82 protein-coding genes, 1 tRNA gene, 1 other RNA gene and 3 pseudogenes (1 of these 87 running past the window's edge) are annotated in these 115,343 nt (G+C 72.9%); 40 read left to right on the forward strand and 47 right to left on the reverse strand.

The features are described 5' to 3' along the window. Positions 1-207: DUF475 domain-containing protein (locus tag ACZ470_RS25395; RefSeq protein WP_468430740.1), on the forward strand; the 207-nt coding region annotated here is incomplete at its 5' end. 127 nt (positions 208-334) lie between these two features. Beyond that, the gene (locus tag ACZ470_RS25400; protein ID WP_468430741.1) at positions 335-1,072 is read left to right on the forward strand and encodes a TerD family protein; all 738 of its coding nucleotides are present in this window, start codon (positions 335-337) and stop codon (positions 1,070-1,072) included. A gap of 337 nt (positions 1,073-1,409) precedes the next feature. Here ACZ470_RS25400 and ACZ470_RS25405 read toward each other — a convergent pair whose 3' ends face one another. After that, positions 1,410-2,351, reverse strand: a complete 942-nt coding sequence (locus ACZ470_RS25405; RefSeq protein ID WP_468430743.1) for a TerD family protein — start codon at positions 2,349-2,351, stop codon at positions 1,410-1,412. Positions 2,352-2,525: 174 nt separating this feature from the next. On the opposite strand from ACZ470_RS25405, the gene ACZ470_RS25410 reads away from it, so the two are divergent. Genes ACZ470_RS25410 through ACZ470_RS25420 form a run of 3 tightly spaced genes read left to right on the forward strand, consistent with a single transcriptional unit; the run spans position 2,526 to position 7,161 of the window. After that, positions 2,526-3,692 carry an HpcH/HpaI aldolase/citrate lyase family protein gene (locus ACZ470_RS25410; protein WP_468430745.1) on the forward strand — a complete coding sequence of 389 codons (1,167 nt, stop codon included), beginning with the start codon at positions 2,526-2,528 and terminating at the stop codon, positions 3,690-3,692. Between the two features lie 29 nt (positions 3,693-3,721). Continuing rightward, on the forward strand, positions 3,722-6,349 hold the full coding sequence (locus tag ACZ470_RS25415) for a phosphoribosyltransferase (RefSeq protein WP_468431035.1): 2,628 nt from the start codon (positions 3,722-3,724) through the stop codon (positions 6,347-6,349). Then, entirely contained in the window at positions 6,349-7,161 is an 813-nt protein-coding gene (locus ACZ470_RS25420) for an HAD family hydrolase (protein ID WP_468430747.1), read from the forward strand. Before ACZ470_RS25415 ends, ACZ470_RS25420 begins: the two co-directional genes overlap by 1 nt. Positions 7,162-7,409: 248 nt before the next feature. Here the strand turns inward: ACZ470_RS25420 and ACZ470_RS25425 are convergent, their stop codons facing one another. The 3 genes from ACZ470_RS25425 to ACZ470_RS25435 all read right to left on the reverse strand — a co-directional run bounded on the left by ACZ470_RS25425 (position 7,410) and on the right by ACZ470_RS25435 (position 9,976). After that, positions 7,410-7,619, reverse strand: coding sequence for an FmdB family zinc ribbon protein (locus tag ACZ470_RS25425; RefSeq protein WP_468430748.1), 210 nt, complete (start codon positions 7,617-7,619; stop codon positions 7,410-7,412). A 9-nt stretch (positions 7,620-7,628) separates the two neighbouring features. Continuing rightward, complete coding sequence (locus ACZ470_RS25430) at positions 7,629-8,996, reverse strand: hypothetical protein (RefSeq protein ID WP_468430750.1); 1,368 nt, start codon at positions 8,994-8,996, stop codon at positions 7,629-7,631. 155 nt (positions 8,997-9,151) lie between these two features. Further along, positions 9,152-9,976, reverse strand: a complete 825-nt coding sequence (locus ACZ470_RS25435) for a DUF4097 family beta strand repeat-containing protein (protein WP_468430751.1) — start codon at positions 9,974-9,976, stop codon at positions 9,152-9,154. Positions 9,977-10,190: 214 nt separating this feature from the next. On the opposite strand from ACZ470_RS25435, the gene ACZ470_RS25440 reads away from it, so the two are divergent. Further along, positions 10,191-10,262, forward strand: a tRNA-Val gene (locus ACZ470_RS25440). 50 nt (positions 10,263-10,312) lie between these two features. Here ACZ470_RS25440 and ACZ470_RS25445 read toward each other — a convergent pair. Continuing rightward, positions 10,313-10,645, reverse strand: a complete 333-nt coding sequence (locus tag ACZ470_RS25445) for a hypothetical protein (RefSeq protein WP_468430753.1) — start codon at positions 10,643-10,645, stop codon at positions 10,313-10,315. A gap of 108 nt (positions 10,646-10,753) precedes the next feature. Between ACZ470_RS25445 and ACZ470_RS25450 the strand changes: the two genes are divergently transcribed. Continuing rightward, entirely contained in the window at positions 10,754-10,987 is a 234-nt protein-coding gene (locus ACZ470_RS25450) for a DUF2277 domain-containing protein (RefSeq protein WP_468430755.1), read from the forward strand. A 356-nt stretch (positions 10,988-11,343) separates the two neighbouring features. Here the strand turns inward: ACZ470_RS25450 and ACZ470_RS25455 are convergent, their stop codons facing one another. From ACZ470_RS25455 to ACZ470_RS25470, 4 genes are all read right to left on the reverse strand, one after another. Beyond that, complete coding sequence (locus ACZ470_RS25455; protein WP_468430756.1) at positions 11,344-11,946, reverse strand: DedA family protein; 603 nt, start codon at positions 11,944-11,946, stop codon at positions 11,344-11,346. Positions 11,947-12,178: 232 nt separating this feature from the next. Continuing rightward, complete coding sequence (locus ACZ470_RS25460; protein WP_468430757.1) at positions 12,179-12,631, reverse strand: DoxX family protein; 453 nt, start codon at positions 12,629-12,631, stop codon at positions 12,179-12,181. A 250-nt stretch (positions 12,632-12,881) separates the two neighbouring features. Then, positions 12,882-14,528 (reverse strand): alkaline phosphatase D family protein, encoded by a 1,647-nt coding sequence (locus tag ACZ470_RS25465; protein WP_468430759.1) that lies wholly within the window; start codon positions 14,526-14,528, stop codon positions 12,882-12,884. 76 nt (positions 14,529-14,604) lie between these two features. Continuing rightward, on the reverse strand, positions 14,605-15,249 hold the full coding sequence (locus ACZ470_RS25470; protein WP_468430761.1) for an HNH endonuclease family protein: 645 nt from the start codon (positions 15,247-15,249) through the stop codon (positions 14,605-14,607). A gap of 403 nt (positions 15,250-15,652) precedes the next feature. Here ACZ470_RS25470 and ACZ470_RS25475 point away from each other — a divergent pair, with 403 nt between their 5' ends. Both ACZ470_RS25475 and ACZ470_RS25480 read left to right on the forward strand, forming a co-directional pair. Continuing rightward, complete coding sequence (locus ACZ470_RS25475; protein ID WP_468430763.1) at positions 15,653-16,234, forward strand: TMEM165/GDT1 family protein; 582 nt, start codon at positions 15,653-15,655, stop codon at positions 16,232-16,234. A 203-nt stretch (positions 16,235-16,437) separates the two neighbouring features. Next, positions 16,438-17,100: an HAD-IA family hydrolase gene (locus ACZ470_RS25480; protein WP_468430765.1), complete on the forward strand. Its 663-nt coding sequence runs from the start codon at positions 16,438-16,440 to the stop codon at positions 17,098-17,100. A gap of 197 nt (positions 17,101-17,297) precedes the next feature. Here the strand turns inward: ACZ470_RS25480 and ACZ470_RS25485 are convergent, their stop codons facing one another. Further along, on the reverse strand, positions 17,298-18,428 hold the full coding sequence (locus tag ACZ470_RS25485; RefSeq protein WP_468430767.1) for a peptidoglycan-binding domain-containing protein: 1,131 nt from the start codon (positions 18,426-18,428) through the stop codon (positions 17,298-17,300). Positions 18,429-18,589: 161 nt separating this feature from the next. On the opposite strand from ACZ470_RS25485, the gene ACZ470_RS25490 reads away from it, so the two are divergent. After that, complete coding sequence (locus tag ACZ470_RS25490) at positions 18,590-20,680, forward strand: MDR family MFS transporter (protein ID WP_468430768.1); 2,091 nt, start codon at positions 18,590-18,592, stop codon at positions 20,678-20,680. A gap of 9 nt (positions 20,681-20,689) precedes the next feature. Here the strand turns inward: ACZ470_RS25490 and ACZ470_RS25495 are convergent, their stop codons facing one another. Next, positions 20,690-21,181: a GNAT family N-acetyltransferase gene (locus ACZ470_RS25495; RefSeq protein ID WP_468430770.1), complete on the reverse strand. Its 492-nt coding sequence runs from the start codon at positions 21,179-21,181 to the stop codon at positions 20,690-20,692. Between the two features lie 158 nt (positions 21,182-21,339). Here ACZ470_RS25495 and ACZ470_RS25500 point away from each other — a divergent pair, with 158 nt between their 5' ends. Both ACZ470_RS25500 and ACZ470_RS25505 read left to right on the forward strand, forming a co-directional pair. After that, a complete protein-coding gene (locus ACZ470_RS25500) occupies positions 21,340-22,008 on the forward strand; it encodes a hypothetical protein (protein WP_468430772.1) in 669 nt (222 codons plus the stop codon). A gap of 3 nt (positions 22,009-22,011) precedes the next feature. Next, positions 22,012-22,533, forward strand: coding sequence for a hypothetical protein (locus ACZ470_RS25505; protein ID WP_468430774.1), 522 nt, complete (start codon positions 22,012-22,014; stop codon positions 22,531-22,533). Here the strand turns inward: ACZ470_RS25505 and ACZ470_RS25510 are convergent. After that, positions 22,522-22,944: a DnaJ family domain-containing protein gene (locus ACZ470_RS25510; protein ID WP_468430775.1), complete on the reverse strand. Its 423-nt coding sequence runs from the start codon at positions 22,942-22,944 to the stop codon at positions 22,522-22,524. The two genes, ACZ470_RS25505 and ACZ470_RS25510, sit on opposite strands and share 12 nt — an antisense overlap. Before the next feature lie 101 nt (positions 22,945-23,045). Between ACZ470_RS25510 and ACZ470_RS25515 the strand changes: the two genes are divergently transcribed. Next, a complete protein-coding gene (locus ACZ470_RS25515) occupies positions 23,046-23,438 on the forward strand; it encodes an FHA domain-containing protein (RefSeq protein WP_468430777.1) in 393 nt (130 codons plus the stop codon). Between the two features lie 15 nt (positions 23,439-23,453). Here ACZ470_RS25515 and ACZ470_RS25520 read toward each other — a convergent pair whose 3' ends face one another. Beyond that, positions 23,454-24,131 carry an O-methyltransferase gene (locus tag ACZ470_RS25520; RefSeq protein WP_468430778.1) on the reverse strand — a complete coding sequence of 226 codons (678 nt, stop codon included), beginning with the start codon at positions 24,129-24,131 and terminating at the stop codon, positions 23,454-23,456. Positions 24,132-24,210: 79 nt separating this feature from the next. Beyond that, positions 24,211-25,617 (reverse strand): glycine betaine/L-proline transporter ProP, encoded by a 1,407-nt coding sequence (proP, locus tag ACZ470_RS25525; protein ID WP_468430780.1) that lies wholly within the window; start codon positions 25,615-25,617, stop codon positions 24,211-24,213. A 391-nt stretch (positions 25,618-26,008) separates the two neighbouring features. Here proP and ACZ470_RS25530 point away from each other — a divergent pair, with 391 nt between their 5' ends. Beyond that, a complete protein-coding gene (locus ACZ470_RS25530) occupies positions 26,009-28,060 on the forward strand; it encodes a bifunctional glycosyltransferase 87/phosphatase PAP2 family protein (RefSeq protein ID WP_468430782.1) in 2,052 nt (683 codons plus the stop codon). Here ACZ470_RS25530 and ACZ470_RS25535 read toward each other — a convergent pair. The 9 genes and pseudogenes from ACZ470_RS25535 to ACZ470_RS25575 all read right to left on the reverse strand — a co-directional run bounded on the left by ACZ470_RS25535 (position 28,014) and on the right by ACZ470_RS25575 (position 37,431). Next, positions 28,014-29,654, reverse strand: coding sequence for a hypothetical protein (locus tag ACZ470_RS25535; protein WP_468430783.1), 1,641 nt, complete (start codon positions 29,652-29,654; stop codon positions 28,014-28,016). The two genes, ACZ470_RS25530 and ACZ470_RS25535, sit on opposite strands and share 47 nt — an antisense overlap. A 120-nt stretch (positions 29,655-29,774) precedes the next feature. Further along, the gene (locus tag ACZ470_RS25540; protein ID WP_468430785.1) at positions 29,775-30,194 is read right to left on the reverse strand and encodes a lytic transglycosylase domain-containing protein; all 420 of its coding nucleotides are present in this window, start codon (positions 30,192-30,194) and stop codon (positions 29,775-29,777) included. A gap of 317 nt (positions 30,195-30,511) precedes the next feature. Next, a complete protein-coding gene (locus ACZ470_RS25545; protein ID WP_468430787.1) occupies positions 30,512-31,348 on the reverse strand; it encodes an ECF transporter S component in 837 nt (278 codons plus the stop codon). Continuing rightward, positions 31,345-33,015 (reverse strand): ABC transporter ATP-binding protein, encoded by a 1,671-nt coding sequence (locus ACZ470_RS25550; RefSeq protein WP_468430789.1) that lies wholly within the window; start codon positions 33,013-33,015, stop codon positions 31,345-31,347. Before ACZ470_RS25550 ends, ACZ470_RS25545 begins: the two co-directional genes overlap by 4 nt. After that, positions 33,012-34,103: pseudogene (locus ACZ470_RS25555) on the reverse strand (energy-coupling factor transporter transmembrane component T); the annotation flags it as partial. The pseudogene ACZ470_RS25555 and the gene ACZ470_RS25550, both read right to left, overlap by 4 nt. 127 nt (positions 34,104-34,230) lie before the next feature. After that, on the reverse strand, positions 34,231-34,866 hold the full coding sequence (locus ACZ470_RS25560; RefSeq protein WP_468430791.1) for an SCO2322 family protein: 636 nt from the start codon (positions 34,864-34,866) through the stop codon (positions 34,231-34,233). Further along, positions 34,863-36,077 (reverse strand): prenyltransferase/squalene oxidase repeat-containing protein, encoded by a 1,215-nt coding sequence (locus ACZ470_RS25565; protein WP_468430793.1) that lies wholly within the window; start codon positions 36,075-36,077, stop codon positions 34,863-34,865. The genes ACZ470_RS25560 and ACZ470_RS25565 overlap by 4 nt, the downstream gene beginning before the upstream one ends. Before the next feature lie 346 nt (positions 36,078-36,423). Next, a pseudogene (locus ACZ470_RS25570) lies at positions 36,424-36,795 on the reverse strand (cellulose binding domain-containing protein); the annotation flags it as partial. Between the two features lie 3 nt (positions 36,796-36,798). Beyond that, positions 36,799-37,431: a TetR family transcriptional regulator gene (locus ACZ470_RS25575; RefSeq protein ID WP_468430794.1), complete on the reverse strand. Its 633-nt coding sequence runs from the start codon at positions 37,429-37,431 to the stop codon at positions 36,799-36,801. A gap of 206 nt (positions 37,432-37,637) precedes the next feature. Between ACZ470_RS25575 and ACZ470_RS25580 the strand changes: the two genes are divergently transcribed. From ACZ470_RS25580 to ACZ470_RS25590, 3 genes are read left to right on the forward strand one after another with little or no spacing between them, the layout of a single operon-like run. Beyond that, entirely contained in the window at positions 37,638-39,383 is a 1,746-nt protein-coding gene (locus tag ACZ470_RS25580; RefSeq protein WP_468430796.1) for a glycosyltransferase family 4 protein, read from the forward strand. Further along, positions 39,377-40,123, forward strand: a complete 747-nt coding sequence (locus ACZ470_RS25585; protein ID WP_468430797.1) for a class I SAM-dependent methyltransferase — start codon at positions 39,377-39,379, stop codon at positions 40,121-40,123. The genes ACZ470_RS25580 and ACZ470_RS25585 overlap by 7 nt, the downstream gene beginning before the upstream one ends. Next, positions 40,120-41,196: a prenyltransferase/squalene oxidase repeat-containing protein gene (locus tag ACZ470_RS25590; protein ID WP_468430799.1), complete on the forward strand. Its 1,077-nt coding sequence runs from the start codon at positions 40,120-40,122 to the stop codon at positions 41,194-41,196. The genes ACZ470_RS25585 and ACZ470_RS25590 overlap by 4 nt, the downstream gene beginning before the upstream one ends. A gap of 18 nt (positions 41,197-41,214) precedes the next feature. Here the strand turns inward: ACZ470_RS25590 and ACZ470_RS25595 are convergent, their stop codons facing one another. From ACZ470_RS25595 to ACZ470_RS25615, 5 genes are all read right to left on the reverse strand, one after another. After that, the gene (locus ACZ470_RS25595) at positions 41,215-41,508 is read right to left on the reverse strand and encodes a hypothetical protein (protein ID WP_468430801.1); all 294 of its coding nucleotides are present in this window, start codon (positions 41,506-41,508) and stop codon (positions 41,215-41,217) included. Between the two features lie 110 nt (positions 41,509-41,618). Then, entirely contained in the window at positions 41,619-42,446 is an 828-nt protein-coding gene (locus tag ACZ470_RS25600; protein WP_468430803.1) for a hypothetical protein, read from the reverse strand. Positions 42,447-42,604: 158 nt separating this feature from the next. Continuing rightward, positions 42,605-43,561 carry an N-acetylmuramoyl-L-alanine amidase gene (locus ACZ470_RS25605; RefSeq protein ID WP_468430804.1) on the reverse strand — a complete coding sequence of 319 codons (957 nt, stop codon included), beginning with the start codon at positions 43,559-43,561 and terminating at the stop codon, positions 42,605-42,607. Positions 43,562-43,587: 26 nt separating this feature from the next. Continuing rightward, positions 43,588-44,238 carry a class I SAM-dependent methyltransferase gene (locus ACZ470_RS25610; RefSeq protein ID WP_468430805.1) on the reverse strand — a complete coding sequence of 217 codons (651 nt, stop codon included), beginning with the start codon at positions 44,236-44,238 and terminating at the stop codon, positions 43,588-43,590. Between the two features lie 101 nt (positions 44,239-44,339). After that, complete coding sequence (locus ACZ470_RS25615) at positions 44,340-46,082, reverse strand: MFS transporter (protein WP_468430806.1); 1,743 nt, start codon at positions 46,080-46,082, stop codon at positions 44,340-44,342. Positions 46,083-46,290: 208 nt separating this feature from the next. Between ACZ470_RS25615 and ACZ470_RS25620 the strand changes: the two genes are divergently transcribed. Further along, positions 46,291-47,703, forward strand: a complete 1,413-nt coding sequence (locus ACZ470_RS25620; RefSeq protein ID WP_468430808.1) for an MFS transporter — start codon at positions 46,291-46,293, stop codon at positions 47,701-47,703. A gap of 169 nt (positions 47,704-47,872) precedes the next feature. Then, entirely contained in the window at positions 47,873-48,715 is an 843-nt protein-coding gene (locus ACZ470_RS25625; RefSeq protein WP_468430809.1) for a MaoC/PaaZ C-terminal domain-containing protein, read from the forward strand. Positions 48,716-48,790: 75 nt separating this feature from the next. Here ACZ470_RS25625 and ACZ470_RS25630 read toward each other — a convergent pair whose 3' ends face one another. Beyond that, on the reverse strand, positions 48,791-48,958 hold the full coding sequence (locus tag ACZ470_RS25630) for a hypothetical protein (protein WP_468430810.1): 168 nt from the start codon (positions 48,956-48,958) through the stop codon (positions 48,791-48,793). A 97-nt stretch (positions 48,959-49,055) separates the two neighbouring features. Continuing rightward, positions 49,056-50,375 (reverse strand): hypothetical protein, encoded by a 1,320-nt coding sequence (locus tag ACZ470_RS25635; RefSeq protein ID WP_468430811.1) that lies wholly within the window; start codon positions 50,373-50,375, stop codon positions 49,056-49,058. Between the two features lie 176 nt (positions 50,376-50,551). Here ACZ470_RS25635 and ACZ470_RS25640 point away from each other — a divergent pair, with 176 nt between their 5' ends. From ACZ470_RS25640 to ACZ470_RS25650, 3 genes are read left to right on the forward strand one after another with little or no spacing between them, the layout of a single operon-like run. Next, positions 50,552-51,418: a Nif3-like dinuclear metal center hexameric protein gene (locus ACZ470_RS25640; protein WP_468430813.1), complete on the forward strand. Its 867-nt coding sequence runs from the start codon at positions 50,552-50,554 to the stop codon at positions 51,416-51,418. Continuing rightward, on the forward strand, positions 51,415-52,158 hold the full coding sequence (locus ACZ470_RS25645; protein WP_468431037.1) for a zinc ribbon domain-containing protein: 744 nt from the start codon (positions 51,415-51,417) through the stop codon (positions 52,156-52,158). Before ACZ470_RS25640 ends, ACZ470_RS25645 begins: the two co-directional genes overlap by 4 nt. A gap of 12 nt (positions 52,159-52,170) precedes the next feature. Continuing rightward, on the forward strand, positions 52,171-53,568 hold the full coding sequence (locus ACZ470_RS25650; RefSeq protein ID WP_468430815.1) for a bifunctional RNase H/acid phosphatase: 1,398 nt from the start codon (positions 52,171-52,173) through the stop codon (positions 53,566-53,568). Here ACZ470_RS25650 and ACZ470_RS25655 read toward each other — a convergent pair. The 5 genes from ACZ470_RS25655 to ACZ470_RS25675 form a co-directional block, all read right to left on the reverse strand. Beyond that, entirely contained in the window at positions 53,543-54,193 is a 651-nt protein-coding gene (locus ACZ470_RS25655) for a bifunctional 4-hydroxy-2-oxoglutarate aldolase/2-dehydro-3-deoxy-phosphogluconate aldolase (RefSeq protein WP_468430816.1), read from the reverse strand. The genes ACZ470_RS25650 and ACZ470_RS25655 overlap by 26 nt on opposite strands. Positions 54,194-54,258: 65 nt before the next feature. Next, positions 54,259-55,041, reverse strand: coding sequence for a peroxide stress protein YaaA (yaaA, locus tag ACZ470_RS25660; protein WP_468430818.1), 783 nt, complete (start codon positions 55,039-55,041; stop codon positions 54,259-54,261). Positions 55,042-55,069: 28 nt separating this feature from the next. Beyond that, complete coding sequence (locus ACZ470_RS25665) at positions 55,070-55,732, reverse strand: TetR/AcrR family transcriptional regulator (RefSeq protein ID WP_468430819.1); 663 nt, start codon at positions 55,730-55,732, stop codon at positions 55,070-55,072. A 36-nt stretch (positions 55,733-55,768) separates the two neighbouring features. Beyond that, the gene (locus ACZ470_RS25670) at positions 55,769-56,314 is read right to left on the reverse strand and encodes a hypothetical protein (protein ID WP_468431038.1); all 546 of its coding nucleotides are present in this window, start codon (positions 56,312-56,314) and stop codon (positions 55,769-55,771) included. Between the two features lie 50 nt (positions 56,315-56,364). Further along, on the reverse strand, positions 56,365-57,120 hold the full coding sequence (locus tag ACZ470_RS25675; RefSeq protein ID WP_468430821.1) for a MerR family transcriptional regulator: 756 nt from the start codon (positions 57,118-57,120) through the stop codon (positions 56,365-56,367). Between the two features lie 122 nt (positions 57,121-57,242). Here ACZ470_RS25675 and ACZ470_RS25680 point away from each other — a divergent pair, with 122 nt between their 5' ends. From ACZ470_RS25680 to ACZ470_RS25700, 5 genes and pseudogenes are all read left to right on the forward strand, one after another. Beyond that, positions 57,243-58,076, forward strand: a complete 834-nt coding sequence (locus ACZ470_RS25680; protein ID WP_468430823.1) for an AraC family transcriptional regulator — start codon at positions 57,243-57,245, stop codon at positions 58,074-58,076. A gap of 82 nt (positions 58,077-58,158) precedes the next feature. After that, positions 58,159-58,875: pseudogene (locus tag ACZ470_RS25685) on the forward strand (DMT family transporter); the annotation flags it as partial. A 115-nt stretch (positions 58,876-58,990) separates the two neighbouring features. Then, positions 58,991-59,404: RNase P RNA component class A (gene rnpB / locus ACZ470_RS25690), an RNA gene on the forward strand. Positions 59,405-59,563: 159 nt separating this feature from the next. Next, the gene (locus ACZ470_RS25695) at positions 59,564-59,893 is read left to right on the forward strand and encodes a plasmid mobilization protein (protein WP_468430824.1); all 330 of its coding nucleotides are present in this window, start codon (positions 59,564-59,566) and stop codon (positions 59,891-59,893) included. After that, the gene (locus ACZ470_RS25700; RefSeq protein WP_468430826.1) at positions 59,890-60,375 is read left to right on the forward strand and encodes a hypothetical protein; all 486 of its coding nucleotides are present in this window, start codon (positions 59,890-59,892) and stop codon (positions 60,373-60,375) included. The genes ACZ470_RS25695 and ACZ470_RS25700 overlap by 4 nt, the downstream gene beginning before the upstream one ends. Before the next feature lie 89 nt (positions 60,376-60,464). Here the strand turns inward: ACZ470_RS25700 and ACZ470_RS25705 are convergent, their stop codons facing one another. Continuing rightward, positions 60,465-61,535, reverse strand: a complete 1,071-nt coding sequence (locus ACZ470_RS25705) for a LacI family DNA-binding transcriptional regulator (protein WP_468430827.1) — start codon at positions 61,533-61,535, stop codon at positions 60,465-60,467. 209 nt (positions 61,536-61,744) lie between these two features. Here ACZ470_RS25705 and ACZ470_RS25710 point away from each other — a divergent pair, with 209 nt between their 5' ends. The 8 genes from ACZ470_RS25710 (at position 61,745) to ACZ470_RS25745 (ending at position 72,313) form a co-directional block, all read left to right on the forward strand. Beyond that, positions 61,745-64,156, forward strand: coding sequence for a polysaccharide lyase 8 family protein (locus ACZ470_RS25710; RefSeq protein WP_468430829.1), 2,412 nt, complete (start codon positions 61,745-61,747; stop codon positions 64,154-64,156). 64 nt (positions 64,157-64,220) lie between these two features. Then, complete coding sequence (locus ACZ470_RS25715) at positions 64,221-64,949, forward strand: heparin lyase I family protein (RefSeq protein WP_468430830.1); 729 nt, start codon at positions 64,221-64,223, stop codon at positions 64,947-64,949. Positions 64,950-65,057: 108 nt separating this feature from the next. Continuing rightward, positions 65,058-66,110 carry a LacI family DNA-binding transcriptional regulator gene (locus ACZ470_RS25720; RefSeq protein ID WP_468430832.1) on the forward strand — a complete coding sequence of 351 codons (1,053 nt, stop codon included), beginning with the start codon at positions 65,058-65,060 and terminating at the stop codon, positions 66,108-66,110. Between the two features lie 28 nt (positions 66,111-66,138). Further along, complete coding sequence (locus ACZ470_RS25725; RefSeq protein WP_468430833.1) at positions 66,139-67,920, forward strand: beta-galactosidase; 1,782 nt, start codon at positions 66,139-66,141, stop codon at positions 67,918-67,920. Between the two features lie 175 nt (positions 67,921-68,095). Further along, positions 68,096-69,406: an ABC transporter substrate-binding protein gene (locus ACZ470_RS25730; protein ID WP_468430835.1), complete on the forward strand. Its 1,311-nt coding sequence runs from the start codon at positions 68,096-68,098 to the stop codon at positions 69,404-69,406. Between the two features lie 65 nt (positions 69,407-69,471). Continuing rightward, a complete protein-coding gene (locus ACZ470_RS25735) occupies positions 69,472-70,374 on the forward strand; it encodes a carbohydrate ABC transporter permease (protein ID WP_468430836.1) in 903 nt (300 codons plus the stop codon). 2 nt (positions 70,375-70,376) lie between these two features. Continuing rightward, positions 70,377-71,294 carry a carbohydrate ABC transporter permease gene (locus tag ACZ470_RS25740; RefSeq protein ID WP_468430838.1) on the forward strand — a complete coding sequence of 306 codons (918 nt, stop codon included), beginning with the start codon at positions 70,377-70,379 and terminating at the stop codon, positions 71,292-71,294. Between the two features lie 38 nt (positions 71,295-71,332). Beyond that, entirely contained in the window at positions 71,333-72,313 is a 981-nt protein-coding gene (locus ACZ470_RS25745) for a hydroxyacid dehydrogenase (RefSeq protein WP_468431040.1), read from the forward strand. A gap of 73 nt (positions 72,314-72,386) precedes the next feature. Here ACZ470_RS25745 and ACZ470_RS25750 read toward each other — a convergent pair whose 3' ends face one another. From ACZ470_RS25750 to ACZ470_RS25775, 6 genes are all read right to left on the reverse strand, one after another. Continuing rightward, positions 72,387-72,983 carry a gamma carbonic anhydrase family protein gene (locus ACZ470_RS25750; protein WP_468430839.1) on the reverse strand — a complete coding sequence of 199 codons (597 nt, stop codon included), beginning with the start codon at positions 72,981-72,983 and terminating at the stop codon, positions 72,387-72,389. 92 nt (positions 72,984-73,075) lie between these two features. Then, positions 73,076-73,897: a DEAD/DEAH box helicase family protein gene (locus ACZ470_RS25755; RefSeq protein ID WP_468430841.1), complete on the reverse strand. Its 822-nt coding sequence runs from the start codon at positions 73,895-73,897 to the stop codon at positions 73,076-73,078. Then, a complete protein-coding gene (locus tag ACZ470_RS25760; RefSeq protein ID WP_468430843.1) occupies positions 73,890-76,229 on the reverse strand; it encodes a hypothetical protein in 2,340 nt (779 codons plus the stop codon). The genes ACZ470_RS25755 and ACZ470_RS25760 overlap by 8 nt, the downstream gene beginning before the upstream one ends. Positions 76,230-76,260: 31 nt before the next feature. Next, positions 76,261-77,886 (reverse strand): GH3 auxin-responsive promoter family protein, encoded by a 1,626-nt coding sequence (locus ACZ470_RS25765; protein WP_468430844.1) that lies wholly within the window; start codon positions 77,884-77,886, stop codon positions 76,261-76,263. Then, entirely contained in the window at positions 77,887-78,618 is a 732-nt protein-coding gene (locus ACZ470_RS25770) for a DUF6182 family protein (protein ID WP_468430845.1), read from the reverse strand. Continuing rightward, complete coding sequence (locus ACZ470_RS25775; protein ID WP_468430847.1) at positions 78,615-79,742, reverse strand: hypothetical protein; 1,128 nt, start codon at positions 79,740-79,742, stop codon at positions 78,615-78,617. The genes ACZ470_RS25770 and ACZ470_RS25775 overlap by 4 nt, the downstream gene beginning before the upstream one ends. 343 nt (positions 79,743-80,085) lie before the next feature. On the opposite strand from ACZ470_RS25775, the gene ACZ470_RS25780 reads away from it, so the two are divergent. From ACZ470_RS25780 to ACZ470_RS25790, 3 genes are all read left to right on the forward strand, one after another. Continuing rightward, the gene (locus ACZ470_RS25780) at positions 80,086-80,748 is read left to right on the forward strand and encodes a DedA family protein (protein WP_468430848.1); all 663 of its coding nucleotides are present in this window, start codon (positions 80,086-80,088) and stop codon (positions 80,746-80,748) included. Positions 80,749-80,837: 89 nt separating this feature from the next. Continuing rightward, positions 80,838-82,037: a sensor histidine kinase gene (locus ACZ470_RS25785; protein WP_468430850.1), complete on the forward strand. Its 1,200-nt coding sequence runs from the start codon at positions 80,838-80,840 to the stop codon at positions 82,035-82,037. Further along, entirely contained in the window at positions 82,037-82,672 is a 636-nt protein-coding gene (locus ACZ470_RS25790; RefSeq protein WP_468431042.1) for a response regulator, read from the forward strand. Before ACZ470_RS25785 ends, ACZ470_RS25790 begins: the two co-directional genes overlap by 1 nt. A gap of 84 nt (positions 82,673-82,756) precedes the next feature. On the opposite strand, the gene ACZ470_RS25795 is transcribed toward ACZ470_RS25790, so the two are convergent. Further along, positions 82,757-83,782: an ornithine cyclodeaminase family protein gene (locus ACZ470_RS25795; RefSeq protein WP_468430852.1), complete on the reverse strand. Its 1,026-nt coding sequence runs from the start codon at positions 83,780-83,782 to the stop codon at positions 82,757-82,759. Positions 83,783-84,175: 393 nt separating this feature from the next. Here ACZ470_RS25795 and ACZ470_RS25800 point away from each other — a divergent pair, with 393 nt between their 5' ends. Both ACZ470_RS25800 and ACZ470_RS25805 read left to right on the forward strand, forming a co-directional pair. After that, the gene (locus ACZ470_RS25800; protein ID WP_468430853.1) at positions 84,176-86,575 is read left to right on the forward strand and encodes an MMPL family transporter; all 2,400 of its coding nucleotides are present in this window, start codon (positions 84,176-84,178) and stop codon (positions 86,573-86,575) included. A gap of 184 nt (positions 86,576-86,759) precedes the next feature. Beyond that, positions 86,760-87,911 carry a hypothetical protein gene (locus tag ACZ470_RS25805; RefSeq protein ID WP_468430855.1) on the forward strand — a complete coding sequence of 384 codons (1,152 nt, stop codon included), beginning with the start codon at positions 86,760-86,762 and terminating at the stop codon, positions 87,909-87,911. Positions 87,912-87,987: 76 nt separating this feature from the next. On the opposite strand, the gene ACZ470_RS25810 is transcribed toward ACZ470_RS25805, so the two are convergent. From ACZ470_RS25810 to ACZ470_RS25825, 4 genes are all read right to left on the reverse strand, one after another. Then, positions 87,988-88,791, reverse strand: a complete 804-nt coding sequence (locus ACZ470_RS25810; protein WP_468430857.1) for an alpha/beta fold hydrolase — start codon at positions 88,789-88,791, stop codon at positions 87,988-87,990. 103 nt (positions 88,792-88,894) lie between these two features. Beyond that, complete coding sequence (locus tag ACZ470_RS25815; protein ID WP_191883566.1) at positions 88,895-89,113, reverse strand: MbtH family protein; 219 nt, start codon at positions 89,111-89,113, stop codon at positions 88,895-88,897. Positions 89,114-89,177: 64 nt separating this feature from the next. Further along, on the reverse strand, positions 89,178-96,350 hold the full coding sequence (locus ACZ470_RS25820) for an amino acid adenylation domain-containing protein (protein ID WP_468430859.1): 7,173 nt from the start codon (positions 96,348-96,350) through the stop codon (positions 89,178-89,180). Further along, positions 96,350-115,343, reverse strand: the 3' portion of a protein-coding gene (locus tag ACZ470_RS25825; RefSeq protein ID WP_468430861.1) for a non-ribosomal peptide synthase/polyketide synthase. Its footprint extends 1,424 nt past the window's final position; 18,994 of the gene's 20,418 nt are visible here — the last part of the coding sequence; its start codon lies off the right edge, out of view; its stop codon occupies positions 96,350-96,352. Before ACZ470_RS25825 ends, ACZ470_RS25820 begins: the two co-directional genes overlap by 1 nt.

Genomic DNA, 115,343 nt, shown 5'->3' on the forward strand with positions numbered 1-115,343 from the left:
CTGGAGCACGGCGCGCACTACGCGATCGGCGCCCTCGCGCTGATCCTGCTCGTCACCATCCAGTACGAGATCCACGAGCTCATCACCGGCTCCCTCGGTGTCATCCTGATCGGCTGGTCCTTCCTGTCCTCCGTACGCCGCAACAAGCGGCTCGCGGAGGCCGAGGGAAAAGCCGACGACAGGACTGAGGTCTCGTCCGGGGTGTGACAGCCATCCGGGTGAGGAACGCTCTCGACGGGGCGGCCACCGAGGACCACTCCTCGGCGGCCGCCCCGTCGGCCGTCCGGGGCTCCGGCGGCCCGAGCGGGGTTCGACTATTGGACTTGGGGCGGGAATGGGTTTCCTGGACGGACTGTGGCGCGGACGCGAGAGCGCCTTCGACTCGGGCAGCGCGGCCACCAACGCCATCGAGCTGACCAAACGGCACGGGCAGGTGTCCCTGACGAAGCAGGGCGCGGCCACCGGCCATCTGCGGATCAATCTGAGCTGGCGGATGCGGACCTCCGACTTCGGCGGCTCCCAGCGGGAGAGCCTGCTGCGCCACCCCTTCAAGGCGCTCAAGCCGCCGGAGGTCGTCGGCCACAGCCAGTCCATGGTCAACGTCGACCTCGACCTCGGCTGTCTGTACGAGCTCCAGGACGGCACGAAGGGCGTGGTCCAGCCGCTCGGCGGCTTCCTCGGCGACGTCAACGGTCCGCCGTACGTCAAGCTCAGCGGCGACGACCGGTTCGGGTCCGGCTCGGGCGAGACCATGTACGTCAATCTGGACCAGCGCGAGAACATCAAGCGCCTGCTGGTCTTCGCCTACATCTACGACCAGACCCCCGCGTTCGACCGGACGCACGCCATGGTCACGCTCTACCCCAGCAACGGCCCACGCATCGAGATCGGCCTCGACGAACGCGCCCCCCAGGCCCGGTCCTGCGCCGTGGTGATGATCGAGAACGTCAAGAACGAGATCATCGTGCGCCGCGAGGTGAAGTTCGTGTACGGATTCCAGGCCGAACTGGACCGGCTCTACGGGTGGGGCCTCCAGTGGGGCCGCGGCTTCAAGACGAAGGCCGACCGCTGACCGACACCCCGTAGGGGGTGACGGTGTCTGTCGCGTCTGCCCCGCGACGCCTCGCCGTATCGGGCGAACACCCGAGTACGCCCAGTGCCCGGGCCTCCGCCCGGCACTCGGGGGTGCCCTCAGAGCAGGCACCGGACGCCGCGGTGCCCGTCCCCCGGCTCGGCGCCGACGTAGGGGTGTCGGTGTCTGAAAAGTTGCGCCCGGCCCCGCGACGCCTGGCACGCGCGGAGGGCGCGGGAGGTGCCCCCAGTCGCCGTGCCTGGCGAACACCCGGGCGTCCGTCCGGCACTCGGGGGTGTCGCCGGAGCGGGGGCCGGACGCTGCGGGGCCCGCCCTCCTAGCGCCCGATGAACTGCGGCCCCTGCGGCGGGAGCCGGAAGTCCGGGTCGGGGGCCGCGGTGGCCGGCGGTGGGAAGCCGTAGCCGGACGGTGCTCCCGCTGCGGCCGTCGCGGCGGCCGGCGGGTAGCCGTAGGCGGGTCGGCCGGTCGGATGCGGGTAGCCGTAGGCCGGCTGGGTGGACGCGGGCTGCTGCGGCGGGTAGCCGTACGCGGGCTGCGCGGGCACCCCCGTCGGCTGCTCGGGCGGCAGCGGCCGGGACACCTCGGGCGCCGGCGGCACGAGCGGGGCCTGCGGCTGGGTCAGGGCCTCCGAGGAGAGCCGGTCGGGGGCCTGGACCTGTGCCGTCGGGGGCGGCAGCTGGGTGACGTCGGCGGAGTCGGGGTCCTGAGCCGCCTCCGACTCGTCCACCGAGATGCCGAAGTCGGTCGCCAGACCCTTCAGACCGTTCGAATAGCCCTCACCGAGCGCCCGGAACTTCCAGCCCTCCCCGCGCCGGTACAGCTCGCCGCAGATCAGCGCGGTCTCCTCGCCCGTCTCCGGCTTGATGTCGAAATACGCCAGCGCGTCCCCGTCGGCGGCCTGCGCGTCGTACAGCAGGATGCGCAGGGCCCGTACGCGGTCGAAGGTGACGCCGTCCGCCGACGCGACGAGGAGAATCCGGCCGACACCGGACTCGACACCGGCGAGATCTGTCTGGATCGTGTCGGTCAGGCCCTCGGCGACGCGCTTCTTGCCGAGCCGCCACACCTGCCCGGAAGGATGCCGGGGCTGGTTGTAGAAGACGAAGTCCTCGTCGGAGCGCACACGACCGTCGGGGCCGAGGAGCAGCGCGGAAGCGTCGACGTCCGGCACCCCCTGCCCGGGCGACCAGCGCAGCACGGCACGTACCGTGGTGGCCTCGAGAGGGACGTTCGACCCCTTGAGCATCGCGTGCGTCATACCGTCATCCTGCCTTCTCCGTCCTGGTCACGACAACGCGGGGTGGTTGGGGTCGACACACTCGGGTTACCTGAAGTTCATGCCCGGCGGGAACCGCCGACATGGATCCCTACGTACTATTACCGGCCACCTTCGACATTCCCAGAGATTCCACAGAGGCCACGGGGGAGTTCAATGCGTCATTTCGGGCACATCGCCCCTGCGGTGCGGAAACGTCTCTTCTATCGGGAGCCCGGTGAGTTCACACCGGACTCCCCGGCCCGGCTGCTCTCCGCGGCCCTGGGCGCCACGCTCTACAGCCCCGCGACCCGCTCCCGGCTCGCCGACGACATTGTCAAGCAGGGCGGCCGCGGAGTGGTCTCCATGGTGCTGTGCCTGGAGGACTCCATCGACGACGCGGACGTGACCGCCGGCGAGGAGAACCTCGTACGCCAGTTCACCGACCTGGCCGGGCGCCCCGGGGCGGATCTGCCGCTGCTGTTCATCCGGGTCCGCACCCCCGAGCAGATCCCCGACCTCGTCCGCCGCCTCGGCCCCACGATCCGGCTGCTGTCCGGATTCGTACTCCCGAAGTTCACCTCGGAGCGCGGCCTGCCCTTCCTGGAGGCGCTGACCACCGCCGAGGCCGAGAGCGGCCGCCGGCTCTTCGCCATGCCGGTGCTCGAGTCGCCCGAGCTGCTCTACCGCGAGACCCGCGTGGAGACCCTGGAGGGCATCTTCCGCGCGGTCGACAAGTACCGCGACCGCGTGCTCGCCCTGCGCCTCGGCGTGACCGACTTCTGCTCCTCGTACGGGCTGCGCCGGGGCCCCGACATGACGGCGTACGACATCCAGGTCGTCGCCTCCGTGATCGCCGACGTGGTGAACATGCTCGGCCGGGCCGACGGCACCGGGTTCACCGTCACCGGGCCCGTCTGGGAGTACTTCCGCGTCCAGGAGCGCATGTTCAAGCCGCTGCTGCGGCAGAGCCCCTTCCACGAGGTGCAGGCCACCCCGCTGCGCGAGAAGCTGATCGAACACGCGATGGACGGCCTGCTGCGCGAGATCTCCCTCGACCGGGCCAACGGCCTGCTCGGCAAGACCTGCATCCATCCCTCCCACGTCCTGCCCGTGCACGCGCTGTCCGTCGTCAGCCACGAGGAGTTCAGCGACGCCCAGGACATCCTGCGGCCGGAACGCGGTGGTGGGGGTGTACTCAGGTCCGCCTACACGAACAAGATGAACGAGGTGAAGCCCCACCGCGCCTGGGCCGAGCGGACCATGCTGCGCGCCGAGGCCTTCGGCGTGGCCAACGAGGACATCGGCTTCGTGGAGCTGCTCGCGGCGGGCCTGGCGGAGTGACCGAGAGGGAGAAGGCTGTGAACGAGCGGATGCACCACCCGGTGCGTCACGGAGCCCGGCCCGGCGCGGACGTCTGGTCCGGCAGCTGGGTCACGGAACGGCTCGGCGTCGAGCTGGCCGGGGACGAGAGTCTGCCCGACCTGCTGGGACTGGCGCTGCGCCGCAACCCCAAGCGGGCCCACCTGCTCGTCTCCAACGTCCTCGGCAAGCACGTCCCCCAGTCGCCGTCCGTCGTCCACGGCCACGGTGTCGCCCTCGGCCGCCGGGTGCGCGAGCTGCTGGGCGAGTCGGCGGCGGACGCGGTCGTCCTGGGCTACGCGGAGACCGCGACGGGGCTCGGGCACTCCGTCGCCGACGGTCTGGGCGTCGCGCCCTACCTGCACTCCACGCGCCGCCCGGTCGCGGGGACGGCCCCGGCCGGGGGCTTCGAGGAGTCCCACTCGCACGCCACCTCCCACCTGCTGCTCCCGGAGGACCCCTCCCTGCTGGCCGGGGGCGGGCCGCTGGTCCTGGTGGACGACGAGTTCTCCACGGGGAACACGGTGCTGAACACCGTGCGCGATCTTCATGCGCGGTATCCGCGGGCGTGGTACGTCGTGGTCGCGTTGGTCGACATGCGGTCGCGGGCGGACGCCGGGCGGCTGGAGTCGTTCTCGCGTGAGATCGGGGCGCGGATCGATCTGGTGACGACGGCCTCCGGCACGGTGCGGTTGCCTGACGGCGTCTTGGAGAGGGGCCAGGCGTTGGTGGCGCGGTACGAGGGTGCCACGGGCGGTGGCCGGGCGACTGCGGCCGCGTCGGGGCCGGTCGCGCAGTTCCCCGCGCCCCTTCAGGGTGTTGGTGGGACCGTAGGCCATGAAGCGCAGGGTCGGACGAACCCCCCAGGGGCGCGGGGAACTGCGCGACCGGCCCAAGACCGCCCGCACCCGAACGACAAGTTCACGCGCGTGGACCTCCACTGGCCCCCCGGTCTCCCCGACGGCGGACGCCACGGCTTCACCCCCGCGCACCGAGCCCGCCTCGACCACGCACTCCCAGAAATGGCGGCCCGCCTCGCAGAGGCCCTCCCCGATGACGCCCGCCGCGTCCTCGTCCTCGGCTTCGAGGAGCTGATGTACGCCCCACTGCGCCTGGCAGGCGAGCTGGAGCGGACCCTCCGCGCCGAGGTGCGCTTCTCCACCACCACCCGCTCACCCGTCCTCGCCGTCGACGACCCCGGCTACGCGATACGCACCCGCCTGGTCTTCCCGGCCCACGACGACCCCGCCGACGGCCCCGGCGAGCGCTACGCCTACAACGTCGCCGGGGGCGGCTTCGACGCCGTCGTCGCCGTCGTCGACTCGGCCGCCGACACCCCCGCTCTGCACGCCCCCGACGGGCTGCTCGCCCGGCTCGCTGCGCACACCCCGCAGGTCCTCCTCGCGGTCGTACCGTCATACGTACCCGTGCCCCGGCACGCCCGAGCCGCCCGACCGGACGCCCCCGAAAGGCCCGCCACCATGCTGCCCGACCCGCTCAGAGGCCCCGCCTTCTCCTCGTACGCGCCCGAGGAGGTCGGCTGGCTGCTCCAGGACCTCTCGGACGTGACGCTGGAGGCGCCGACCGAGGAGCGCGAGGAGGCCATCCAGAGCGGCGGCGCCCACTACGCCGAGTCGCTGCCGGTCGAGTACCAGCCGAGCGAGCAGTACCAGGAACTGTTCCACGCCGCCCTGGCCGAGTCGGCGGACCGACTGGCGCACGCGGTGGGCGTGGTCACCGAGACGGTGCTCGCCGAGCGGTCGCCCCGCCCGGTGCTCGTCTCCCTGGCCCGCGCGGGCACCCCCGTCGGCATCCTGATGCGGCGCTGGGCCCAGCACCGGCACCAGCTCGACCTCCCGCACTACGCCGTCTCCATCGTCCGTGGCCGGGGCATCGACGCCAACGCGCTGCGCTGGCTGGCCGCCCACCACGACCCGCGGGACGTCGTGTTCGTCGACGGGTGGACCGGAAAGGGCGCCATCACCCGCGAACTCGCGCAGGCGATCGAGGAGTTCGAGAAGGCCGAGGGCGTCACCGGGTTCGACCCGGAGATCGCGGTCCTCGCCGACCCCGGCTCCTGCGTCCGCACCTACGGCACGCGCGAGGACTACCTGATCCCCTCCGCCTGCCTCAACTCGACGGTCTCCGGCCTGATCTCACGCACCGTGCTCCGCGCGGACCTGGTCGGCCCGGACGACTTCCACGGCGCCAAGTTCTACCGCGAACTCGCCGGCGCGGACCTCTCGGTGGCCTTCCTGGACGCCGTCTCCGCCCGCTTCCCGGAGGTCACGGACGCCGCCTGCGCGCAGGCCAAGGAACTGCTCTCCACCGACCGCACCCCCACCTGGGAGGGCTGGGCCGCCGTCGAACGCATCAGCGAGGAGTACGGCATCCACGACGTCAACCTCGTCAAGCCCGGCGTCGGCGAGACCACCCGGGTGCTGCTGCGCCGGGTGCCCTGGAAGGTGCTGGCGCGGGCCGGAGCGGGCAGTGACCTCGACCATGTCCGCCTGCTCGCGGAGCAACGGGGGGTCCCCGTCGAGGAGGTCGACCAACTCCCGTACACCTGCGTGGGGTTGATCCACCCCCGCTACACCCGGGGCGCCACCGGTGCCGACGGCAGGGCGGTGACCCGCTGATGCCCGTCATCGTCGCCAGCGACCTCGACCGCACCCTCATCTACTCCGCCGCCGCGCTCGCGCTGACCATGCCGGACGCCCGGGCGCCCCGGCTGCTGTGCGTGGAGGTCCACGAGAGCAAGCCCCTGTCCTTCATGACGGAGACGGCGGCCCAGCTCCTCACCGACCTCGGCGACGCGGCCCTGTTCGTCCCGACGACGACCCGCACCCGCAAGCAGTACCAGCGCATCAACCTCCCCGGCCCGCCCCCGACCTACGCGATCTGCGCCAACGGCGGGCACCTGCTCGTCGACGGTGTGTCCGACCCGGACTGGCACGAGCGGGTCCTCGCCCGGCTGGCCGACGAGTGCGCCCCGCTGGCCGAGGTGCAGGAGCATCTGCTGCGCACCGCCGACCCGGTCTGGGTGCGCAAGCACCGGGTTGCCGAGGACCTCTTCGCCTATCTCGTCGTCGAGCGGGAGCTGCTGCGCGAGGAGTGGGTGAAGGAACTCGGGGAGTGGGCGGAGAACCGCGGCTGGACGGTGTCCCTCCAGGGCCGCAAGATCTACGCCGTGCCCAAGCCGCTCACCAAGAGCGCGGCCATGGACGAGGTCGCCCGCCGCACCGGCGCCGATCTCACCCTCGCCGCCGGGGACTCCCTCCTCGACGCCGACCTCCTCCTCGCCGCCGACCAGGGCTGGCGCCCCGGCCACGGCGAACTCGCCGACGCAGACTGGACGGCCCCCGCGATCAGGGCCCTCCCCGAACGGGGAGTCCTGGCCGGCGAACGCATCCTGCGCGAGCTGCTACGGACGGTCCGGACCCCGCGCTGACCCCTGCGGGGTGCCCGTGAAGTCGCGCCTGCCCCGCGACGCCCGGCACGCCCTCCCGCCGCACCGGGCGGCACCCGGGTACGAACCAGTACGCGGGCGTCCGCCCGCCTGGCGGCACGCCGGCTGCGGAACTGGCTGGCGCCAAGGTGAGCCGCAGCGCCTTGCGGCCGGCCCCGGCCGGCCGACGGCGGCGCGTCACGCCGCCGTCGGCCGACGACGCGACTTCGCGGACACCCCAGGGGTGTCCGTCAGCCGCAGCAGCCGCCGCCGCAGCAGCCGCCACCGCCCCCGCGGGGAGCCGGTGCGGCGGCCGTGCCGGACACCGCGACCGTGGAGAGGAGCTTCACCGTGTCGTCGTGGCCCGCCGGGCAGGCGGCGGGGGCGGAGGACTCCGCCATGGGGCGGCTCAGTTCGAACGTGTCGCCGCAGGTCCGGCAGCGGTACTCGTAACGAGGCATGGGCACAGGTTAACCGGCCCGGCCCGCGCCGCGTTCCTCCCGGATCAGCGCCACCACACGGCTCACCGAGGCCCGTACCTCCTCCGTCTCGGTCAGGAAGTGCCAGTAGTCGGGATGGCGGCCCTCCAGGCCGGTGACGGCCCGCTCCAGCCGGGCCACGGCGTCGTCCAGGGGCCGGGCGTGGCGCGGATCGGGGGTGTTGCGGCCGGCCATGGCCAGCCGCTGCGCGTCCCGGATGGCGAACCGGGTGCGCTCGATCTCCTGCTCGGGGTCCTTCTGCACCGCGTTCAGCCGCCGCAGCCGGTCACCGGCGGCCGACACCGCCTCGTCGGTCGTGTTCAGCAGCGCCCGCGCGGTCGACAGCAGGGCCGTGGCGTCCGCCCAGCGCTGCTCCTCGCGGGCCGCCCTGGCCTCGGCGAGTCTCGCTTCCGCCTGGCCCACGTTCTCCGCGGCGACGTCGGGGACGTGCTGCAAGTCCTGCCAGCAGGCCGCGGTGAAGCGGCGGCGCAGTTCGCTCAGCACCGGTTCGACCTGTTCGGAGCGGGTGGTGAGGGCCTGGGCGCGGGTGCGCAGGGAGACCAGCCGGTGGTCGATCTCGGCGGCCCGCTCCGGCAGCCGCTCGGCCTCGACCCGGACCGCCTCGGCCTCGCGGGTGACGCGCTCGGCCCGCTCCAGGGTCTGTGGCACGCCGTGCTGCCCCGCGCCCTGGTTCAGCCTGGTCAGTTCCGGGGAGAGCGCGGCGAGCCGGGCGGCGAGGTCGTCGGCCTTCAGACCGGATCCGCGCGCGGTGTCGAGGGCGTTGGACGCGGCGAGCAGCGTCTGCCGGGCGCGTTCGACGGCGGGCGCGAGCCGGGCGAGCTGGGTCTCGGCCTTGCCGAGCAGGGGGCCGAGTCCCTCGGCGTACCGGTCCAGCTCCTGCTTGACCCGCCCGAGCTCGTCCTTGGCGGCGGTCAGCTCGGCGCGGGCCCGGGACGCGGCCGAGGCCTCCAGGTCGTCGCGGTCGAGGTCATGGGCGTCGACGGCGCCGATGTACCGGTGGCTGGCCTCGTCGATGCGCCGGCCGAGCGCCTCGAAGTCGGCGACCGCGCGGCGGGCGGCGGGCGAGGCGTCGACGGCGTTGATCGTCTCGACGGAGATCCGCAGATCGCGCTGGGCGGTGTCCAACTCGTAGAAGGCGGCCGCCGCCGCGTCCTTGGCGGCCTGCGCCTCGGCCCGCTGGCTCTCGGCCCGCCCCCCGAACCAGCGCCGCGTCCCCCCGCCGGCGAACGCGGCGGGCAGCACCAGCGCCGCGACCAGCGGCAGGCCCACGAGAGCGAGCGCGTCACGCAGCCCGCCGGAGCCCCGGCGGGCCCGCGGCCCGGGACGGAGGGGCGGCACGGCACGACGCGTGCCGGGCGGAAACCCCCCAGGCACGCGTGGCTCCGACGGCGAGTGCGGCTGCGCTGGTGTCGCCGTCACATCCCTCTCCCGTACTGTCGTTCGCCCTGCCCGATGTCATTCTCCCACCGGTAGAGGACGAAGACACGGGTCGGTCAGTTCGTCGTACGGACGGTGAGTTTGCCGTCGCCGGTGCGCGCGGTCACCACATGGGAGCTGGAGTCGTCCCGGGGAACGGACACGTCCTCGGCGCCGTCGCCGGTCTCCGTGTCCACGCGGTACGCGGCCCGGGGCAGGTCGATGGTCACGGAACCGTCGCCGCTGCGGGACTCCACCAGGTCGGGTACGGCGCCGAGTTCGAGCCGCACCGAGCCGTCCCCGGTGTGGGTGCGCACCGTACGGGAGGAGACCTCCGCGCGCACGGACCCGTCCCCGGTGCGCAGCTCCAGCGGTCCGGAGGTGTCCGTGACGTGCACCGAACCGTCCGTGGTACGGATGCTCAGCGGGTCGCGGAAGCCGCGCGCCCGTACGCTGCCGTCCTTCTCCTCGACCTTGACGGAGACACCGCGGGGCACCTCGACGCGGTGCTTGGCGGAGCAGTCGGCGACGAAGCCCGAGCACTTCTCCCGCAGCACCAGCCGGTCGCCGTCCATGGACCAGGTGAGTTCCGCGTCCGAGCCCAGGACGACCGTGCCCTGGAACCACCAGGTGACCTCGACCTTGCCCGAGGTGTTCGTGTCCGCGGCGACGATCTCCAGGGCGGAGTCGTCGGAGTCGATGGTGAGGGTCCTGTCGGGCAGGTCGAAGGACCGGTGCTCGGGATCCTCGTCCTCGGCGGCCGACGCCCCGCAGGCGCTCAGGCCCGCGACGAGCACCACGCAGGCCCCGGCGAGGGCGAGGGAACGCGCCCGCGCGGTACGGCGGCCCGGGGCGGGGACGAGGGTTCGGGCGGTCCGGGCGGTCCGGGTCGTGCGGGTCATGACGGTCTCCCCCTGGGACGGACGGTGGCGCCCACCGGGCGGTGTCCGGGCGCTCTTCGACCGTACGGACGGGGAGGCCGCTGGGGGATCCGGGCGGCTGGCGGATCCGGGGTGGGGATATCCCCCGGTGATCCCCCCCCGGTAAGGGGTTTGCGGGACCGTGCCCCGGGCCATGTAGGCTGTCCACTCGACCTGGGCGCACGGCCCGGGCCTCGGGTGCGTAGCTCAGGGGTAGAGCGCCTGCCTTACAAGCAGGATGTCGGCGGTTCGAAACCGTCCGCGCCCACCGGGACACAGGGCCTCCGGAGTTGCTCCGGGGGCCCTTGCCGTTGTGCTCTAGGAGGTCTCCTCCTGGGCGTGCTTCAGCCGGGAGCGGGCGTGTATCCGGTCGGCGCCGGTGAGTTCGGCCCAGTAGCGGTGGGTGCTGACGAACACCGCGAGCTCGTGCTCCCGTTGCCGGAGCTTCTCCACCTCGGCCTGCTCGTCGTCGGTCCAGCCGGGCGAGGCGGGGCGTTCGATCTTGCGCCAGCCGTTGTCGTCGCTGAAGCCGTCGAGGGGTTCGACGGACCAGGGGAGCCGCTTCAGCAGGGCCGACAGCTCGGCCCGGACCTGATGCAGTTCCTCCTGACCGGCGAGGAGGTCGCTCGGAAAGTCATAGGTCTCGGCCACGGCCCAATGATACGCCTGTTCGATTTTGAGTGGCGAGTTGCTCGGGGGTCTCGGACGGGGGTTCACCCCTTCGTGGTCATCGGCGGCCGGGCGCGTCAGACTGGGGGCATGTGCCGGAGTATCAAGACCCTGCGTCCGCCCGTGCTCCCCGAGGAGGCCACGGAGGAGGAGATCCGGGCCGCGGCCCTTCAGTACGTGAGGAAGGTGTCCGGGTTCCGGGCGCCGGCGGCCCACAATCGTGAGGTGTTCGACCGGGCGGTGGAGGCGGTTGCCTCGGCGACGGCGGAGCTGCTGGACGGGCTGGAGGTACGGGGGGCCGCGGCGCGGCAGGCGGCGGGCTAGGGGTCCCTGACCCCTGGTCCCTGGCTCCCTCGAGCCCCGTGTCTGGGGCTGGGCGGGGGGTGGTTGCGCGGCCCGGCGCTTACGGGGTGCCGCCGCGCCCACCCGTGCCGCCCCAGCGGCACGACTGCCCGCAGTTGCGCGGCTTCCGCCCGCAGTTGCGGGGCTTCTGCGCGCAGTTGCGCGGCTGGGGAGCCTCTGGTCTGCGGGCTGGGCGGGGGGTGTTTGCGCGGCCCGGCGCTTACGGGGTGCCGCTGCGCCCACCCGTGCCGCCCCAGCGGCACGACTGCCCGCAGTTGCGCGGCCTCCGCCCGCAGTTACGCGGCTTCCGCCCGCAGTTGCGGGGCTTCTGCTCGCAGTTACGAGGCTTCCGAAGGTTGGGGTCTGCGGCGCATCAGGAATCCCGCTCCCGCACCTGCTGCGAACAGTGCGCCCACTGATACCGCCGTCGCCAGCCATGTCGCGCCCAGCCAGTGGGCGCCGAAGTAGCCGAGGGCCACGCTGTACAGGGCCCAGGTCAGTCCGGCCAGCGCCGACCAGGGAAGGAAGTCGCGGGCGCGATGGCGCGCCGCGCCCGCGCCGAGGGAGACGACCGAGCGGCCGGCCGGGGCGAAGCGGGCGAGGACGACGAGGGCGCCGCCGCCCCTGGCCAGCGCCGCGCCGAGACGTTCCTGCGCGATCCGCAGTCGCCGGGAGCGGGCGATGGCCCTGTCCAGACGGGCGCCGCCGCGCCAGGCGAGGCGGTAGGCGACCAGGTCGCCCAGGACGGACGCGGTGGCGGCGCAGAGCGTCAGCACCAGGATGTCGGGCACGTCGTCCGCCGTGCCCGCGGCCGCCGCCGTGGCCGCGGTGATCACCAGGACACCGCTGGGCAGGACCGGGAGGAACACGTCGAGCAGGACCGAGAGGGCCACCACCGCATAGATCCATGGGCTGCCGACCAGCGACCCCAAACTCTCCACCCGAACTCCCCGTGGCTCCCCCGCGGGCCAGACCGTACCGCGATGTCGCGGTCGAAGCGGTAGGAGTGGCCGATGACAGCCATACAGCGTACGCCGGGTGAGTGACAGAAGGGTCACGGGGGGTTCGTGTGTTCGGCGCTCCGCGTTCCGCTTCCGTTCCCCCGAGCAAAGGGGAGGGGCGCCCTCCGTGTTGTGCGGGGAGGGCGCCCCTGACGGCCCGATGGGGAGGAGGTCAGGCAGTCACCGGCGTCTGTTCCGCCGTCCGTTCGGTGTTCGCAGACGAGCGCCTGGCCAGCAGGCGGTCCAGGCCGAAGGCTCCGGAGCCGGTGAAGACCAGCAGGAACATGGCCCAGCAGTACATGGCCGCGCCCTCGCCGCTGTTCTCTATCGGCCACAGGGCCTGGGGCTGGTGGACCTTGAAGTACGCGTACGCCATCGCGCCGGACGAGAGGAACGCGGCGGCGCGGGTGCCGAGGCCGAGCAGGACCAGGCTTCCGCACGTGAGTTCGATCAGAGAGGCGTACCAGCGCGGCCAGGCGCCGGTCTCGACGGTGCCGCCGGCACCGTCCACGCCGCCGAGCATGCCGAGCAGGGACACCGCGCCGTGGCAGGCGAAGAGCAGGCCGACGACGATGCGGAACAAGCCCAGGGCGTATGGCTGGGCGCTGTTGAGGCGTTCGGTCATGTGGGGGAGGTCTCCTTCGGTCAGGCCGACCTCCGGCTGGGGCCGGTCCGGGGGCGGAACCGAGTCGACTTCCCACGTTAGGTGTCCCTAATTGATACTTGCAAGTTCAACATTTGGCCACGGCTACTCCCCGGTTCTGCCGTTCCTGTGCCCGCTCCCGCATGTCAGTCCGGCGTTCACCCTCAGGGCATGTTCAACAACGTGACCGAATTCGCACCACGATGCACAGGCGACTCACAGGTTCCGGATCTCACTCGCTCAGCCGGGTCTCCATCACGTTCCGGAGCCGCGCCGCGGCCTTCTCCGTCCGCGCGTGCTCCAGCCGCAGGACCGCCGAACGCCCCTGTGTCGTCAGGGTCATGAGCTGGTTGCCGAACCAGGGCCCGCCCGTCTTGCGCCAGGTGACCGGCGGCCGCCCGAGACCGCCGTGCAGGGCGAAGAGACGGCCGAGGAGCCGGGCGGCACCACCCCAGCCGAAGCGGAAGCCGAGCCTTATCGACAGCGGAATGGAGTTGTGCACGGGCGAGCAGGTCAGCTGCACCACCCGTGCGTCCGGCCCGGCGCCGTCCGGCCGGCCCGGCTCCGCCACATAGGCGTGGTGGACGTCCCCGGAGAGCACGCACACCGTCGCGGGCGCCTCCGGTCCCGTGCCGGCCTCGGCGATCAGCTCCGCCAGCTCGCCGAACGACTCCGGGAACGCCGACCAGTGCTCCAGGTCCGCCCCGCGCCGCAGTCGCTCCCCGATGCGTGCCCAGCGGGCGCCCTTGTCGCCGCGGCACAGCACGGAACTCCACGCCTCGACGTCGTGCACCAGGTGGGGCAGCAGCCAGGGCAGGGACGTACCGATGAGGAGATGGTCGTACGACCCGCGCCCGTCGAGGACCTGCTCGCGCAGCCAGCGGGCCTCGGCCGGGTCGAGCATGGACCGCCGGCCCTCCTCCAGGACCCGGGCCGCGCGGCTGTCCACCATCACCAGCCGCACCCGGCCGAAGTCGCGCCGGTAGCTCCAGCGCACGGTGGTCGCGTCCGCCTCGGCCGCGGCGGCGAAGGCGCGCAGCGTGTCGGTGCCGTCGGGGGTCCCCCGGACGGAGGCGTACAGCGGATCGGCCTCCAGTTCGGCGGGGGAGAGGTTGCCCAGGTGCTGGTACACCCAGTACGACATCAGTCCGCTGAGCACCCGCTCCCGCCACCAGGGCAGGGCGCGCATGTCGTCGACCCAGGAGGCGGAGGTGTTCCAGTCGTCGATGACGTCGTGGTCGTCGAAGATCGTGCATGTGGGCACGGTGGACAGCAGCCAGCGCACCTGCGGGTCGAGCCAGGACTCGTAGTAGAGGTGGGTGTACTCCTCGTAGTCCGCCACCTGGCCGCCCGGCGGGTCGCTCAGGTCGCGGCGGGCGGCGAGCCAGGCGCGGGTGGCGTCCGAGGTCTCGTCGGCGTACACCTGGTCGCCCAGGAGCAGCAGGACGTCGGGGCGTTCGCCGTCCGGGTCGGCGGCGATGCGCCGCGCCAGGGCGTCCAGGGCGTCGGGGCCGACGGGGTCGGGCTCGCCGGTGGGCGGCGCGGCCCAGCGGCAGGAGCCGAACGCGACGCGCAGCGGGCCGTCGGGAGCCGGGGTGGCGATGACGGACGGCGGCAGCGACGGGTAGGGGTCCCGGGGCAGGGGCCATACGCGGGCGCCGTCCAGGAAGACCTCGTACGGGGTGGAGGTCCCGGGGGTGAGGCCGGTGAGCCGGACGAGCGCGTAGTGGTGACCCGCGATCTGGAAGGTTCCGGTCGCGGCGGCGGCCCCGTCCGCGCAGCGCACTTCGACGGTGCCGGGGCGGCTGGTCTCGACCCAGAGGGTGGCGGACGAGCCGTCGACGTACCTCAGCAGCGGTCCGAGCCGCAGTCCGGCCATGGTGACCTCCTCCGTCGCTGCGTACGGTACGCAGCGACGGAGGTCACCGGGGAGATCTGTGCACCCGGCGGTCGGATCAGCAGCTCGCGAGGCGGTTCTGAAGGGCGGACTTCTCGGCCGAGTCGACCGCCAGGCCGTAGTAGTACTTCACCTGGACCCAGGCGCGGACGTAGGTGCAGTGGTAGGCCGTGCGCGAGGGCATCCAGGTGGCCGGGTCCTGGTCGCCCTTGGCCTGGTTGACGTTGTCCGTCACGGCGAGGAGCTGCGGGCGGGTCAGGTCGTTGGCGAAGGACTGGCGCCGCGAGGTGGTCCAGGAGCTCGCGCCGGAGTCCCAGGCCTCGGCGAGCGGCACGAGGTGGTCGATGTCGACGTCGGAGGCGGCGGACCAGGTGGCGCCGTCGTAGGGGGAGTACCAACTGCCGCTGGTGGCGGCGCAGGAGGAGTCGGTGACGACGCCCGAGCCGTCGCGCTTGAGGACGGTCTCGCGGGTGTTGCAGGTGCCGGACTGCGTGATCCAGTGCGGGAACAGGTCGCGGTTGTAGCCGGTGCGGTTCTCGGTGCGCACGGGGAGGGTGGCGAGGTAGCTGCGGGCGGTGGTGGCGCTGACCGGGGTGGGGAGGGCGGCGGAGGCGGTCGGGCCGTTGAACAGCCCGACGGAGGCTATGAGTCCGGTGAACGCCGCGACTATGCTGAGCTGTCGACGCGCGTAGAACTTCGGCATGCGAACTCCCTTGTGGGGTGGGGCCGTTGACGTGCGGGCAGGGGAATGCTCGGCACGGCGGATGGCCGGCAGGGGTGGATCCGGTAAGAAGCTAATGACGCGTTCATGACACGTCTATGGTCCGGGTGTGAAATTTCCGTCACGGGGTCCGGTCCGGGGCTCGCGTACCATGGACGGCGCAGAAGGGGAGTAGCTCTTCGCCGGACCGTCGACATACTGCTCAGCTCGCCTGAGCCGGCGCCCGGAGGCGGGCCTCGTGACGCGAGGCCGGCCAGCGAGACCTTCGGCAAGCAGTGCACGCCCGTGCCGTACGGCACGGGTGCCGCGTGTGCTGCCGTGCCGAGGTGTCCCGCGGAAACGCACAGCACTCTCGGTGGGGCGGCCCCGACCGATTGAGGAACCGTTGATCAGCCTGACCGTGACGGCCGTCGTCTTCGGCGTCGTCTTCCTCGCCGAACTGCCGGACAAGACCGCGCTCGCCGGCCTCGTCCTCGGCACCCGCTACCGCGCCTCCTACGTCTTCGCCGGTGTCGCCGCCGCCTTCGCGCTGCACGTCGCGCTCGCGGTCGCGGCCGGCAGCGTGCTCACGCTGCTGCCGCAGCAGATCGTGCACGCGATCACGGGTGTGCTCTTCCTGGGTGGCGCGGCGGTGCTGCTGATGAAGAAGGACGAGGACGAGGAGGAGGTCCGCAAGCCGGAGAACCAGTCCTTCTGGAAGGTCTCCGGGGCCGGGTTCATGCTGATCCTCGTCGCCGAGTTCGGCGATCTGACGCAGATCATGACGGCCAACCTCGCCGCCCGCTACGACGACCCGCTCTCCGTCGGCCTGGGCGCGGTGCTCGCGCTGTGGTCGGTGGCCGGACTCGGCATCGTGGGCGGAAAGGCGCTGATGAAGCGGGTTCCGCTGAAGCTGATCACGCAGATCGCGGCGCTGCTGATGCTGGGGCTCGGTGTGTGGAGCCTGTGGGAGGCGATCGCCGGGTGACGCCCGGTCGGCCGGGCCTCCGGGGCGACGGCCGGCTGAAGCGTTGGTGAACGGTCGGCGAAGGCGGTGGCGGGATGCCGGGTTTGTTTTGTACCGTGGATGAACAAAGTGGCTCCCGCCCGCTCTCCCTGACCGGCGGGCGGGGCCGCCTTGTCCCCCGGGCCACCACGTGGAGCCCCTCCCCCCGCGCCTTGGAGCTGCCGATGACGGCCACCGTCGTACTCACCGCCCGCGCCCTCCTGCTGGACATGGACGGCACCCTCGTCAACTCCGACGCCTCGGTCGAGCGCGTCTGGCGGCGCTGGGCCGACCGGCACGGGCTCGACGGGGACGAGGTCATGAAGGTCGTGCACGGGCGCCAGGGGTACGCGTCGATGGCCCTGCTGCTGCCCGGCCGCCCGATGGAGCAGAACCACGCGGACAACGCCCGCATGCTCGCGGAGGAGACCGCGGACACCGAGGGCGTCGTCCAGATCGCGGGCGCCCGCGACTTCCTCGCCTCCCTGAAGGGGCTCCCGCACGCGCTCGTGACCTCCGCCGACGTCGCCCTGTCGACGGCGCGGATGGCCGCCGCCGGGCTGGAGCAGCCCGATGTGCGGGTGACCGCGGAGTCCGTCGGCGCGAGCAAGCCCGACCCCGAGGGCTTCCTGAAGGGCGCGGCGGAACTGGGCGTCGACCCGGCGGACTGCGTGGTCTTCGAGGACTCCGGCGCGGGGATCGCGGCGGGCCGCGCCGCGGGGATGCGGGTGGTGGGCATCGGCCCGCGGGCCGGGTTCCACGCGCCGGACGCGGTGGTACGGGACCTGACCCAGGTACGCGTGGAGCCCGCGGCCGACGGCACGATCCGACTGCACATCACGGAGTAGGCGCGGGGCCCGCCCGGCGGCGGGGTGCCGTGGGTGGGTCGGCGCGGCTCGGTCGCCGGGGCGCCGTCCGGCGGCGGGCCCGTGAAAGCACGGGCCGGAAGCGCCGGGCGGACGGAGCCTGCGGGCGGTGGGGTCGGGGGACGTCTCGCCGATCAGGCCGCACGCCGCTCGCCGATTCGGGTCGGTCGACGGGACCCCTACGGCTCCTGGGTCTCCGACTCCAGGCGGGCGCGGGTTTGCGGGCCGTACACGCTCAGTTCGTCCTGGAGGCCGCGCGACCACTGGTAGTTGCGCAGCGCGTCCTCCACGCGGCGGTTGAACTGGCCGCTGATCTCGTCGTTGTACAGCCACAACTGGCGCAGGCGCAGCTGGAGTTCGGTGACCTCCGGGCCGCGGTCGCCGCGCCGCAGCACGGGAGCCGCGTCGTCGCGGTCGTCCTCCTCCGTGTCCTCGGCGGAGTCGGTCGTCGCGGTCGCCGTCGGCGTCGAGGACGGCTCGGCGGACTTCGACGGGCTCGGCGAGGCGCTGGACGTCGAGGGCGACGGCGAGGCCGACGCGCTCGCGGACGGCGAGTCCGAGGGGGTGGCGGACGACGTCGGCGGCGCGGAGGACGCACTCGTCGCCGGTGCCGCCGACGGCTCGGTGGGCGAGGTGTCCGGGACGCTCGCCCTGACGTCCCCCGGCGCCGCGCCGTCCCGGGACGGCGTCTCGTACGCGAACAGCCCGCTGGCCCAGCCCGCCGCCCCCACCACGGCGACGACGGCCCCGGCGACCGCGAGCAGCGGCCCACGCCGCCGCCGGCGCGTCGGCACCTCGTCCTCGTCGGCCGGAAGGGACGCGGCGGGACCGGGCCCGGCCGGCCGCGGGGTCTCGAACAGATGCAGATCGGTGGCGCTGGGCGGGGTCGCCGAGGGGGCCAGCGGCGTGGGCAGCACGGACGTCGCGTCCATCGCGCCCTGTGCCGCCTCCGCCGGAACGGCACGCAGCGGCATGGTCTCGTCGGCCGCCCCCGTCACGTCGCCCGGGTTCCCGGAGGCCCCGGGGGCCGCGGGGGCCGCGGAGGGATCGGACGCTCCGGGAGCCGTGGAGTCCCCGGACGTACCGTCGCCCCCCGTTGGCCCGTCCGGCGTAGCCCCGTCCTTCGCCGTGTCCAGTTCGACGTACGGTCGTATGCGCAGGGGATCGAAGTCCTCCGCCGCGGCGGCCTCCGCCGTGCGGGCGTCGCGGAGGGCGTCGGACGCACGCAGGGTGCAGGCGCACGACGGCGTGTTGTCGCTGTTTCTCGGCGCACCGCACTCCGGGCACGGGTGTCCGTTCGGCTGTTCCACGTGTTCGTCCCTCCCCTCGCGAACTCCAGAGATTATGCAGATCTTCTTCACACTCCGGTGCGCGCGCCCCCGGAATGCGAACTTCCGGGGGGACTCAACAGGCCATAACAGGTCACACCGATCACGATGGACGGTGAAACCAGGATTCTGTGGAGGTCTTCATGGCCGGGGACGCGCACCGCACGGCGCCGAACGCGAGCAACGCCGAGCCCGCACCCGGCGCCGGACCGCCGGCCCGTGACGCCGACGACCGGGAGCACGTCTCCGGCAACGTCATGGTCTCGATCGGCGCCCTGCTGCTCGGACTGCTGCTCGCCGCCCTCGACGGGACCATCGTGGCCACCGCGCTGCCCACCATCGTCAGCGAGCTGGGCGGCCTGGAGCACCTGTCCTGGGTGGTCACCGCGTATCTGCTGGCCTCGACCGCCGCGACCCCGCTGTGGGGCAAGCTCGGCGACCAGTACGGGCGCAAGAAGCTCTTCCAGACCGCCATCGTGATCTTCCTGGTGGGCTCCGCGCTGTGCGGCGCGGCACAGGACATGTCCCAGCTGATCGCGTACCGCGCGCTCCAGGGCCTCGGCGGCGGCGGGCTGATCGTGCTGTCGATGGCGATCGTCGGCGACCTCGTCCCGCCCCGCGAGCGCGGCCGCTACCAGGGCCTGTTCGGAGCGGTGTTCGGCGCGACGAGCGTCCTCGGACCCCTGCTCGGCGGACTGTTCACCCAGCATCTGAGCTGGCGCTGGGTGTTCTACGTCAACCTGCCCGTCGGGATCGTGGCGCTCGCCGTGATCGCGGCGGTGATGCACATCCCGCGCCGACGGACCAAGCACGTCATCGACTACCTCGGCACCTTCCTCATCGCCGCCGTCGCCACCTGCCTGGTGCTGGTCGCCTCCCTCGGCGGCACCACCTGGGAGTGGGCGTCACCGCAGATCATCGGGCTCGCGGTGCTCGGCGTGCTGCTCACCGTGGCCTTCGTGGCGGTGGAGCGGCGGGCCGCCGAGCCGGTGCTGCCGCTGAAGCTGTTCCGGGTGCGCACCTTCACCCTCTCCGCCGTGATCAGCTTCATCATCGGCTTCGCCATGTTCGGCGCGATGACCTATCTGCCGACCTTCCTCCAGGTGGTGCAGGGCGTCACCCCGACCATGTCCGGCGTGCACATGCTGCCGATGGTGGCCGGGATGCTGCTGTCCTCCACCGGCTCCGGCCAGATCGTCAGCCGCACCGGCCGCTGGAAGGTGTTCCCGATCGCGGGCACCGCCGTCACCACCCTCGGACTGCTGCTGCTCCACCAGCTCGAGGCGGACAGTTCCACCGCCGAGATGAGCGCCTACTTCTTCGTCTTCGGCCTCGGCCTCGGCCTGGTGATGCAGGTCCTGGTGCTGATCGTGCAGAACGCCGTCCCGTACCAGGACCTCGGCGTCGCGACCTCCGGCGCGACCTTCTTCCGCTCCATCGGGGCCTCGTTCGGCGTCGCCATCTTCGGCACGATCTTCGCGAGCCGCCTCGGCCACGAGCTCGCGGACGCCTTCCGGGGGACACGGCTGCCGCCCGGCGTCTCCACCGACTCGCTGGAGGCCGACCCGCGCGGCATCGCCGCCCTGCCGCCCGCCCTGCGCCCCTCGGCGATCGAGGCGTACGCCACCGCCATCACCGACGTCTTCCTGTACGCCGTACCCGTCGCCCTGCTCGGTTTCGCGCTGGCCTGGTTCCTCAAGGAGGACCGGCTGCGCGCCTCCGTCACCGCGCCCGACGTCACCGAGACGCTGGCCAGCAACCCCGTCGAGCGGTCCTCCTACGACGAGGTGTGCCGCGCGCTGTCGGTGCTCGGCACGCGCGAGGGACGGCGTGAGATCTACCGGAAGATCACCGACCGGGCGGGCTACGACCTGCTGCCCGCCACGAGCTGGCTGCTGCTGCGGATCAGGAGGCACGGCTCGGTGGAGCCGTCCCGCCTCGCCGAGAGCAGCCCCATCCCGCTGAACGTCGTCCTCGAGGCCGCCCGCCAGGCCGAGATCCGGCACCTCGCCGTGCGCCAGGGCCTCGACATGATGCTGACCGACGAGGGACGCGAGGTGACGGAGCGGCTGGCGCGGGCCCGCGAGGAGTCGCTGGCCGAGCTCCTCGGCGACTGGTGGGGGCCGGACCGTCCGACCGACCTGACGCAGTTGGTGCATGAGCTGAACGACGAGCTGTGCGGCTCCCGGAGGGAACGCCCGCACGACGAACGCTCCGTGACCCGGACGGGCTGACCCGAACCGTCAGCCCAGCTCCTTCGCGAACCAGTGCTCGGCGTACGGCTCGGCGTTGTGCGGCTCGGTCTCCGCGTAGCCGAGGCGGGCGTACAGCGCCCGGGCCTCGACGAGGTCCCCGCGCGTGTCGAGGATCATCCGGGCGGCCCCCGAGGCACGGGCCGCGTCCTCGGCCGCCCGCACCAGCAGCGCGGCACCGCCCCTGCCCCGCATGCCCTCGTACAGGTAGACCCGGGTCAGTTCGGCGGTCGCGTCGTCCAGCAGCCGGACGCCGGCACTGCCGGCCGGCTCGCCCGCGTACCGCGCGACCAGCAGCAGGCCCTTCGGCGGCGCCAGGTCGTCCCCCGACGCGGCGGCGATCTCCCGCTCCAGCTCCGCGGGGTCGGTGCGACGCCCCTCGTGCAGCAGATACCAGCGGTCGCTGACCTCCGTGTAGTACGCCCGCCACAGCGCGGCGGCGACGGGGGAGTCAGGGGGTTCCGGGGCGACGGTCCAGGTCATGCCCGCATTCTCGGTGGACCTCCCGGCGGGCGCGCAAACGAATAAGCCGTGGCGGACGGTGACGGCCCCGCACTGTTTGTGCGTGGGGCTTCGGGCAACCCGAACGTCGAACCGGCTCGCGAGGAGGGCCGGCCCGGCAGAGAACCCGGAAGGCATCCATGTCCACTGGCCTGATCATTGCGTTGATCGTGATTGTCGCGGTCCTGGTCGCCGCCGTGGCCGTCCTGAGCCTGCGCGCCCGCGGCCCGCGGCACGGCACCGGCCTGAAGCGGCGCTTCGGCCCCGAGTACGACCGCGCCGTCGCCCGGCACGACGGGGACACCGGGGCCGCCGAGCGGGAGCTCGCCGAGCGCGTGGAGCGCCACGGCGACCTGCGGGAACGGCCGCTGGAGCCCGCCGAGCGGGAGAGGTACGAGGCGCGCTGGACGGCCGCCCAGGAGCGGTTCGTGGACGCGCCGCGGGACGCGGTCGCCGAGGCGGACCGGCTCATCGCCGAACTCGCCGCCGCCCGGGGCTTCCCCGCCGACGGGCAGTACGAGGACCAGCTCGCCGCGCTGTCCGTGCACCACGCCCACCACGTCGAGGGCTACCGGCGCGTGCACCGGGTGGCGCAGGCCCGCGCGCACGGCGCGCACGACGGCGGAGCGGGAACCGAGGAGATGCGCGAGGCCCTCGTCGAGGCCCGCGCGCTGTTCGAGGAACTGGTCCGGCCGTCCCGCCACGACGGCGGACGCCACCGCGCGGACGACGACCGTACGGCCCCGGCGGCCCACCGCCGGCACCGCACGCCGTCGTTGTTCCACCGGAGCCAGGCGAAGGAGAGCTGACCGATGACCGACACGCCCCACCGCCCCGGCGACATCCCGCCCCCCGAGGCGCACCGTGCCACCCCCGGCCTCCGGGGCGACACCGCCGACCCGGGCGCCCGTGCTCCCGGTGCGGAAGCCACGCCCACCGCTCCCGACGGCGAGCGCAGCCCTCTGGTCGGGGAGCATCCGCAGCCCGGCGACAGCCCGGCCGCCGCGACCGGAGCGCCCTACGAAGGTGACCGGACCCCCACTCCCCGGCTCCTGCCGCACGACGACACCGACCAGCTCACGGCGGAGTTGCGGCACGCCGTGGCCGGTTTCGTCGACGCGCCGCGGGACGCCGTACGGGAGGCCGATCATGTGCTGGAGGAGCTCACCGCGCGCTTCACGGACGCGGTGACCGAGCGGCGCCGCACCCTGCGCCGGTCCTGGCAGACCGCCGACACGGGGGAGAGCGGGACCGTGGCCGCGACCGACACCGAGCAACTGCGGCTCGCCCTGCGGGACTACCGCGAACTGGCGGAACGGCTGCTACGCGTCTGACCCGCCCGCCGCCGCCCGGCGCTCCCGCCACCGCCGTACGACGTCCTCGACGTCGTACGGCTTCTTGCCCAGCGGGGGGCCGGGCGGCGGCTTGAACATCATCTCGCGGATCCTCGCGTTGATCTCCGTGAGGATCTTCCGGACCATCCGCTCCGAGGGGGCCGCGAGGGCGGCCTCGAGCGCGTCCTCGGCCTCCTTGCGCAGGGCCAGGGCCGGCGGCAGCACCGACAGGCCCTCACGGGCCATCTTGCGCTTCACCCACCACAGTTCGTCGTACGTGTTCTCCACGTCGGGCGGGAGCGGGCGGCCCACCCCCGGCAACCGTTCGAATTCCCCGCGTGCGTCGGCGTCTCTGATCTGTTTGTCGACCCAGGACTCGAAGTCGACGCCAGGTGGCTTTCGCTCGGTCATGAGGCCATTGTGCCGGACGCCGTCGAGCCGGGCGTTTTATCATTCGGCGGCAGTTGGGCCGGGCCTCTCCGGCCCGCCAGGACGTCTCAGGAGGAGCACACGTGCTCGAACTCACCATGGCCGCGGTGTCCGCGGCGGAAGCGGGCGCCACGGCCGGCATGCTCATGGCCGACGCGCCCAGCGAGCCGGGCACCGTGCTGCGGGTGGGCCGCGACAAGGCGGTGTGCCGGCTCTCCACGCCGGACGACTGGCTGTTCGTCTCGCGGGTCCATCTGGAGTTCACCTGCGCGCAGGACGGGACCTGGCAGCTGACCTGGCTGCGCGGCTCCCTGCCCGAGCCGTCCTCCGAGGTCCGGCTCACCATCGGTGAGTACGCCCACCCGGTCACCTACGGCGGCAGCGTGCCGCTGCCCCGGGGCGGCAGCGGCGAGGTCGTCATCCAGGACCGCACCGCCCCGCGCAGCGTCAACGTCGGCTTCTACCACGAGGTGTGAGACACGCGGCCCGCGTCACGCGAGCACCCGGGCCAGCGCGAAACCGTCGTAGTCCTTGGCGCCCACGGTCTGGATCGCCGTGCCGCTCAGCCGGGGGTGGCCGCCGATCAGGTCGAGGGCGGCGCGGGTGCCCACCACGTCCGGGTCGGTGTTGTCCGGATCGGCCACCCGGCCGCCCCGCACCACGTTGTCGAGGATGATCAGGCTGCCCGTGCTGGTCAGCCTGAGCGCCCACTCCATGTAGTGCGGGTTGTTGACCTTGTCGGCGTCGATGAAGACCAGGTCGAACGGCGGCGGGTTCTCGTCGGCCAGCCGGGGCAGCGACTCCAGCGCCGCGCCCACCCGCACCTCGACCTGCTTCTCGAGCCCCGCGCGGGCGATGTTGCGGACGGCGACCTCGGCGTGCCCGGGGTCGTACTCCAGGGTGATCAGCCGCCCGTCGGCCGGGAGGGCGCGGCCCAGCCAGATGGTGCTGTAGCCGCCGAGCGTGCCGATCTCCAGGATGTTCCTGGCCCCCTGCACCTGTGCGAGGAGCTGGAGCAGCTTGCCCTGGAGCGCCGAGACGGCGATCCGCGGGAGGCCGGCCGCGTCGCTGTCGCGCAGCGCGGCCTCCAGGGCGTCGTCGGGGGCATCGGGCAGGAGGCGGGCGGTGAAGTAGTCGTCCACTTCGCGCCAGAGCTGCGACTCGCTCATGCACCTGTACCTTCCGTACGGCTGGTTAGCCTGTCTAACTAATGCCGTCACCGAAGATACGCCGTGCGTCCGCCGCCCGTCAGGCGTTCTCCCGGTGTGTCCCGGCCTCCAGCGACGGCGGGGAACCCGGCAGCGGGCGGCCCGCCGACTCGGCCATGCGCCACACCGCGAAACCGCCGATCACGGCCGCCGCCATCATGTAGTAGGCGGGCATCATCATGTCGCCGGTCGCGCCGATCAGGGCCGTGACCACCAGCGGGGTCGTGCCGCCGAACAGCGACACCGAGACGTTGAAGCCGATCGACAGCGAGCCGTAGCGCACCCGCGTGGGGAACAGCGCGGGCAGCGCGGAGGGCATGGCCGCGGTGAAGCAGACCAGGAGCAGACCGAGCGCGCCCATGCCGACGGCGACCGCGAGCAGGCCGCCGTCGCGGATCAGCAGCAGCGCCGGCACCGACAGCACCAGGAAACCGGCACAGCCGGCCGCGATCACCGGACGGCGGCCGACCCGGTCGGTCAGCAGGCCGGCGAACGGCTGGACGATCATCATCAGCACCATCACGCCGAGGACCACGACCAGGCCGTGCGTCTCGTCGTAGCCCAGCTCACTGGTGAGGTAGCTCGGCATGTACGACAGCAGCATGTAGTCGGTGACGTTGAAGACCAGCACCAGGCCCACGCACAGCAGCAGCGCACGCCACTGGCCGGCCACCATCTCCCGCAGCGCCACCTTCGGGCGGCTGCTCTCGGCCTTCTCCACCTCGGCGGCGAACGCCGGGGTCTCCTCCAGGCGCATCCGCAGATAGAGGCCGATGATGCCCATCGGGCCCGCGATCAGGAACGGGATCCGCCAGCCCCAGGACAGCAGGTCGTCGGTGGAGAGCAGCGCCGTCATCAGCGTGACCAGGCCCGCGCCGGCGATGTACCCGGCGAGCGTGCCGAACTCCAGCCAGCTGCCGAGGAAGCCGCGCCGCCTGTCGGGGGCGTACTCGGCGATGAAGGTGGACGCGCCGGCGTACTCGCCGCCGGTGGAGAAGCCCTGCACCAGCCGGGCCGCCAGCAGCAGGATCGGGGCGCCGACGCCGATCGCGGCGTACGACGGGATCAGGCCGATGGCGAAGGTGCCCGCCGCCATCATGATCATGGTGAGGGCGAGGACCTTCTGCCGCCCCACGCGGTCGCCGAGCGGGCCGAAGACCATGCCGCCGAGCGGACGGACCAGGAAGGCCGCGGCGAAGGCGCCGAACGTGGACAGCAGCTGGGCGGTGGGATTGCCCGAGGGGAAGAAGACCTTGCCCAGCGTGACCGCGATGTAGCTGTAGACACCGAAGTCGAACCACTCCATCGCGTTGCCGAGCGCGGCCGCCTTCACGGCGCGCCGGACGAGGGCGGGGTCGGTGACGGTCGGGGCGGGGGTGTGCGCGGCGCCGGACTTCTGCGGGGCCTGCTGGGCGGACGGGTGAGCGGCGACCTGGGCAGTCGTCAAGACTTCGCTCGCCTACCTTTCGACGGGAACAGGGGCGGGTCCGCGCGGCGGCGCTGTCGGGCGGGCCGAAGTAGGCGACGATAGGCGCCTTTGGTCCCGTTACGGGCGGTACGGATTTAGCTGCACAGTGCACCTGAATGGGGGATGTGCAGGCACGCAGCGCCGCCGTCGAGCGCCCCGGCCCGCCCTCCACTGTGATCCTTCTCGCGTCCACCGGAGGCAACCACGACCCGTCCGGCCCATCGTCATCCGGACAAAAGCCGGGGGGCTGTCAGGTGAAGCGGGGGTTGCGTGCGTCCCTGTCCAGGGGGATGCGAGCCTCATAGGGTTCGCAGAGGGCACTTCCACGCTCACACAGCGTGGGACGGACGGGGCGGGAGGCCGACGAGGCGTGGCGAATGCGGAGCACAACGGGCGACCGGCGGAGGGATTCGGGGCGACCGCGGTCGGCGGCACCCAGGCGCGGCTGCGCATGATGCGCCTCGGACTCTGGCTGGTCGCCGCCGTCCTCGCCGTACGACAGGTCGCCGTCGTCCTCACCACCCCGCGCGGGGAACGGCTGACCGACCTGGAGACCTGGGTGGGCCCCGAGGGCGTGCTCCACGTCAGCGGATCCCTCTACGACTCCACCCAGTACACCGGCACACCCTTCAGCGGGCTCGTCCTCAAACCCCTCACCCGTTCGGCGGAACAGGCGCTCGGCTGGGGCTGGACCTTCGGCACCCTGCTGCTGGTCGTCGCCCTCGGCGTGATCGCCGTACGCGCCCTGCCCCAGCCGATCGGCCGGCGCACCGCGCTGCTCGCCGCCCCGGTCGCCGTCAGCCTGCTCATGCTGTCCCTGCCGGTGCGCAACACCCTCTGGCTCGGCCAGACCAGCATCATCCCGGTCCTGCTGGTCCTGCTGGGCTGCTTCGTCGCCCACGGCCAGCGCGTCAGCGGCGTCCTGATCGGCGTCGCCGCCGCACTCCAGCCCACCCTGCTCCTCTTCGCCCCGCTGCTGTGGTTCACCGGCCGCCGCCGGGCCGCCACCGCCTCCGGCGTCACCTTCGCCGCGGCCACCGCCCTCGCCTGGGCCGCGATGCCGCACGACTCCTACACCTACTGGGTCCACCACATGGCCGGCGTCGGCCTCGGCGGACCCGCCGACGACCTCGCCAACCAGTCCCTGCACGGCGCCCTGCTCCGCCTTGGCCTCGAAGGCCCCCTGGAGATCGGCCTCTTCCTGCTGCTCGGCGCCGCCGTCGTGGCCGTCGCCCTGCGCCGCGCCGTCCGCTACGCCCACGACGGGCAGCTGCTGCTCGCGGTCTCCGTCACCGGCTGCGCCGCCATAGTGGTCGCCCCGACGGCCTGGCAGCACCAGCTGCTGTGGGTGCTGCTCACGATGGTCGGCCGGGTGGGCAGACGGGCGCGCGACCGCCTGGTGTGGCCCGTCGCCGTCGTCCTGGTGATGACGCTGCCCACCAAGATGCTGCTGCCGAACATGGCGTTCCTCCACCCGGTGCGCGACAACGTCGTCCTCCTCGCCGCCCTGGCCGCCGCCACCGCCGTCCCGTTCCTCTCCCGCACCTCGACGCACTTCCGCACGCCGGTCCCGACCGAGTACGCCGAGCCGGTCCCGGCCCGCTTCGCGTTCGTCCCGCTGCTGCCCTTCCTGCGGCGCGTCCTGCTCCGCCCGAACCTCCTGCTCGAACTGCTGCTGATCCGCGTCACCTACGCGGCGTACGCCAAGGTCCGGCTCGCCGCGACCGGCGGCAGCAACTCGGCGGGCCGCGCCCGCGCCGAGGAGCACGGACAGCAGATCCTCGACCTCGAACGCCTGCTCCACATGGACATCGAGCACGCGGTCAACCACGCCGTGGTGAAGATCGGCTGGCTGCGGGAGTTCTTCGACTTCTACTACACGTCGTTCCACTTCGTCGTCCCGCTGACCGTCCTCGGCCTGCTCTACTGGCGCCGCCCCGTCGACTACCGCTGGGCCCGCTCGGCCCTCGGCTTCGCCACCCTCCTCGCCCTGGTCGGCTTCTGGCTCTACCCGCTTGCCCCGCCCCGCCTGATGCCGGACCTCGGCATCATCGACACGGTCCACGGCGTCCAGGACTTCTCCCAGCCGGACTACGGCACCCTCACCGCCCTCACCAACCAGTACGCGGCGATGCCGTCGCTGCACTTCGGCTGGTCCCTGTGGTGCGGACTGGTGATCGCGATCATCGCGCCGAGGATGTGGATGAAGGCGCTCGGCCTGCTGCACCCCCTGTTCACGGCAGCCGCGATCGTGGCCACCGGCAACCACTGGATCCTGGACGCGGCCGGCGGCGCGGTCGTCGTCGGCGCCGGCTTCGGACTGACGTACCTGCTCCAGGGCCCGCGCGCCCGTACGGTCACGCCCGCCGCCGGGATCAGCAGCGAGCCGTCGGTGCCGGAGAAGGACCGTACTCCGAGCTGATCCGGTACTCGCCCGGCGCGGACACGGTGAGCCGGGTGAACTCGCCGTTCCGGCTCAGACACCCGCCGGCGTCGCTGCGCAGCCACGGCGAGTACGCCACCCGCACGGTCACCGCACCCGGACGGGACACCCGGAGCACCAGCTCGGCACCGGTGGTGCGGACGACCGTCCCGGGCGCGGAGACCAGCGGCACGGCGTCCCGGACGCGGAACACCTGCCAGTGGGCGTCGCGCCAGACGGGGAGCAGCCAGTCGGGGCGGGTGCGGCTGTCCCGGATCAGCCGGGCCTCCTCCCGGGCGAACCCGTCGGGCAGGCCGTTCGTCGGCAGGACGACGAACCCGACCGCCCACCGGTCCAGCCACTCCCGGTAGGACGCGGCGGAGAAGGACCCGTCGTAGAACAGCCGCGCCCGCTCCATGTCGAGCTGCCGGTTCCAGCCGCGCGCGAGGTGGACGTGAGGTGCCAGCGCGGAGGCCTCGCGGTGGTTGCGGGCGGGCACGACCTCGACGCGGGCCGTGTCCGCACCGAGCCGTTCGAGGGCCTCGACCACGCCCTGGGTCTGCGCCGCCCAGGCCGGGACGGTCGTGGAGACCCGCAGATCGTCGGCGGTCTTCTTGCCGAGCCAGCCGACGGAGAGGACGAGGGCGGCGACGAGCAGACCGCGCCGCAGGGCGCGGAGCCGGGGCTGCGCGAGCAGCGCGGCGAGGAGGGCGACGGGAGCGGCGTACTCGGCGAACCGCTCGACGTTCGTGCCGATCGGGGAGGGGACGAGATACACGAGGACGGTCCCGGCCGCGTAGACGACGCCGCTCCACCGGGCCACACGCCAGGCGGGCGGGGAGAGCACGGCGACGGCCACCCCGAGGACCACGGGCGGCCAGATGCGCGCGGCCGGCATGAGCTGCTCCCCTTGGTAGGGGAACAGCAGACCGGTCGCCCCGACGACGAGGCCGGGCGGGAGGAGCAGGGCGAGGGCGCGGCCGGGCTGCCGTTCGAGTGCGTACGCGCCGCCGACGACGGCGAGGAACAACCCGGCGACCGGGGACGCCATGGTGGCGAGGGCGGCGTAGGCACCGGAGAGGACGAGACGTTTCTCCCGGCCGAGGAAGAGGAACGCGGCGAGCCCGAAGGCGACCCCGAGGGCGAAGGTCGTCCGCCCGGAGGCGACGTTGCACCAGAGGGCGAGCGAGGCGAGGAGCGCGGGCGCGAGGGGTCTTCGCCGCTGGACCCGCCGAATGAGCACGGCCGCGATCCAGGTGGCGGCGATCCCGGAGGCGACGGTGAGCGTCCGCACCCCCAGGGCCGCCATCAAGTAGGGGGAGACGAGGCTGTAGTTGGCGGTGTGCATCCCGCCGTACCAGAAGAGGTTGTACGCCGAACTCCCGTGCCGTGCGGCGAAGCCGGCCCACGCGTCCTGAGCGGCGAGATCACCACCGCCGGTGGCGAGGAACGCCCACCACAGCGCGTAGAGGGGGAGGGCGGGGAGGGTGGCGAGCAGAGGGACGCGATGGCGTCGGCAAAAGGCGCGGAGGGGGTGACTCCGCTCAAGGGCCGGGTCCGCGCGCCGGGTCAGGGTGAGGTCGGCAGGGGGCACGATCTCGTAGACGTGGAAACGGTGTTGGGGCGTTGACCGGCGGCGCGCCTACGGCGGGGGCATGGCGAAGGCGGCGGCCCCGGGGGATCGGAGGGCCGCCGCCTTCGGTACAGGGGGCTGTCAGTACCAGCCGTTGGACTGCCAGAAGTCCCAGGCGCCGCAGGGGCTGCCGTAGCGGTCCTTCATGTAGTCCAGGCCCCACTCGATCTGCGTGGCGGGGTTGGTCCTCCAGTCGGAGCCGGCCGAGGCCATCTTGGAGGCGGGCAGGGCCTGCACCAGGCCGTAGGCGCCGCTGGAGGCGTTGGTGGCGCTGGGGTTCCAGTTGCTCTCGTGCTGGACGATCTTCGAGAAGCACTGGTACTGCGCCGAGTTGCCGATCATCTTCTTCGCGGTCGCCTGGGCCGAGGTGGCCGTCCCCGTGGTCGCGGCCTGCGCGGGTGCGGCGGCGATGAGGGTGCCGCAGGTGGCGGCGGCGAGTGCGGCGCCGGCGAGGGCCTTCTTCGGCGTGGCGACGGAGCGGAGGAGGGAAGCGGCGGACACGTGCGGCCTTTCGGTCGGAAGCGGGGCGGTCGCTGCGGGCCCCGTGTCGCGTACGGACGGGACATGCGTCGGCGCCGCGGCCCGTGGGGGCACGTCGGCGCCTGGCGACCGCTCCACGGAAACAAATCCCGGGATTGCCCGCAAAGGTCCCTTTTACTAAGCCCGGTCGCAGCCGGGGCGCCGTGCACGTGCACGGCGTCGACCGTCGGGGACGGGGGCAACGCCCGGTCGCCGGGCCCGACTACGGCCCCGCTTCGTATGTGACCGGGGCCATGTGGGGTGCTTCACCCTCTCGGGCGCGGTGCGTGGAGCGCCGCCTACTCCGGGTGAGCCGTGAAGGTGACCGGCGCCTCGAAGGCCGCCCGGCGTGTGGCGCGGCGGAGGGCCTTGAGGACCGGGGTGCCGAGGACGAGGGTCAGGGCGACGGTGACCAGGGCCCTGCCCAGGTCCCAGCCGAGGGACGTGGCCAGGCAGTACGCCAGGAAGCGGGCCAGGTTCGCGGGGACCGACGCGTCCGGGTCGAAGGAGATGTTCGACGCGAGGGTGCCCATGAAGGGCCAGCCCGCCATGTTCATCACCGTGCCGTAGGCGAAGGCCGCCAGGAAGCCGTAGACCGCGAGCAGCCAGAGCTCCGCGCGGCCCCGCAGCCGGTCGGCGCCCGGCAGGAACCCCGCGCCCATGGTGAACCAGCCCATCGCCAGCATCTGGAACGGCAGCCAGGGGCCGACACCGCCGGTGAGCAGGGCGGACGCGAACATCGTCACCGAACCGAGGACGAAGCCGAACCCCGGCCCGAGGACCCGGCCGCTCAGGACCATCAGGAAGAACATGGGTTCCAGGCCCGCCGTGCCCGCGCCGATGGGGCGCAGCGCCGCGCCCGTCGCCGCCAGGACGCCGAGCATCGCCACGGCCTTGGGCCCGAGGCCCGACTCGGAGATCGTCGCCGCGACCACCGCCACCAGGAGCACCAGGAGGCCCGCGAAGAGCCAGGGGGCGTCCTGGGCGTGGGCGTTCAGGGCGGAGTCGGGCGGGGCGAGGAAGGGCCAGCCGAACCCGGCCGCGCCCACCGCGCTGACCAGGGCGAGAGCCAGCCAGGAGCGCGGGCCCAGGCGGATGGCCCGGGCCTGGCGGTCCGTCCGCTCCGTGACCGTCATCGCAGTGCCTCCCGGACCTGGGAGACCGTGAGCCAGTGCTGCGGGGCGAGGATCTTCGCCACCTGCGGGGCGAAGGACGGGGACGCCACGACCACCTCCGCCGACGGGCCGTCCGCGATCACCTCGCCCTCGGCGAGCAGCACCACCCGGTGGGCGAGCTCCGCCGCCAGTTCCACGTCGTGCGTGGCCATGACGATCGCGTGGCCCTCCCCGGCCAGCCCGCGCAGGATCGTCACCAGGCGGGCCTTCGCCGCGTAGTCCAGGCCGCGCGTCGGCTCGTCGAGGAGGAGCAGGGGCGGGCGGGCGGTGAGGACCACCGCGAGGGCCAGGGTCAGGCGCTGGCCCTCGGACAGATCGCGGGGGTGGGTGTCGTCGGCCACCGAGGGGAGGAGCTCGGTGAGGAGGGCGCGGCAGGTGCCGGCGGGTGCTTCCGCGTCCCGGTCGGCGGCCGCGCACTCCGCCGCGACCGTGTCCGCGTAGAGCAGGTCGCGGGGCTCCTGGGGGACCAGACCGACCCGGCGGACCAGATCGCGGGGGCGGGTGCGGTGGGGGACCGCGTCGCCGGTGCGGACCGAGCCCGAGGACGGGGCGACCAGGCCCACCAGCGCGCTGAGCAGCGTCGACTTGCCCGCGCCGTTGCGGCCCATGAGGGCGATCGTCTCGCCGGGGGTGACCGTCAGATCGACCTCGCGCAGGGCCTGGACGCGGTCGCGGCGGACGGCGAGGGAGCGGACCTCGGCCACGGGGGCGGGGGCGGGGGCGGAGGTGTCGTCGTTGGGCTTTGCGCGCTTGAACAGGCGTCGGGTGGGGGCGGGTGGTGCGGGCGCGCGGTCGGCCGGCCGGGGCTGGTGGTCGGCCAGGCGGTCGCGCAGCGCACCCGCCTTGCGGCGGGCGTCGCGGACCGTCAGGGGGAGGGGGGACCAGCCGGCCAGGCGGCCCAGGCCGACCACCGGGGGGTGGACGGGGGAGACCGCCATGACCTCCGCCGGGGTGCCGAGCCAGGGGCGCTCGCCGCGGCCCGGCAGCAGCGCCACCTGGTCGGCGTACTGGACGACGCGTTCCAGGCGGTGCTCGGCCATGAGGACCGTGGTGCCCAGGTCGTGCACCAGGCGTTGGAGGACCGCCAGGACCTCCTCGGCCGCCGCCGGGTCGAGCGCGGACGTCGGTTCGTCCAGGACCAGAACCTGGGGATGGGGGGTGAGGACGGAGCCGATGGCGACCCGCTGCTGCTGGCCGCCGGAGAGGGTCGAGATGGGGCGGTCGCGGAGACCCGCGAGGCCCAGGAGGTCCAGGGTCTCCTCCACCCTGCGGCGCATCACGTCCGGCGCCAGGCCCAACGACTCCATGCCGTAGGCGAGTTCGTCCTCCACCGTGTCCGTCACGAAGTGGGACAGGGGGTCCTGGCCCACCGTCCCCACGACATCGGCGAGTTCGCGCGGCTTGTGGGTGCGCGTGTCGCGGCCCGCGACCGTGACCCTGCCGTGCAGGGTGCCGCCGGTGAAGTGCGGGACCAGGCCGCTCACCGCGCCCAGCACGGTCGACTTGCCGACGCCGGACGGGCCGACGAGGAGCACCAGTTCGCCCTCGGGGACCTCGAAGTCGACGCCGTGGACGGCCGGTTCCGCCGTTCCGTCGTACGTCACCGACACGTTCTCGAAGCGGATCACGTCGTCGGCTCCTTGCGGGTGTCCGTGGCCGCCTCGGGGGCGGGGGTGATGAAGGCGGGGAGCAGGCCGATGAGAACGGCCGCCGCCGGCCAGAGAGGGAGGGTGGGCGCGACGAGCGGCACCACGCCGGGGTGCAGGGCCGCGGGGTCGCGGGAGGCGGCGAGGGTCAGGAGCGCGGCCACGGCGACCCCGGACGCGGTGACCAGCCAGGCCCGGGTGTCCCAGCGGTCGGGGCGGTAGCGGGTGCGCAGGGTGCGGCGACCACCGAGCCACAGGCCCGCGAGGGCGGCGGCCAGGCCGACGAGGAGGACGGGGAGACCGTACGTGCCGCCCTCGGCGGTGAGCAGTCCGTACGTTCCCGCGCAGACGCCGAGCAGACCGCCGAGGGTGAGGGCGGCGGTGGTGCGGCGGACGGCGGGCGGGACCTGGGCCGTACGGCCGTATCCGCGGGCGTCCATCGCGGCGGCGAGGGCGACGGAGCGCTCCAACGCGCCCTCCAGGACCGGGAGTCCCACGTGCAGGAGTCCGCGTACGCCCTTGTCGGGTCGGCCGCGCAGGCGGCGGGCGGCGCGGAGGCGCTGGACGTCGGCGATGAGGTTGGGGGCGAAGGTCAGGGCCACGACCACCGCCACGCCGAGTTCGTACAGGGCGCCGGGGAGGGACTTGAGGAGGCGGGAGGGGTTGGCCAGGGCGTTCGCCGCGCCCACGCAGATGAGGAGGGTGGCCAGGCGGAGGGCGTCGTACAGGGCGAAGGTGAGGGCCTCCGCGGTGACCCTGCCGCCGAGGCGGATGCCCTGCGCCCAGTCGGGGAGGGGGATTTCGGGGAGGTCCACGATCACGTGCGTGCCGGGGATGGGGGAGCCGAGGATCACCGCGAAGGCGAGACGGATGAGGAGGACCGCGGCGGCGAGCTTGACGAAGGCGCCGTAGGAGCGGGACCAGGGGGTGTGGGGGCGGCGGGTGGCCACGACGTAGGCGGAGGTGGCGATGAGGAGGGTGAGGAGGAGGGGGTTGGTGGTGCGGGTGGCGGCGGTGCCGAGGGCTAGGGCCCAGAGCCACCAGGCGCCGGGGTGGAGTTGGGGTTGGCGCTGGGCGGGGGTGGGTGCGCTTACCGGCGCTTGCCGGGTGCAGCTGCGCCCACCCGTGCCGCCCTGGGGGCACCTCCCAGGCCCTTTCGGGCTCTGGGGGAGGCACGACTGCCCGCAGCTGCGGGGGTTACGCACGGCGGCGTGCCTGCCAAATTGCGGCCGCTGCCAGGAGGGCCACTACGGCGATTCCCGCTACCAGGCCGATGGACGGGCCGGAGTCGTCCGACTCGGTCTTCTCCTCAGCGGGAGCGGCGGGCTTCTCTGCCGAGATCTGTTCTCCGCAGCCCTTCTTCGGGTAGCCCGATATCGCGCAGAGCAGGGCGTTCGTGTCGTAGCGGAGGGGTTTGGCGATCGAGGCCAGGGCCTCGGCCGTGGTGGCGTCCTCGGGGACCTGGGCGCAGGCCGTGCGGTTCGCCGGCGGGGTTTCGCCGGACGGGGCGTCGGCGGGGGTGCCGAAGTCGATGACCAGGGCCACGCGCTTCCTGCCGTCCGCCGCCGGGGTCTTCGCGCAGATGGTGTCGAAGTCGGCGGTGCCGCGGGGCTTCGCCGCGTCGGCGGAGTCCTCGCTGACGGAGAAGCGGAAACCCTGGACGTCGCCGTCGGAGGGGCGGGCGAGGGACGGGCCCTGGGTGGCGTACGTCCAGGCCGTGCCGTCCTGCTCCCAGAAGGACCAGTAGCGGTAGCCGGCGGCCTGCGCCTGGCCCGCCCCCGCCAGCAGGGGCAGGAGCGCGGCGAGGAACAGTACGGTGGCCCGGCGGATCACGGCTGCTGCCGCTTCGTGCGGCCGCTGATCAGGAAGCCGATGCCGACGCCGGCGACCAGGCAGACGCCGACGAACCACCAGACACCGAAGCCGGAGTCGGACTCGTCCTTCTTCTCCTCCGACTTCGTCTCCGTGGACTTCTCGGCGGCGGCCGGGCCCGTCGCGCCGAGCTGCTTCACCAGGTCGCTGCCGCCGAAGGCGCGCGGGTCCGCGCCCGCCGCGTGGGCGGCGAAGATCAGCTGGGCGTAGGCGGCGGGGCCGTTCTGCGCCGCCCAGTCGGCGGCGTTCTTCTCCAGCCAGGCCAGGGACTTGCCCGCCTGCTCGGTGGAGCCCTGCGCGGCGAGCGCGACGACCGCGTCGGCGGTGTTGCCGTAGTCCGGCTGGTCCTCGGATCCGGCGAGGGCGGAGGTGAGGTGGCCGGTCTCGGCGAGGGCGTTCGTGAGGTACGCGGCACCGTTGGCGGCTGCCTGTTCGGGGGTGTCGGCCTTCTCGCAGGAGGCTTCCCCGGCCTCGCCCTTGCCGCCGGGCTCGACGACCAGGCCCGCGCCCAGCGAACCGGCCACGCCCGCCGCCGTCGCGTCCGCGTTGGCGAGCAGCTTGCCCTTCTTGTCCGGCTGGAAGGCGAACGCGCCCGCGCCCTCGCCCTCGCACGGCAGCGCCAGCTTCAGCAGGGCGTCGTAGGGGGACTTGCCGTCCTTCTTCACGTCGGCCGGCTTCTCGCCGGCGGCCGCGAGGGCGCCTATGACGACCGAGGTGGAGTTGGTGTCGCTGGCGCCGCCCGCCGTGTAGCCCCAGCCGCCGTCCTTGTTCTGCGCGGACTTCAGCCAGTCGACGGCCTTCTTCGTCACGTCGTGGTGGCCGCCGAGCGCGGCGAGGGCCTGGACGGCGGCGGCCGTCTGGTTGGTGTCGACCATCGTCTTCGCGTCGCACGCCGTGCCGGTGTCGGCGCGGTACGGGGCGAAGGAGCCGTCGGCGCACTGCTGCCCGGTGAGCCAGTCGACGGCCGCCTTCGGCGGCTCGACACCCACCGTGTGCTGGGCGAGAAGGGCGAGCGACTGGCGCCATACGCCGTCGTACTGGGGGTCGCCGTCGCCGTACAGGGCGGACGGGAGCGCCTGGGACGGGGACGGGGACGAGTCGGCGGCGGCCGGGGTGGCGGCGCCGATCACGGCGACGGCGGCCAGGACCGCGGCGCTGCGGCGGATGTTCATGATCGGCGGTGCCTCTCCCTGCGGAGGGCCGGGCAGCGCGGGACACCCCGGCGGCTCGGCTCCGTATACCTCGACGGTGCCGTGCTCCGGCGGGCTGCCGGGCACGTGAGCCGGTCACGAACCGTGCGGGGCAGTCCGGCTCACCGTCTCGGGGACGGCTCACGGTTGCGGGTCAGCGCCGGAATTGCACCGGCTTCCCCCCGTACGGGTGATGACGACGCCGATACTCTACCCGCCCGTAGGGGAGGGGCCAGGGGTGGCTTCGGTGAGCGGGGTCACGTCAACCGTGCGACGCGTACCGCACCCGCACCCCCGGAATGGGGAGTGCGGGTGCGGGTGGGCCGGGTCAGGAAGCCGTGCAGGCGCCGACCTGCGGCGGAGGTGTGGAGCCGCCGTTCACGGTGAAGCCGAAGCTGGTCGAGGCTCCGGCCGCGAGCGAGCCGTTCCAACTGGACCGCACCGTCATGACGTTGCCGCCGCTGTCCCAGGTGGGTGAGCCGTTCCACACGGAGACGACCTTCTGCGGGGAGGTCAGGGTGACGTTCACGCTCCAGCCGGAGATCGGCGAGCTGCCGGCCGTGATCGTCACCTTGCCGTTGTAGCCGCCGCTCCACTGCTCCGCCGTGGTGTAGGTGGCGGTGCAGCCGGCGCCGGGGGTGCCCGGGCCGCCCGGGTCGCCGTCGCCGGGGGTGCCGCCGAGGGCGCTCAGTACGGCGTTTCGTCAGCGGGAGTCGATGTCCTGCGGGGCCGTCAGATCCATCAGTCGGCACACCGTCTCGATGTCGATCTTGACCTGGGCGATGGAGGCGCGGCCCGAGAGCCAGGTGATCAGGGTCGAGTGCCAGGTGTGCTCGATGACCCGGACCGCCGAGAGCTGCTCGGGCGTCGGATCGGTGAGCTCCATGGCGTCCAGGATGATCATGGTGGTCCGCCGGGAGACCTGGTCGACCTCCGGGCTCACGCTGCGGTCCGCGAAGGTCAGGGCGCGCACCATCGCGTCCGCCAGATGCGGCTGCCGCTGGAGCGCGCGGAAGGCCCGCATCAGGGTCTCCGCGACCCGCTCGCCCGCGGTCTCCCCGGCCGGCGGCTTCTTCCGCAGCGTGCCGTGCAGATGCTCCAGCTGGTCCTGCATGGTGGCGACCAGAAGATGGATCTTGGAGGGGAAGTAGCGGTACAGCGTGCCGAGCGCCACCTGTGAGGACTCCGCGACCTCGCGCATCTGCACCGCGTCGAAGCCGCCCCGGCAGGCCAGCTGTGCGCAGGCGTCCAGGATGCGGCGCCGGCGCGCCTCCTGACGCTCGGTGAGCGGTGAGGCCGGGCCGGTGGTGCGCGTGGTGCCGGCTTCCGTGGGCATCGGTCCCGTCCGTGACAGTCGGTGAGGGTGGATGATCAGACAGCATGGCATGCCGTCCGCCGTGGCGTGAATCACCTGATCCACTGCTGCCAGTACCCCTACCTGCCGGTAGATTCGGACCCTCCGAACGATCAACTCTGAAACTTGTTCTAGATTGGCGTCCCGACGTAATGTCCCGGGACAGTGCAGGGAGAAGGGGGCCCAGAGTGACCGCTGAGGCCAGTCAGGCCGGGCCCTCCCAGGGTCCCGCATCCGACGGCTTGCGACCGCTCCGCATCGCACTCCTCACCTATAAGGGAAACCCGTTCTGCGGCGGGCAGGGCGTCTACGTACGCCACCTCTCCCGCGAGCTCGCCCGCCTCGGGCACCGCGTCGAGGTCATCGGCGCCCAGCCCTATCCGGTCCTCGACGAGGTCCCCGACGGACCGACCCTCACGGAACTGCCCAGCCTCGACCTCTACCGCCAGCCGGACCCCTTCCGCACACCGAAGCGCGACGAGTACCGGGACTGGATCGACGCGCTCGAGGTCGGCACGATGTGGACCGGCGGCTTTCCCGAGCCGCTGACGTTCTCCCTGCGCGCCCGCCGTCATCTGCGCGCCCGGCGCGGCGAGTTCGACGTCGTCCACGACAACCAGACCCTCGGCTACGGACTGCTCGGCGACCTCGGCGCCCCCCTGGTGACCACGATCCACCACCCCATCACCGTCGACCGGCGGCTGGAGCTGGACGCAGCGGAGACCTGGCAGCGGCGCTACTCGGTGCGCCGCTGGTACGCGTTCACGCGCATGCAGAAGCGGGTGGCGCGCCGGCTGCCGTCCGTGCTCACCGTCTCCGGGAGCTCGCGCCAGGAGATCGTCGACGATCTCGGCGTACGGCGGGACCGGGTGCACGTCGTCCACATCGGCGCCGACACCGACCTGTTCGCACCGGACCCTTCGGTGGCGGTCGTACCGGGCCGGATCGTGACCACGTCCAGCGCGGACGTACCGCTGAAGGGGCTGGTCTTCCTCGTCGAGGCGCTGGCGAAGGTGCGGGCCGAGCAGCCCGGGGCGCACCTCGTCGTGGTCGGCAAGCGGCCCACGGAGGGGCCCGTCGCGCAGGCGATGGAGCGGTACGGCCTCGAGGGCGCCGTCGAGTTCGTCAAGGGCATCTCGGACGCCGAACTGGTCGACCTCGTGCGGTCCGCGCAGGTCGCGTGCGTGCCGTCGCTGTACGAGGGCTTCTCCCTGCCGGCCGCCGAGGCCATGGCCACGGGCACCCCGCTGGTCGCCACGACCGGCGGTGCGATCCCGGAGGTCGCCGGCCGGGACGGGGAGACGTGTCTCGCCGTACCGCCCGGGGACGCGGGAGCGCTGGCCGCCGCGCTGACCCGGCTGCTGGCGGACCCGGAGCTGCGGTCGCGGCTCGGGGCGGCCGGACGGGAGCGGGTCCTGCGGCACTTCACCTGGGCCCGCGCGGCGGAGGGCACGGTGGCCCGCTACCGCGAGGCGATGGCCACCGCCGCCCGCGACACCGACCCCGCCCCACGTCCCACCCAGGGCCCGGCGCCCGCGCGCCGCTCCGAGCCTCCGGCCGTCGTGGGCCCGGCGCCCGCGGGCCGGTCGGCGTTCCCGGCTGCCGACGACTCGGCGTCCGCCGCCGACCGCTCAGGGCCCCTGCCCGTCGAGGGCTCGGCGTCCGCGCCCCTGGACGGCTCCGGGTCCGCGTCCTCGCGCCGGTCCGTGTTCCCGGACGTCGACGGCTCCGCGTCCCCGTCGGCCGAACGCTCGGTGTCCGCGTCGCCCGACCGCTCCGGGGCTTCCGCCGGTGAGGGTTCCGGGGGCGCGCCCCTCGGGCGTGCCGTTGCGCCGGGCGCCGGGGACGCCGTATCCGACACCCCCACGGGCACGGCAGCCGTGTCCGTGCACGCAGCCGACACCTCCGACCGCGAAAGCAGGGCCACGTGCTGACCGTCGACTTCTCCCGGTTCCCGCTCGCCCCGGGCGACCGCGTCCTGGACCTCGGCTGCGGGGCCGGGCGGCACGCCTTCGAGTGCTACCGGCGCGGCGCGCGGGTCGTGGCGCTGGACCAGAACGGCGAGGAGATCCGCGAGGTCGCCAAGTGGTTCGCGGCGATGAAGGAGGCCGGGGAGGCGCCCGCCGGGGCCACCGCAACCGCCATGGAGGGCGACGCCCTCGCCCTGCCCTTCCCCGACGAGTCCTTCGACGTCGTCATCATCTCCGAGGTGATGGAGCACATCCCCGACGACAAGGGCGTACTCGCCGAGATGGTGCGGGTGCTCAAGCCGGGCGGCCGCATCGCGATCACCGTGCCGCGCTACGGGCCCGAGAAGGTCTGCTGGACCCTCTCCGACGCCTACCACGAGGTCGAGGGCGGCCACATCCGCATCTACAAGGCGGACGAACTGCTGGCGAAGATCCGCGAGGCCGGACTGCGCCCCTACGGCACCCATCACGCGCACGCGCTGCACTCGCCGTACTGGTGGCTGAAGTGCGCGTTCGGGGTGGACAACGACAAGGCGCTGCCGGTGCGGGCGTACCACAAGCTGCTGGTCTGGGACATCATGAAGAAGCCGCTGGCCACCCGGGTCGCCGAGCAGGCGCTGAACCCGCTGATCGGCAAGAGCTTCGTGGCGTACGCGACCAAGCCGCACCTGCCGCGCGCCGAGGCCGAGGCGGACGCCACGTGACGACCCCTCGGACCGAACACCTGGTCCTGCCCGGGGTGCTCACGGCCGGTCAGGCCGCCGCGACCGTCGCCGGCATTCTGGCCGCGCAGCGGGAGGACGGGGCGATCCCGTGGTTCCGGGGGCACCACCTCGATCCGTGGGACCACGTCGAGGCCGCCATGGCACTGGACACGGCGGGCGAGCACGAGGCCGCCGAACGCGCCTATCTGTGGCTGGCGCGGCACCAGTTGGCGGACGGCTCCTGGTACGCGGCGTACGCCGACGGCGACCCGCGCCGCGTCACCGACCGGGGCCGGGAGACCAACTTCGTCGCCTACGTCGCGGTCGGGGTGTGGCACCACCACCTGTCCACGGGCGACGACACGTTCCTGGACCGGATGTGGCCGGTGGTGCACTCGGCGGTGGAGTTCGTACTGCGGCTCCAGCAGCCGGGTGGGCAGATCGGCTGGCGGCGCGACGACGACGGCACGCCCACCGCGGACGCGCTGCTCACCGGCTCGTCCTCGATCCACCACGCGCTGCGCTGCGCGCTCGCCGTCGCCGAGCAGCGCGAGGAGCCGCAGCCCGACTGGGAGCTGGCGGCGGGCGCGCTGCGGCACGCGATCCGGCACCACCCGGAGCGGTTCCTGGACAAGGACCGCTACTCGATGGACTGGTACTACCCGGTGCTCGGCGGCGCGCTCACCGGCGCCGAGGCCAAGGCCCGCATCGAGGAGGGCTGGGACCGCTTCGTCGTGCCCGGACTCGGGGTGCGGTGCGTGGTGCCCAACCCGTGGGTGACCGGCGGAGAGTCGGCCGAACTCGCCCTGGCGCTCTGGGCGATGGGCGAGTCCGACCGCGCGCTGGACGTGCTCCAGTCGATCCAGCACCTGCGCGACCCGGAGACCGGCCTCTACTGGACGGGCTACGTCTTCGACGACGACGCGATCTGGCCGCGCGAGCTGACCACGTGGACCGCCGGCTCCCTGCTGCTGGCGGTCGCCGCGCTCGGCGGCCACGAGGCCACCTGCGCGGTCTTCGGCGGCGACCACCTGCCCAGGGGCCTGGACCCGGACTGCTGCGCCCTCGCCTGAGCCGGCCGGGTACCCGGCTCAGTGCCGGCGCAGACGGCCGGCGATGGCGTGGCCGATGAACAGGTAGACGACCGCGGCGAGTCCGTAGCCGGCGACGACCCGGGCCCACTCCTCGTCGAAGGTGAACAGGTCGCGTGACCAGGCTGCCAGCCAGTCGGCCGCGTCGTGGACGAACCGGACCAGGTCGTTGGCCCGGTTGGCGTCCAGCAGGTACATCAGAATCCACAGTCCGAGGATGACGGCCATGATGTCCGCGATCACCGCGACGACCGTTCCCGCGGAGTTGGTGCCAGTGCGATATCGAGGGGACATACATCCCGTCTGGCCCCGGAACCGTGGTTGAAACCCGCCGGGCTCGGCGGCGACGACAACGGCCCCCCGCCCGGAAGGGCGAGGGGCCGTGACGAAGAAGGGCCGGTGGATCAGCCGCGCTGGATGCCCGACGTGTCCTGGAGGACGCCGCGACGGCCGTCCTGGGTCTGGGCGACGAGCGCCGGACCACGCTGCTCGACGGCCAGGTACCAGGTACCGGGGGCCAGTTCGGCGATCGGCGTGGGCGAGCCGTCCTCCGGGAACAGCGGCCGGGGCACCGGCACCGCGAACCAGAACGGCGAGAAGTCACCGGCGGCGGGCTGGGCCGGCTGCGGCTGAGCGGGCTGCGGCTGACCGCCACCCGGGAACGGCTGCCCCGGCTGCGGCTGACCGCCGAACGAGGCCTGCTGCTGCGCACCCGGGTAGCCGTAACCACCGGGCGGCTGGGCGCCGTAGGGCTGCGGGGCGGCGGGACGGGCGGCCGGGAGAAGGGCACCCTTGAGGGCCGGCACCAGGGGGGTGGCGACCGCTGCGGCGGCCATGACGAGCGTGGCGACGAGGGCCAGGATCAGACCGGTCCCGGCGTCGGGGCCGTCACCGCTGCCCTCGAAGTTGTCGGCACCGCCGGCCACGTCGAAGATGTTGCCGAGCGCGCTCCACGCCGCGAACACCGTGAAGGCGACACCGAACTGGCCGAGGTCGAGCCCCGCGACCTTCGGCGCCTGCGGCAGACCACGGGCGACGACGACGAGCGCGGCGCCGATGATGCCCGCCAGCACCACTCCGAGCAGAACCGGCCCGCTGGCCCACAGGCTGGGAAGGTCGAGGCTGTCGGGTGCGCCGTCGACGGAGTAGAGGTCGAGGAACGACGCGATGAACAGCAACACCGCTGCTCCGATCACCACGCCGTCGCCTCGAGTGAGGGAGCGGATATTCACTTCAGGTCCTTCGTAGGTCGTCTCGTCGTCGGAAGAGGCGTCGCTGTCACCATGTCGCCCGAAGGCCCCGGTGTGAAGCGCGGGGGTGGCCCCTCATCGTCCGGAAGACACTACCGTCCGTACGATCCGGCTGTCCGCCCGGATCAGCGCGCTGATCCCTACCCGCGCAGGAAACTCACGATTCCGTCGGAAATCCCTTGCGCCGCTTTCTGCCGCCAGGCACCGCTGGTCAGCAGTGCCGCGTCCTTGCTATCGCGCATGTTGCCGCACTCGATGAACACCTTGGGAACCGTTGACAGATTGAGACCGCCCAGGTCCTTACGTGTGACGAGACCGGTACCTCCGCCGACGTAGTTGGAGGGCGCGCTGCCGGTGACGCGGACGAAGTTGCCCGCGATGCGCTCGCCGAGGTCGCTGGACGGCTCGACGATGGCGCGGGTGTCGGCGGCCCCGGAATCGACGGCACCGGGGAGGATCACATGGAAGCCGCGGTTGCCGGTGCCCGAACCGTCCGCGTGGATGGAGACGACGGCGTCGGCCTTCGCCTTGTTGCCGATCCGCGCCCGCTCGTCCACGCACGGCCCGAACGGCCGGTCCCCGTCCTGGGTCAGCTTCACGGTGGCACCCTGCCTCTCCAGCAGCGTGCGCATCCGCTGCGCGACGTCGAGGGTGAACTTCGCCTCGGCGTAACCGTCGTTGGTGGACGTGCCAGTGGTGTCGCACTCCTTGCGGTTCGTCCCGATGTCCACCTGGCGGTTGATCTCGGCGGTGTGCTCGAAGTTGCCCGGGTTGTGCCCCGGGTCGATGACGACGACCTTGCCCTTCAGCGGTCCGGACGCGGCGGGGGTCTTCGCCGTGGCGGAGGCGCCGGGCTTCTTGCCGTCGGCGCCGTCGGACGGCGAGGCGCTTTCGGCGGACGGCGACGACGTACGCGATGAGGCCGACGCGGAGGAAGCGGAGGCGCTGCCTTCGTCGCCCCCCGACCCGCCAACGGCGGCGTAGACCGCCCACCCGAGCAACGCGCCCGGCACGAGCGCGGCGAGCGCCACCGTCAGGGGCCCGCGCCGGGGCCGTCGGGGCTGGGGCGGATCGAAACCGGGACCTGTGTACGACACGCAGCCACCCTAGGGGGTGTCGGGGCTCAGATGCCCGCGCCCTCGCGCCGCAGCACGCGCAGGGAGCCGGTCGCCGAGACCTCGGTGAACGCGCCGGACGCGAGAGCGCGGAGGTGGACGCGGTAGGGGGCCTGGCCGGTGAACTCGTCCACCGGGTCGGGGAAGACGTCGTGGATGACGAGGAGGCCGCCCTCGGCGAGGTGCGGGGCCCAGCCCTCGTAGTCGGCGGTGGCGTGTTCGTCGGTGTGGCCGCCGTCGATGAAGACGAGGGAGAGCGGGGCGGCCCAGAGCGCCGCGATCTGCGGCGAGCGGCCGACCAGGGCCACCACGTGGTCCTCCAGACCGGCCCTGTGCAGGGTGCGGCGGAAGGTGGGGAGGGTGTCCATCAGACCCAGCTCGGGGTCGACCGTCTCCGGGTCGTGGTAGTCCCAGCCGGGCTGCTGCTCCTCGCTGCCGCGGTGGTGGTCCACGGTGAGGGCGGTGACACCGGCCCCGCGGGCCGCGTCGGCGAGCAGGATCGTGGAGCGGCCGCAGTAGGTGCCGACCTCCAGGAGCGGCAGCCCCAGCCGGCCGGCCTCGGCCGCCGCCGCGTACAGGGCCAGGCCCTCGTCCAAGGGCATGAAGCCCTTCGCCGCCTCGAACGCGGCCAGGATGTCGGGCCCGGGTGCCATGGACATGGGGCTTGCCTCTCCCGAGGTCGTACGTGTGTGCACGGGCCCATGCTGCCGTACCCCCCGACGGGCCGGCCGACAGGGGGTACCGAGGGGTAACAAGGAGGTCAGACGGAGACCGTCCCGCCCGGCAGGGAGAGGTCCAGGTCGACCGGACGCTCGCCGCCCCCGTGGGTCGCCCGGGAGGCGAGCGGGGCGTGTCCGGTGGCGCGGGCGGCCAGGACGTACGGACCCTGCGCGGGGACGGCGAGGGCGTAGGTCCCGTCGGCGGCGGAGACGGTGGCGCCGGCCTGCCGGCCGTGGCGGTCGATCAGGGTGACCCGCGCCCGCGCGACGGGCACACCGGTCGCGTCCAGGACCCGGCCCCGGAAACCGCGCAGGACGGCTGCCGCGCGCTCCAGGTTCGCGTCCTCCTCGCTGCTCGCCCGCAGTCGCGGGTGCGCCGACGGGCGTCCGCCGGGCAGGAACAGGGCCAGGATCAGGCCCACGGCGACCGCGGCCGTCGCGATCAGGAAGGAGATCCGGAAGCCGTGCAGGGTCGGGATCTCCGCGCCGCCCACGGTGTCCGCCGTGTTCGCCAGCACCAGGCCGATGACGGCGCTCGACACCGACGTACCGATGGAACGCATGAGTGTGTTGAGGCCGTTCGCCGCGCCGGTCTCCGAGGTCGGCACCGCGCCGATGATCAGCGCGGGCAGGGAGGAGTAGGCGAGGCCGACGCCCGCGCCGAGGACCACCGAGGTGACGACGGTCTGCCAGGCGGCGTCCATCAGGCCGAGGCCGCCGCCGTAGCCGGCCCCGATGATCAGCAGGCCGAGGACGAGGGTGGTCTTCGGGCCGTACCGGGCGGACAGCCGGGCGTAGACGGGCGCCGTGAACATCATCGTCAGGCCCAGCGGGGCCACGCACAGCCCCGCGACGACCATCGACTGGCCGAGCCCGTGGCCGGCGGGCAGTTGGAGCAGCTGGGGAAGGACCAGGGAGGCGACGAAGAAGGAGACACCGACCATGATCGACGCGAGGTTGGTGAGCAGCACCTCGCGGCGGGCGGTGGTACGCAGGTCCACCAGGGGCGCGGACAGGCGCAGTTCCATCAGGCCCCAGAGGAGGAGGACGACGACTGCGGCACCGAACAGGCCCAGCGTGGTGCCGGAGGTCCAGCCCCAGTCGCCGCCCTTGGAGACGGGGAGCAGGAACAGCACCAGCCCGGCGGACAGGCCCAGCGCGCCCGGCAGGTCGAACGTGCCCGGGGCCCGCGCCGGGGACTCCGGTACGACGATCAGGGTGAGCGCGATGGCGAGGACGCCGAGGCCGGCGGCGCCGAAGTAGAGGGCGTGCCAGTCGGCGTTCTGGGCGACCAGCGCGGCGGCGGGCAGCGCGAGACCGCCGCCGACGCCGATGGAGGAGCTCATCAGGGCCATCGCCGAGCCCAGTCGCTCCGGCGGCAGCATGTCGCGCATCAGGCCGATGCCGAGCGGGATGGCGCCCATCGCGAAGCCCTGGAGTGTGCGGCCGGCGATCATCAGCAGCAGGTCACTGGTGAACGCGCTGATCAGCGCGCCGACCACCATCACCGCGAGGCTGGTGACCAGCATGCGCCGCTTGCCGTAGAGGTCACCGAGGCGGCCCATGATCGGGGTGGACACGGCGCCGGACAGCAGGGTCGAGGTCAGTACCCAGGTCGCGTCGGCCGGGGCGGTGTCCAGCAGTTCCGGCAGATCCTTGATGACCGGCACCAGGAGGGTCTGCATCACCGCGACAACGATGCCCGCGAAGGCGAGCACCGGGACCACGGCCCCGCCGGCCCCGCCGGGTCTGCCGGAAGGACGGTCGGTCGTTGTCTGCGCCATGAAGGATGCCTCCGGGCCGGCTGTGTGCGTGGATAGGTGCAACGTGAACCCCGTACACCGAGGCAACTATTCCGATGCTTCGTGACACTAACGAATTTTTGACCGTTCCTTTGGCATCGGCGTATCGGCGCATCGGCATATCGGCGTCTCGGGGCGTAGGACGAAATGCCGATGCGTGGGGCGCGGGGCGGTTGAGAGCATGGCGGGCATGCTCGAAGCCACCGGCACCACCACCCGCAGATCCGCTCGTGGCACACCTCCGACGTGGCTGGTGGTGTCGCTCGCCTGCGCCGGGCAGTTCCTCGTCGTGCTCGACATCTCGGTGGTGAACGTCGCGCTGCCGTCCATGCGCGGCGGGCTGGAGCTCGACGAGCAGGGCCTCCAGTGGGTGGTGAACGCGTACTCCATCGCCTTCGCCGGCTTCATGCTGCTCGGCGGGCGCGCCGGAGACCTCTACGGGCGCAAGCGCATGTTCCTCGTCGGCCTCGCCCTGTTCACGCTGGCCTCGCTGGCCGGCGGACTGGCCCAGGACGGCTGGCAGTTGCTGCTGGCGCGGGCCGTGCAGGGCCTCGGGGCCGCCGTCCTGGCGCCCTCCACCCTCACCATCGTCACCTCGGCGGTCCCGGAGGGCGCGGCCCGCGCCCGGGCGATCGCGACCTGGACGGCCGTCGGGGCGGGCGGCGGCGCGGCCGGCGGATTCGTCGGCGGGGTGCTGGTCGACGTGCTGTCGTGGCGGTGGGTGCTGCTGATCAACGTACCGATCGGAGCGGTCGTGCTGGCCGGTGCCGCCTGGTGGCTGGCGGAGAGCCGCGCCGGGGACGGGCGACGGCTCGACCTGCCGGGCGCGGTGCTGGTCACGGCCGGCCTCGCCACCCTGGCGTACGGCATCTCCCAGACCGAGGCCGAGGGCTGGACCGCGGCGGCCACCCTGGTGCCGCTGTGCGCCGGGCTCGCCCTCGTCGCCCTGTTCCTCCTCGTCGAGGCCCGCGCCAAGGCCCCGCTCATGCCGCTGGGGCTGCTGCGGCTGCGGTCGGTGGCGTCGGCGAACGTGGCGATGTTCCTGAGCGGTTCCGCGATGTTCTGCATGTGGTTCTTCATGACCATGTACGCGCAGAACGTGCTCGGCTACACCCCGCTGGAGGCGGGACTGGCGCTGGTGCCCAGCTCGCTCGCCGTGATCCTCGGCTCCAAGTTCGCGCCCCGGCTGATGCGTACGGCGGGACCGCGCGCGGTGGCCGTGCTCGGCACGGTGGTCGCGCTGGTGGGCTTCGGCTGGCAGTCGACGATGACCGCGGACGGGGCGTATCTCACCGCGATCATGTTCCCCGGCATCCTGATGATGCTGGGCGCGGGCCTCGCCGGAACCCCGCTCGCCGCGCTGGCCACATCCGGCGCGGCACCGGAGGAGGCGGGGCTGGTCTCGGGCCTGATCAACACCTCCCGCACGATGGGCGGCTCCCTGGGCCTGGCGATCATGTCCACCATCGCGGCGGCCCACACGGGCGGCGCCCGAACCCCTGAGGCCCTGACGGAGGGCTACGCCCTGGTATTCATGGTGGGAGCGGCGGTACTGGCCGCAGGAGCGGCCCTGATGTGGCTATGGCTCCCCCGAGCCCCGTAGCTGCGGGCAGTCGTGCCTCCACCAGTGCCCAAAGGGCCTGGGAGGTACCCCCAGGGCGATGGGGGTACCTCCCGCTCGAGCGAAGCCGAGAGTGGGGGAGGCACCCCGCAATCGCCGGGCTGCGAAACACCCCCCGCCCAGCCCCAACCCCGGCACACCCAGGAGCCCCATGCCCATCGACCCACCCACCGCCCTGACCGCCCCACCCCGCACAACCCAGATCTCCTGGACCCCCAAGGACGTCCTCCTCTACCACCTCGGCATCGGCGCCGGCGCCACCCCCACCGACCTCCGCTACACCCTGGAGACCCGCCTCCACGTCCTCCCCAGCTTCGCCACCGTCGCCGGCGCCACCGCCCCCGGCGTGATCCGCTCCCTCTCCATGCCCGGCATCGACGTGGACCTGGCCCACGTCCTGCACGCCGGCCAGTCGCTCACCCTGCACCGCCCACTGCCACCGGAGGGCACCGCACAAACCACCGCCCGCATCGTCGCCGTGTACGACAAGACCAAGGCCGCCGTCCTCGTCCTGCGCACCGAGGCGACCGACGCCGACGGCCCGCTGTGGACCGACGAGGCGCTGGTCCACGTACGCGGTGAGGGCGGCTGGGGTGGCGACCGGGGCCCGTCCGCGCGCCGAGAGCCGCCCATCGGGAACCCGGACCGCACCGTCGAACGGACCGTCCGCGAGGACCAGGCCCTGCTCTACCGCCTCTCCGGCGACTGGAACCCCCTGCACGCCGACCCCGCGTTCGCCGAGCGCGCCGGGTTCGAACGCCCCGTCCTGCACGGCCTGTGCACCTACGGCATGACCCTGCAGGCGGTCGTCGACACCCTGCTGGACGGGGACGTCACCCGCGTCCGCTCCTGCGCGACCCGCTTCACGGGGGTCGTGTACCCGGGCGGGACGCTGCGGTTCCGGATGTGGCGCGGGGACGGCGAGGTGCGGGTGACGGTGACCGCCGCCGGGGACGACGCCGTACTTGCCGACACCACGGTCGGATACGACTGAACGAACCGGGCCCCGGCCGTCGTACGACGGCCGGGGCCCGGTCCAGTTGAATGCCGAGCGGCACCTGACATGCCGTCAGGCAGCCGACTCCGCGTGCTCGTTCGCCTGCTCCGGCCTGCGGTGCCGGCCGCGCGGGGACGCCTCCGCGTCCTGCGTGGAGACCGGGCCCCGGTGCCTGCCGTGACCGGCGGAGGACTGTCCGTTCTCGGCGGACTGCGGCTGGTTCGTGCTGACGTCGTTCATCGGAAGGAACTCACCCCGTAAACATGATCTTTCCTACAGCCGGGCGAGTCTAACCGGCGCACCACCGCCCGAATCCAGGCGGCCACGCCAACCGCCACTACTTCGTTACAAGCCGTCCCAAAGGTGCCTGCTGCAAGGGGACGGGACGGGGGGCGGGGACGGCGTCGGGGTCGTCGGGCACCGCGGGTTCGGTGTGGGCCTGGAGCAAGAGGTCGGTCATGTCACCGGAACAGTAAGGGAGTTGGGGCTGGCGGCCTTCGTCGATGGGCTCGGCGGGGGAGGGAACCCCGCCGCCCGCCGCCGACTCGGACTCGCCGGGCGCGGTCCGCTCCCCGGTCCCCGGAGTCTCCGGGAGGCTGGGCGGCCGGACGTCCAGGCCCGCCCGCCGGCGCTCCTGCCCCGGCGCCCTCAGGGCGGCCACCCCGCACGGCACCGCCCCGGTGGCGTACGGCAGCCGCAGCACCCCGTCCGCCGTCCACAGCCCGGCGCCGGTCAGCCATCCCGCCGGCGCCGGGAAGTGGTGCACCTGACGCTCCGCCGGCCGCCACACCCCGACCCAGCTGCCGAGCGCGCCGTCGACGCGCAGCGCCACCGCGCAGCGCTCCGGCGTCAGCATCTGCCCCGGCTGGATCGCGAACGGCGTGACCGTGCAGTCCGGCAGGCGCAGGCACTCCGGGAAACGCACCGGCAGCGTGCTGCCCAGCACCCCCCAGCCCAGCCGGTCCCGGCCGGGGGAGGGCGCGTCCGAGCGGATCAGCAGCAGCCCGCTGTCCGGGTCGGCGAGCAGCACCCGGTCGTCGCTCTCCGCGGCGATCTGGAGCAGCGGCGACATCTCGCCGCCGCGCTCCAGGTCCACCACGACCGCCTTGGTGCGCCCGCCGGTCTCCCGGTCCAGGGCCAGCATCCGTCCCTCGCGGTCCAGCCACGCCCCGCCCGAGCAGCGGCCGGGAACCTCCGCGAGGTGCTCGGGCCCGAACGCGCCGCCCGCCACCAGCCACACCGCCGTCGACCGCCGGCCCACGGCGAGCGCGTACGCCCGCTCCCCGCCCGGGGCGGGCGGCAGCAGCCGCAGCCGGGTCTCCTCGTCCGGACACTCGACCGTGCCCAGTGGCAGCTCACCGGTGCCCGGCCCGGTCGGGTACAGCAGGGAGAAGGCGTGCCGTCCGGCCGCCCGCCGGTGGATGAGGACCCGCCCGTCGCTCAGGGGCTGCACCTCGGTGCCGGGTTCCTCGGGCTGGTTGCCGGGCAGCGGCACCGCGTAGGGCTCGGGGCCGTCGAGGGTCCAGCGCTCCGGGAAGAAGGAGTCGCCGGCGAGGGCGAGGCGCGCGGCGTAGCAACCGTCGGCGGTGATGGCGCAGCCCGCCCGTCCGGCACCGTCCTCGTGTCCCGCCGCAGGTTCGATGGCACAGACCGTCATCGTTCGGTCACCTCCAGTGACGAAAGGTAGGTCGCCTGTGCACGGGCGGCGGAGCGGTGGGCCCGCACTTCACACGTAAGGGTGCTCCAGGAACGATTCGCCTGAGGAAGGGGAGGGGGATGTGCTCCACGGAGCCGCGACGGTGGCCGGGGGCTGCGCCGGGTAGCCTTGCAGGCGTGCCCCGTCTGTCTGAAGTCATCGCCGCGCTGGAGAACCTGTGGCCCGCCGAGCGGGCCGAGTCCTGGGACGCGGTCGGCACCGTCGTGGGCGAGCCCGACCAGGAGGTCGCACGGGTCCTGTTCGCCGTCGACCCGGTCCAGGAGATCGTCGACGAGGCGGTGAAGCTGGACGCCGACCTGCTGGTCACCCACCACCCGCTCTATCTGCGCGGGACGACCACGGTCGCGGCCTCCACCTTCAAGGGCCGCGTGGTGCACACCCTCATCAAGAACGACATCGCGCTGCACGTCGCCCACACCAACGCCGACACCGCCGACCCGGGAGTCTCCGACGCCCTCGCCGGCGCGCTGGACCTCAGGGTCGTACGGCCCCTCGTACCGGACCCCGCCGACCCGGACGGGCGTCGGGGACTGGGTCGCGTGTGCGAGCTGGACCATCCGCTGACCGTCCGCGAGTTCGCCGCCCGCGCCGCCGAACGGCTCCCCGCCACCGCGCAGGGCATCCGCGTCGCCGGCGACCCCGACGCGCCGGTGCGCACGGTCGCCGTCAGCGGCGGCTCCGGCGACAGCCTCTTCGACCACGTCCGGGCGGCCGGCGTGGACGCCTTCCTCACCGCGGACCTCCGCCACCACCCGGCGTCCGAATTCATGGCGGATCGCGCCCACAGTCCTCTCGCGCTGCTCGACGCGGCGCACTGGGCCACCGAGTGGCCCTGGTGCGAGCTGGCGGCAGCCCAGCTCGACGAGATCTCCGACCGCCACGGGTGGGGCCTGCGGGTCCATGTCTCGAAGACGGTCACCGACCCCTGGACCGCCCACGCGGCGTCCATCGCCACGACCAACACATCTGGAGCCCCCAACTGAACGCCGCGCCCGCCGACCAGATCCGCCTTCTCGACGTCCAGGACCTCGACGTCCGCCTCCAGCAGCTCGCGCACAAGCGGAAGTCGCTGCCCGAGCACGCCGAGATCGAGTCGCTGAACCGGGACCTCACCCAGCTGCGCGACCTGCTCGTCGCCGCGCAGACCGAGGAGAGCGACTGCGCCCGCGAGCAGACCAAGGCCGAGCAGGACGTCGACCAGGTGCGCCAGCGCGCCGCCCGCGACCAGAAGCGCCTCGACTCCGGGGCCGTCTCCTCGCCCAAGGACCTGGAGAACCTCCAGCGCGAGATCGCCTCCCTCGCCAAGCGGCAGGGCGACCTGGAGGACGTCGTCCTGGAGGTCATGGAGCGCCGGGAGTCCGCGCAGGAGCGGGTCGCCGAACTGACCGAGCGGGTCGGCTCCGTGCAGGGGAGGATCGACGACGCGACCGCGCGCCGGGACGCCTCCGTCGAGGAGATCGACGGCGAGGTGGCCTCGGTGACGAAGGAGCGCGAGGTCGTCGCCGGTTCCGTGCCGGCCCCGCTGCTGGCGCTGTACGACAAGCTGCGCGAGCAGCAGGGCGGCATCGGCGCCGCGAAGCTGTACGCCCGCACCTGCCAGGGCTGCCGCCAGGAGCTCGCGATCACCGAGCTGAACGAGATCCGCTCCGCCGCCCCCGACACGGTGGTGCGCTGCGAGAACTGCCGCCGCATCCTGGTGCGCACCTCCGAGTCGGGGCTGTAGGGGTTCCCGACCATGCGGGAGTTCATCGTCGAGGCCGACGGCGGGTCGCGGGGCAACCCGGGGCCCGCGGGCTACGGGGCCGTGGTGAGCGACGCGGCGACGGGGGAGACCCTCGTGGAGGCGGCCGAGTACATCGGGGTCGCCACGAACAACGTCGCCGAGTACGGGGGCCTGCTGGCCGGCCTGCGCGCCGCGCGGGAGCTGGACCCGGAGGCCGTGGTCCACGTACGGATGGACTCCAAGCTCGTCATCGAGCAGATGACGGGCCGCTGGAAGATCAAGCACCCCGCGATGAAGCCGCTCGCGGCGGAGGCGGCGCGGGTCTTCCCGCGGGAGCGGGTCACGTACGAGTGGATCCCCCGCGAGCGGAACAAGCACGCCGACCGCCTGGCCAACGAGGCGATGGACGCGGGCAAGCGGGGCGAGCAGTGGTCGCCCGCGACGTCACGGGCCGCCCTGGACTCCCCGCCGGCCCGTCCGCTGACACCCGAGCCGTCGGGCCCACCCGGCGACGCGACGGCGGGCGCGGCGAGGGTCCGCGCCGCCCTGGCATCCGGAGCCTCCGCCACGGACGCGGGCGCGCGGACGCCGGGGTCCGGAGCCCGCGACGCCTCCGACGCCCCGGAGGCCGGGGCGCCGGGGTCCGATGCCTCTGCTCCGGGCGTTGCGGAACGTCCGACTGGTGACGTCACCGATGTCGGGGCCGATCGTGGCAAGGCTGACGCCGATATCCGTGCGGCGCGGGCCGCGGCCACCCCCGGTGCCGGGTGGGGCCCCGCCGATATGGGGCCGCCGGCCACCTTCGTCCTGCTCCGGCACGGGGAGACCCCGCTGACCCCGCAGAAGCGTTTCTCGGGCAGCGGCGGCAGCGATCCCTCCCTCTCCGACGTCGGCCGGGAACAGGCCGCGAAGGTCGCCGAGTTCCTCGCCCGGCGCGGCACCGTCCAGGCCGTCGTCGCGTCCCCCCTCGCCCGTACCCGCGAGACCGCCCGTATCGTCGCCGCCCGTCTCGGTCTCGACGTGACCGTGGAGGACGGGCTGCGCGAGACCGACTTCGGCGCGTGGGAGGGCCTCACCTTCGGCGAGGTCCGCGAACGCCACCCCGACGACCTGAACGCCTGGCTGTCCTCCCCGGACGCCGAACCCACCGGCGGCGGCGAGAGCTTCGCCGCCACCGCCACCCGGATCGCCGCCACCCGCGACAAGCTGACCGCCGCCTACGCCGGCCGCACGGTCCTGCTCGTCACCCATGTGACGCCGATCAAGACGTTCGTACGCCTCGCCCTGGGCGCCCCGCCCGAGGCGCTGTTCCGCATGGAACTGTCGGCGGCCTCGCTCTCCGCCGTGGCGTACTACGCCGACGGCAACGCCAGCGTCCGCCTGTTCAACGAGACCTCGCACCTGCGCTGAGCCCCGCCGCCTCGCGGGCCAGCCCTTCCACCCGCGCCCAGTCCCGGGCGGTCACCGCGTCCGCCGGAAGCATCCAGCTCCCGCCCACACAGCCGACGTTGGGCAGGGCGAGATAGTCCGGTGCGGAGTCGGGCCCGATCCCCCCGGTCGGGCAGAAGCGGGCCTGGGGGAGCGGCCCGGCGAGCGACTTCAGATACGCCGTCCCGCCCGCGGCCTGCGCCGGGAAGAACTTCATCTCCCGCACCCCGCGCTCAAGCAGCGCCACCACTTCGGAAGCAGTTGACACCCCTGGCAGGAACGGCACCCCGGACGCCCGCATGGCCTCCAGCAGTACGTCCGTCCACCCCGGGCTGACCAGGAACCCCGCCCCGGCCCGCACGGCCTCGCCCACCTGCGCCGGCGTGATCACCGTCCCGGCCCCGACCACGGCGTCCGGCACCTCACCGGCGATCGCGCGGATCGCGTCGAGCGCGGCGGGCGTCCGCAGGGTCACCTCGATCGCGGGCAGGCCCCCGGCCACCAGCGCACGCGCCAGCGGTACGGCGTCGGCGGCGTCCTCGATGACGACGACGGGCACGACGGGGGCGAGATCGAGGACCGAGGAGGAGGGCAGGGGAGAGCGCATGACGTCATCCTGCCCATCCCGGTGCGCGATGCGCAAAGGGTGTTGCGCATGTTGCAATGAGGCGTTCAGTGCACCTCGTCCACCAGCACGTCCAGCGACCACGCCGTTCCCGCCCTGGCCGGTGCCGCCGCCTCCACCTCGTACCCGAGGTCCCGCAGCGCCTCCACGAGCCCGGCGGGGTCCTTCGGCGCGGCCCCGGCCGTCAGCAGGCTCCGTACGATCCGCCCCTTGGTCGCCTTGTTGAAGTGGCTGACGACCTTCCGGGTCGGCGCGTGCAGCACGCGTACGGTCGCCGTCCGCCCGGCCACCTCGCCCTTCGGCTTCCAGGCCGCCGCGTACGCGGCCGACCGCAGGTCAAGGACCAGCCCGTTCCCGGCCGCCTCGGGCAGCACCTCCGCCATCGGCGCACGCCAGTGCCCGCTCAGCGCGCCGAGGCCGGGCAGCTTCACGCCCATCGAGAGGCGGTAGGAGGGGATCCGGTCGGTGACCCGGACCGCGCCCCACAACCCCGAGAACACCAGCAGGGACCGCGCCGCCCGCCGCTTCGCCGCCGCGTCGAGGGACGACAGGTCCAGGGCGTCGTACAGCACCCCGGTGTAGATCTCCCCGGCCGGCCGCGTCCCCGCGGTCCGCAGCCGCGCGTTCTTCGCGACCTCGCCCCGCAGCCCCTCGCTCAGCCCGAGCACCTCGCGCGCCTTGTCCTCGTCACCGGTGCACAGGTCCACCAGCTCGGCGAGGGCGGCCTCCCGCGCGGCGGCCAGCCCCGGCAGCGACAGCGACTCGGGCTTCAGCGGGGCACCGCGGCCGGAAGCGGCCTTGCCTTCGGACGGCGGCAGCAGGACAAGCACACGTACTCCTTCTGGTAGAGCTCGCCAGTCAGGGTACGGCGTGGGTCAGGGCGTCCAGTTCGGCGCCGTAGAGCAGGGCCGGGTCGAACCCCATGCCCGTGAAGTGGCCCGCGAGCTCCAGGGAGAGGACGCCGTGCAGCCGGGTCCAGAAGGACAGCGCGCGGCGCAGCGCGGCGGGGTCCGCGGGATGGTCGCCCGCCCACTCCCGGTGCGCGGCGAGATGGCCGTCGAGGCCGGTACCGTCCGCCGGTCCCTCCACGAGCCGGGCCGCGTCCAGGAGGGTCGCCATGATCTCGCGGGCGGTGGTGGTGACGTCGTCGGGGGCGTGGTAGCCGGGGACGGGTGTGCCGTAGATCAGGAAGTAGCGCTGGGGGTCCTCGATCGCCCAGTCGCGCAGCGCCCGCCCCAGCCCGGCCAGGTCCGCGCCGGACGCGGCGGCGGCGCGGAAGGCGTCGGCGAGGCCCCGGTAGGCGTCCCGGATCAGCTCGGTGATCAGTTCGTCGCGGCCGGCGAAGTAGCGGTACAGCGCGGGACCGCTCAGGCCCATCTGCTTGGCGATGGCGTTCAGCGACAGCCCCGGCGCGCCCGAGATGGCGATCTGCTCCCAGGCGCGCTCCTTGATCTCCGCGCGCACCTGGGCGCGGTACCGCTCGCGGGGCGTCTCCCTGCCTTTGGCGTCCTTCGCCACCACGTGCCGTGTCCCTCCGGTCCTGCGACAGCTGTCCGGTTAGACGCTATCACCGGAGAGAGGGGTTGCAGCGAGCGCGCGTACGAGTCCGTCGGAGTCGTCCGCGTGGAAGCGGACCACGCGGAGCTCGCGGCGGCGGCCGAGGAAGGTGACATGGGTGACCGGCTCGGCGAGCTCGACCGTGACGGTCGTCTGCGAACCGATCGCGAGATCCAGCTCGCCGTCGGCCGGCTCGTGCGTCATCCGCAGCTCACGCCGGACCGAGGCGATCCGCTCCAGCGGGATCCGCAGATCCACGTGCACGGCACGGCGGATCCGCAGCACGCCGGCGTCCAGGACATGCGGGCGTACGACGGACGCGGCGTGCAGGGCGATGACGAAGACGACGGTGTACACGTCCAGGAAGAGCACCACCGCGTGCACGGTCGGCCAGTCGCTCAGCAGCACGGACATCGCCACCGTCTCGACCACGCACACGAACGCGAACCCGTACATCATGGCCGCCTGCCCGCGCGCGTACCCGAACGCCGTACCGCCGCCCAGACCGTGCGTACGCCGGGCCGCCCACAGCCCGAGACTCGTCATCAGCCGCAGCTCGTGCCGGGCGACGCTCCAGGCGACCCGCGCCAGTCTCCTCACGACCGTCCCTCCGCGAGGATCCGCAGTGTGCGGCGGATGGCCTCCGCCTGAGCCGGCGGGAAGTCGGCGTAGAAGGCCCGCAGGAAGGTGTCGGCCTCACCGTCGCCCGCCCCCTCCGGGACCATCTCGGCCGGCACGCACTCGGCGAGGGCACGGGCCGCCTCCTCCACCCGGGGATCGTCCGGATCGGCGTCGGCGAGCGCGTCGAGCATTCCGTACACGGCACGCACCCGCTCCGCCCCGCCCGGCGCGCCCACCACCCCGCCGAGCAGCCCCATCAGCCGCTCCCGGTCCTCCGGCGCCGCCGCGGTCTCCAGGAGCGCGAGCATCTCGCGGTCCTTGACCGCCATGGGGGAGTCGGACAGATGGGCCGTGTCCCGGAACAGCGCGGCCAGCTCGGGGGAGACCGGCCCCTCGACGGTCAGCCCGTCCCCCGCCTCCAGCAGGCCCCGCAGCCGCGCCCGCCGCTCCCGGATCGCGGCCTCCTGCCGCGCCAGATCCTCGTCCAGCTCCGTCAGCACCTCGACGAGATCCTTCCCGGCCTCGTCCGCGAGCACGTCCCGCACCTCCGAGAGCCCCAGCCCCAGCTCGGTCAGCCGCCTGATCCGCGCGAGGACGACGGCGTGCCGCAGGGTGTAGTCCCGGTACCCGTTGCCCAGCCGATCCGGCTCCGGCAACAGCCCCGACTGGTGGTAGTGCCGCACCGTCCGCGTGGTCACACCGACGGCCGCGGCGAGTTCTCCGATCCGCATGCCCCCAGTAGAAACGTTGCCGCTGCGACAGGGTCAAGCGAACCGTGGGTCCTCCCCGAGCCCCTCGCCTTCGATCTGGACACCGTCGACTTCCTCTGATCCCCTGTGGTCGGGGGTGTGCGGTGACGGACGTACGGGAACAGGCCCGCTGGACCAGGGCGCGGCTCGGCCGGTGCGGGCCGCCCCTCGATCTGCTCACCGCCCGCTTCAGCCGGCACGAGTACGCCCCCCACGCGCACGACGAGTTCACGGTCGGCGTCACCGTCGGCGGGCTCGAGACCATCGACTACCGCGGCGGGCGCATCGTGTCCGGGCCGGGCTCGATCGTCGTCCTCGAACCCGGTGAGATGCACACCGGAGGCCCCGCCGCCCCCGACGGCTACTCCTACCGCGCCCTCTACGCCGCCCCCGCCCTCCTCACCGACGGCACGCTCGGCCCCGGCCTCCCGCACTTCCGGGAACCCGTCCTCGACGACCCCGAACTGGCCACCGCACTGCGCCGCGCGCACACGGACGTGAGCTCCTGCCCGGACCCCCTGGAGGCCGAGTCCCGCATCCCCTGGCTGCTCACCGCCCTCGCCCGCCGCCACTCCACGGCCCGCGCCGCCGACGACACGGTGCCCGGCGCCGGCACCGTCGCCCTGGCCGTCCGCGACCGTCTCGCCGACGAACTCCTCGCCCCGCCCTCCCTCGCCGCGCTCGCCGCCGACCTGGGCCTCTCCCGCTACCAGCTGCTCCGCGCCTTCCGTACGACGATGGGGGTGCCCCCGTACGCCTGGCTCGCCCAGTACCGGGTGACCAGGGCCCGCGCGCTCCTGGAGGCCGGACTGCGCCCCGCCGAGGTGGCCGGTCTCGTCGGCTTCGCCGACCAGGCGCACCTCACCCGCTGGTTCCGCCGCGTCCTGGGGGTGACCCCGGCGGCGTACCGCAACAGCGTTCAAGACACCGCACGCTGACCGGACCCACACTCACCGCATGACTGCACGTGGCTGGCTCCTCTTCTCCCTGATGGGAGTGGTCTGGGGCATCCCCTATCTGATGATCAAGGTGGCGGTGGACGAGGTCTCCCCGTCGGCGGTGGTGTTCACTCGCTGCGCGATCGGCGCCGCCCTCCTGCTCCCCTTCGCCCTGCGCCAACCCGGCCTGGCCCGGAACCTGCGGACCCACTGGAAGCCGATGCTGGCGTTCGCGGTCATCGAGATCATCGGCCCCTGGTACACCCTCACCGACGCCGAACGCCACCTCTCCAGCTCCACGGCGGGCCTGCTGATCGCGGGCGTACCGATCGCCGGCGTCCTGCTGGCCCGCTTCTTCGGCGCCGCGGAGTCGCTGGGCGCCCGCCGGATCACGGGTCTCGCGCTCGGTCTCGGCGGCGTCGCCGTCCTCACCGTCCCCCACCTGGCCGGCGGCGACGCCCTGTCCCTGGCGGAGGTGCTGGTGACGGTGATCGGCTACGCCACGGCCCCCCTGATCGCCAACCGCCACCTCAAGGACGTCCCGACGCTGCACCTCATCACGCCCTGCCTGGCCCTGGCCGCCCTGGTCTACGCCCCGGCGGCGGCCGTGACCCGCCCCGCGGCCCTGCCCTCGTCCGAGACCCTCGCCGCCCTGGCCGCCCTCGGGGTGGTCTGCACGGCGGTGGCCTTCGTGGCCTTCCTGGAACTGATCAAGGAGGCCGGCCCGATCCGCGCGTCGGTGATCACGTACGTCAATCCGGCCATCGCGGTGGCCGCCGGCGCGCTCTTCCTGGACGAACGCCTGACCGCCTCCGTCCTGGGCGCGTTCGCCCTGATCCTCACCGGCTCGGTCCTGGCGACGGCCGCCGCGCCGAAGCCCCGCTCACGCCCGGTACCATGGTCGACACGGCAGACGAGCCGGGCGGGCGGCCGCGTGGAGTCCCTCACGGGACTTCCCGAGGAACGTCCGGGCTCCACAGGGCAGGGTGGTGGCTAACGGCCACCCGGGGTGACCCGCGGGACAGTGCCACAGAAAGCAGACCGCCGGGGACCTCGGTCCTCGGTAAGGGTGAAACGGTGGTGTAAGAGACCACCAGTGCCCAGGGTGACCTGGGCAGCTAGGTAAACCCCACCCGGAGCAAGGTCAAGAGGAGACGCCTCTTCGGAAGAAAAGGCGTCTCTGCGCGGACGATCGAGGGCTGCCCGCCCGAGTCCGCGGGTGGACCGCACGAGGCCGGCGGCAACGCCGGCCCTAGATGGATGGCCGTCGCCGGCGGGCCCGCGAGGACCCGCCGGAACAGAACCCGGCGTACAGCCCGACTCGTCTGCCGCCCCCTGTGGGCCACTGCCGCAGAACACGCATCGCCAAGGCCCGCAAGCTCACCGAACTGGCCTCCCCCGGTCGCGGTGACGAACTTCCGCGACCTCTCATCTCCGCCGTGCGAGAAGGACTCGCACCGCCGTCATACGCGTATTACGCTACCTTCGTGGCAAAGACGCGGATCAGCATCAGCTTGGAGCAGGACCAGGCCGAACGCATCAGGCAGCACGCGGAACGGGCAGGCATGGACGTCTCGGCGTACCTGGTCCATGCCGCAACGCGCCAGATGGCCGAGAGTGACGCCATAGAGGAACAGTTCGCCGAGGTGGACGCACTCATCGCCCGGGCGGAGCGAGCAGCGGACGGGCTGCCCGCCGAACCCGCCCGGGAACCGGCCGCGAGGCTGACGGAGCAGGAACGCCTCGAAGTCGAGGAGGCCCTGGGGCTCGTCCGCGGTCAGGACCGGCAAGGCCACCGTCCGGGGCATGTCGCGTGAGCGCACGGGTGCCGGTCTACGACACCGGTATGCTCATCGCGCTCGCCGACCGCAAGGCCAAGGCGGTGGCCCTGCACGAGGGACTGCGCGCGGTCCCGCACCGGGCACTGGTGCTCGGTCCGGTCCTCGCCCAGGTGTGGCGCCCTCAGCCTGCGCTGGTGCACGCCTTGTCCGGAGTCCTGAAGGACTGCACGGTTCCTCAGGCCCGTACGTCCGAGCCGCCCATGCGCGAGACGAAGGCCGGCCGGCCGGAGTGCCTGGCCTGTGCGACGGGCCCGGACCTCACGGACTGGCGGCGCATCGGCACCGCCCTGGGGAGGGCGGCCCTGCCGGCGAAGAAACGGCCGGACGCAGTGGACGCCTGGGTGGCCCTGGCAGCCGCCCGGCACGGCAGCGCGGTGATCTTCACCACCGACCCGGGGGACATCCAGGCCTACCTGACGGTTCTCGCGCCGACGGATGTGCATGTGGTCGCCGTTTGACGTGCGGGAGTCACAGCCCCAGGCTGCGGTCCGTGGGTGAACGCGCCCTGCTCGGCCGAATCCAACACGCCCCGGCGGTGCCCGAGCCGTCACGACCCCGCGCTGGACGCGCGCACGCGGAGTTCCGGGAGGATGGATATCTGGCGGCGGGGGCGGGTCGGTTCGGTTATGCGGGCCGTGAGGAGTTCGACGGCGGAGACGCCCACCTCGTGTTTTGAGGGGGCGACGGCGCTGAGGGGCAGGTCGCCGAGGCCCGCGACCTCGTCGTCGTAGGAGACGACGGCCAGGTCGCCGGGGACGGTGAGCGAGCGGGCGTTCAGGCGTTGGAGCAGGACGAGTGCGTCGCCGTCGGGGTGGACGACGGCCGCGTCGATGCGGCCGGACGCCACACCGTTCAGGAAGCGTTCCATCGTGCCGTCGTACTCCGGGGTGCCGGGGCGGTCCATGCCGAGGTCCAAGGGCTCATATTCCAAGGGAACTTCGAGTTCTGCCAGGCGCAGGCCCGCGCGGTAGCCCTCCTCGATCAGCGGGGCGGTGGGGGTGCCGGCGCGGGTCAGGAGCGCGATGCGGCGGCGGCCGTGGGTGGCGAGGTGGTGGACGGCGAGGCGGGCGCCGTAGGCGTGGTCGGTCACCACGTGCTCCACCGCCGGGCCGACCGGCCGGGGGCGCCGCTCCACCAGGACGAGCGGGATGCCGAGGTCCTCGTACCAGGCGGAGTCGGCGCAGGTCTCCGGGCCGGTGGTGGGCGCCAGCAGCAGACCGTCCACGCCCGCCTCGACCATCGCGCGGGCGTGGGCGCGCTCCCCGTCGGCGTCGTACTCGGAGATGCGCAGCAGCAGTCGGGCACCGCGGGCCGCCGCGGTCTCCCGTACGGCTCTGATGACTTCCGGGTAGTAGTAGGTGGCGGACGGGACGATCATGCCGAACGTGAGCTCGCGCGCCGCGTCCAACGGCGCGGGCCCGCCAGCGGGCATGGTGTCGTCGGGGAGCCTGGCGCCGCCGTGCACCCGCACCACCAGTCCGCGCTCGGCGAGGAGTTCGACGTCCTTGCGGACGGTGACGGGTGACACCCGCAGCTCCGCCGCGACCTCGGTGACCCGCACCGAGCCGTGCCGGCGCACCCTGCGCAGGATCGCCTGATGCCTGTCCTCGGCGTGCATAGGGGCCTCCCCGTCAGCGTCGTTGCCTACGGCCGCACCCTACGCGCAGCACTGTCTTTTCCGCACGTCTGCTTTCGAAAAACGAAGAGTTGACGGGATGTGCGCGAAAAGCGTTGTCGATCGATGAAAGCGCGTGCTACAAAACCGCGCACCGCTCCACTCCCCACGCCGCCGGACACCGTCGTGCCGCACCTCCCGGAGGTTCCCCCGTGCCATCAGCCTGGTCCCGCCGCGCCTTCGTCCAGGCCGCCGCAGCCGCGCCGCTCGCCGCAGCCGTCGTCGGCGCCACCGCCTCGCCCGGCCATGCCGCCGAAACCGCCACCGGGAGCGAGGAGTTCGCCGCCCTGCGGGCCAAGTGGCGTGAGCTGATGCTGGGAACGGCGTTCAACCCGGCCGCCGAGCCCTTCCGTACGCTGCTCGCCGACCTCGGCGCGAACGCGCGGACCCACCTCAACGCCATGGTCCCCGCCGCCGGTTCCCTCTGGCCCGACCTCGTCTGGGCCGACCCCGAACCCGACACCGACACCGAGTCCTACGCGTACTCGGCGAGGATCGTCACCAGCTACAACCGGCTGAACACCATGGCCCAGGCCTACTGCCAGCCCGGCACCGGCCTGACCGGCAGCACCGAGGTACGGGACGCCGTCCTCGCCGGCCTCGACCACCTCCACGCCGAGGTCTACAACGAGCGCACCACGCGGTACGGCAACTGGTGGAGCTGGCAGATCGGCGCTCCGCAGTCGCTCATGGACACCTGCGTGCTGCTCCACGACCACCTGACGCGGACCCAGGTCGACAACTTCTGCCGGGCGGTCGACCACTTCGTGCCGGACTCGGTCTTCGACAGCTACACCGGCACCAGCACCGGAGCCAACCGCGTCGACCTGTGCCGAGGCGTCGTCCTGCGCGGCATCGTCGGCGAGAACCCCGACAAGGTCGCCCTCGCCTCGCGCGCCCTCGCCCCGGTCTTCCCGTACGTCACCTCGGGCGACGGCTTCTACGCCGACGGCTCGTTCATCCAGCACCGCAACGTCCCCTACATCGGCGGATACGGAGCGGTGCTCCACGACGGCGTGGGCCGGCTGATGGCGCTGCTGCGCGGGTCGTCCTGGGAGGTCGGCGGCGCCCGGACGTTCCTCGACACCATCGACCGGGCCATCGCCCCGTTCATCCACAACGGCCTGATGATGGACAACGTCTCCTCGCGCGGCATCAGCCGGGCGGGCACCTCCGACCACAGCCGCGCGCATCCCCTGATGGCGACCATCCTCCTCGTCGGGCAGGGCGCGTCGGCGGAGGAGAACGCCCGCTGGCGCGCGATGGTCAAGGGCTGGCTGCGCCGGGACTACCACTACCCGGCGTTGAGCAACCCCGGCCTGGGCCTCACCCGTACGTCCCTGTTGCAGGCGCTCCAGGACGACGACTCGGTGAAGGCCGCCCCAGAACCGGTCGAGCACCGGCTCTTCCACCACATGGCCAGGGCCACCCACCGCCGCCCGGGCTGGGCCGCCTCCGTCTCCATGGCCGCCCGGCACATCGCCCACTACGAGTACGGCAACGGGGAGCACGCCCGCGGCTACCACACCGGCGCCGGCTGGCTCTCCTGGTGGGGTGACGACTTCGGTCTTGAGCAGTACGCGGACGAGTTCTGGCCCACGGTCGACCCCTACCGCCTGCCCGGCATCACCGCCTCCCGCAAGCCGCTCCCGGACGGCGCGGGCGGCAACTGGGGCCAGCCCTGCCCGGACGCCGTCTGGGTCGGCGGCACCACCGACGGACGGTTCGGCGCCACCGGCCAGCACCTCAAGGGGCTGATGAGCACGATGAGCGCCCACAAGTCCTGGTTCTGGCTGGACGACAGCGTCGTCTGCCTCGGGGCGGGCATCTCCTCCGGCGACGGGTTCGCCGTCGAGACGACGATCGACAACCGCAACCTGGGTGCGAAGGGCGCCCCCGCCCTCACCGTCGACGGCACCGTCCAGCCGTCCTCCCAGGGCTGGGCCGCCACCTTCGAGGGCGCGCGGTGGGCGCACATCGCCGGGCAGGCGGGGTACGTCTTCCCCGAGGGGACCGACCTCGGGGCCGTCCGCGAGGAGCGCACCGGGGCCTGGCGGGACATCAACGTCAACGGCCCCGCCACCCCGGTCACCCGCCGCTATCTGACGCTGTTCACCGACCACGGCACCGACCCCGCCGACGCCTCCTACGCCTACGTCCTGCTCCCGGGCTTCGGCGCCGCCGCCACCGCGCGGCGGGCGGCCGACCGGGGGTGGCTGAGGATCCTCGCCAACAGCCGGGAGCAGCAGGGCGTCCGGGTCCCGGGCCTCGGCTTCACCGCCGTCAACTTCTGGGCCCCCGGCACGGTGGGCAAGGTCACCGCGAGTGCTCCCGCCTCCGTGCTGATCCGGGAGAACCGGGACGGCACCGCCACCGTCGTCGTCTCCGACCCCGCGCGCCAGGCCCGTGGCCTGGAGGTCGTCTGGGACCGCGGCGTCGCCGCCGTGCTGTCCAAGCCGCCCACGGTGACGTCGGCCGCGACCGGCTCCGCGCTGAGGCTGGTCTTCGGCGACCTCACCGGTCAGGCCGGCGCCCCGCAGAGGATCACGGTCCGCCTCGCCTGACCGTCCGTCCGACACCCGGGGGCCCGCACCGTACGGGCCCCCACCAAACGAAGCAGGGATGACGATGCCCCCCACACGTATCCGCGCGTTCCGCATGTCCCGCACCGCACTGAGCCTGGCCGCCGGGGCCGCCGCGATGTCGTTCGTCATGGCGACGGACGCCCACGCCGCCGTCCTCTGGGACGGTGACGCCTCCCGGGGGACCGGGGTCTTCGAGGCGGTCCTGTGTCCCTCGCCGGGCGGCGTGAGCGTCAGGAACTGGGGCGACGCGCACGGTGACTTCTTCGAGTTCCTCAAGCCCGCCGGTTCCGAACGCTGCGAGGGCCACAGCATCAACAGGCCCGAACTGCTCCAGAACGACAGGACCCTCTGGTTCGGCTGGGACTCCATGACGAAGACCGGCAACGCCCAAACCGTCTTCCAGTGGAAGTCCAACGGCACCAACGAACAGAACCAGCAGAACTACCCCGTGATCATGAAGGTCGAGAACAGCCGGCTCAAGGTCTGGTACGTCGCGCCGGGTGAACAGTGGATCTCCATCGGCAGTGCCCCGTGGACCCCCGAGTCCTGGCACTCGGTCCAGCTCGGCATCACGACCAGCTCCTCCACCGGCGGCTCGGCCGAGGTCTGGCTGGACGGCAACCGCATCGCCCACGCGACGGGCATACGCACCTGGGACGACCTGGGCAACAAGCCCCGCTGGGGCACCTACGGCACGACCATCACCGACGTCTCCTCGACCAACTGGGTCGACGACCCGACCATGGGCGACACACGCGCGGACGTCGACTGAGGCGTACGTGTTCATTTGATTGTTCGAGCAGAAACGTTCACAAGCGATCGTGGGAGGGCTACACTGCTGGTCAGCCGATGACCATCGACGACGAGGGGGCCCGGTCACGTGCACGCCGAGGAACGGCACCAGGAGATACTGCGACGGCTGCGCGAGCGCGGTTCGGTCCGGGTCACGGAGGTGGCCGCGGAGCTGGGTGTCTCGCCCATCACCGTGCGCCGCGACGTGGAGGCCCTGGCCGAACGCGGTCTCGTCGAGCGGGTGCACGGCGGGGCGGTGCTGCCGGAGACCGCCGGGTCCCGGACGCCCGAGGCCCCGGCCCGGCCGCGCGGCGAGCGGGTCTTCGGCCTGATCGTGCCGGCCGCCGACTACTACTACCCCGAGGTCATCAAGGGCGCGCGGGAGGCAGCCGCCGAGCGCGGCATCCGCCTCGTGCTCGGCATCTCCCAGTACAACCCCGACGAGGAGCGCGCCCAGGCCCGGCAAATGCTCCAGGACGGCATCGACGGGCTGCTGGTCACCCCGTGCGGCCCTGCGGCGGCGCGGCGGTGGCCGGCCGAGCTCGAGGTGCCCTACGTACTGGTGGAACGGCGGCCCGAGGACGACACCACGGGCGCCGAACGCGTGGTCACCGACCATGTGTACGGCGCCCGGATCGCCGTACGCCACCTGGTCGACGGGGACCGCGAGCGGATCGGGCTGCTGCTGCGCGAGGACAGTCCGCACAGCGCGCTCGTCCTCGACGGCTATCGCGGCGGCCTCGCGGCGGCCGGACTGCCGGTGCAGGACCGGGCGTTGTTCCGGCTGCCGCCGCCGGGCGGCGACGCCGCCGAGCGGGAGCGGGTCCTCGTCGCGTTCACCGACGCGGTCGCCGAGGGCCGGCTCGACGCGGCGGTCGTGCACAACGACCACGACGCGATCGTCGTCCTCCAGCGGCTGCGCGCCCGCGGCGTCGAGGTGCCCGACGACGTCGCGATCGTCGCCTACGACGACGAGGTGGCCGCCCTCGCCGACATTCCGCTGACCGCGATCGCCCCGCCGAAGCACGCGGTCGGCGCCGCCGCCGTCGACCTGCTCGACCAGCGGCTCGCCGATCCCTCCCGCCCCCGGCACCGGATCGCGATCCTGCCCGAACTGCACGTGCGCGCATCGAGCGCGTAGCCCGACCCCGCACCACTGGAGAGCCCTCATGTTCGCCATCGCACCCGGGGGTTTCTCCCTCGACGGCCGTCCGCTGCGTCTGCTCTCGGGCGCGCTGCACTACTTCCGCGTCCTGCCCGCCCAGTGGCCGCACCGGCTGCGGATGCTGCGCGCCATGGGCCTGAACACCGTCGAGACGTACGTGCCGTGGAACCTGCACGAGCCGCGGCCCGGCGCGTACGACTTCGACGGCATCGCCGACCTGGACCGCTTCCTCACCGCCACCCGGGAGGCGGGACTGCACGCGATCGTGCGGCCGTCGCCGTACGTCTGCGCCGAGTGGGACAACGGCGGGCTGCCCTGGTGGCTGCTCGCCGATCCCGAGGTGCGTGCGCTGCGCTGCCGGGACGCGGGTTACCTGGCGCACGTCGACCGCTGGTACGACCGGCTCGTGCCCGTGATCGCCCCGCACCAGGTCACGCGGGGCGGCAACGTGCTGATGGTGCAGGTGGAGAACGAGTACGGCTCCTTCGGCACCGACACGGGCCATCTGGAGCACCTGGCCGCCGGGCTGCGCTCGCGCGGCATCGACGTGCCGCTGTTCACCTCGGACGGCCCGGACGACTTCTTCCTGACCGGCGGCACGCTGCCCGGCAGCCTCGCGACCGTGAACTTCGGCAGCCGCGCCGACGAGGCGTTCGCCTCGCTGGCCCGGCTGCGGCCGGACGACCCCGCGATGTGCATGGAGTTCTGGTGCGGCTGGTTCGACCACTGGGGCACGGAGCACGTGGTCCGCGAGCCGGGGGACGCCGCGGACACGCTGGCCGAGATCCTGCGGTCGGGGGCGTCCGTCAACGTCTACATGGCGCACGGCGGCACCAACTTCTCCACCTGGGCGGGCGCCAACACCGCCGACCCGGCGACCGGCGAGCGCTACCAGCCCACGGTCACCTCGTACGACTACGACGCGCCGATCGACGAACGCGGCGGCGTCACGGAGAAGTTCCACGCGTTCCGGAAGGTGCTGGAGCAGTACGCCGACGGGCCGCTGCCGGACCCCGAGCCGCCGGCTCCCCTGCTGCCGTCGGCCCGCGTCGCCCTGACCGGGTCCCTGCGGCTGTTCGACGTACTGGACGAACTGGCGGGCCCGGAGACCGAGTCGCCGCTGCCACCCTCCTTCGAGGAACTCGGCATCGGGCAGGGGCTGGTGCTGTACACCGGGCGGATACCGGGCCCCCGGCAGCCGTACCCGCTGTCGGTGCAGGGGCTGGCCGACCGGGCGCACGTCTACCTCGACGGGGCGCCGGCCGGGGTCCTGGAACGGGACGCGACCGAGACGCTGCCCGACGTCCCCGTACCCGGGGACGGGCGGCGCGTGGAACTGCTCGTGGAGTCCATGGGGCGGGTCAACTACGGAGCCGGGCTCGGCGAGCGCAAGGGCGTGCGGCGGGTGCTGCACACCCAGCAGATCCTGCACGGCTGGCGGGCCCGCGCCGTGGAGCTGGGGCACGGGACGCCGGAACGGCTGCGCTGGGACACCGACGCGCCGGGGGAGTCGTCGCGCGGCCCGGTGTTCCTGCGGGGCCACCTGGACGTCGCCGAGCCCGCTGACGCCCATCTGGCGCTGCCCGGCGCCGGCAAGGGCTATGTGTGGGTCAACGGCTTCTGCCTGGGCCGCTACTGGTCCTCGCGAGGCCCACAGCGCACGCTCTACCTGCCCTGGCCGCTGCTGCGCGCGGGGCGCAACGAGATCGTCGTACTGGAGCTGGACGCGGACGCCGGCACGGTCCCCGCGGCCGTGGAGACACGGGACGCCCCCGACCTCGGCTGAGCCGCACCGCCCCCGCTCGCCCCAGCATGTTCGTTTCCCGTCCCCGAACCCTGAAACGAACACAATGGAGATCGAAGTTCAAACATCACTGTTTGATTGTTCGTTTCCTATTGACTCTGATCGCACTTGGCCGAAAGATGTGCGTCATTCACACCGAGCTCCTCAGGAGTCAGCAATGAAGCCGTCCTCCCCCGCTCTCGCCGCCACGGCGGCGTGCCTCGCCCTCCTCGCCACCGCCTGCGGCGGCCAGGACCAGAGCGAGGCGGGCGCCGGCACCGCCGACAAGCCCGTCGAGATCACCTACTGGTCCTGGATGCCCGGCACCAAGGAGATGGCCGCCGAGTTCAACCGGACCCACGAGAACATCAAGGTCGAGTTCTCCGAGATACCGGCGGGCCTCAACGGCGGCTACGACAAGATCGCCAAGGCTGTGAAGGCGGGCAACGCCCCCGACGTCGTCAACGTCGAGTACCAGGCGCTGCCCGACCTGGTCACCCAGGGCCTGCTCCGCGACTCCACGGCGGAACTCGGCGAGGCCGTCGAGGACTACGCCCCCGAATCCGTGAGCAGCCTGGTCACCCTCGGCGGGAAGACCTGGGCCGCCCCCTACGACGTCGGCCCGCAGACCCTCTACTACCGCAAGGACCTGTTCGCCGAGTACGGCGTCGAGGTGCCCGAGACCTGGGACGAGTTCGAGGCCGCCGCCAAGAAGGTGAAGACCGCCTCCAAGGGCAAGGCCCGCATCCTGGACTTCTGGGGCGACGACGTCGCCACCTGGGCCGGACTCGCCCAGCAGGCGGGCGCCCGTTGGTACGGCTCCAGCGGTGACGCCTGGCAGGTCGACATGACCGACGACGCCACCAAGAAGGTCGCCGACTACTGGAAGGACCTGGTCAAGAACGACCTGGTCCTCAACCACAAGGCATGGAGCCCCGAGGCCACGAAGGCCGTCACCGACTCCCGGGCCATCGCCCTGATCGGCGCGTCCTGGAGCGCCGGCGGCCTCAAGACCACCTACCCCAAGCAGGACGGCAAGTGGGCCGAGGCCCCGCTGCCCCACTGGGGCACGCCCGCCACCGGCGCCGTCGGCGGCTCGTCGTTCGCCCTTTCCAAGGACACGAAGAAGGCGGAGGCCGCGGCCGAGTTCGCCCTCTGGGCCACCACGAACGAGGCGGCCGTCAAGTCCCGTCTCGCGGCCGGCACCTCCAGCGGTCTGCCCGCCGCCGAGAAGCTGCGCGGCACCGCCAAGGAGTCCTTCGACGCCTCCTTCTTCGGCGGCCAGGACATCTACGAGGTGGCCGGCTCCCAGGTGCCCCTGATCGCCGAGGGCTGGGTGTGGAGCCCGGTGCACAACTCCACCTCGCTGACGCTCCAGACCGAACTGGGCAAGGCCCAGAAGACCGGCGAGTTCTGGCCGGCGTTCCAGGCGGGCCGGAGCGCGGCCGAGAAGTCGATCACCGATCGCGGGCTCAAGCTCGCCAAGTGACGTAACGCCCCGAGAGCCCGGCTCCCCGCGTGGAGCCGGGCCCGGCAGCAAGGAGCCCCACCCCCATGGCATCGACCCGGCCGGGCCGCGGACGGCACGCCGCGCCCGCCCTCTTCCTCGCCCCGTTCCTGATCCTGTTCGCCGCCACCCTGCTCGCCCCGATCGGCTACGCGATCTGGATGAGCCTGTACCGGGAGCAGGCGACCTCCGGACTCGGCTTCGGCGGCACGCAGAACCTGTTCGTCGGCATCGACAACTACCTGCGCGCCCTCGACGACCCGGGCTTCCGCCGGGGCTTCGCGCACATCGCGCTGTACTGCCTGATCTACATCCCCGTGATGGTGGGCGGAGCCCTCGCGCTGGCGCTGCTGGTGGACTCCGCGCTGGCCCGCGCCAAGCGGTTCTTCCAGCTGGCCTACTTCCTGCCGCACGCGGTGCCGGGACTGATCGCCGCGATCATGTGGGGCTTCCTGTACACACCGGGGCTCAGCCCCGTCATCGACTTCCTGTCCGTCTTCGGCGCGGACTGGGACCTGCTCGGACCCGACGCGGTCGTGTTCTCCATGGCCAACGCCGCCACCTGGCAGTGGATCGGCTACAACATGGTGATCTTCTACGCGGCGCTCCAGGCCGTGCCGCGCGAGACCCTCGAAGCCGCCGTGGTCGACGGAGCGGGCCAGCTGCGCACCGCCTGGTCGGTGAAGCTGCCGATGATCCGCTCCTCGGTCGTCCTCACCACGCTGTTCACCGCCGTCGGCGCGATCCAGCTGTTCAACGAGCCCGAGGTGCTGCGCAGCCGGTCCTCGGCGATCTCGCCCGACTGGAGCCCGGTCATGTTCATCTACCAGGCCGCCTTCACCGAGCACGACTACGGCCTCGCCGCCGCGGCGTCCCTGCTGCTCGCGGTGCTCGGCGCCGTGCTCTCCTTCGCCATCACCAAGCTCGGCAACCGCTGGAAGGAGGCGTGACCGTGGCACTCGACACCACCACCCCGACCGCGCCCGTCACCGCGGCCAAGGCCGCCGCGCCGCGCCCGCAGCCCCCGGCCCGCAGGTCCTCCTGGTCGTCCAAGGCCCTCGTCAACACGGTCCTCGCGATCGTCGCCGTCTACACCCTGATGCCGCTGAGCTGGCTGCTGGTCAACGCCACGAAGAACAACGGCGACCTGTTCGGCAGCCCCGGCTTCCGGTTCGGCGAGTTCAACCTGTTCGGCAACATCGCCGACCTCTTCGCGTACCAGGACGGCGTGTTCGGCCGCTGGATGCTCAACAGCCTGCTGTACTCGGTGCTCGGCGCCCTCGTCTCCACGCTCATCTCCCTGCTCGCGGGGTACGCCTTCGCGACGTACTCCTTCCCCGGCCGGGAGAAGGTGTACGGGCTGGTGCTGCTCGGCATCCTGGTGCCGCCCACGGTCGTCTCCCTGCCGATGTACCTGCTCGCCTCCGAGGCCGGCCTCGTCAACACGTACTGGGCGGTGCTGATCCCGAGCCTGGTCAACCCCTTCGGCGTGTACCTGGCCAGGGTGTTCGCCGAGGCGTACGTGCCGCACGAGACCCTGGAGGCGGCCCGCATGGACGGCGCGGGCGAACTGCGCGTGTTCGGCTCGGTGGCCCTGCCGATGCTGTCGCCGGCCTTCGTGACCATCTTCCTGTTCACCTTCACCGGCAGCTGGAACAACTTCTTCCTGCCCCTGGTGATGCTCAACGACTCGTCCCTGTACCCGGTGGGCCTCGGCCTGTTCAGCTGGAACGCCGTCCTGCCGCAGGAGCCGCAGCTGTACGCGCTCGTCGTCACGGGTTCGCTGCTGTCCGTCGTTCCGCTCGCCGTCGCCTTCCTCACGCTGCAGCGTCACTGGCGTTCCGGCCTGACCGCGGGAGCCGTCAAGTGACCCCCCAGCCCCTCCGCCGCCCCCGCACCGTCCTGGCGATGGACACGCCCGTCCACGAGGCGCTGTTCGACCGGGCGGCGCTCGACCGGCTGGCGGCGCTCGCCGACACCGACCCGTCGTTCGTCGTCCGGGACTTCGCCGACACCGGCGCCGCCGGCGCCCTCGCGGAGGCGGAGGTGCTGCTGACCGGGTGGGGATGCCCGCCGCTGACCGGCGACGCCCTGGCCCGGATGCCGAAGCTGCGCGCGGTGATCCACGCGGCGGGCTCGGTCAAGCACCATGTCACGGACGCCTGCTGGGAGCGCGGGATCACCGTCGCCTCGGCCGCCGCCGCCAACGCCCTGCCGGTGGCCGAGTACACGGTCGCCGCGATCCTCTTCTCCGGCAAGCGCGTCCTGCACGCAGCCCGCGTCTACCGCGAGAAGCGCACCTGGGTGAACGCCCTCGACGTCATCGGCACGGGCGGCAACCACCGCCACACCGTCGGCGTCGTCGGAGCGTCCCGCATCGGCCGCCGGGTGATCGAACTGCTGCGCCCGTACGACCTGCGGATCCTGCTCCACGACCCGTACGTCGACGAGGACGAGGTGAGGGCCCTCGGCGCCGAACCGGCCTCCCTGGACGTGCTGGCCGAGACCAGCGACACCGTCACCATCCACGCGCCCGAACTCCCGGAGACGCACCACCTGTTCGACCGCTGCCGCCTCGCCCTCCTCCGGGACGGCGCGACCCTGGTCAACACCGCGCGCGGCTCCCTGGTCGACACCGCCGCGCTGACCGAGGAACTGGTGTCCGGCCGGCTGAACGCGGTCCTGGACGTGACGGACCCCGAGATCCTCCCGCCGGAATCTCCCCTGTACGACCTGCCGAACGTCCTGCTCACCCCGCACATCGCGGGCTCCCTCGGCAACGAACTCGGCCGCATGACGCACGCCGCGCTGGACGAACTGGAGCGCTACGCGAGCGGACTGCCGTACACCGAACCGGTCCACCCGGAACAGCTCACCCGCTCGGCGTGACCCGGGAGCGCCGGGCCGGGCCCCGGACCTTACTTCCCCGGCGTACGGCCCGACTCGTCTGCCGCCAAGGGCGCTAGCCCTCAAGGGGCCGGTCGTTCATGTGAGCGCCGTAGTAGGCCGCCTGGCGGGCCATGATGGTGCTCATCGGGGTGTCGGCGGGGACGCCGTAGACCGTGCCCTCGAAGTCGAGGCCGCGCTGGATCTCCCAGATCTCCTCGTGCCGGTCGGGGGAGTACGGCTCGGCCGGGTCTCCGACCGCGACCCAGCCGATCGGTACCAGGCCGCCGGGGCGCAGCCGTGAGTTGACGTGCAACACGCTGTTGATCCGCAGCTCGGAGCCCGCCCCCGCCACGGCACCGGGGAACATCGAGACGCCGGTCGCCACGAAGACCCCGTCCTCGACGGTCGCCCCGTTGATGTGGGCGTGGGGGCCGATCAGCACCGCGTCACCCAGCACCGCCGGATGCCCGCTGCGGCCGCGGATCAGGGCGTTCTCCATGACGACCACGTTCTCCCCCGTCCGCACCTCACCGTCCTCGGCGGTGAGCACCGCACCATGCAGGACGCGTGCGTGCTCGCCCAGGACGACCCCACCGCAGAGGACTGCCGAGGGGGCGACATACGCGGACTCGGGAACCACAGGACTTCTGCCGCGATGCTCGAGCAACATGGCCGGAGTCTAGGGGCGGACCCGGCCGGGTTCGAGGTGTGCGCCGGGCGAGTCCGCCGGCGTGCACGGATGGGTGTGCCGCACCGGGCCCCTCAGGTCGCCGAGGCCCGGCGGGCCGCCCTGGGGGACCAGGCCGCGACGGTGTCGCGCACCTCGTCGGCCAGTTCGTCCACGGAGCGGTCGGCGCAGGGGAGGCGGCGGATCGCCATGCCGGGGTGGGTTCGGGCGAGCCCGTCCAGGACGGCGTCGTAGTCCTGCCGGGTCGCCGTGAGGAAGGCCGCGGTCTCGTGGAGTTCGCCGCCGCGGGTGCGTTCCCTGGTGCGGCGCAGGGCCTCGGACACGGGCAGGTCGAGGAGGAGGACGCCGTCCGGGAGGGCGACGTCGAACCGGTGGGCGAGGGTCTCGGACAGGTCGTGCGGGGGCAGCGTGCCCCAGCGCAGCACCTCCGTTCCCGTCGCCCAGGGGTCCGTGTCCCCCGTGCGGTTGCGCAGCCACTCGCGCACCGCACGGGCGGCGTCCGGGTCCTGCTTGCGCCACCAGGCGTCGACGTCGGTGCCGGGCACGGTGTCCCGCCCGGCGCGGGCGAACAGCGGCAGATAGACCAGCGGGTCGACGAGCGGATGCCGGTCGGCGAGCACGGTCCGGCCGCCGGCCGCCGCGTGCCGTTCCGCCGGGCCGAACAGGCACAGCTGGAGGTACAGGACGCAGACCTTGAGCTGGACCCGGCCCACCTCGTCCGCCGCGGACGAGGCACCGGCCAGCGCCGCCGACAGCTCGGCGTAGGGGCTGTCCGGGTCCTCGTGCCCCCGTACGGCGTGCACGACCCTGACGCCGTCCCGTTCACGGAGCCGGCGCAGCACCGTGGTCTTGCCGGTCCCGTCGATGCCGACCAGCGCGACGCGCATCTCACCCACCGTCCCGTGCCTCCTCCAGGTGCCACAGCCGGAAGGCGGTCGCCACCACCCCGGGCAGGAACGCGAACTCACGCTGGGTGTGCCCGGCCGCGTACAGCGACAGGCGGGTCATCAGGAACTCCCGCAGCGCCAGCCGGTGTCCGCGCCGCCAGTCGCAGCCGGCGACGAGCCGCGCCGCCCGCGGCGACACCGAGGCCACCGCCCGCGCGTGCACCTCCAGGAAGCGGTCCACCTCGTCCGCCGTGACCCGCGGGCCGGCGGTGAACGCCAGCAGCTCCACGGCGTCCCGCTGGGGCGGGCCCACGGTGGCGAGCTCCCAGTCGTACGCCACCACCCGTCCGTCCCGCACCGCGAGGTTGCGGGGGTTGAAGTCGTTGTGGACCAGGGTGCGGGGCACCGCGTGCAGTTCCTGGGTCCAGTGGTCGGCGTCCTCGACGACGCCGAGCAGCACGTCCCGGCGAGCGGGGTCCAGCAGCTCGGGCAGCTCCGCCGCGGCATGGCGCACCAGCGCCGCCCACAGCTCCCGCGCCTTCGCCAGCTGCGCGGGTTCGGGCACGTGGTGCAGCCAGCCCTCGGCCAGGATGTCCTGGTCACGGCCGAGCCAGTGCCCGTGGACGGCGCCGACGGCACGCAGCGCGTCCTCGATCCGGCCGGCGTGCCACGGCCCGCCGTCGTCGCGCAGCCGTTCCATGAGGATGACGTACGCCTCGCGCTCGTCGTCCTCCAGGAGGCCGTAGCAGCGCGGCAGCAGCTCCGTCAGGGCGGGCTCCGGGCGCCGGTACACCGCCAGTTCCCGGCGGTGCGCGTCGGTGAACACGGTGTCGGCGCCCCAACGCCGCCACGCCGCGGCCGGTTCCGGCCCGCACAGCGACACCAGCTTCGCGATGCCGCCGACGATCTCCTCCCCGCGCGACTTGACCTTCGCCACCAGTTCGGCGCCGGTGGAACCGTCGGCGGAGCTCCAGCCGACGCTCAGCGGGTACAGGCCGGTCAGCTTGCGCCGCTCGGCCAGCGCGCCGAGCTCGCTGGAGATGCCGTCGCCGTGCAGCCGGGGCCCCGCCGTCACGCGGGTGACGTGCAGTCGGGGGTCGCCGGTACCCCGCGCGAGCAGCGGCTGGAGCAGCGCCGCGTCCAGGTCGCCCGGCTGGAGCCAGTCGACGCGGCGGGCCCGGCCGAGACGCTGGTGCGCCGCCGCGAACTGGCCGCTGACCACCGCCGCCATGGTCGACACGTCGAGGGCGAGGGCGAACCCGGCGACGATCTCGGCGAACCGGCGCGCACCGCCCGCGCCCGTGCAGCCCAGCAGGGTGAGCAGATCGCGCTGGTGCGGCAGCGCGGTGCCGCCGCCGACGGTGCCCACGACCAGGTTGGGCAGCAGCAGCGTGGCGACGAGGTCGTCGCCTTCCGTCTCCATGGAGAAGATCGACACGCCCGACTCGTGGACACAGGCCACGTCCTGGCCGGTGGCGAGGAACAGGGCCGCGACGATGTTCGCCGCGTTCACGCCGTAGCCGACCGTGCCCGCCTGCTGGGCCCCGAGGACCGTCGCCACATGGCTCTTCACCATGGCCTCCGGCGTGGTCTTCAGGATGCCGGTCACCGCGTCGCGGCGCACCCGGCACTCCGCGGTCACCCGGGTGCCGCGCCCGGCCAGCAGGGAGCCGACGGCCGTCTTCTTGTCGCCGCTGAGGTTGCCCTCCAGCAGGGTGTTCACCGGGCGCGGGCCGTCCTCGTCGGCGACGGCGTCGGTCAGCCAGCGCAGGATCTGCCAGGTGGCCGCCGTCGTCATGTTCTGCCCGGCGGCGTCCGCGGTCTCGAACACGCAGCGCAGGTGCAGATAGCGGCCGATCTGGTACGGCTCGACGTCGATCAGCCGGGTGTGCCGGGACACCAGGCGGACCTGCTCCTCCAGCCGGCCGTGCCGCTCCCGCAGCCAGCCCGTGAACCGGTGCGCGGCGGCGAGGTCGGCGAACTCCAGCACGGGTGCCCGGGTCATCCGCTGCGACAGCACCTTCGTCGTCACCCCGCCGGACGCGGTCAGCGCCCGGGCGCCCCGCGACGCGGAGGCCACCAGCGCGCCCTCGGTGGTGGCGAGCGGGGCGACGACGCTGTCCCGGGCGGCGTCCCCGACGAACAGCAGCGGACCGGCGAGGCCCACCGGCACCTCCACGGAGCCGACGAAGTTCTCCACGTTGCCGACCAGGTTCTCGGCGGCGAACGCGGTGTTCTCCAGCGAGGCGAGCGCGGTGCCGCTGCGCTCCCGCAGCCAGTCCAGCCGCTGTCTGCGGGCTTCCTCGGAGTACTGTCCGCGGCCCGGGATGGCGTCGCTCATGCGTCCCTCGTTTCGTGGTTCCGCGTCGGCATCAGGCTGCCCCCGGCCGGGTGGCCACGAGCCGCGCCCAGGCGTCGTCGGAGGGCAGGAAGACCCGGTCCTTGACGCGGGGCGGGCGCTGTCCGCCGCGCACGGTGCGCTCCCACTCCCGCAGGAAGGCGTCCTCGTGCACCGTGATCACCTCCACGGGGGCGATCCGCCCGGACCGGCGGCCGGTCCCGTAGCCGGGGCAGTGCTCCGCCAGCCGGGCGTCGAGGGCGTCGGCCAGGTTCGGCACCGGGGGGCCCGCGAAGGCCACCGCGACCTGGTAGCGGCCGGGATGGTCGGGAGTCAGGCGGTAGGTGGCGTTGCGGATCTCCGCCCCGGTGTCGTGGCAGGCGGCGCCCAGGGCGCGGACCGCCATGGCCTCGGTGAGCCGCTCCCCGGCGGCGGAGCGGACGATGCCCCGTCCGGCGTACTCGACGCGCGGAGTGCGCCCGATCCGGCCGACGACCCGGACCACGTCCGTGACGGCGCACCGGTACAGCCCGCCGATGTGGCTGAACACGAGGTGGTAGTCGCGTCCCTCCTCCAGTTCGGTGGGCAGCAGCGTCTCGCTGTCGGCGGACAGCGGACCGTCGGCCGGGACGAACTCGTAGACGCAGCCCGGCAGATAGAGTGGCGCACCGCTGGGGTGCCGGTCGACCGGTACGGCGGCCGGACCCTCGCAGGACGCGACGGGCGCGGCGAACAACTGGACGCCGGGCCCGTAGGTCTCCCGCACGCGGGGCAGATAGAGGGAGGCGAGCGCGCTGTTCCAGACGAGGACGGCGGTCAGCCGCGGCCACAGGTGCTGGGGCAGGACCGTGCCGAACGTCTTGGCGTACCGCGCGATCTCGTCGGCGCGTTCCGGGTCGGGCGAGGTGTGCGGCCGGCCCCCGAGCGTGCCGGCCCGGATGTCCTCGACGAGCCGGGGCCACGAGGTGCGCAGCTGGTAGGGCAGGGCGGCGACCATCGCGGGATTGATACCGATGACGACCCGGATGTCCTGCGCGGCGGCGAGCCGCAGCTTGAAGTAGGCGCGTTCCCAGGGGTCGGCGGCGGCGAGTTCGTCGGGGATACGGCTCCAGGGGGCGTCGTTGCCCGGTCCGACGGCCGAGTCCTCGCCGAACCGGCGGTAGTCGACCTGGCTGGAGCCGATGTGCGGCTGGCCCCGGTCGGTGCGGGCCGCGGGCGCGGTCGGGTCCTGCCACAGGTTCAGCACGCCGTTCGGCACGGCCGCCGCCTCGGGCAGCGTCTCCAGCAGGGGCGCGAACGCGGCGTGGTAGAAGGGCAGGAAGGTCTCCCGCATGTAGGTGCGGGTCACCGGGATGTGCTTCTCGCGGCCGGTGCTGCCGCTGGAGGAGAAGTAGACGACCGGGTCGTCGGCGGTCAGCACGCCCGGTTCGCCGTCCATCGCCCGCTCGATCCACGGCATCAGCGCCTCGTGCGTGCGGATCGGCACCGCCCGGCGCAGCTCGTCGACGGTGCGGACGGCGGCCAGCCCGTGCTCGCGGCCGAACGCGGTGTCGGCGTTGTGCTCCAGGATCCGGGTGAGCAGCTCGCGTTGCGTCTCCTCGGGGCGGTCCAGGGTCTCCAGGAGCCGGCGGTGTTCCGCCCGTACGCGTGCGGCCTCCATTCAGTGGCCTCCTCGGTCGCGGTTCGATGTGAGCACGCCGTACAGGCGCAGCCGGTCGGGGTCCGTGCCGTCGTGACCGATCCGGGTCTGGACCGTGGCGGCGCGGCGGGGGTCGAGTTCGGCACGGAAGTCCGCCGGGTCGAGGACGTGACGGTGTTCCACGCGGAGGGTGTCGCCCGCCCGGACCAGGCCGCGCAGCACCGCCTCGGCGACCAGGTGGTGCACATGGACCAGATAGGCGTCACTGCCGACCCCGCCGACGGCCACCGTCATGTCCGCGCGGTGTCCGGAGGGCCGCCCCGGGACGGGCACGGTGAACGGCCGGGCCGGCGCGTCGACCGGGGCCGGCCCCTGGAAGGCACGCAACAGCCGGGACAGGGCGGACAGTTCGCGGCGAGGTGCCGGGCCGTACCAGGCGAGGCCGCCGCCGGGGGCGAGGTGGGTGTGCGGATGCCGGGCGGCCACGCTCGCGGGCTGGCCGGCGAGGAACACGGTGCGGGTGAAGGCGCGGTACCAGCCCTCCCGCCGGCCGGGCGGGAGCGCCAGGGCGAACGCGGCCGCGCCCGCGACGAACGTCGCCGGGTCGAAGTCGTCCACGACGACGACGGCGGTCAGCCCGTGCGGGGCGGGGCCGTCGCCCGGGAGCCCGGCGCGGACCGCGCTCACCCGTGCCCGCGCGGCCGAGGCCAGTGCCTCGGCATCGGACGGCCGTACGGCCGGAGGGGCGCTCATGTGTAGATCGCCCGGATGTCGGGGGCCGCCGGCATGGCGGGCCGGGCGAGCAGGGACGCCGTCAGCCGGTACGGGTCGACGTACCCCTGCGGGGTGCGGAGCCGGGACAGTGAGGTGTCCCGCACGGGTCGGTCGTCGACGGCCGTACGGCCGAGCAGCCGGGCCGCGCGCCCCACGCAGCGGCGCAGCAGCCGCATCCGGAACGGCTGGGCGGAACGCCGGTGCAGTGTCCCGACGAAGTACAGCCGCATGCCGAGCCGGTAGGCGTCCCGGCCGGCCGAGCCGGAGACGGCCGCCAGGTCGCCGAGCGTCGCGCCCCGCCAGCCGCCGTACCGGCTGGAGCGGACCGTCCCGCCCACCGGCACCCTGCTCAGGGCGAGGCGTGCGGTGCGGGCGCCGAACTCGGCCAGAACACGCTCCAGGAGCAGGTAGTCGGCGGTGATGCCGTCGTCGTGGACCAGCAGGAAGCGCCGTCCCGGGCCGATCAGCGGGACCAGTTCGCGCAGGATCGGCAGCAGGTAGTTGGGGTGTCCGTCGGCGCCGACGAGCCGGCGCAGCGGCAGGCCCCAGCGGGGGCCGTCGAGGTGGACGGGGCCGCCGTAGCGGCGGTGGTCGATCAGCAGGCCCCGCGCGGCGAGGGTGTCGAGCATCGCCCCGGCCGTGGTGGCGAGCGGACGGTCGGCCGCGAGACCGAGGTCGCCGACGCCCAGCAGCTCCAGCTGGGCCCGCCACAGCTCCAGCATGCGGCGCCCGGCCGGGTGGATCCAGCCGTCCTCGTCGGCGCGGGTCAGTCCGGCGCCGACCGCAAGGGGGTCGGCCGTCCGGCGTCCGGCGTGGAAGCGGACGTACCGCTCGCCGATCGCCGTCTCCGACTCGCGGCTCCAGTCGGTGTGCGGCTCGGTCAGGTCGAGGTGGTGCCAGAAGGCCGTCGCCTGGGTGGTCACGGTGGCCATGCGGTTGTTCCAGACCAGCCGCACCCCGCCGGCGCCGGCCCGGGCGCTCGCCTTGACCAGCACGTCGGTCCACAGCAGGCCCTTGACATGGGTCGGGGTGAGCGGCTTCGTCGGAGTGATCGTCACCGGTGCCACGACGAGTTCGGTGACGGGGGCGCCTGTCAGCTGCATGGGCACGCCGTTCGTCCGGATGGGCGGTGAGTCGGGTCCCGCGGTGGGTCAAGTCCTGAGGTGAGTCAAGTCCTTCCTCCCACAAGGGACTTGAGGGACACAGGGGGCGAGGCTAACCAGGCCGGAAATGAGGCGTCCAACAAACGCCGTTCGGCTGGCACCTTGCTGCCAATTCCGCTCCCGGGGCACCCCGGACCCTGCGGAAAACCGCAGGGTCCGGGGTGGGGGGAAACCGCACAACTTCGACGGCTATCCGCATACCGGCACTGAGCTGGGATTTCTAGCGTGGTCACGGATCGCGGCACCGGCCCGCGGCGTGCGCTTCGTATCTGGAGACTTCGAAATGGACCACATCACCCTCGCGCTGCCACAGGAGCCCGCGGACGGCATCGCGGGATGGGCCGCCGACCTGGTGGACGCCATGGGCGCCCCCGGCGCCGGCCTCGCTGTCGCCCTGGAGAACCTCTTCCCGCCGCTGCCGAGCGAGATCATCCTGCCGTTGACCGGCTTCGCCGCCGGACAGGGCGTCATCAGTCTCTTCGCGGCCCTGTTCTGGACCACGCTCGGTTCCGTGGTCGGCGCGACCGTCCTCTACTACATCGGCGCGCTGTTCGGCCGGGAGCGGATGTACGCGATCTGGGCCAGGCTGCCCCTGGTCAAGACCTCCGACCTGGAGCGGACGGAGGAGTGGTTCGCCAAGCACGGCACCAAGGCCGTCTTCCTCGGCCGCATGGTGCCGATCTTCCGCAGCCTGATCTCCGTGCCGGCCGGCCTCGAACGCATGCCGCTGCCGACCTTCCTGACGCTGACCGCCATCGGCAGCCTGATGTGGAACGCCGTCCTGGTCATGTCCGGCTACTGGCTGGGCGACCAGTGGGACACCGTCGGTGACTACGTCGGTGTGATCAGCAAGGGCGTCCTGGTCCTGGTGGTCGCCGCACTGGCCTTCTACATCGTGATCCGGCTGCGCTCCCGCGGCACCGCCCAGCACCGCCGTACGTCGTGACCAGCCCTCTCCTCACCGAGACCGAACGATCTTGCCCCGGCTGCGCAGCCCGACTACGCTCGGCCAGCGTGCAGGGGGATTCGGCGGACATGACCACCCAGCCCCTCCCGACGGCGCCCGGAACCGCGCTGCCGGGGGGTGAGCCCACGGCGACGCCGACCCCGGCGCTGCCGATGCGGGCCGCCGGAGTCCTCCTCGGCTGTCTGACCGCGCTGCTGGGACTGCTGTACTTCGTCGTCGCCGGCGCCCCGCTCGGCCCACTGCTGCTGTGGCCGCGCACCCGGCGGCGGGCGTTCGTCGTCCTGACCGCCGGGGCCCGACGGCTGACGGCGCTCGAACGGTGGCGCCGCTCGGTCTTCTTCGGGGACCGCTTCCCCGACCGGCCCGTGCCCGACCAGCGCATCCTGCGCTACCTCGCCACCCGTACGTACGCCGGTCTGATCACCGGCGTCGTGCTCGGCCTGCTCGCCTTCGGCGCCGTCCTCGCGGGTCTGCTCGTCGCGAGCCTGGTCCGGGGCACCCTCGACTGGGGGGAACTGGTCACCCAGGTCCTGCTCGGCGGGGTGCTGCTCTTCCTGGACGTGCAGGGCCTGTTCTCGCTGGAGGCGCTCGACGCGCGGCTGGCCCGCGAGTGCTTCGGCCCCTCGGAGCGCGAGCTGATGCAGCAGCGCATCGACGAACTGGCCACCAGCCGGGCGGCGGTGCTCCAGGCCGTCGACACCGAGCGCCGGCGCATCGAACGGGACCTGCACGACGGGGTGCAGCAGCGTCTGGTGGCGCTGGCCATGCTCCTCGGGCGGGCCCGTCGCGGCGGCCGTACGCCCGAGCAGGCGCGCAGTCTGCTGGAGCAGGCCCACAAGGAGTCGCAGGACGTCCTGACGGAGCTGCGGGAAGTGGCCTGGCGGGTGTATCCGACGGCGCTGGACAACCTGGGGCTCCAGGAGGCGCTGGCCGGGGTGTCGGAGCGGTGCAGCATCCCCATCCGGACGGACTTCGCGCTCGCCGAGCCGCTGCCCGCCTCCGTCGAGACCGCCGCGTACTTCGTGGTGTCGGAGTCGGTGACCAACGCCGCCAAGCACTCCGCCGCCACGGAGATCCAGGTGAGCGTCCGCACGTACGGGCCGGTCCTCGTCATCCGGGTCGAGGACAATGGCGTCGGCGGCGCGAAGCCGGAGGGCAGCGGGCTGACCGGGCTGCGCAGCCGGGTCGGTGCCCTGGACGGCCGACTGCACGTCCACAGCCCCTCCGGGGGGCCCACCACGATCACCGCGGAGCTGCCGTGCGCGTAATGCTGGCCGAGGACTCGACCCTGCTGCGAGAGGGGCTGGTCCGGCTGCTCACCGAGGAGGGCCACGAGGTCCTCGCCGCGGTGGGTGATGCCGTCGCCCTGCTGCGGGAGGTCGAGGCCCAGCCACCGGACATGGTCGTGGTGGACATCCGGATGCCCCCCACCCACACGGACGAGGGGCTGCGGGCCGCGCTGGAGATCCGCAAGCGGTGGCCCGGGATCGGGGTCCTCGTGCTGTCCCAGCACATAGAGCGCAACTACGCGGCGCAGCTGCTGACGTCGAACGCGGAGCGGGTCGGCTATCTGCTGAAGGACCGGGTCGCCCAGGTGGAGGAGTTCCTCGACGCGCTGGAGCGGATCCAGGCGGGCGGCGCCGCCATCGACCCGGAGGTCGTACGGCAGCTGGTGATCCGTACGACGCACAGCGACCCGCTGGCCCGGCTGACCCCCCGCGAGCGCAGCGTCCTGGAGACCCTGGCCCAGGGGCACACCAACGCGGCCATCTCGGAGAAGCTGCACATCTCCATGAGCACGGTGGAGAAGAACCTCAACATGATCTTCGACAAGCTCGAACTCGCGCACACCACCGGCTACAACCGCCGCATCCTGGCCGTACTGCGCTATCTGGAGTCCTGACGCACGACGTGCCGGGCGGCGGGGGAGCCCCGTCGCCCGGCACGCCGCGGTCACTCGCCGGACCCGCCCGTCACCGGAACACCGTCACTGGAACGAGTACGGGTTCAGCGCGTCGTCCGGCAGGTGCTCGATCTGGATCCGGTCGCCGATGCCGGCCTCCTCGGCGAGTTCGAGCAGCACGTCGAGGGCCACGTGGTCCTCCAGCCCGAAGCCCGTCGAGTCGAAGACCGTCACGGAGTCCCGGTGCCGGGCCGCCGTCTCCGGGTCGGCGCACAGGTCCATCAGGTCGGGCCCGATGTCGCCCTCCTCCAGCTGCTGGCACTCGCCCTCCCGCAGCGCCTGCGCCCGGTGGTCCGGCGTCACGAGCGCCGACTTCAGCACCGCCTCGGGCACCTCGAACTTGCCGATGAGGTCGGCCCCGATGGCGTTGATGTGCACGTGCGGCCGCAGGTCGGTGCCGCTCAGCACCGGTCCGTCGCCGACGCCGACGGACGTGACGGTGCAGATGATGTCCGACGCCGCCTCCAGCTCGGCGAGCTCCACGACCCGGACGTCGATGTCGAGGAAGTCCACCCGGTCCGCGAAGGAACGCGCGTGGGCCGGCTCGATGTCGTACACCAGGATCTGCTCCAGCGGGAACACCCGGCTGAGGGCGTGCGCCTGGGTCACCGCCTGGGCGCCGGCGCCGACCAGGCCGAGGACCCGGCTGTCGGGACGGGCCAGCAGCCGGCTGGCGATCGCCGAGGCGGCTCCGGTACGGATCGCGGTGGGCAGGATTCCGTCGCACACCGCCAGCAGACGGCCCGTCACGTCGTCGTAGCGCGTGAGGGATCCGATGATGGTGGGCAGCTGGAACGTGCTGGGGTTGGACGGCGTGTAGGCCACCGTCTTGATCGTTATGGAACGTCCCGGATCATGGTGCGGCATCCACTCGACGATGGCTGTGTTGTCCGGGCCGCGCAGAAAACCGTCCCGGGTGGGGCTCACGCCTTTGTCCGGAGCGGTGAACGCCTCCTGGAGTCGGACGATCATCCGGTCCATGAAGCGATCGTTGCCGCTCTCCTTGACGAGTTTGGCAACATGCTGCCGGGTGAGGACCGTGGTCTCCATTTTCTCCCCTCGACTGTAGTCGCGCCTCGGCAACTAATTGCCAAGGAATGTACGTCTGACATTCAATGAGCTACGATCCGCGATCGGCCGACATTTCGTGCAGGAAGCTATTGCACAGCCTTTTGCGGGTGCCGCCCAATTCGCGCTCCGAACGTAACGGTCCGGCTTTTAATGGTCAAGGATTCCCAGGGGCGGTACGGTTTCCCGCAGGTTTCTGCCTGCGGTTTCCCGCAGGGCGGCACCTGCGGTTTTCCGTATGTTGAACCTGCGGAAAGCAACGGTCACCACGACGGTTTACCTCGTATCCACCCCGCTGCCGGCGCCTCTAGCGTTTTCCACGTCGAGATCCGACCGGCTTCCCGGGCCGGACCTGCAGCAACGGAAGGAAGCAAGGTGCGAAAGAAACCGGCAACGGTACGGATTGCGCGATGGAGTGCCACGCACCCGTGGTCCGCCATCGGCCTGTGGGTCGTGTTCGTCGCCGCGTGCCTCTTCCTGGGCGGAGCGGCCGGTACGAACGCGATCAGCGACGAGGAGTCGGGGGTCCGCGAGTCGGGCCGGGCCGGCAAGATCGTGCACTCCGGTGACTTCCCCGAGAAGGCCGAGGAGAACGTACTGATCACCGCCGAGGACGGCGGGAAGCTGGACCCGGCGGCCGGCCGGGAAGCGGCGGCGGACGTCGTCGAGCGGATGAAGGCGCTCGACGAGGTCGAGAGCGTCGGCGACCCGTTCCCCTCGCCCGACGGCAAGGCGCTGCTGGTCCCCGTCACCATGAAGGGCGACACGGAGAACGCCGACCAGCGGGTGCAGCCACTGCTCGACGTCAGCGCGTCGGTCCAGGACGACCACGAGGGCCTGCGGGTCGACGAGGTGGGCACCGGCTCGACGGCCAAGGGGCTGTCGGAGACGCTCGGCGAGGACTTCAAGAAGGCCGAGCTGATCAGCCTGCCGCTGACCCTGCTGATCCTGCTCGTCGTCTTCGGCGCGATCATCGCGGCCGGCGTGCCCGTGGTGCTGGCCCTCTCGTGCGTCGGCGCCGCCATCGGACTGTCCACGGTCGCCTCCCACGTACTGCCCGAGACCAGCGCGGTCAGCAACGTCATCCTGCTCATGGGCATGGCCGTCGGCGTGGACTACTCGCTCTTCTACCTCAAGCGGGAGCGCGAGGAGCGCCGCGCGGGGAAGAACCACGTCGACGCGATCGAGATCGCCGCGGAGACCTCCGGGCACACCGTCGTGGTCTCCGGCACCACCGTCATCGTGGCGATGGCCGGCCTCTACCTGGCCAACGAGGCGACCTTCGCCTCCCTGGCCACCGGCTCGATCATCGTCGTGGCGGTCGCCGTACTGGCCTCGCTGACCGTGCTGCCCGCCCTGCTCGCCAAGCTGGGACGCTGGGTCGACAAGCCCAGGGTGCCGTTCCTGTGGCGGCTCACCATGCGCTCCGGCGAGTCGAGGGTGTGGCCCGCGCTGCTGCGTCCGGCGCTGTCCAAGCCGGTCATCACACTGGTGGTGTCCGTGGGCGCGCTGCTGCTGCTGGCCGTGCCGGCCCTCGACATGAAGCTCAAGCAGCCGGGCTCCGACGACCTGTCCCGGGACATCCCCGTGGTGCAGGCGATGGACCGGCTCACCGAGTCCTTCCCCAGCAAGGGCACCGTGCACCAGGTCGCCGTCCGGGCGCCCGCCGGTCAGGCCGACGAGGTGAAGTCCGCGCTTCAGGGCCTGCTCGAGCGCACCGCGGAGGACGACCTGTTCGCCCACGACTCCACACCGACGATCAAGGAGTCGGCGGACCACCGGGTCCACACCGTGGACGTGGGCACGCCGTACCAGCCGAAGAGCGACGGGGCCCGCGAGTCCCTGGACCTGCTGCGCGACTGGGTGCCGCAGGCCATGGCCGACGTGCCCGACGCCGAGAGCGCGGTCGGCGGCAAGGTGGCGCAGGGCGTGGACTTCACGGGCCACCTCGAGGAGCGCATGCCCTGGGTGGTGGGCTTCGTCCTGCTGCTGACCTTCGTCACCATGGTGATGATCTTCCGGTCGCTGGCCGTGGCGTTCTCCGCGATCCTGCTGAACCTGCTCTCCGCGGCGGCCTCGTTCGGTGTGCTGGTCGCCGTCTTCCAGAACACCTGGGCCGAGGGCATCCTCGACTTCCACAGCTCGGGCGCGGTCGTCTCGTGGCTGCCGCTGTTCCTGTTCGTGGTGCTGTTCGGGCTGTCGATGGACTACCACGTCTTCGTGGTCAGCCGGATCCGCGAGGCCGCGCTCGAGGGCGTCACGACCAAGGTCGCCGTCCGTGAGGGCATCACCCGCTCCGCGGGCGTGGTGACCAGCGCCGCGATCGTCATGGTCGGGGTGTTCGCGATCTTCGGCACCCTGAGCATGGTCGAGTTCAAGCAGCTGGGCGTGGGTCTCGCGGCGGCCATCCTGCTGGACGCCGTGATCATCCGGATCTATGTGCTGCCGGCGCTGATGACGGCCCTGGGCAAGTGGAACTGGTGGCCCGGCAAGCTCTCCGGCGGCACCGGCGGCACCGGTGGACCGGCCCCCGTACCGGACCAGGCCGAGCCCACCCGCCACCCCGAGGAGCAGCCCCAGTACGCACGGTTCGCCTCCCCGCAGCAGCAGTACGGTCAGCCGTACCAGCAGGACGCGCAGCAGCAGCCGTACCAGCAGGGCGGGTACCAGCAGTACCAGCAGGACGGCTACCAGCAGGGCGGTCATCCGCAGCAGGAGACGCGGCCCGGCCAGCACCGCCGTGATACCTCGCGACCTGACTACTACCAGCCGTAGAGCCAGGTCCCTCCGCCGAGGAGGGAGGGTCGCCCGTCACCCCCGGACGGAGACGACCCTCCCTCCTCACCCTTTCCCGCCCCCGCGCGCATTCCCTTCCGGCAACTAGCTGCCAACCCGGCCCGCCCGGCCCGGTGCGGCGGCGACGGTGGAGGTGCAGCAACCGACCTCGACGGGAGCCAGCATGCGGATCGAACAGAGACCCACCCCCCACCGGTTACGGGCCCTGTACGCGCTGGGAGCACTGCTCCTGGCGCTCGTGACCGGCCTGACCACCGCCACCCAGTCCCACGCCGCCACGGGTTGGCAGCCGGTGCCGCCCCCGGCCCCGGCCGGCCTCAGCTCCTACGTGCCCCTGGACGCGACGACCGCCGTCGCACGCAGCACCGTGCAGACGACCACCACCTGTCTGCCCTGCGAGTACGAGCACACGCTGTGGACCCGGCAGGCCGGCACCTGGCGCAGCCTGCCCAAGCCCCCCGACGGCGCCTCCACCGAAGTCCTCACCGGCACCGCGCCCGACGACGTGTGGGCCCTCGGACGCCGCGAGTGGGGCGACTTCAGCCAGTTCCACTGGAACGGCACCCGGTGGACGGACCGGACCATCCCGAACTTCGAGGTGCTGGCGGCCCGGGCCGTCTCCCGCACCGACGTGTGGGCGGTCGGCAACTACCGCGAGAGCGCCGGCGACGTGCCCGGCGCCGTCGCCCACTGGAACGGCTCGGCCTGGACGCTGACCAAGCTCGGCGCGCCGAACGCCTGGACCAACCTCAAGGCCGTCCACGTCGTCTCCGACGACGACGTCTGGGTGGTCGGCTCGGACAGCGACCGCCTCTTCGCGGCGCACTACGACGGCACGTCGTGGCAGGAGGTGGCGCTGCCGGCGCTGTCCGGTCTCTCGGCGACCGCGAACGCGGTGGTCGTGCGGAACGGCGAGGTGTGGATCGGCGGCACCGACCGCAACCCGTACTCCGACAGCGGAACCGGCGCACGCCGGGCGTTCGTGCTGCGCGGTGACGGCACCGACTGGCAGACGACCTACGTGCCGGTGCCCGCCCCGACCGGCGACGAGACCAAGGACGGCATGTCCGTCCAGGCCCTGGCCGTCCACGACGGAACCGTGTGGGCGGGCCTGTACGCGCACCGCAGCAAGGACCGGGGCCTGGCCCGCTGGAACGGCTCCGCCTGGGAAACGGCCCCGGCCCCCGGCGCGACCCCGGGCTCCGAGGTGACGGCCCTGTACCCCACGGCGGACGGCACGCTGTGGGCCAACGGCATCTACTACCCCAGCGCCTATCTGAAGGGCTACGCGGCGTCCCTCGCACCGGGCGCCTGAACGACCCGGACGACCTGAACGACGAGGGGCCCGGCGTCCTGCGCGCCGGGCCCCTCGCCTCGTGCCGTGCCCGGCCTCACGGGCCGGTGAGGAAGTCCACGAGCAGCTTGTTCACCGTGTCGGGATCCTCCAGGTAGCCGTAGTGCCCGCAGCCCTCGACGAGGTCGAAGCGGGCGCCCGGGACGGCGTCGGCGACCTCCCGGCCCAGACGGGGCGGGGTGACCAGGTCGTCGGCGAAGGCGATGACCTGGCAGGGGACGCGGATGCCCCGGTAGGCGGCCAGCCGGTTCTCCAGCCGGCTCACCTCCATCTGCGCCCGCTGCCCCGGCCCCGGCGCGGACGTCAGCTCGAACAGGTCGAGCCAGTCGGCCATAGCCGTGTCGTCGTCCAGCGTCCGCGGCGACAGCGACTTCAGGGCCCGCAGCACGGCCGCGTACCGGTCCGGGAGCCGCACACCCGAGTCGTACAGGGCGATCTCCGTGCGGGTGAGCTCGGCGCGCAGGAAGTCGGTGCGGCCGCGGGTCGCCATGAGGACGGCCCGGCTGACCAGCTCGGGCCGGGCCAGCGCCAGCTCCTGGGCGACGAACGCGCCCATGGACGTGCCGACGACGGCACACGGGCCGAGGTCCAGGCGCTCGATGAGCCCGGCCACGTCCCCGACCATGTCCCGCAGGGTGAAGCCCTCGGGGCACTCGGAGGACGGGGGGATGCCCCGGTTGTCGAAGGTGATCACGCGCAGTCCGGCCGCGGTGAGCGCGGGCACCTGGTGCAGCTGCCACACGGTCCGGCCGCCGCCGGTGCCCTGGATCATCACCACCGGGTCGCCGGTGCCGGCCTCGTCGTAGCTGAGCCGAATCCCGTTCACGGGAATGACCGGCATGGAGCCTCTCCCCTCTCGTGGTGGTCGTGCGGTGCGCGCCCCCGCATACGCGAGCGGCCCGCGCCCCGGGGCGCCCGGGTGCGCGGGCCGTACGGCGCTCGGATCAGGCGGCGCCGTCCATGGCGTCGACGAGGCTCTTGGGACGCATGTCGGTCCAGTTGGCGTTGACGTAGTCGAGTGCCGCGTCCCGGGTGCTCTCCCCGAGGACGGTCCGCCAGCCCGCGGGTACCTCGACGAACGCCGGCCACAGCGAGTGCTGCCCCTCGTCGTTGACCAGGACCAGGTAGGTGCCCTCGGGGTCCTCGAAGGGATTGCTGCTCATTCCATCGCTCCTTCTCAGCGCTTTCTGTTTCTCTGGGATGGTCTGTCGGGGATCTCGTGAAAGGTCACAGACGGTCCGCGAGGAATTGGCCGATCCGGGCCATATGACGGGCATCCGTCATCAGATTTCCGTGCGTCGAGTCTATGGCGCACACCTCGACCGAACCACCCGTGAACGGTTGCCACAAGCTGACATTCAGGCGGCCCTCCCGGTCGTCCGCCGATTTCCGCTCCGCGGAGACGAAGAGGACGTCCCCGTCGAAGAATTCCGGTGTGAACCTCCGCATGAGGCGGACATTGTTCACATAGACGTCCTTCAGTGCGAGGATGTCCCGGGCCTCCAGCTGCGCGAGCGCCTGGTCCCCGGACTGCAGGAACTCCCGGAACCGTCGCAGAACGCCTTCCTGGTCTGCTATGAGCTCGGCCATGTCGAATTCGAAGCCCATGGCCCGCAGATTGTGCGCGACCACCTCGTGCTCGACCGGCTCCGAGGTGTCCGCGTTCTCACCCGGCGGATAGGCGTCCAGCAGGGCCAGCACGGAGACCTCCTCGCCCTCGGCGCGCAGCCGGGTCGCCAGGGCGTGCGCGGCGAGCCCGCCGAACGACCAGCCCGCCAGCCGGTACGGGCCGGACGGCTGCACGGAACGGATCCGCTCGAGGTAGTCCTCGGTCATCTCCGCCATGGACGACGGCAGCGGACCGCCGCCGTCGAGGCCGCGCGCCTGGATGCCGTAGACCGGCACGTCCGGGCCGAGATGGCGGACGAGTCCGGCGTAGCACCAGCTGAACCCGCCGCCCGGGTGCAGACAGAACAGGGGGGCCGCCGTGCCGCGCGCCCGCAGCGGGAGCAGTATCTCCGAGGACCGTCCCGCCGCCCCGTCGGCCGTCCCGGTCAGTACGGCGGCGACGCCCTCCGGGGTGGGGGAGTCGAAGACCGTGCGGACGGGGAGCTCCTGGCCGAACTCCTCGCGGAGCCGGGCCACCAGACGGGCGGCCAGGAAGGAGTGCCCGCCCAGTTCGAAGAAGTCGTCCTCCACGCCCGCCCGTTCGACGCCCAGCACCTCGGCGAACAGGGTGCACACGGTGTGCTCCGCGGGCGTCCGGGGCGGCCTCGACTCCCGGCCGGCGGCGTACGCGGGCGCGGGCAGCGCGGCGCGGTCCAGCTTGCCGTTGGGGGTCAGCGGGAGCCCGTCGAGTACGACGAACGCGGCCGGCACCATGTGGGCGGGCAGCCGCCCGGCGAGGTGCTCGCGCAGCCGCGCCGGGTCGGGGGCCTCCTGCGGGGCGGCCACGACATAGCCGACCAGCCGCCGGTCCCCGGGCCGGTCCTCCCGTACGACGACCGCGGCCTGCGCGACCGAGGCGTGCGCGGTGAGGGCGGCCTCGATCTCGCCGGGCTCGATACGGAAGCCGCGGATCTTGACCTGGGCGTCGGCGCGGCCGAGGTACACCAGCAGCCCGTCGCGGGTGAGCCGGGCGAGGTCGCCGGTGCGGTACATGCGGGTGCCGACCGGACCGTGGGGGTCGGCGACGAACCGTTCGGCGGTGCGGTCGGCCCGGCCCAGGTAGCCGCGGGCCAGGGCCTCCCCGCCGATGTACAGCTCACCCGGGACACCGGGCGGAACCGGGTTCAGCCACGGGTCGAGGAGCCGGACGGCGGTGTTGTCGACGGGCCGGCCGATCGGGGGCGCCGAGGGACCCCACTCGGCCGGGTCCACCGGGAGCAGGTGGGCCGTCACCACATGGGTCTCGGCGGGACCGTAGTGGTTGTGCAGGCGACGGCCGGGGCGGGCGGCGCAGAAGGCGCGCATGGCCCCGTGCGGGGTCAGCGCCTCACCCGCCTGCACCAGGTCGGTGAGGTCGGGCAGGTCGAGGCGGGCGGCGGTGGCCGCCTCGCAGACGGCGTCGATGACCAGGTTGGGCGCGTACAGCTCCTGGATCCGCCGCTCGCCCAGCCACCCGGCCAGCCGCTCCGGGTCGCGGCGGACGTCCTCGGGGCAGACGACCAGGGTCTTGCCGGCCAGCAGCGCGGAGAGGATCTCCTGGACGGAGACGTCGAAGCTCACCGCGGTGAACTGCGCGACCCGGGTGCCGGGCCCGCCCGGCAGGGTCCGCTCGTGCCAGTCGAGGAGATTGGCCAGGGCGCGCACCGGCATGGTGACGCCCTTGGGGCGGCCGGTCGAGCCGGAGGTGTAGATCACGTACGCGGGATGCGCCGGGTCCAGCGGGGCGGTCCGCTCGGCGTCGGTCAGGTCGTCCCCCGGCCGGGAGTCGAGCCGGGCCGCGGTGGCGGGGTCGTCCACCACGAGCGGGGGCCCGGCCGGCCCGGGGGGCAGCGCCTCGGCGAGGTCCCGGGTGGTCAGGACGCAGGCCGGGCGGGCGTCGTCGAGCATGTACGCGATGCGGTCGGCCGGGTATTCGGGGTCGACCGGCAGATATCCGGCGCCGGCCTTGAGCGCGGCCAGGCACGCCGTGACCAGCTCGGCCGACCGGTGCATGGCCACCGCGACCAGGCTCTCCGGCCCCGCCCCCCGCTCGACGAGCAGCCGGGCCAGCCGGTTGGCGCGGGCGTTCAACTCCGCGTACGTCAGTTCGCCGTCGGGGGTCTCGACGGCCACGGCGTGCGGAGCCCGCGCGACCGCCGCCGCGAAACGCTCCGGGAGCGACCCGCCGGCCGGGGTGCGCGCCGGTCCCTGCGCGGCGGCCAGGACCCGGCCGCGTTCCCCGTCGTCCAGCAGGGGAACCTCCCCGATGGCGCGGTCCGGTGCCGCGGTGACCGCGTCCAGCAGGCGCAGCAGCCGCGCGACGAGCGTCTCGGCCGTGTCCGGGTCGAACAGGTCGGTGCTGAACTCCAGACCCGCGCCCAGTCCGGCGGGCCGCCCGTCGGTGTCGTACCGCTCGGCGAAGGAGAACAGCAGGTCGAACTTGGCGGTGCCGGTGTCGGCGGACAGGGACTCGGCGTCCAGCCCGGGCAGGCGCAGTCCGTCGCCCGACCGCCGGTCGGTGTTGTTGAAGGTCAGCATGGTCTGGAAGACCGGGTGGCGGGCGGGTGAGCGCTTGGGGTTGAGCACCTCCACGAGCCGCTCGAACGGCACGTCCTGGTGCGCGTACGCCGCCAGGTCCGTCTCGCGGACCCGGGCCACCAGTTCGCGGAAGGCCGGGTTGCCGGAGGTGTCGGCCCGCAGTACCAGGGTGTTGACGAAGAAGCCGACGAGACCGTCCAGGGCGTCGTCGGTGCGCCCGGCGACGGGGGTGCCCAGCGGGATGTCCTCGCCCGCGCCGAGCCGGGTGAGCAGAGCGGCGACGGCCGCCTGGACCACCATGAAGGGGCTGGCCTGGCAGGCCCGCGCGACGGCGACGATCCGCTCGTGCAGCTCCTCGGGCACCTCGTACAGCACCCGTCCGCCCCGGCCCCCGGCGGCGGCCGGACGCGGCCGGTCGGCGGGCAGCGCCAGCTCCTCCGGGAGCCCCGCCAACGCCTCCTTCCAGTAGGCGAGTTGGCGGCCCGCGGGGCTGTCGGGGTCGTCCTCCGAGCCGAGCGCCTCGCGCTGCCACAGGGTGTAGTCGGGGTACTGGACCGGCAGCGGACGCCAGTCGGGGGCACGCTGCCCGAGACGGGCCGTGTAGGCGGTGGTGAGGTCACGGGCGAGCAGCGGCACCGACCAGCCGTCACCGGCGATGTGGTGGACCAGCAGGAGCAGCACCTGCTCCCGCTCGCCCGTCTCGAACAGCCAGGCCCGCAGCGGGATCTCGGCCGCCAGGTCGAAGGCGTGGGAAGCCGCCCCGGTGATCTCCGCCTCCAGCCGGTCCGGCGCCACCGCAGGGACGACGGTGAGCTCGGGCCGGGCCCCGTCGGCGGGCAGCACGATCTGCCGGGGCCCCTCGGCGTCCTCCGCGAACACCGTCCGCAGGCTCTCGTGGCGGTCCGCCAGATCGGCGAGCGCGGCCCGCAGCGCCGACCGGTCCAGGTCACCCGTCAGCCGCAGCGCGAACGGGATGTTGTACGTCGGACTCGGCCCCTCGAAGCGGTGCAGGAACCACAGCCTGCGCTGCGCGGGGGAGGCGGGGATCCGCTCCGGGCGCGGCTCGGCCGGCCGCAGCGCCGGACGGGCCGCGCCCGCCGTGTCGAGAGCCCGGGACAGCGCCGCCACGGTGGGCGCCTCGAACAGCTGCCGCACGGTCAGTTCGGCGCCGAGGACCGAGCGGATCCGGCCCACCAGCCGGGTGGCGAGCAGCGAGTGCCCGCCGAGCGCGAAGAAGTCGTCGTCGATACCGACCCGCGGCACGCCGAGGAGCTCGGCGAAGAGCCCGCACAGGATGTCCTCGCGCGGGGTGCGCGGGGCCCGGCTCTCGACGGCCGTGGGAAGGGTGTCGGGCACGGGCAGCGCCCTGCGGTCGATCTTGCCGTTGCCGGTGAGGGGCATCGCGTCCAGGGTGACGAACACCGACGGGACCATGTAGTCGGGCAGTTCGGCGGCGAGGTACGCGTGCAGCGCGGCCGGCGTCGGATCGCCGCCCTCCTCCGCGACGAGATGGGCCACCAGCCGTTTGTCGCCGGGGCGCGGCTCGCGCAGGGTGACGACGGCCTGGGCGACCTCGGGGTGGCGGCCCAGCACGGCCTCGATCTCACCGAGCTCGATGCGGAAACCGCGGATCTTGACCTGCTCGTCGGCGCGCCCCAGGTATTCGAGCGTGCCCTCGGCCGTCCACCGTACGAGGTCGCCGGTGCGGTACATGCGGGTGCCGGCCGGGCCGTACGGGTCGGCCACGAAACGCTCCGCCGTCAGACCCGCCCGCCGCCAGTAGCCGCGGGCGAGCCCCGCTCCCGCGAGGTACAGCTCACCCGCGAGGCCCCGGGCGACGGGACGCAGCGCGGTGTCCAGGACCAGCAGCCGGGTGTTGTCCAGCGGCGTGCCGATCGGCACCGTGTCCGGCACCGGGGAGTCCGCCGGGATGCGGTGGCGGACCGCGAACGTGGTCGTCTCGGTGGGCCCGTACCCGTCGACGACGGCCGTGTCGGGGCAGGCCTCCCGGACCCTGCGGACGGCGGCGGCCGGGACGACGTCGCCGCCCGTCCACACCTCCCGCACCCCCGCCAGGTGATGCGGGGCCTCGTCCGCGACGAGCTGGAAGAGCCCGGAGGTCAGCCACAGCCCGGTCACCTCGTGCTCGGTGAGCACTTTGCCGAGGGTGTCCGCGTCCAGGTCCCCCGGCGGGGCGACGACCGCGGTGCCGCCGGACAGCAGCGGCACCCACACCTCGTACGTGGAGGCGTCGAAGGCGTGCGGCGAGTGGACCAGCACCCGGGTGTGCGCGCCGCCGGCGAAGGACCGGTCGCGGGCCAGCTCGACCACGTCCCGGTGGGTGACGGCGACCCCCTTGGGCGTCCCGGTCGAGCCGGAGGTGTGCATCACGTAGGCGAGCCGGTCGGCGTGCCCGGGGCCGACGGGCAGCTCCGCGCCGTCGGCGTCCGGGACGTCCGGCGCGTCGGCCCGTACGGTGATCAGGCCCAACTCGGCCGCTCGGTAGGCGTGTTCCGCGTCGGTGAGGACATGGGACACCTCGGCCAGACCGGTGACCTGACGCAGCCGGTCGAGCGGGTCGCCCTGCCGGAGCGGCACATAGGCGCCACCGGCCTTGAGCACGGCCAGCAGGGCGACGACCAGATGCGTCGAGCGGTCCATGAGGAGCCCCACCGGCGTCTCGGCCCCCACCCCGAGCGAGACCAGGGCCCGCGCCAGCGTGTCGGACCGGGCGTCGAGTTCGGCGTAGTCCAGCACCGTCGTACCGCAGCGGACGGCCGGGGCGTTCGGGGTGCGCGCGGCCTGGGCGCGGAACGCCGCGGGCAGCGTCTCGTCGGCGGGCCCGGTGTCCGTTCCTCGGCCGAGGGCCAGGACGGTGTCCCGCTCCTCGGCGGAGAGCAGCTCGAGCCGGCCGACGGTGCGCCGCGGCTCGGCGGCCACGGCACGCAGCACGCGCACCAGCCGGTCCAGGACGGCGCGGGCCGTCTCCGGCGGGATCAGGTCGGGCTGGTGGTCGAGGCGCAGCCGCAGCCCGTCACGGCCCACCGCCACCAGCGCCAGCGGGTAGTGCGTGGCGTCCCGGTTGCGGGTGCCGGTGACCGTCACCTGACCGAAGCCGCCGGGCTCGTCCCGCTCGGCACCGATGTCCACCGGGTAGTTCTCGAACACCATCGTGGTGTCGAAGAGTTCGCCCGCACCCGCCAGCCGCTGCACCTCGGCGAGCCCCAGCTGCTGGTGCGCCTGGAGCCGGGTCTGCTCGTCCTGGGTGCGGCGCACCGCGTCCACGAACGGCTCGTCGGGCCGCAGCCGCACCCGCACCGGCAGGGTGTTGATGAACAGCCCCACCATCGTCTCGATCCCGGCGACCTCCGGCGGCCGCCCGGAGACGGTCGTGCCGAACACCACGTCGTCCCGTCCCGTGAGACCGCTCAGGACCACCGCCCAGGCGCCCTGCACCAGCGAGTTGAGGGTGAGGGACCGTTCCCGGGCCAGCGCGGCGAGCGCCGCGTGGTCGGCGGCGTCCACCTCCGTCTCCAGCCGGCCGGGCACGACCGGGGCGCGCTCGGCGGCCTGCGGGGCGACGAGCGTCGGCCCGTCGAGCCCCGCGAGCACCTCCCGCCAGGCGGCCACCGCCGTGTCCCGGTCCTGTGCGGCGAGCCACTGGAGGTAGTCGCGGAAGGGACGGACCCGCGGCAGCGCGCCGTCGTCGCCCTTCGTCCGGTACAGCGCGAGGAGCTCCCGCACCAGCATCGGGCGCGACCAGCCGTCGAGCAGGATGTGGTGGTTGGTCAGCACGAACCGGTACCGGCGGTCCCCGAGACGCATCAGGGTGAATCGCATCAGGGGCGGCCGGCCCAGGTCGAAGCGGCGCAGCCGGTCCTCCTCCAGCAGCCGGTCCGCCGCCGCGGACCGCTCCGGCTCGGGCAGCCCGGAGAGATCCGTCTCCTCCCACGGCAGCTCCACCTGGTGCGGGATCAGCTGCACGGGCCGCTTCAACCCCTGGTAGCGGAACGCCGCGCGCAGATTGGCGTGACGCCGCAGCAGGGTCCGGCAGGCGGCGGCCAGCGCCGCCGTGTCCAGGTCGCCCTCCAGGTCGATGGCCTGCTGCACCAGATAGACGTCGGGGCCCGCCTCGTCGTACACGCTGTGGAAGAGCAGGCCCTCCTGCAGCGGTGCCAGGGGCAGGATGTCCTGCAGTCCGGACTGCTTCGCCATCAGAGGTTCCTCCACTCGTCTTCCAGCAGGTCGATCTCGCTCTGGTCCAGCAGGCTCAGCGACACGTCCGAGACGGTCAGGCCGCCGGCCTCGGGGTTCTCCGCGTGGTCGGCGAGCGCCTCCAGCGCCCGGAACCACAGCTCGGCCAGCTCCCGCACCTCGTCCTCGTCGAGGATCCCGTCGGCCCAGGACCAGGTGGCCGACAGCTCGGGCCCGCGCGGCCCGTCGTTGGTACGGGCGTTGAGTTCCAGCGGGTGGGCGAGCGCCACCCGGGGGTCGGTTCCGCCGACACCGGACGCGGTGGCCAGCACCGTCCAGTCGGGGACCGTCGCGCTGCCCGCGTTCTCGACCCCGGCGGTGGTGAACCGGCCCAGGTAGTTGAAGGCGACCTGCGGCGTCGGCAGCCCGTCGAACAGCGGCGCGGTGCGCGGGTTCAGATGACGCACGAGCCCGTACCCGATGCCCTTGTCGGGCACCTCCCGCAGTTGCTCCTTGACCCGTTTGACGACGGCACCGGCGGCCGGTCCGCCCGAGAACGCGTCGGCGAGGTCGACCGCGCCGGCGTCCACCCGCACGGGGTGCAGGCTGGTGAACCAGCCGACCGTGCGGGACAGGTCCACCCCGCCGACGAGGTCCTCCTCACGCCCGTGCCCCTCCAGGTCCAGCAGCACCCCGGCTCCCCGGGCGCCGCCGCGGCGGGCCCAGGCCAGCGCGAACGCCGCCAGCAGGACGTCGTTGACCTCGGCCCGGAACGCGGAGGGCACCCGGGTCAGCAGCCGCTCCGTCACCGCCGTGGGCAGGGTGAGGGTGAGATGGCGGGCGGAGGCGTACGTGTCACGGGACGGATCCAGCGGCCGCCGCCCCAGCAACTGGTCGCCGGGCCGCAGCACCGACCGCCACCAGTCCGCCTCGGCCGTCCGGGCGGGATCGCCCGCCACCTCGGTGAGGCGCTGCGCCCAGCGGCGCAACGAGGTCCCCACCGGCTGGAGTTCGGCCGTCCGGCCCGCCGCCACGGCACGGTGCGCCTCGGCGAGGTCCGGTACGAGGATCCGCCAGGACACCCCGTCGACCACCAGGTGGTGGACGATCAGCAGCAGCAGACCGGGCCGGGTGTCGCCCCGGTCGAACCAGACCGCCTGGACGACCCGCCCCGCACCGAGGTCCAGCCGCTCACGCGCGGCGACCGTCTCGGCCCGTACGAGGTTCTGGAGGGCGTCCTCGTCGAGGCCGGAGGCGTCCACCCGGCGGACGACGGAGCCGGCGTCGACCGCGCCGGGCCCGCGGATCTCCAGCCGCCGTTCCGGGCCGGCCGTCAGCCGGGCCCGCAGCGCGTCGTGGTGGTCCAGCAGGGCCCCGAGCGCGGCCGTGAGGTCCTCGTGACGCAGCGACGCGGGCACCTGGACCAGCCGCGACTGGTTGAACTGGTCGGCCGGGCCGCCGCGTTCGAGGAACCACCGCATGATCGGCGTCAGCGGCATGTCGCCGATGCCGGCGCCGGGTTCCTCCGCGACGGCGGTGCCGGTCTCGGTGACGACCTCGGCGAGCGCCGCCACCGTCCGGTGCTCGAACACATCGCGCACCGACAGTTCCAGGCCGGCCCGTCGGGCCCGGCTGACCAGCTGGATCGACATGATGCTGTCGCCGCCGAGGTCGAAGAACCCGTCGTCGACGCCGACCTCGGCCAGCCCCAGGACGTCCGCGAACAGCCCGCACAGCACCTTCTCCCGCTCCGTGCGCGGTCCGCGCCGGTCGGTGTCGGCACCGTAGTCGGGCGCGGGCAGGGCCCGCCGGTCGAGCTTGCCGTTCAGGGTCAACGGCAGCTCGTCCAGGAGGACGACGGCCGACGGGACCATGTACTCGGGCAGCGTGCCCGCCACATGCGCACGCAGCGCCTCCGGGTCGGCCGCGTCGCCCGCCACCACGTACGCCACGAGCCGCTTGTCGCCCGGCCGGTCCTCCCGCAGCACCACCGCGGCCTGGCTCACCTCCGGCCGGCCCGCGAGGACCGCCTCCACCTCGCCCGGCTCGATCCGGAAGCCCCGCAGCTTGACCTGGTCGTCGACCCGGCCCAGGAACTCCAGCCGCCCGTCGGACAGCCACCGTACGACGTCACCGGTGCGGTACATCCGCTCGCCGACGCCCGCGAACGGGTCCGCCACGAAGCGCTGCGCCGTCAGCGCGGCCCGGCCCAGATAGCCGCGGGCCACACCGCTGCCCGCGATGTACAGCTCGCCGGGCACGCCCACGGGCACCGGCCGCAGCCGCTCGTCGAGGGCGTACAGACGGGTGTTCCACAGCGGCCGGCCGATCGGTACGACCGCCTCGGGGACCTCCGCAGGGTCGCGCAGCGGGTTCACGGCGGAGAACACCGTCGTCTCCGTCGGCCCGTACTCGTTGGCGACGACCGTGTCCGGGCAGGCCTCCAGGACCCGGCGGACGGCCGTGGGGGAGACCACGTCGCCGCCCGCCCAGATCTCCCGCACCCCGCGGAAGCACTCGGGCCGCTCCTCGGCGAGCACCCGGAACAGACCGGCGCTGACGAACAGACCCGTGACCCCGTGCCCGGAGATGACGGCGGCGAGGTCGGCCGCGTCCAGCCGCCCGGCGGGGGCCACCACGACGGTGCCCCCCGTCAGCAGAGGCGTCCAGATCTCGAACGTCGAGGCGTCGAAGGCGTACGGCGAGTGCATCAGCACCCGCTCGTGACGCCCGCCGCGCCAGTAACGGTCCGCCGCCAAGTGCACCACGTTGTGGTGGGTGTTGGCGACACCCTTGGGAGTGCCCGTCGAGCCCGAGGTGTACATCACGTACACCAACTGCTCGGCGTCCGTCGGCACCCCGGGATCGGTGTCCGCCTCCCCGGACAGGTCCACCCCGGGCCCGACGTCGAGCACCGGCACGTCCACGGTGAACGGCAGGTCGCCCGCGTCACGGTCGGTGAGCAGGGCCACGGCCCCGGTGTCCCGCAGGATGAACTCCGAACGGGACGCGGGCTGCTGGGGATCGATCGGCACATACACACCGCCCGCCTTGAGCACGGCCAGCGTGGACACCACCAGCCCGGCGGAGCGTTCCTGGAAGACCGCGACCCGGCTCTCCCGCCCGACACCCCGGCTCAGCAGCCGGTGCGCCAGCCGGTTGGCCCGCGCGTTCAACTCGCCGTAGCTGAGCCGCTCCTCACCCGACACGACCGCGAGAGCGTCCGGCTCGGCGGCGGCGCGCTCCTCGAAGAGGACGTGCACCGGCGTGCGGTCCGCGTGGGCGACCGCCGTGTCGTTCCACTCGACGAGCATCCGCCGCCGCTCGTCCGGGCCGAGGATCTCCGTCTCGCCGACCCGCCGCCCCGGGTCCTCCGCGAGCGCGGTCAGGACCCGGACGAAGCGGTCGGCCACGGCCTGCGCCGTCCCGCGGTCGAACAGGTCGGTGCTGTAGTCCAGCGCACAGCTCAGACCGGCCGCCCGGCCGGGCCCGGCCGCGTGCTCGGCCAGCTCGAAGGACAGGTCGAACTTCGCGGCGGGCGCCCCGAGCGGCCGCCCGGCGACCGTGAGCCCGGCCAGCTCCGCGCGGGCGTCGGCACGACCGGCGTTGTCGAAGCTCAGCATGGTCTGGAACAGGGGGTGCCGCGACAGCGACCGCTCCGGGTTGACCGCCTCCACCAGCCGCTCGAACGGCAGGTCCTGGTGCGCGTACGCCGCCAGGGACTCGGCCCGGACCCGGTCGATGAGCTCGGCGTACGTCGGGTCGCCCGAGGTGTCCGTACGCAGCACCAGCGTGTTCACGAAGAAGCCGACCAGATCGTCCAGCGCGTCGTCGGTGCGGCCCGCGATCGGCGTGCCCAGCGGGATGTCCGTGCCCGCGCCCAGCCGGGTCAGCAGCGCGGCCAGCCCCGCCTGAAGCACCATGAACAGGCTGGCCCCCTGGTCGCGGCCCACCCGGACGAGCCGCTCGTACACGGCCTCCGGCAGGTCGAACGTGACCCGGTCGCCCCGGTACGAGGCCACGGCCGGCCGCGGCCGGTCGAACGGCAGCGACAACTCCTCCGGCAGCCCGGCCAGTGCCCGCTTCCAGTAGTCGAGTTGGCGGTGCGCCTCGCTGCCCGGGTCGTCCTCGGAGCCGAGGACGTTCCGCTGCCAGATGCTGTAGTCGGCGTACTGCACCGGCAGCGGCGACCGGTCCGGCGCCCGTCCGGTCGTGGTGCGCGCGGCGTACGCCGCCACCAGGTCCCGGATGAGGATGCCCCGCGACCAGGCGTCACTGGCGATGTGGTGGGTGAGCAGCAGCAGGGCCCTGCGGCCGGTCGCCTCTTCGTCCTCCACCTCGAACAGGGAGGCGCGGAGAGGGATCTCGGAGGCCAGGTCGAAGACGTACCCGGCGGCCCGGCGCATCCGCGCGTCGACCTCCGCGTCCGAGGCGAGCCGCTCCACGGTCAGCGGCACCCGCGCCCGCTCCGTGCCCAGCACCACCTGATGGGCGGTGCCGGAGCTGTCCTCGACGACGACCGTGCGCAGACTCTCGTGCCGCTCCACGACGTCCGCCAGCGCCTGCCGCAGTGCCTCCTCGTCCAGCGGTCCCGTCAGATCGAGCGAGATCGGCACGTTGTACGCGTCGCTCGGCCCCTCCAGGTGCTGGAGGAACCACAGCCGCTGCTGGGCGTGCGAGAGCGGTACACGGGCCGGCCGCACCGCGGGAACCACCCGGCCGCGCACGTCGGCCGAGGAGTCGAGCACACCGGCGAGCCGCGCCACCGTGGGCGCCTCGAACAGCTGCCGGATGGCCAGCTCCGTATCCAGGACGGTGCGGATGCGGCTGACCAGTTTGGTGGCGAGCAGGGAGTGGCCGCCCAGGGCGAAGAAGTCGTCGTCGATGGTGACGGTTTCGACGCCGAGTACTTCCGCGAAGAGGGTGCAGAGGATCTCCTCGCGGGGGAAGCGCGGTGCGCGTCCGCCGCCGGCCTGCGGTCCGTAGTCGGGGGCGGGCAGGGCGCGGCGGTCGAGCTTGCCGTTGGGGGTGAGGGGGAAGGCGTCCAGGGTGACGAAGGCCGAGGGCACCATGTAGTCCGGCAGGTGGGCGGCGAGATGCTCCCGCACCTCGGCCGTCTCCACCGCTTCGGCTGCCGGGACGAGGTAGGCGACGAGGCGGCGGTCTCCAGGGCGGTCCTCGCGGACGAGTACGGCGGCCTGCGCCACCTGCTCGTGTCCGGCGAGTACGGCTTCGATCTCGCCCAGCTCGATGCGGAAGCCGCGGAGCTTGACCTGGTCGTCGACGCGGGAGAGGTATTCGAGTTCTCCGTCGGCGGTCCAGCGGACGAGGTCGCCGGTGCGGTACATGCGGGTGCCGGAGGGGCCGTAGGGGTCGGCGACGAACCGTTCCGAGGTCAGCCCCGGACGGCCGTGGTAACCGCGTACGACGCCGTGGCCGGCGATGTAGAGCTCGCCGGGCACTCCGGCCGGAACGGGCCGGAGGGTGCCGTCGAGGACGTACACCTGAGTGTTGGCGATCGGGCGGCCGATCCGGGGGCGGCGTGCGCCCTCGGCGGTCACCGGCCACTGGGTGGACCAGATGGTGGTTTCCGTGGGTCCGTAGAGGTTGGTGACGGAGGCTGCCTGCTGGACGAGCGCCTCGGCCAGGTCGGCGGGCAGAGCCTCGCCACCGACCAGCACCCGCACCCCGGCGAGCGCCGACGCGTCCTCGGCCAGCACCGCCCGCCACAGGCTCGGCGTCGCCTGCATCATCGTCGTGTCGGTGGTACGGATCAGGGTGCACAGGGCGACCGGGTCCCGGACGACATCCCGCTCGGCGACCACGATCGACGCGCCCGACAACAAGGGCACGAAGAGTTCGAGTCCGGCGATGTCGAACCCGACGGTGGTCACCGCCAACAAGCGGTCGTCGGCGCCGAGTTCGAAGCGGTCACGCATCGCCGTCAGGAAGTTCACCAGCGGGCCCTGCGGCACGACCACGCCCTTCGGGCGTCCCGTCGACCCCGACGTGTAGATCACGTAGGCGGAGTCGTGCGGGTCGTGGGTGACACGCAGCGGTTCGGGACCCGCCGGGGCGGACAGCCGTGCCCGGAGGTCCTGGTCGTCCAGGAGGACGTGGGGGACCTGCGTGTCGGCCGGCAGTACGGGGGTCAGGTCGCTGGTGGTGAGGAGCAGGACGGGGTTGGCGTCGTCGAGCATGTACGCCAGCCGTTCGGCCGGGTACTCGGTGTCCAGCGGCAGATACGCGGCGCCGGTCTTCCAGACCGCGAGCAGGGCGACGACCAGGTCCACGGACCTGGGAAGTGCCACCGCCACGAACCGTTCGGCGCCGGCCCCGCGCTCGACCAGCACACGGGCCAGCCGCTCCGCACGGGCGTCCAACTCCTCGTACGTCAGTGCTTCCTCGCCCGCGACCACGGCCTCGGCGGCCGGGTTCGAGGCGACCCGCTCCTCGAACAGCTCCACCACCGAACGCCCCGGCACCTCACGCGCCGTGTCGTTCCAGTCGGTGAGGAGGGTGCGGGACTCGGCCCCGTCCAGCAGGTCCGCCTGGTCGACGGGCACGTCCGGGGCGTCGACCATCGCCTGGAGCAGGCGCAGGTAGCGGTGGCCCAGCGTCTCGACGGTCTCCCGGTCGAAAACGTCGGTGCTGTACTCCAGCACTCCCTGAAGCCCGGAGCCCGCCGTCGCCTGCTCGGCGAACGCGAGGGAGAGGTCGAACTTGCCCACCCCGGTGTCGGCCGTCGCACGCGAGACCGACAGCCCCGGCAACTGCGCGACCGCGCCCTCCACGGCGGCGGTGTCCGTGTTGTTGAAGGCCAGGAGCACCTGGAAGAGCGGGTGCCGGGACAGCGAGCGCTCCGGGTTGACCGCCTCCACCAGCCGTTCGAACGGCAGGTCCTGGTGCGCGTACGCCTCCAGGTTCTGGTTCCGTACGCGCTCGATGAGCGTGTGCGCCGAGGGACGCCCGGAGGTGTCCGTCCGCAGCACCAGCGTGTTGATGAACACACCGATCAGGTCGTCGAGCGCCCCGTCGGTGCGACCCGCGACCGGGGTGCCGATGGGGATGTCATGGCCGGCGCCGAGCCGGGTCAGCAGTGCGGCCAGGGCCGCCTGAAGCACCATGAACGGGCTCGCCTGGGTCTCCCGCGCGAGGTCGACGACCCGGTCGTAGAGGGCCGAGGGGATCTCGAAGGGGATGCGGTCGCCGCGGTAGGTGGCGACCGACGGGCGCGGGCGGTCGTAGGGCAGCTCGAGCTGGTCGGGGAGTCCGGCCAGAGTGCCGGTCCAGTAGGTGAGCTGGCGGGAGATCTCGCTGTCGGGGTCGTCCTCGGAGCCGAGTACCTCGCGCTGCCAGAGGCTGTAGTCGGCGTATTGGACCGGCAGCGGAGCCCACTCCGGTGCCGTCGCGCCCTGCATGCGGGCCGCGTAGGCCGCCGTCAGGTCACGGGCCAGCGGTGTCCGGGACCACGCGTCGCTCACGATGTGGTGCAGGAGCAGCAGCAGGACGTGCTCCTCGTCGCCGACCTCGAACAGCGTCACGCGGAACGGCAGCTCACCGGAGTCCGCGGAGAGGTCGAACCCACGCCGCGCGGCTTCCCGCAGACGCTCTTCCACCTCCTCCGGACCGGTCTCGATCACGGTCAGCTCCGGCCGGGCGTCGGCCGGGTCCCGGACGATCTGGTGCGCGCCTTCGGCGTCCTCGGCGAAGACGGTCCGCAGGCTCTCGTGCCGGGCCACCACGTCCGCGAGGGCCAGCCGCAGCGCCTCCCGGTCCAGGGCACCGGTCAGCCGCAGGGCCACCGGGATGTTGTAGGTGGCGCTGGGGCCCTCGAAGCGGTTCAGGAACCACAGCCGCTGCTGGGCGTACGACAGCGGAATCCGCGCCGGACGCGGATCCACCGCCGTGACGGTGCGGCGGCTCGGCGCGGTGCCCTTGCCCACGACGGCCGCGAGAGCGGCGACGGTGGGTGTCTCGAAGAGCTGGCGGATGGGGAGTTCCGCGCCGAGGACGGTGCGGATGCGGCTGACCAGCTTGGTGACGAGGAGGGAGTGTCCGCCGAGTCGGAAGAAGTCGTCGTCGATGGTGATGTCGTCGACGCCGAGGACTTCGGCGAAGAGCGCGCACAGGGTTTCCTCGCGCGGCGTTCGCGGGGCGCGTCCTTCGCCCGCGTCCCGGTCGTGCTCGGGGGCGGGGAGGGCGCGGCGGTCGAGCTTGCCGTTGGGGGTGAGGGGGAGTTCGTCGAGAGACACGAAGGCCGAGGGGACCATGTAGGCGGGGAGGTGCGCGGCTGCGTGCGCGTGCAGCTCGTCGTCCGTGTCGGTGCCGACGATGTAGGCGGTGAGGCGCTGGTCGCCGGGGCGGTCCTCGCGGACGATGACCGCGGCCTGGGTGACGTGCGGGTGGGACATGAGTACGGCCTGGATTTCGCCGAGTTCGATGCGGAAGCCGCGGACCTTGACCTGGTCGTCGACGCGGCCGGCGTAGACGAGCTGGCCGGTGTGGGTCCAGCGGGCGGTGTCTCCGGTGCGGTACATGCGTGCGCCGGGCGGTCCGTAGGGGTCGGCGGTGAAGCGTTCCGAGGTCAGGTCGGGGCGGTTGTGGTAGCCGCGGGCGAGGACGACGCCGGCCACGTACAGTTCGCCGGTGACGCCGGGCGGGACCGGGCGGAGGCGCTCGTCGAGGACGTAGGCGCGGGTGTTCCAGAACGGCCGGCCGATCGGCACGGGGCCGGAGGGGACGGTCTCGCCGGGTGCGATGAGGTAGTCGGTGCAGTTGACCGTTGCCTCGGTCGGTCCGTAGGCGTTGATCACCGTCACGTCCGGGTGCGCGGACCGCCAAGTCGCGAGGGCTTCGCCGAGCAGGGCTTCGCCACCGGTGATCAGGGTTCCCGACGGGGAGACCTGCTGGGGGAGTGCTTCCAACATGCCCAGGTGGGACGGGGTGACCTTCATGAACGAGGGCTGTCCGGACGCGGCAGCGTGCTCGTCCAGCTCCGTGAGCACCACGCGTCCGCCGCTGACCAGCGGCGTGTAGAGGGCCGTGACGGTCAGGTCGAAGGCGACGGACGAGTGCAGGAGCGCTGTACCGGACGCATCGGGATACACGTCCCGCGCCCGCTCCAGATACGCCCCCACCGACGCGTGCTCGACCACGACACCCTTGGGCCGCCCAGTGGAACCGGACGTATAGATCACATACACCGGGTCGTGAGGGTCGACACGGACGGCCTCCAGCGGAGCTTCGGCCTGCTCCAGCATGGCCGTGTCGTCGATGACGAGCGCGGGCGAGGCGTCGGAGAGGATGTGCGCGACTCGCTCCGCCGGGTACTCCGGGTCCACCGGAACGTAGGCGGCGCCTGCCTTGGTGACGGCGAGCAGGGACACGAGGAGTTCCACCGAGCGCGGCAGCTTCACCGCGACGAAGGACCCTCGCTCCACACCCTCAGTTCGCAGCCACCCGGCGACGCGCCCCGACCAGGCGTCCAACTCGCCGTAGGTCAGCGACTGCTGGCCGCACTCGACAGCCACGGCATCGGGCGACCGCTCCGCCTGCTCGGTGAACAGCTCCGGCAGCGACACCCCACGCACCGCGCGCGAGGCCCCCTGCCAGCCCGACAGCACCCGCTCCCGCTCGGCCTCCTCCAGCACCTCCACCTCGGAGAGCCGACGATTCGGGTCCTGGGCCAGGGCGGTGAGCACGCGGACGAAGCGGTCGACGATGGACTGTGCGGTCTCGCGGTCGAACAGGTCGGTGCTGTAGTCCAGTGCACCACCCAGCACGGCGGACTCGGTCTCCGCCGTGGGAAGGCGTTCAGCGAGTCGGAAGGACAGGTCGAACTTGGCGGCGCCGATTCCGACCGGCCGGCTGCTCACCTCCAGGCCGGGCAGGGAGGCTACGGCGGAGGCCGCGCCCTGTTCCGTGTTGTTCAGGGTGAGCATGGTCTGGAAGAGGGGGTGCCGGGACAGCGAGCGTTCCGGGTTGACCGCCTCCACCAGCCGTTCGAACGGCAGGTCCTGGTGGGCGTAGGCCGCGAGGTCCGCCGACCGCACCCGCTCCAGCAGCTCCGTGAACGTGGGGTCGCCGGAGACGTCCGTGCGCAGCACCAGCGTGTTGACGAAGAAGCCGACCAGCTTGTCGAGCGCGTCGTCGGTGCGGCCGGCGATCGGGGTGCCCAGCGGGATGTCCGTGCCCGCGCCCAGCCGGGACAGCAGGGTGGCGAGCGCCGTCTGGAGCACCATGAACAGGCTGGACCTGCCCTCACGGGCGACGCGTACCAGACCGCTGTAGACGTCCTCCGGCAGTTCGAAGGTGACCCGGTCGCCCACGTACGAGGCGACGGCCGGCCTCGGGCGGTCGAACGGTAGCGACAGCTCCGCCGGGAGGTCCGCCAACGACTGCTTCCAGTAGGCCAGCTGACGGCCGACCTCGCTGTCCGGGTCGTCCTCGGAGCCGAGGACGTCCCGCTGCCACAGGCTGTAGTCGGCGTACTGCACCGGCAGCGGCGCCCACTCCGGGGCCGCGCCCCGCACCCGGGCCGCGTACGCCGCCGTCAGGTCGTGGGCGAGGGGGCCCATCGACCAGGCGTCGCCCGCTATGTGGTGGACGACCGCGAGCAGGACGTACTCTTCGTCGCCGAGCTCGAACAGGAAGGCGCGCAGGGGCGGTTCCTCGCTCAGCTCGAAGGTCGCCCGGGAGGCACGGTCCAACTCCTCGTTCAGGTGCTCCTCGTCCGTGGTGGTCACCGTGAGGGACACCTCCGTGGTGTCCCGCACGATCTGGTACGGGCCCTCGGCGTCCTCGGCGAACACCGTGCGCAGGCTCTCGTGCCGGTCCACGACGTCCGCCAGCGCGTGCCGCAGTGCCTCCTGGTCCAGCGCCCCTGTCATCCGCAGGGCGACGGGCAGGTTGTACGTGGCGCTGGGGCCCTCGAAGCGGTGCAGGAACCACAGTCGGCGCTGGGCGTACGAGAGCGGGACACGTGCGGGCCGGGAGGCCGTGGCCCGCAGCGGCTTCCGCGTGCCGGTCCCGGTGTCCAGCGCGGCCGCGAGTTCGGCGACCGTGGGCGCCTCGAAGAGCCGGCGCACGGCGACCTCGGCGTCCAGGACGGTGCGGATGCGGCTGACCAGCTTGGTGGCGAGCAGGGAGTGGCCACCCAGGGCGAAGAAGTCGTCGTCGATGGTGACCGCGTCGACCCCGAGCACCTCCGCGAACAGCGTGCAGAGCAGCTCCTCGCGGGGGGAGCGGGGCGCCCGTCCGCCGCCGCCGGCCTGCGGCCCGTAGTCGGGGGCGGGCAGGGCACGGCGGTCGAGCTTGCCGTTGGGGGTGAGCGGGAAGGCGTCCAGGGTGACGAAGGCCGAGGGCACCATGTAGTCCGGCAGGTGGGCGGCGAGATGCTCCCGCACCTCGGCCGTCTCCACCGCTTCGGCTGCCGGGACGAGGTAGGCGACGAGGCGCCGGTCTCCGGGGCGGTCCTCGCGGACGAGTACGGCGGCCTGCGCCACTCGCTCGTGTCCGGCGAGTACGGCCTCGATCTCGCCCAGCTCGATCCGGAAACCACGCAGTTTGACCTGGTCGTCGACGCGGGAGAGGTACTCCAGCTCCCCGTCCACCGTCCATCGCACCAGGTCGCCGGTGCGGTACATGCGGGTGCCGGAGGGGCCGTAGGGGTCGGCGACGAACCGTTCCGAGGTCAGCCCCGGACGGCCGTGGTAGCCGCGTACGACGCCGTGGCCGGCGATGTAGAGCTCACCCGGCACTCCGGCCGGGACGGGCCGCAGGGTGCCGTCGAGGACGTACACCTGAGTGTTGGCGATCGGACGTCCGATCCGCGGCCGGCGCGCACCGTCTGCGGTCACCGGCCATTCCGTGGACCAGATCGTCGTCTCCGTCGGCCCGTACAGGTTGATCACCGACATCGCCTGCTGGACGAGCGCTTCGGCCAGGTCGGCGGGCAGAGCCTCGCCACCGACCAGCACCCGCACCCCGGCGAGCGCCGACGCGTCCTCGGCCAGCACCGCCCGCCACAGGCTCGGCGTCGCCTGCATCACGGACACACCCGCCGACCGCACCACACCGCACAACGCGGCCGGATCCCGGACCACATCCCGCTCGGCCACCACGATCGACGCGCCCGACAACAAGGGCACGAAGAGTTCCAGTCCGGCGATGTCGAACCCGACGGTGGTCACCGCCAACAGGCGGTCACCGCCCGCCAGTTCGAAGCGGTCACGCATCGCCGTCAGGAAGTTCACCAGCGCGCCCTGCGGCACCACCACACCCTTCGGGCGTCCCGTCGACCCCGACGTGTAGATCACGTAGGCCGGGTTCGCGAGGGCCGGACGGGTCAGGGGCCGACCGTCCGCGAGCCGCGACAGAGCCTCGGTGGTCTCGGGGGCGTCCAGCAGCAGCCGCGGTACGGCCGGTTCCTCCGGCAGTACGGGGGTCAGGTCGCTGGTGGTGAGGAGCAGGACGGGGTTGGCGTCGTCGAGCATGTACGCCAGCCGTTCGGCCGGGTACTCGGTGTCCAGCGGGAGGTAGGCGGCGCCGGTCTTCCAGACCGCGAGCAGGGCCACGACCAGGTCCACGGACCTGGGAAGCGCCACCGCCACGAACCGTTCGGCGTCGGCCCCGCGCTCGACCAGCACTCGGGCCAGCCGCTCCGCACGGGCGTCCAACTCCTCGTACGACAGTGCTTCCTCGCCCGCGACCACGGCCTCGGCGGCCGGGTTCGAGGCGACCCGCTCCTCGAACAGCTCCACCACCGAGCGCCCCGGCACCTCACGTGCCGTGTTGTTCCAGAGTTCGAGAAGGCGCCCGCGCTCGGCCCCGGCGAGGATCTCGATGTCGCCGACCTGGACGTCCGGGGTGGTGACCGCGCGGTCAAGGAACCGGAGGAGCCGGTCGATGAGGGTGCCGGCGGTGACACGGTCGAACAGGTCGGTGCTGAACTCCAGTACGCCGAGCAGGGAGTTCACCCTGCCGTGCGCGTCGCGATGCTCCGTGAAGCCGAAGGCCAGATCGAACTTGGCGACGGACGACTCGATCGGCTCCCGCTCGGCCCTGAGACCGGGCAGGTCCCCGAGGGAGTCCAACGCGCCCTGGTAATCGGTGTTGTTGAGCGTGAGAAGCACCTGGAAGAGGGGGTGCCGGGCGAGCGAGCGCTCCGGGTTGACCGCCTCCACCAGCCGCTCGAACGGCAGGTCCTGATGGGCGTAGGCACCGAGGTTCCGCTCACGGACCCGGTCCACCAGCTCGGCGAACGTCGGGTTCCCGGAGGTGTCGGTGCGCAGCACCAGCGTGTTCAGGAAGACGCCGACCAGATCGTCCAGCGCGTCGTCGGTACGGCCCGCGATCGGTGTGCCCAGCGGGATGTCCGTGCCCGCGCCGAGCCGGGTCAGCAGTGCGGCGAGCCCCGCCTGAAGCACCATGAACGGGCTCGCCTGAACGCGGCGGGCCACCTCACTGACGCGTGCGTACAGGTCCTCGGACAGTTCGAAGGGGATGCGGTCGCCGCGGTAGGTGGCGACCGAGGGGCGCGGGCGGTCGTAGGGCAGTTCGAGCTGGTCGGGGAGTCCGGCCAGGGTGTCGGTCCAGTAGGTGAGCTGGCGGGAGATCTCGCTGTCGGGGTCGTCCTCGTTGCCGAGGACGTCCCGCTGCCAGAGGCTGTAGTCGGCGTACTGCACCGGCAGCGGTGCCCACTCCGGGGCTGCCGCACCGCGCACCCGGGCCGCGTAGGCGGCCGTCAGGTCACGCGCCAGCGGTGCCCGGGACCATGCGTCACTCACGATGTGGTGCGTCAGCAGGAGGAGTACATGCTCCTCCTCGGACAACGCGAACAGCGAGGCACGGAACGGGATTTCGGCCGCGAGGTCGAAGGGGTGGCCGGCCGCCCCCGCCAGGTCGTCACGCAGCCGTGCTTCGTCCGTCTCCACGACCGTGAACTCCGGCCGGGCGTCGGCCGGGTCCCGGACGATCTGGTGCGCGCCCTCGGCATCCTCGGCGAACACCGTGCGCAGGCTCTCGTGCCGGGCCACGACGTCCGCGAGGGCCAGCCGCAGCGCCTCCCGGTCCAGGGCACCGGTCATCCGCAGGGCCACCGGCGCGTTGTAGGTGGCGCTGGGGCCCTCGAAGCGGTTCAGGAACCACAGCCGCTGCTGGGCGTACGACAGCGGAATCCGCGCCGGACGCGGATCCACCGCCGCCACCGCCCGGCGTACCGCGCGTGCCTCGTCCGAGAGCGCGGCGCTGATCCCCGCGACCGTGGGCGTCTCGAACAACTGCCGGATGGGCAGCTCGACACCGAGAGCCGTACGGATCCGGCTGACCAGCTTGGTCGCCAGGAGGGAGTGTCCGCCGAGACGGAAGAAGTCGTCGTCGATGGTCACGTTGTCGACGCCGAGGACTTCGGCGAAGAGCGCGCACAGGGTTTCCTCGCGCGGCGTTCGCGGGGCGCGTCCTTCGCCCGCGTCCCGGTCGTGCTCGGGGGCGGGGAGGGCGCGGCGGTCGAGCTTGCCGTTCGGGGTCAGCGGCAGCGCATCGAGGGTGATGAAGGCCGAGGGGACCATGTAGGCCGGGAGATGCGCGGCTGCGTGCGCGTGCAGCTCGTCGTCCGTGTCGGTGCCGACGATGTAGGCGGTGAGGCGCTGGTCGCCGGGGCGGTCCTCGCGGACGATGACCGCGGCCTGGGTGACGTGCGGGTGGGACATCAGCACGGCCTGGATCTCGCCGAGTTCGATGCGGAAGCCGCGGACCTTGACCTGGTCGTCGACGCGGCCGGCGTAGACGAGCTGGCCGGTGTGGGTCCAGCGGGCGGTGTCTCCGGTGCGGTACATGCGTGCGCCGGAAGGCCCGTAGGGATCGGCGACGAACCGCTCCGAGGTCAGGTCGGGGCGGTTGTGGTAGCCGCGGGCGAGGACGACACCGGCCACATACAGCTCACCCACCACCCCCGGCGGGACCGGGCGGAGACGCTCGTCGAGGACGTAGGCGCGGGTGTTCCAGAACGGCCGGCCGATCGGCACGGGACCCGAACCCACCACATCGTTCGGCTCGATCCGGAAGTCCGTGCAGTTGACCGTCGCCTCGGTCGGTCCGTAGGCGTTGATCACCGTCACGTCCGGGTGAGCCGACCGCCACGCGGCCAGGGCCTCACCGAGCAGGGCCTCGCCACCGGTGATCAGAGTCCCCGACGGGGAGACCTCCTCCGGGAGGGCTTCCAACATGCCCAGATGCGAGGGAGTGACCTTCATGAAGGACGGCTGTCCGGACGCGGCCGCGTGCTCGTCCAGCTCGGTCAGCACCACGCGTCCGCCGCTGACCAGCGGTGTGTACAGCGCGGTGACGGTCAGGTCGAAGGCGACCGACGAGTGCAGAAGCGCCGTACCGGACGCATCGGGATACACGTCCCGCGCCCGCTCCAGATACGCCCCCACCGACGCGTGCTCGACCACGACACCCTTGGGCCGGCCGGTCGAGCCGGACGTGTAGATGACGTAGACGGGGTCGTGAGGGTCGACACGGACGGCCTTCCGCGGAGCTTCGGCCTGCTCCAGCATGGCCGTGTCGTCGATGACGAGCGCGGGCGAGGCGTCGGAGAGGATGTGCGCGACCCGCTCCGCCGGGTACTCCGGGTCCACCGGAACATACGCGGCCCCGGCCTTGGTGACGGCGAGCAGCGCCACGACGAGTTCCACCGACCGCGGCAGCTTCACCGCGACGAACGAACCCCGCTCCACACCCTGCGCCCGCAGCCACCCGGCAACCCGCCCCGACCAGGCGTCCAACTCGCCATAGGTCAGCGACTGCTGGCCGCACTCGACAGCCACGGCATCGGGCGACCGCTCCGCCTGCTCGGTGAACAGCTCCGGCAACGACACGCCACGCACCGCGCGCGAGGCCCCCTGCCAGCCCGACAGCACCCGCTCCCGTTCGGCCTCCTCCAGCACCTCCAGCTCGGAGACCCGGGAGCCGCTCCCGCTGCCGACGACCCACTCCAGGACCCGCACCAGGCGCTGGACCAGCGATTCGGCGGTCGACCGGTCGAAGACGTCGGTGCTGTACTGGAGGGCGCCGCGCAGACCGCCCGGGGTGCCGGTCGTGCTGTGGGACTCGGCGAAGGAGAAGCCCAGGTCGAACTTGACGCGGTGCGTCTCCACCGGCTCATGGTGGACGGTGAGGCCGGGGAGTTTGGCGATCTCGTCGAGGGCCTCGACGGGACCGGCGTTGTTGAGGTTCAGCATGGTCTGGAAGAGGGGGTGCCGGGACAGCGAGCGTTCCGGGTTGACCGCCTCCACCAGCCGCTCGAACGGCAGGTCCTGGTGGGCGTAGGCCGCGAGGTCCGCCGACCGCACCCGCTCCAGCAGCTCCGTGAACGTGGGGTCGCCGGAGACGTCCGTGCGCAGCACCAGCGTGTTGACGAAGAAGCCGACCAGATCGTCGAGCGCGTCGTCCGTACGTCCGGCGATGGGCGTGCCCAGCGGGATGTCGGTGCCCGCGCCCAGCCGGGACAGCAGGGTGGCCAGGCCGGCCTGGAGCACCATGAAGAGACTGGTGCGGCTGTCACGCGCGACGCGGGTCAGCCGGTCGTGCAGTTCCGGCGGGAGTTCGAAGGTGACGACGTCGCCGCGGTAGGAGGCCACGGCCGGCCTCGGGCGGTCGAACGGCAGCGCCAGCTCCTGCGGGAGGTCCGCCAACGTCTCGCGCCAGTAGGCGAGTTGCCGGGCGGCCTCGCTGTCCGTGTCGCCCTCGGTGCCGAGGACGTCCCGCTGCCAGAGGCTGTAGTCGGCGTACTGCACCGGCAGCGGCGCCCACTCCGGGGCCGCGCCCCGCACCCGGGCCGCGTAGGCCGCCGTCAGGTCACGGGCCAGCGGGGCCCTGGACCACGCGTCGGTCGCCACGTGATGGGTGAGGAGCAACAGGACGTGCTCGTCGTCGCCGACCTCGAACAGGGTGGCGCGCAGCGGCGGTTCGGAGGCCAGGTCGAAGGGGTGGCTCGCCGCCTCGGAGAGGTCGGCGGGCAGACGGGTGGCGTCGGTACGGACGACGGCGAGGGGCGGGCGGGCCTCGTCGAGCACGACCTGGTGGGGTCCCTCGGCGTCCTCGGCGAAGACCGTACGGAGGGTTTCGTGGCGTGCGGTCAGGTCGGCGAGGGCGTTCTCCAGCGCCGTACGGTCGAGGGTTCCGGAGAGGCGGAGGGCGACCGGGGAGTTGTAGGCGGCGCTCGGGCCCTCGAAGCGGTGCAGGAACCACAGTCGGCGCTGGGCGTGGGACAGGGGGAGCCGGTCGGGGCGCGGGCGCACGGCGGTGATCGGGGTGCGGGCGGCGCCGTTGCCGGTGTCGAGGGCGCCGGAGAGGCCGGCGACGGTGGGGGTCTCGAAGAGCTGCCGGATGGCCAGCTCCGCACCCAGTGCCGTACGGATGCGGCTGACCAGTTTGGTGGCGAGCAGGGAGTGGCCGCCCAGGGCGAAGAAGTCGTCGTCGATGGTGACCGAGCCGACGCCGAGGACCTCCGCGAAGAGGGTGCAGAGAATGTCCTCGCGGGGGGAGCGCGGTGCCCTGCCGCCGCCGGCCTGCGGCCCGTAGTCGGGGGCGGGCAGGGCGCGTCGGTCCAGCTTGCCGTTGGGGGTGAGCGGGAATGCGTCCAGGGTCACGAACGCCGAAGGCACCATGTAGTCGGGGAGCCGGTCCGTGGCGAGGGCGCGCAGGGCGTCGGCGGTCACGGGGGCGCCCGCGGTCGCCGCGTAGGCGACGAGCCGCTTGTCGCCGGGCTGGTCCTCGCGGAGCAGGACGGCGGCCTGGGTGACATCCTCGTGGCCTGCCAGCACGGCCTCGATCTCGCCCAGCTCGATGCGGTAGCCGCGCAGTTTGACCTGGCCGTCGCCGCGGCCGACGAACTCCAGCTGGCCGTCGTGGTTCCAGCGCAGGACGTCGCCCGTCCGGTACATGCGGGAGCCGGGCGGGCCGTAGGGGTTGGCGACGAACCGCTCGGAGGTGAGGGCCGCGCGGCGCCAGTAACCTCGGGCGAGACCCGTACCCGCGATGTACGCCTCGCCGGGGACGCCGGGCGGCACGGGCCGCAGCCCGCTGTCGAGGACGTACACCTGGGTGTTCCAGAAGGGCCGGCCGACGGGGACCGGGCCGGTCGGGGCGGGCGCGCCCGCGGGGATGCGGTACTGGACGCTGTTGACGGTGGCCTCGGTCGCTCCGTACACATTGAGGACGCCGGCGTCGGGGCGGCGGGCCCGCCAGCGGTCGGCGACCTCGCCGAGGAGGAGTTCACCGCCCAGCATGATCAGCTCGCTGGGGGAGACCTCGGCGGGCAGCGCCTCCAGCAGGGCGAGCACACTCGGGGTGCCCTTGAGGAAGGTGGCCTCGGGGCCCTCGGCGGCCCGCTCGTCGAGGTCGGCGACGTGCACCAGACCGCCGGAGACGAGGGTGGTGTAGAGGGCGGTGACGGTGAGGTCGAAGGAGATCGGCGAGTGCAGCAGTGAGGTGCCGGTCATCTCCGGGTAGGCGTCGCGGGCCCACTGGAGATAGGCGCCGAGCGAGCGGTGCTCGATCACGACGCCCTTGGGGCGTCCGGTGGAGCCCGAGGTGTAGATCACGTACGCGGGGAGGCCGGGCAGGATCGGCACGGCGGGCGCGGTGGCGGGCCGGGCGGCGAGATCCTCGGTGCGGGCCGGGTCGTCGAGGAGGAGCCGTGGCGCGCCGGAGTCGGGGATGCCGGGGGCGAGTTCGCGGGTGGTGAGCAGCAGCGCCGGCTCGGTGTCCGCGAGCATGAACGCGATGCGGTCCGCCGGGTAGTCGGGGTCGACGGGCAGGTAGGCCGCGCCCGTCTTGAGGACGGCGAGCAGCGCGACGACCGTGTCGCAGTTCCGGGGCAGCGCGATGGCGACGAACCGCTCGGGTGCCGCGCCGTGCTCGGCCAGCAGGTGTGCGAGGCGACTGGATTGGGCGTCGAGTTCGGCGTAGGTGAGGGTGCGGCCGGCGCCGGTGACGGCGGGGGCCTCC

This window comes from Streptomyces sp. NPDC031111 (assembly GCF_055570675.1).

What these genes read in the sequence shown, in the direction of transcription:
- ACZ470_RS25425 (WP_468430748.1), bottom strand. Translation starts at nt 7,619, where the DNA reads ATGCCTCGTTACGAGTACCGCTGCCGGACCTGCGGCGACACGTTCGAA.
- ACZ470_RS25450 (WP_468430755.1), top strand. Translation starts at nt 10,754, where the DNA reads ATGTGCCGGAGTATCAAGACCCTGCGTCCGCCCGTGCTCCCCGAGGAG.
- ACZ470_RS25670 (WP_468431038.1), bottom strand. Translation starts at nt 56,314, where the DNA reads ATGACGAGTCTCGGGCTGTGGGCGGCCCGGCGTACGCACGGTCTGGGC.
- ACZ470_RS25480 (WP_468430765.1), top strand. Translation starts at nt 16,438, where the DNA reads ATGACGGCCACCGTCGTACTCACCGCCCGCGCCCTCCTGCTGGACATG.
- ACZ470_RS25725 (WP_468430833.1), top strand. Translation starts at nt 66,139, where the DNA reads ATGTTCGCCATCGCACCCGGGGGTTTCTCCCTCGACGGCCGTCCGCTG.
- ACZ470_RS25745 (WP_468431040.1), top strand. Translation starts at nt 71,333, where the DNA reads ATGGACACGCCCGTCCACGAGGCGCTGTTCGACCGGGCGGCGCTCGAC.
- ACZ470_RS25620 (WP_468430808.1), top strand. Translation starts at nt 46,291, where the DNA reads ATGCTCGAAGCCACCGGCACCACCACCCGCAGATCCGCTCGTGGCACA.
- ACZ470_RS25820 (WP_468430859.1), bottom strand. Translation starts at nt 96,350, where the DNA reads ATGGCGAAGCAGTCCGGACTGCAGGACATCCTGCCCCTGGCACCGCTG.
- ACZ470_RS25625 (WP_468430809.1), top strand. Translation starts at nt 47,873, where the DNA reads ATGCCCATCGACCCACCCACCGCCCTGACCGCCCCACCCCGCACAACC.
- ACZ470_RS25520 (WP_468430778.1), bottom strand. Translation starts at nt 24,131, where the DNA reads ATGAGCGAGTCGCAGCTCTGGCGCGAAGTGGACGACTACTTCACCGCC.
- ACZ470_RS25615 (WP_468430806.1), bottom strand. Translation starts at nt 46,082, where the DNA reads ATGGCGCAGACAACGACCGACCGTCCTTCCGGCAGACCCGGCGGGGCC.
- ACZ470_RS25490 (WP_468430768.1), top strand. Translation starts at nt 18,590, where the DNA reads ATGGCCGGGGACGCGCACCGCACGGCGCCGAACGCGAGCAACGCCGAG.
- ACZ470_RS25765 (WP_468430844.1), bottom strand. Translation starts at nt 77,886, where the DNA reads ATGGAGGCCGCACGCGTACGGGCGGAACACCGCCGGCTCCTGGAGACC.
- ACZ470_RS25810 (WP_468430857.1), bottom strand. Translation starts at nt 88,791, where the DNA reads ATGCCGGTCATTCCCGTGAACGGGATTCGGCTCAGCTACGACGAGGCC.
- ACZ470_RS25595 (WP_468430801.1), bottom strand. Translation starts at nt 41,508, where the DNA reads ATGTCCCCTCGATATCGCACTGGCACCAACTCCGCGGGAACGGTCGTC.
- ACZ470_RS25465 (WP_468430759.1), bottom strand. Translation starts at nt 14,528, where the DNA reads ATGGCCGGACTGCGGCTCGGACCGCTGCTGAGGTACGTCGACGGCTCG.
- ACZ470_RS25655 (WP_468430816.1), bottom strand. Translation starts at nt 54,193, where the DNA reads ATGCGCTCTCCCCTGCCCTCCTCCTCGGTCCTCGATCTCGCCCCCGTC.
- ACZ470_RS25795 (WP_468430852.1), bottom strand. Translation starts at nt 83,782, where the DNA reads ATGGAGACCACGGTCCTCACCCGGCAGCATGTTGCCAAACTCGTCAAG.
- ACZ470_RS25435 (WP_468430751.1), bottom strand. Translation starts at nt 9,976, where the DNA reads ATGACCCGCACGACCCGGACCGCCCGGACCGCCCGAACCCTCGTCCCC.
- ACZ470_RS25415 (WP_468431035.1), top strand. Translation starts at nt 3,722, where the DNA reads ATGCACCACCCGGTGCGTCACGGAGCCCGGCCCGGCGCGGACGTCTGG.
- ACZ470_RS25545 (WP_468430787.1), bottom strand. Translation starts at nt 31,348, where the DNA reads ATGACGGTCACGGAGCGGACGGACCGCCAGGCCCGGGCCATCCGCCTG.
- ACZ470_RS25420 (WP_468430747.1), top strand. Translation starts at nt 6,349, where the DNA reads ATGCCCGTCATCGTCGCCAGCGACCTCGACCGCACCCTCATCTACTCC.
- ACZ470_RS25770 (WP_468430845.1), bottom strand. Translation starts at nt 78,618, where the DNA reads ATGAGCGCCCCTCCGGCCGTACGGCCGTCCGATGCCGAGGCACTGGCC.
- ACZ470_RS25650 (WP_468430815.1), top strand. Translation starts at nt 52,171, where the DNA reads ATGCGGGAGTTCATCGTCGAGGCCGACGGCGGGTCGCGGGGCAACCCG.
- ACZ470_RS25780 (WP_468430848.1), top strand. Translation starts at nt 80,086, where the DNA reads ATGGACCACATCACCCTCGCGCTGCCACAGGAGCCCGCGGACGGCATC.
- ACZ470_RS25635 (WP_468430811.1), bottom strand. Translation starts at nt 50,375, where the DNA reads ATGACGGTCTGTGCCATCGAACCTGCGGCGGGACACGAGGACGGTGCC.
- ACZ470_RS25410 (WP_468430745.1), top strand. Translation starts at nt 2,526, where the DNA reads ATGCGTCATTTCGGGCACATCGCCCCTGCGGTGCGGAAACGTCTCTTC.
- ACZ470_RS25510 (WP_468430775.1), bottom strand. Translation starts at nt 22,944, where the DNA reads ATGACCGAGCGAAAGCCACCTGGCGTCGACTTCGAGTCCTGGGTCGAC.
- ACZ470_RS25405 (WP_468430743.1), bottom strand. Translation starts at nt 2,351, where the DNA reads ATGACGCACGCGATGCTCAAGGGGTCGAACGTCCCTCTCGAGGCCACC.
- ACZ470_RS25815 (WP_191883566.1), bottom strand. Translation starts at nt 89,113, where the DNA reads ATGAGCAGCAATCCCTTCGAGGACCCCGAGGGCACCTACCTGGTCCTG.
- ACZ470_RS25805 (WP_468430855.1), top strand. Translation starts at nt 86,760, where the DNA reads ATGCGGATCGAACAGAGACCCACCCCCCACCGGTTACGGGCCCTGTAC.
- ACZ470_RS25750 (WP_468430839.1), bottom strand. Translation starts at nt 72,983, where the DNA reads ATGTTGCTCGAGCATCGCGGCAGAAGTCCTGTGGTTCCCGAGTCCGCG.
- ACZ470_RS25760 (WP_468430843.1), bottom strand. Translation starts at nt 76,229, where the DNA reads ATGAGCGACGCCATCCCGGGCCGCGGACAGTACTCCGAGGAAGCCCGC.
- ACZ470_RS25715 (WP_468430830.1), top strand. Translation starts at nt 64,221, where the DNA reads ATGCCCCCCACACGTATCCGCGCGTTCCGCATGTCCCGCACCGCACTG.
- ACZ470_RS25505 (WP_468430774.1), top strand. Translation starts at nt 22,012, where the DNA reads ATGACCGACACGCCCCACCGCCCCGGCGACATCCCGCCCCCCGAGGCG.
- ACZ470_RS25630 (WP_468430810.1), bottom strand. Translation starts at nt 48,958, where the DNA reads ATGAACGACGTCAGCACGAACCAGCCGCAGTCCGCCGAGAACGGACAG.
- ACZ470_RS25730 (WP_468430835.1), top strand. Translation starts at nt 68,096, where the DNA reads ATGAAGCCGTCCTCCCCCGCTCTCGCCGCCACGGCGGCGTGCCTCGCC.
- ACZ470_RS25735 (WP_468430836.1), top strand. Translation starts at nt 69,472, where the DNA reads ATGGCATCGACCCGGCCGGGCCGCGGACGGCACGCCGCGCCCGCCCTC.
- ACZ470_RS25790 (WP_468431042.1), top strand. Translation starts at nt 82,037, where the DNA reads ATGCTGGCCGAGGACTCGACCCTGCTGCGAGAGGGGCTGGTCCGGCTG.
- ACZ470_RS25610 (WP_468430805.1), bottom strand. Translation starts at nt 44,238, where the DNA reads ATGTCCATGGCACCCGGGCCCGACATCCTGGCCGCGTTCGAGGCGGCG.
- ACZ470_RS25705 (WP_468430827.1), bottom strand. Translation starts at nt 61,535, where the DNA reads ATGCACGCCGAGGACAGGCATCAGGCGATCCTGCGCAGGGTGCGCCGG.
- ACZ470_RS25500 (WP_468430772.1), top strand. Translation starts at nt 21,340, where the DNA reads ATGTCCACTGGCCTGATCATTGCGTTGATCGTGATTGTCGCGGTCCTG.
- ACZ470_RS25785 (WP_468430850.1), top strand. Translation starts at nt 80,838, where the DNA reads ATGACCACCCAGCCCCTCCCGACGGCGCCCGGAACCGCGCTGCCGGGG.
- ACZ470_RS25470 (WP_468430761.1), bottom strand. Translation starts at nt 15,249, where the DNA reads ATGCCGAAGTTCTACGCGCGTCGACAGCTCAGCATAGTCGCGGCGTTC.
- ACZ470_RS25400 (WP_468430741.1), top strand. Translation starts at nt 335, where the DNA reads ATGGGTTTCCTGGACGGACTGTGGCGCGGACGCGAGAGCGCCTTCGAC.
- ACZ470_RS25675 (WP_468430821.1), bottom strand. Translation starts at nt 57,120, where the DNA reads ATGCGGATCGGAGAACTCGCCGCGGCCGTCGGTGTGACCACGCGGACG.
- ACZ470_RS25775 (WP_468430847.1), bottom strand. Translation starts at nt 79,742, where the DNA reads ATGCAGCTGACAGGCGCCCCCGTCACCGAACTCGTCGTGGCACCGGTG.
- ACZ470_RS25460 (WP_468430757.1), bottom strand. Translation starts at nt 12,631, where the DNA reads ATGACCGAACGCCTCAACAGCGCCCAGCCATACGCCCTGGGCTTGTTC.
- ACZ470_RS25495 (WP_468430770.1), bottom strand. Translation starts at nt 21,181, where the DNA reads ATGACCTGGACCGTCGCCCCGGAACCCCCTGACTCCCCCGTCGCCGCC.
- ACZ470_RS25565 (WP_468430793.1), bottom strand. Translation starts at nt 36,077, where the DNA reads ATGAACATCCGCCGCAGCGCCGCGGTCCTGGCCGCCGTCGCCGTGATC.
- ACZ470_RS25575 (WP_468430794.1), bottom strand. Translation starts at nt 37,431, where the DNA reads ATGCCCACGGAAGCCGGCACCACGCGCACCACCGGCCCGGCCTCACCG.